The sequence below is a fragment of the Hyphomicrobium sp. MC8b genome (assembly GCF_905067615.1).
Lineage (GTDB): Bacteria > Pseudomonadota > Alphaproteobacteria > Rhizobiales > Hyphomicrobiaceae > Hyphomicrobium_B.
The window spans coordinates 1,076,591-1,189,161 of record NZ_LR898465.1 but is presented as its reverse complement, the minus strand read 5'-3'; the positions used below and the strand labels follow the sequence as shown (position 1 = coordinate 1,189,161).

Sequence of the window (112,571 nt, the reverse complement as noted above, 5' to 3'; positions counted from 1 at the left end):
CGCGGCCTGTCTTCTTGATCGGATGAATTCCGGCCTGCGTATCGTAGGTGCCGACGCCACCCGTTTCGAGCGCGTAGACACGCACCACCTGCTCCTTCGACAGACCGAGGGCCGCAGCCTCAGACGCATAGCGCAGCTTGAACTCTTTTTCCGTCACGCGTTCCGGCACGAAGTTGTAGACGCGCTTCGCGGCCGCAAGGTAGTCGGGAATGGTTGCCAGTTCCCGGCTTGACGACGGGTTGGCCTCCCGCTGCGCATCAAGGAAGCGGCCATATTTCGACGCGAGCGAACCTGACAGCGACGGCCCTTGATACTTCGGCGGAAAGCTCATCACGTAGTCGTTTGCCGAGAACGGTATATCCTTTGCGCGTTTACGCTTGCGAAGAGTTCGCTTCTGCTCGACTGCATCCCAGTAGGCATCGAGCTTCTCTTCGAAATTCTGCCGCGCCGTTTTCCAGACTTGAAAGGCTTCTATCTCGCTATCGGACAGCGACGTCAGAAAATCGATGGTCGACATTGCGGTTGCGCGCGGCGCCGCCATCGGCACCATGAGGCAAACCAGCGCGAGCGCCAGGGCGGGCGCCGAAATGCCCTGCTTCCGAAACGGCGATGTCATACGTAAGTAAGCCACACGCAGTCCCATCTGCTCCTAAACACGACACAAGTTAAAACGACGAATCAAAAATAGCGTGATTCAGCCGCCCCCGGCCACCCCAGGACGGTCACGCTTCAATTTCTGCCAGGTTGCGAAATGAACCCGCTTTCTGCCTCCAATATGGCAACGCCGGATATCGAGGCTGCCGATTTCGAGCGCATGGCACGTGCGCGGCTGCTGGCGAGCCCGCCTGAATTGGATGAACCACAGTCACCTGGCGACGATGATCTGAACCCCGGCCTCGGTCCATTTTCCGCTGGCCTGCGCCACGCAGCCGTCCTGGTGCCCATCGTCGCCCGCGCACCTCTGACCGTGCTGCTGACGGCACGAACGGACCATTTGCCCTCGCACGCCGGACAAATCGCCTTCCCCGGCGGGAAAGTCGAGCAACAAGACGCGACGCCTCTCGCTGCTGCGCTGCGGGAGACGCGCGAAGAGATTAACCTCGATGCGGCATTCATCGAGCCAGTCGGCTATCTCTCGCCTTATCGCACCGGCACGGGCTACATCATCACGCCCTCGGTCGCGCTCGTGCGGCCGGGCTTCAGGCTTACAGCCAATCCCGACGAAGTCGCTGACGTTTTCGAGGTTCCGTTCGCCTTTTTGATGAACGAAGCCAATCACGAGATCCACAGCCGCGTCTGGCGCGGTGCAGAACGCAGGTTCTATGCGATGCCTTACGGTGAACGCTATATATGGGGCGCGACAGCGGGAATAATCCGCACGCTCTATCGGAGACTGTTCAGCACATGATCCGCATCGTTATCGAGAATATTTTTTTCTTCCTGCTGCCGACGTTCCTCTACATCGCCTGGATCGCATTCTCCGAAGATGAATGGCCTGGCCTGATGACAGTCTTGAGCCGTGCTCCCTTGATCCGTCTCTTCTTTGCCGGCGCTGCCGTGATGCTCGCGACGCTCGTCGTGTTTTCGTCCCGCACCTATAACAGCCCCGACGATGTCTATGTGCCCGCCTCCGTCGTCGACGGGAAGCTCGAACCGGCGCGCAGCATTCACGAGACGAAAACGCCGCCCCCGACGGCAAAGCCGTGATTGCAGGACTGAAACGGCATGACTGAAACAGCCATCAAATCGACCCGCATGAGTGCCGAATGGCTACGAGCCCCGGCGCTTGCAAAGGTCTTCGCCGCGCTTTCTGCCGGCGGCGCCGAAGCCCGCATCGTCGGCGGCGCCGTGCGCAACGCGATGATCAATCGCCCCGTCAAGGATGTCGACATCGCGACAACGGCCCTCCCTGCCGAGGTCATGCGCCTCGCCGCCGATGCCGGTCTTGGCGCATATCCGACTGGCATAGACCACGGCACCGTCACCGTTGTCGCTGACAAGCGATCCTTCGAAGTGACGACGTTGCGCCGTGATGTCGAGACGGACGGCCGCCATGCCGTCGTCACCTTCACCACCTCCTGGGAAGAAGACGCCGCCCGCCGCGACTTCACGATCAACGCGCTTTATTGCTCGGCCGACGGCATCGTCTACGATTTCGTCGGCGGCCTCGATGATCTACGCCAACGTCGCGTTCGCTTCATCGGCGATGCCGAGGCACGCATCCGCGAGGATTACCTGCGCATTCTGCGCTTCTTCCGTTTCAGCGCCGAATACGGAAAGGGCCAGCTCGATCCCGCAGGACTGGCCGCTGCAAATGCCTTGAAAGAAGGACTATCGCTGCTCTCCGCTGAGCGCGTCCGCGCCGAAATGCTGAAACTGCTCGCAGCGCTGAATGCTGTCGATGTCGTCAACGCCATGGAAAAAAGCGGCATCCTTCAGCTTGTCGTCAGGACGCGCCTCGAACCTGACCGCTTTGCGCGCTTCGTTGTGATCGAAGCCGCACTGGGCGAGCCACCCGATGCGCTCGCGCGCCTTGCCGCGCTTGCCGTCAACAATCCGGAAGATGCAGCCTTTCTCGGCCGCGAGCTTCGGCTCTCGAATGCCGAAGCCGAGCGTCTCAAAAGCGCATCCGCAGGCGATCCCGGCATCGCCCCGGAAACGTCCGAAGCGATTGCACAAGCTGCACTTTACAGGCTCGGCGCCGATGCCTTCGCGCGCGCCGTCCGCCTTGCCTGGGCGCAATCTGGTGCCCCCAGCACCGATCCGCGCTGGCGCGCCCGCGCGTTGCTCGCCGATCGCTGGAAAATTCCGGTCATGCCCTTCACTGGGAACGACGTCCTTGCACTCGGCATTCAACCAGGTCCGAAAGTCGGCAGCATCCTTAGTGCCTTCGAGCGCTGGTGGATCTCAGAGAATTTTCCCGCCGATGCTGAACGTCAAAGCAGAGTGCTTAAAGAGCTGGCGCGCGAAGCTGTTACTTAACAAATCATTAAATTTCACTTCACCTTTGCTTATGCTCCGACTAAAGTCTCTCTCCGGGGTTCACCCATTTGTATTGCGTTGAGGAGACACCCTGATGGACAGCATCGGCCGTGAGCGTGAGCGTTCGCTCAAGTTCGTTCAAATTGTCTTCGCCGTTCTCGCTCTTCTCAGTCTGACTGCAGCATTGGCCGTATCGACGAGGGGCGTCGATATGGGCCTTCCCGAAAATTCGACATCACCGATCGCGCTGGCGTTTCTTCTTGTTGGCGCTGTCGACACCATTCTGCTCTACGCCTGGGAGCATATCTTTCAGCGCATCGAATACTGATACGAAATTGCGCTGCCGTCGCGTGGATGGCAGCGCAATCATCAGTGTGTCGCATATTCGCCATATGACACTTTTGCGGCGATCGAAACCGCCGGCATCTCTCGCGCGCGCCGTCTCGGGCTGTTGGTAAACCCATAAATTGCTGCGATTTCTTACACTCGACGCCACCGGCCGCAGGCGTTCGTCATACGCCTGTTACATGAATCCCGTCCTACGTTTTACATGAAATGCATAGACGCATTTATGGGAAGCGCACTGACTGGGGGCCGACCTTGAGCGCACCAAATCCGGAATTGAACTACCGAACCGTTTTTATTTCCGACATTCACCTCGGAATGCGCAATTGCCAATCGACTGCTCTTCTCGACTTTCTGAAATACGTCGAATGCCAGAACCTCTACCTCGTCGGCGATATCGTCGATTTCTGGAAAGTCCGCCGCGGTCCTTATTGGCCGCAGAGCCACAACGACGTTTTACAAAAGCTTCTGCGCAAGGCGCGTAAAGGCACCCGCGTCGTCTACATTCCGGGCAACCACGATGACGGCCTGCGCGACTATACCGGCATGAACTTCGGCGGCGTCGAAATCCGCCGCGATGCCATTCATGAAGCCGCCGACGGCAAGCGCTATCTCATTTTGCATGGTGATGAATTCGACGTCGTCGTGCGTTACGCCCGCTGGCTCGCATTTCTCGGCGACCGGTCCTATGACGCAGCTCTCGCGCTTAACGTGCCGCTGAACTTTGCGCGTCGCATGTTCGGCCTCGGTCATTGGTCGCTGTCGGCCTTCCTGAAGCACAAAGTGAAAAGCGCCGTGAACTACATCGGCGAATTCGAGGAAGCGTTGGCAGGCGAAGCCAAGCGGCGCGACGCCCAGGGCCTCATTTGCGGCCACATCCATCACGCCAACTCGCGGCAGATCGACGGCATTCACTACATGAACTGCGGCGACTGGGTCGAAAGCTGCACCGCCATCGGCGAACGCTTCGACGGCCAATTTGAAATCATTCGTTGGAAAGAGCATTTGGCCGCGCGCGCCTCGCAGGCGCCTTCCGGCCGCTGGTTGATCGAAGCCGCTTAACGGCAATTATGCCGGACGAAAAGCGAGCCGGCGAACGGAGTATCCCACGTGAACGCGACCGCCAAAGCCCTCGAACCGACGAGCATCGATCTTCTGAGCGAAGCTGTGCATCAGAACCGTGCGCTGAGTCTCGCCGGTATCCTTGAGCGCACCTTCACCTTCGCTTTCCGCTCAATGGTCTACCCGCAGATCTGGGAAGACCCGCGCGCCGATATGGAAGCGCTGGAGATCACCCCGCAAACGCGCATCATGACCATCGCCTCCGGCGGCTGCAACGTCATGAGCTACCTCTCGGCCAATCCGGCGCGCATCTATGCCGTCGATCTCAACGCCACGCACATCGCGCTGCTCAAGCTGAAGGTCGCCGCAGCTCAGCATCTGCCGAACCATGCCACGTTCTATCGCTTCTTCGGCGCCGCCAATGACCGCCGCAACGTCGCCCTCTATAACGATCTCATCGCGCCGCATCTCGACGCCGATACCCGCGCCTATTGGGAAGGCCGCGAGCTGACGGGCCGCCGCCGCATCACGCGCTTCGCGCGCAATTTCTATCATTTCGGGCTGCTTGGCCGCTTCATCGCGACAGGCCATCTCGCTGCGCGCGTGTTCGGCGCCAAACCGAAGCGTCTGCTTGAAGCCCGTTCGATCGAAGAGCAGCGCGAGATCTTTGCGCGCGACATCGGACCGGCCTTCAGCCATCCTGTCTTGCGCTGGATCACGTCAAACCGGGCGTCGCTGTTCGGCCTCGGCATTCCGCCGGTGCAGTATGACGCGCTTTCCGGCGGCGGCGCTCGCACGATGGCCGACGTTTTGAAGGAACGGGCCGAACGCCTGGCGACGGGCTTCGATCTGAAAGACAACTATTTCGCTTGGCAGGCCTTCGGCCGCAGCTACGCGACGCAGGGCGAAGGCCCCTGCCCGCCGTATCTCGAAAAAGCGAACTTCATGGCGGTCAAGGCGCGCGCCAACCGAGTCGAGGTTGTCCACGACAACATGATCCGCTTCCTCTCTGGCGAGCCGGCCGAAAGCCTCGATCGCTATATCCTGCTCGATGCCCAGGACTGGATGGACGACGCAGCCTTGAATGCGCTGTGGGATCAAATCACCCGCACTGCGCGCCCCGGCGCCCGCGTCATCTTCCGCACCGCCGGCGAGGAAAGCATCCTGCCGGGCCGTGTCGCCGACGCGACGCTCGGCCAGTGGACCTATGACGCCGCCAAATCCGCTGAGATCCACGCCAAGGATCGCTCGGCGATCTACGGCGGCTTCCACCTCTACATCAAGAACGCCTGATCCTATCATGAGCGACGCCGCCGCAATGACCGAAAGCGCTGCGAGCGCCATGGATGGCATGTATCGCCATCAGCGCTACATTTATGATTTCACGCGACGCTACTATCTGATCGGCCGCGATCAGATGATCGCCGAGCTTGCGCCTCCGGTCGGCGGCACGGTGCTCGAAGTCGGCTGCGGCACGGCCCGCAATCTGCTGCGCGCTGCGCGCCGCTATCCGCTGGCGAAGTTCTACGGTCTCGACGTTTCAGAAGAAATGTTGAAGACGGCGCGCGCCTCGATCGACCGAAGCCCGTTTCGCGACATCGTCACGATTGCCCAGGCCGACGCCACGACGTTCTCGGCGTCCGAGCTTTTCGGCATCGCCAACATCGACCGCATCTTCATTTCATACGCACTGTCGATGATTCCGCCCTGGCAGGACGTGATCGCCCGCGCCGTCTCACAGCTCTCGCCAACGGGCGAATTGCACATCGTCGACTTCGGCACGATGGCTACCATGCCCTCCTTGGCGCGACGCGGCATGCGCGCGTGGCTGACGAAATTCAGCGTCACGCCACGTCAGGAGCTCGAAGACGTCGTGCGCGACGTCGCCCGCCGCAGTGGTCGAAGCGCCGCTTTCCACCACGGCCGCTTCGATTATGCAGCCCACGTCTGCATCGGTGCGAAGCTTTCGTAACGCCGCGTCGGCAACCTAGCTGACGCGAGGCCCGAGAAGCTGCCGGAGCGCCAGCTCGATGCGCCGCCAGTCTTCTGCCGTGCGCTCGTCTCCGGTCTTTTCATAGCGACGAACCATCTGCGCCGCTTCTGCGAGCGCCTTCGCGCCCTGCACATCGTAAAGCTTACGGGCATGATCATGGATTTCGACGGCATTCATGACAAAGCCTCCCTGCGCTTTTTTGTTTGGCCCCCTTTGATCCAGGATTTGATCCAGGGGCGTGACAGTCGCTCCCAAAGCCTCAATCGGGAACCAGGCGCGAGCGTTCCACACTTCGCACCGCACGCAAAAGCCCCAGCGCGAGCACCAGGGCTTTCGTAATTATCACAATCGCATGATTGCGATTTATTCCGCCGGCGGGGTGGCAGCCGGTGCTTCGGCCGGATGCGCCGCGCCGTTGGGCATGACGGCCGCCGCAACGGGTTTATCGTCTTGCGCCTCCGCTGCCGCTTCTTCCGGAGCTTCGCCGGCGTCTGCCTCCGGAGCAGCCTCTTCGGCTGGTGCGACCTCGGCCGCCTCTGCTGCCGCCGGAGCGGCTTCCCCCACCGGAGCCTCAGGCGCAGCAGCCTCTGCCTCGGGAGCCGCTTCTTCGGCGGCCTCCGCGACGGGCGCTTCAGCTTCCGCAGATGCTTCGATCGCGGCCTCCGCCGTTTCCGTAGCTTCGGCTGCGGGTTCCTCCGCCGCCGCCTCAGCCGGAGCTTCGGCCGCCTCCGCAGCAGCCTCCGGCGCAGCCTCAGCGGCTGGCTCCTCCATCGAGGCTTCTGCGGTTTCGACGACAGCGGCCTCAACCACGTCTTCGACCGTCGGTTCAGCCGCCGCTTCTTCAGCAGCAGCCTCCTCCGGCATCGCTTCTTCGGCAGCAGCAGCAGCCTCCGGAGCGGCTTCTTCGCATGCTGCCTCCTCTACGGCTGCCTCGGCCGGTTCGGCCTCCACAGCGTCGCTATTGGCGGCAACTGGCACAGCAAGAATTTCATCGAGCTCACTGATCGCGCGCTCGACGGCTTTCATGGCCTTGAAGTCCGGCGTCGCCTCAATGCGCGCACGAACGTCGTCGTGTAAGGTCTTGAGCTTGGACAGGATATCGGCCGACATCTTCTTCCCTTTTCTTAGTATTTTGAGAATAAGTTTCCGCTTCGCCTGCGCATGACTGAACATGCGGACGCTCATCTTCAAATTTTCCAGTAATGCGCAGTAATAAAGTACAGCAATTCGAGCCGACGCAAATGCCTGCGACAGATTGTGCACAGCTATAAATTGTGGAGGTGATCAGAGGGCGTGTGGAACGGTTTGGCCTCTCTCAGTGTAGCGCGGTAGGCTTTGGCGCAGCGGCCATCGTGGCACCGTCGAAGCACACACATACGGTCATGCTCAAAAACATTCGCGCGGGGCTCACCCCTCAAAACGCCTGGAAGGCCGTCGTCTGGGTTGCCACCAGCTTCGTTGTCAAATGGCTTGTAGACCAAATCACTGGCAACGCGATCACGGAATGGATCACCGAACAGCTTAGCGCTTGGCTCAATGTCCCAGAGGCCAAGGTGACGGCGATCATCATAGAAATCGTCTTATACGCCGCGATTGCCGCCGCGTTGATCTACGCAATATATGAATTCGCAAAATATGAACTGACGGCACAATCAGTACCGACAGATGTTAAAGGTGCAGACGATCCTCCTTCGGTCGCGAAAAAAGAAATCGCACCCTACGACACAGAAGCTCGCTCCGCGCTTCAGTATGCGATCAGCAGAAGTTGGCAGCGTAGACCAAGGACCGGACCCATCAGTCCGGAATTTACGGCTGAAGTCGCTAGGAGTTTTGACGTCCTCAACGACTTTTACCAACTAGCTAGCGCCGGGAGCATGCGCGTATGGGGCCGCACCGATCAAACGCGGCCCCATAAATTGATCGAAACGACCCATTGGCAGGACTGGCAAATTGAGCACGCGTCAGTTTTTGCCGACTTGACGAGTGAGCCGCTTCGCACAATTCCCCGCGATAGGCTTCCCCGCGATAGTTCTCCATATTTTGACTTAAGATTGAATAAAGCGGAGGTCGAAAGTTTCTGGCCACTTCACGATTTTGTTCCAATTCTGGAAGCTGCAAAAACCTGTTTTGAGGAAACTGGACTGTTCAGCGATGTATCGATGGGAGGGGAACTTCGGCTCTACCAATTTATCGTCCTGCTGATCATGGAAGCGCACGATAATCCCGATCTGTTGGAAGTCTGGGGGGCTCAAGTGCCTTCAGAAAAAATGAGCCGTGTTCCGCCTAAAACTCTGCACCCCAGAAATCTTAGGGAGAACGGCTCAGAGATACATACTTTGGGCGAGTTTGGCCCGCTGCAGGATTGGGTGAAAATATCAATTCCTCAGTTTCAATTGCCGGGATTCATTGATCGTTTGCGGCGCGATGAGACAGCGGGACAACAGCCAGATGTAGGCGGGCCCCAAATCAAAACGCATTCGAAAGCTAGCCCTTTGGCCCCGCCGGAGCTGAAGATGATTGCTGTCAGATTTCGGGACCAGCTCGGCGCTCAACCGCCGTACAATGAGGCGAAAGAAATTTTTCTAAGCGAGGAAGCCGAACGAATTCGAGAACGGGTCATAGCCGACCAAGCGCTTGAGCCTTACGCCAAGGAACTATGGGATGCCGCAAGGGCGCTACTGGGCTGCTACGAAGCGCTTTGGGTAAAAGTTAAGGTTCCTAGAAATTCGCCTGGCGCCGATCCCGGAGAAATTAAATTCGGGCACGAATGGCGTTACACAAATGACCCTGTGCTTCTTAAGCAGGTAATTGCCCTTCGTGCTAGGCTATCGGAATCTGCTGCGGCTGTTTTGAATTTGCGAAACGCTTAAGGTCCCGGGGCAAACAGCGCTCGTTTGAAGAAGCCTGCAACGCTGGCAAGCTCGGTCAGTTCGCCAAGAAACGTCCGAGCAGAGCCGATAGCGCCGCGATTTTGAAATTCGCTGGCATCCCAAACAAAAAAGCCCCGCGTCACTGCGGGGCTTTTTGATTTTCGAGGATCGACTGCGCCTTCCGGCCGGCTCGACGTAGGAGAGTCGGAAGGCGCAAGCAAAAGGATCAACTGCGCCGGGCGGCCGGCTCCGCGGAGCGGAGTCGCCCGGCGCAATTAAATTAGAAATCCATTCCGCCCATGCCGCCCATGCCGCCGCCGGGAGCGCCGTGCGAGTGGCCAGCGTCCTTCTTCGGCACGTCGGCGATCATGGCTTCCGTCGTGATCAGCAGGCCCGAAACCGAAGCGGCATCCTGCAGCGCGCAACGCACGACCTTCGTCGGGTCGATGACGCCCTGCGAGTACAGATCGCCGTACTCGTGGGACTGAGCGTTGTAGCCGTAAGCGTACTTCGAGTTCTCGAGGATCTTGCCGACGATCACCGAACCGTCTTCACCGGCGTTGGTCGAGATCTGGCGAGCCGGAGCCTGCAGCGCCTTGCGGACGATGTTGATGCCGACCTTCTGGTCGTCGTTCTCAGGCTTCAGCGAGTCGAGAGCCTTCGCAGCGCGGAGAAGCGCAACGCCGCCGCCCGGGACGATACCCTCTTCGACGGCTGCGCGCGTTGCGTGCAGAGCGTCGTCGACGCGGTCCTTGCGCTCTTTAACTTCGACTTCCGTCGCACCGCCGACCTTGATGACGGCAACGCCGCCGGCGAGCTTGGCAAGACGCTCCTGGAGCTTCTCACGGTCGTAGTCCGAGGACGTTTCCTCGATCTGCGCCTTGATCTGCTTGACGCGCGCTTCGATGTCGGCCTTCTTGCCCGAACCATCGACAATCGTCGTGTTTTCCTTGTCGATCGTCACCTTCTTGGAGCGGCCGAGCATCTGCAGCGTAACCGTCTCGAGCTTGATGCCGAGATCTTCCGAGATCACCGTGCCGCCCGTCAGGACTGCGATGTCTTCCAGCATGGCCTTGCGGCGATCGCCGAAGCCCGGAGCCTTGACGGCAGCAACCTTGAGGCCGCCGCGCAGCTTGTTGACGACGAGCGTCGCGAGAGCTTCGCCTTCGACGTCTTCAGCGATGATGAGGAGCGGCTTGCCCGACTGGACGACGGCTTCGAGAACCGGAAGCATCGCCTGGAGACCCGAAAGCTTCTTCTCGTGGATGAGAATGTAGGGATTCTCGAGTTCAGCAATCATCTTGTCGGCGTTGGTAATGAAGTACGGCGACAGGTAACCACGATCGAACTGCATGCCTTCGACGACATCGAGTTCGAAATCGAGCGTCTTGGATTCTTCAACCGTGATGACGCCTTCCGAACCGACCTTGTCCATCGCTTCGGCAATCTTCTTGCCGACGATTTCGTCGCCATTCGCCGAGATCGTGCCGACTTGAGCGATCTGATCCTTCGCGACCTTCTTCGAGTTGGTCTTGAGGTCTTCGACGATGGCCAGAACGGCGAGGTCGATACCGCGCTTCAGGTCCATCGGGTTCGAGCCGGCAGCAACCGACTTCGCGCCTTCGCGAACGATCGCCTGGGCAAGAACCGTTGCCGTCGTGGTGCCGTCACCGGCGAGGTCGGCCGTCTTCGAGGCGACCTCTTTGAGCATCTGCGCGCCCATATTCTCGAACTTGTCTTCGAGCTCGATTTCCTTCGCGACCGTCACACCGTCCTTGGTGATGCGCGGTGCGCCGAACGACTTCTCGATAACGACGTTGCGACCCTTCGGGCCGAGCGTGACTTTCACGGCGTTGGCAAGAATGTCGACACCACGCAGCATGCGCTCGCGGGCGTCCTGGGCAAACTTGACGTCTTTAGCTGCCATGTTGAGCAACTCCTAAGCTTGGCAAATAGGGGGATGAAATTAAGCGGCGGCCTTGGACTTTGCCGGGGCCGAGAGAACGCCGAGAATGTCGCTCTCTTTCATGATCAGGAGATCTTCGCCGTCGATCTTGACTTCGCTGCCCGACCACTTGCCGAACAGAACGCGATCGCCGACCTTGACGTCGAGGGGAACGACCTTGCCCGCTTCATCGCGAGCGCCGGGGCCAACGGCCACAACTTCGCCCTGCTGGGGCTTTTCCTTGGCGGTGTCGGGGATGATGATCCCGCCTGCAGTCTTTGCTTCTTCCTCAATGCGTTTCACGACGACACGATCGTGGAGAGGACGGAACGCCATGGGGGTAACCTCATGATTTGGCTAGACGATTTGTCTTTTGTTCGCAGCCTAGGATGCCAGGCCGCAGGCAACGGACATTGCTGTCCGCCGGTGCACTGCGAGCAGGATCGCTGACGAGCCCGAACGCGACGGATATATGGTGCGCACTGTTAGCACTGTCAATACTTGAGTGCTAAAACGTGATCCATTAGTATGGGCGTTCGCCTTATTGAACACCGCAGTAGCACGGGGCCATGGCGGGCCGTGCCGTCATCCGATGGCCGCGCCAAAAGTTGCAACAACAAAGCGGTTGCAGCTCACAATTACAAATCGCGCGCGATGTTTATATCGCGCGACAACTTGAAATCCATTTTTCTGAAGAGCGGGTTCGCGCAATTCATTTATCGCAAACAGTTATTCTGCGATGAGAATTCCGCATTTTCCTCAGTTGCCCCGTCATACAAATTTCGCGACATCAAATCGCGAAATCGGCAAGCTTAGCACCTTTCCTAAGCCGTTCGACCAGCCAGTTCGGCTTACGACCGCGCCCCGTCCAGGTATCGGCTTTATTTTCAGGATTGGCGTATTTCGCAACGCCGATCGACTTGCCTTTTACTGCGCCGCGTCCGCGGCTTGCACCAAATAATTCGGCCACGGAAAATCCGTGTGTTTCTGCAAGATCCGCGACTTTCTTTTTTAGTTCGGCGCGTTCCCGGTCCCGAGCGGCTGCGATCGCCTTCTGAACTTTCGTTTCAAGGTCGACAAGCTCCTTCAGGGAAAGTTTGTCGACATTGATCGTCGCCATAGATTTTACTTTTCGCATCACCAACGACAACCTCTACTAGATTTCCTGCCCGCCGGTGTAATCACATCCCGACCCCTGCGCAGCAGGAATCTCCGAGATGTGTCACCGTGTCAACGCAACCTCATAAATACTCGTGAATATTCCGCAAACGAGAAATGGCGGATCACATATTTTTCAATGCCGCCAATTCATTAGTTTAAGCGGAGCGATATCACCACCTAAAATGCGCCTACGAACAAACGCTCAGGCTGAGAAATAGCACGAAATCTTGCCAATGAATTCAGCCTTTCCAACAGCCGGACCCTTACCGGATCGCAATCGAAAATCGCGTTCTTCTAATAATACCCGCAAACAATCCGTGTAGATACTAAAATACGAATTTGCATTGATGGCAAAAGAAAGAAATTACGGCCGGCATTCTTTGCAGCGATCTTGAAGGCTCTCACGGCATTCAAATTATTAAATTGTTGACTTTATCTGGGTCGCAGCCCGCCGCGAATTTTGGAGCCCAGCGTCCGCCATTAAATCTCTCCCACCATCCGGAAGATCGATATGCGAACGACGAAAATCGCCGATTAGTGTCGGCGCAGTGGAACTGCATCGCCAACCGCGGGTTCAGCCTTCGACTTGTGTAAGCTGGTTTCAAAAGCTACGTTCCCGCGGCTTTCAATCCACCCCGCAACATGATGAGTGGCCGTCTATGACGCTGAAATTACCTGATCTTCCTTATGCCTATGATGCTCTCGCGCCGTTCATGTCGGCCGAGACACTCGAGTTTCACCACGACAAGCATCACTTGGCGTATGTCGAAAATGGCAACAAGCTGCTTGCTGGCTCGAAGTACGAGGGCCAGTCGCTCGAAGATATCGTCAAGAACGCCTACGCCGATAAGGCCCAGGGCCTCATCAACAACGTTGGCCAGCACTATAACCATCTGCATTTCTGGCAGTGGATGAAGAAGGGCGGCGGCGGCAACAAGCTGCCCGGCAACGTCCAGAAGCTTGTCGACGGTTACGGCGGCTTCGACAAGGTGCGCAACGACTTCATCGAAGCCGGCAAGGGCCAGTTCGGCTCGGGCTGGGCTTGGCTTGCGGTGAAGGACGGCAAACTTGAAGTCGTCAAAACGCCGAACGGTGAAAATCCGCTGATGTACGGCTCCAAGCCGATCCTCGGCGTCGATGTCTGGGAGCACAGCTACTACATCGACTACCGCAACGCCCGTCCGAAGTACCTCGAAGCCTGGTTCGACAACCTCGTCAACTGGGAGCACGTCGAGGCTCTCGTCGGCTAAACGACACGTCGTCGAAACATTTGTTGGCGCCGGCATTGGCTCGTAATGCCGGCGCCTTTTTTTTTGCGCCTTTAAACTCCGCATTCGAACTGATGCGCTAGGGCCACTCGAACACCTGCTGAATCAGAGACTTGGCGTGGAAGCTCGCCGCACGCCGTTGCCGCCGCCTTGTCCGTGCCCTAAAACTCGTACAGTAGGCGGGGTATTACTGAGGGGCGGGGGATCCGAGTGTTCGTGCCGAGATTGCACGTTGCTGTCACGTTGATCTTCGCGCTCGTTCTCACCGGGTGCGCGACAATTATGACGCGCAACGGGATTTCCAGCGCCTCCCTCGCCGAAACTGCGGAAATTCCGGGCATGCCCGGCGTTCGCTTCTGGGGCGATGAAGTTCCAAAAGATCCTATCGCCGAAATCCGGCGGCGTACTGCGCACATGCCCAAGCTAGGTAAGCACGCGAGAACCGTAGCCGGCCGCAAAGTCGTCGATACGCTCGCTCTTTCAGGCGGCGGTTCCGACGGCGCATTCGGCGCGGGCGTCCTCGCCGGCTGGACGAAGCGCGGCGACCGTCCGGAATTCCAGGTGGTAACGGGCGTCAGCGCCGGGGCAATCATTGCGCCGTTCGCCTTTCTCGGACCGTCCGAAGACGAAAAGCTTCACGCCATCTGGACGCAATACAAACAGGATCAGGTCGCGACGCCAGAAATTCTGTCAGGTCTTTTCGGCGGCCCTGCTCTTTCGAGCACCGCTCCCCTGCAGAACCTCATCGCCCACTATGTCAATGAAAAATTTCTCGACCGGATCGCTGCGCAATACAAGCGCGGTCGCATTCTCTTGGTCCTGACGACGAACCTCGATGCCCAGCGCCCGGTTGTTTGGAACATGGGCGAAATCGCCCTCAAAAGATCTCCCCAGGCGATCGAGCTGTTTCGCAAGGTCATCTTGGCGTCCGCTGCTATTCCCGCCGCCTTCCCGCCGGTCAAAATTGAAGTCGTCGCCGACGGCAGAATGTATGACGAGTTGCACGTTGACGGGGGCACCACCCGCGAAGTCTTCATCAGCCCGGTCGATGCGCCCATCAAAGCTTTCGACGTTCTTTACGACCAGCCGCCGATCCGCCGGTACTTCATCATAAAGAACGGCAAAGCCACCCCGGACCAGGAAGTCGTAAAGCCGACGACGCTACAGATCGCCGGCCGCTCGATTTCAACGCTCATCAAGAGCCAGAACATGGGCGAGGTTTATCACATCTACCGCGTTGCGCTTGATGGTGGCGCCGATTTCAACTTCCTGGCTGTGCCGCCATCGTTCGATTACAAGACCAAAGAAATCTACGATCCTAAGTATCAGGCGGCTCTTTATGCCAAGGGCGTTCAGGTCGGCCGCAGCGGCATTTGGCTGAAACATCCGCCGGGTGTGGCTCCGATTGGAGTCGATGGTCAGCAGCCACGCCCCAGCCTGCCTGAGCCGCTGGCCGCAGGCAACGGCTGACCCGCATCAACCGACCGCAGCTAAAAAGCAAAAGGGCCGGCTTTCGCCAGCGCTTCCCATCGTCTGAACGAGGCCGTCGCTTAATCTTAAGCTCAGAACCAGCGCGGCTGCCACCAATGCAGCAGTGTCTTCACAGCGTCCGGCGCAACCAGATAGGCGATACCGACGATGGCAACGGCCGCCACAACCAACAGCAGGATCGCAAGGCTCACCGGCGCGCGATAGCTGAGACCCGTACCCGGAATGCCGAACGTCACCACCGGCCCCTGCTTCCCGACATTCAGCGTCGCGCCGTTGCCGCCGACACTGCTGCTGACGCCGGTCTTGCTGAGATTGATGCGAACGCCGGGAAGAATTGTAAATGTCTTGCGAAACCGGAAATAGCCCATCTCAGTCTCCTCGTCGGCGCCTGCCGGTTAAATCATCCAATTTACGCGCCACGGTACTCGCGTTTTGCGAATCTCCAAAAAAACCTAATGGCTCCAATTGTGACTTTCAACGGATTCGCTCCGCTGTCAGCCTTTACTGCCAAAAAGACCGGGAAAGACCTTCTTCGCGCTGTGCTTGAGCTGCCCCAACATCGTGCTGCGATCCTGTAAGCGCTCGTGTGCTGATTCGCGATCGAGGCCCTTGGCGTACTTCTTGACGTTGTCGCTATCGGCGGCGATGAGCTTTTTCCTCTCCTCCGCGGTAAGTGGCCCGACGCGCGACATCGGCGGCCGGATCAACGTCCGCTCGACCATCGACGGTTCGCCCTTGCCGCGCAGTAACGAGACCAGCGCTTCACCGACGCGGAGCTCCTGAATGGCGCGCTCGGTATCGATGCTCGGATTGGGCCGGAACGTCTCGGCAGCAGCGCGGATCGCTTTCTGCTCCCTCGGCGTGAAGGCGCGCAACGCGTGCTGAATTCGGTTGCCGAGCTGTGCCGAGACGCGATCGGGAACGTCGCTCGGGCTCTGCGTCACATAATAGACGCCGACGCCTTTCGAACGGATCAGCCGCGACACGCGTTCGACCTGTTCGAGCACCGCTTTCGGCGCGTCATTGAACAGTAAATGCGCTTCGTCGAACAGAAATACGAGCTTGGGCTTTTCGAGATCGCCCACCTCCGGCAGCTTCTCGAAAAGCTCGGTCAACAGCCAAAGCAGGAACGTAGCGTAAAGGCGCGGCGTGTTCATCAACTTTTCAGCCGCAAGCACGTTGACGATGCCGCGACCGTCCGCATCGACCTTCAGAAAATCCATGATGTCGAGCGCAGGCTCACCGAAAAACCGGTCGGCGCCTTGCTCTTCAAGAACAAGGAGACGGCGCTGGATAACGCCCACAGTTGCCGGCGCGACGTGCCCGTATTTGCTGCGCAACGTCGAGGCTTTCTTGCCCATCTCGTCGATGACCGCGCGCAGATCCTGCAGATCGAGGATCGTCATTTTCGCGTCACCGGCCGCGCGTTCGTCCTCCGCCCAGCGGAACGCGATATTGAGCACGCCTTCCTGTGGCTCGGTCAGCTCCATCAATCGCGAGAGCAACAACGGTCCCATTTCCTGCACGGCCGCGCGAACGGGATGCCCGTCTTTACCGAAGATGTCCCAGAACGCCGTCGGGAACGAAGTGTTGCCGTAGTTCGTCAGCCCGATTTCTTTCGCCCGCTCGACAAGCTTCGGCGCAGGCGTACCCTTTGCAGCGATCCCCGAAAGATCGCCCTTGATGTCGGAAGCAAAAACCGGAACGCCGGCCGCTGAGAAGCCTTCGGCCAGCACCTGAAGCGTAACGGTCTTGCCGGTGCCGGTCGCGCCCGTGATAAGACCGTGCCGGTTGGCCAGCGCAAGCTCGATACATTCCGCCGCCGGTTCGTGGCCTGACTTACTGACGCCAATGAGGATCAAGCCATCTTGGACATAGTCGCGAGGATCGGCGACCGCTTCGCCACTGTCCTCGGGCCCATGCTTGCCGGTCATAGTGCCTCCTCGCGTATCGAAACGGCCGACTCGCGCGGCGGCCATTCCTGCCGTGATGCCACGCCCGTCCAGCCGACGCAAACGTCAACCCAGCCTCGCCCCAGCGCGGCAATTCGGCCAAGCCACATGGCAATTTCAGGCTCGCACGAACTGCTTTAGGGGGTATACTGGAAAGATACCCTATCGATAACGCCCCTAATGATTTGGGAACCAAGTTGTATGACGACCCGGACGCAAGATTTGCATTTCGCCAAGGATTTTCCGGCCGCCAATATCGATGAATGGCGCGCCCTCGTCGAAAAAGCGCTGAAAGGCGCCGATTTCGAGAAACGGCTTGTCAGCCGTACGGCCGACGGTCTGAAGATCGAGCCGCTCTATACCCGCCGCGACGCGCTTCAAAGCACGGTAAACGAGCTGCCGGGCAAGCCCCCGCTCACCCGCGGCATGAAGCCCGCACGTGATGGCCTCGGCTGGGACATTCGCACCTTCCACATCGAGTCCGACCCGAAAGCGGCGAACAAGGCAATTCTGGAAGATCTCGAAGGCGGCGTGACTTCCGTCGCACTTCAGGTCGGCGGCAACGGGCTGCCCGCCACCAAGGACGCGTTCGCCGAGGCGCTCGCGGGCGTCCTGCTTGACGTTTGCCCCATCGTCCTTGTTGCCGGAGAAAATGTCTTCGACGCTGCCCTCGCGCTGATGGCAGAATGGGACGCAAAAGGCATTAAGCCTGCCGAACGCCAAGGCTCGTTCGGCGCCGATCCGCTCGGCACGCTGGCGATGACCGGCCGCTTGTCGGAACCGGTCGAGACGGCGCTCGCACGCGCCGTCGCGTTGATGAAGACGACGATGGCGTCACCGCGCGTTCAGGTCATGACGGCCGATGGCGTCCCGGCTCACGTCGCAGGCGCCAGCGAAGCCCAAGAGCTTGCGTTCATGCTGTCGGCGCTCGTTGCTTATTTGCGTGCAGCGGATATGGGCGGCATCGCTCCTGCCGAAGCACTCCCGAAAATCAACGTCGCGCTTGCAGCCGACATCGATGAATTCTCCACAATCGCAAAATTGCGCGCGGCGCGTCACCTGATCTGGCGCGTCGCGGACGCTTGCGGTGCAGGCGATGCGGCATCTGCCGTCACGCTCAATTGCCCGACGTCCTATCGCATCATGGCGAAGCGCGATCCGTGGACGAACATCCTGCGCACGACGATCGCCTGCGCAGGCGCGGCTCTCGGTGGCGCCGACGCCATCGTCGTGCTGCCCTTCACGTTCGCACTTGGCAAGCCCGATGCATTCGCGCGCCGCGTCGCGCGCAACATCCAGATCGTCTGCCAGGAAGAAAGCCACCTCGGCCGCGTCAATGACCCGGCAGGCGGTTCCTGGTACGTCGAGAACCTGACCGACGACATGACGAAGAAAGCCTGGGAAATCTTCCAGGATATCGAAGCCCGCGGGGGCCTTCTCGCCTGCCTACAATCGGGCTTCGTGCAAGAAATGATCGCAAAAACGGCAGAGACGCGCGCCAAGTCGGTCGCAACGATCCGGCAGGAATTGACCGGTGTGAATGCGTTTCCGCTGCTCGGCGACGATGGCGTTCATGCCGATCCGTGGCCCGCAGCTTCTGCGCCCGCCGCGAATGCCGCCGTCGAGATCGCACCCCTGAAACCGCATCGCCTCGGCGAAGCGTTCGAAGCGCTGCGCGACGCGGCGGACGCACACGGCGGCTTCAACATCTTCCTCGCCAGCATGGGCGAGATCGTCGATCACAACATCCGCACGACGTGGACGAAAAACTACCTCGCGGCGGGTGGCATCGCGACGCTCGTCAGCGACGGCTACAAGACGCCCGAGGCTGCAGCCGAAGCCTTCCGTAAATCCGGAGCGACCGCCGCGTGCATCTGTTCGTCCGATGCGGTCAATGCCGCGCTTTCAGAACCGACGGCAAAAGCTCTGAAAGCCGCAGGCGCCAAACTCGTGCTCATGGCCGGTCGGCCGGGCGACAACGAGGCAGCGCTCAAGGCCGCCGGCGTCGATCAGTTCCTGTTTGCCGGGGCCGATGCGGTCGCCACGCTGAAAGGCCTGCAAGACAAATTGGCCTAAGCGAAAAGCCAAGGAAACGACGAGACGTGGATTCAAAAGTAGAAGCCGCTCGCAAAGCGGCAATCCGTCGAAAATTGCATTTGCGCCGCTATAGGTATGTCAGCCTCTCGCGCCGCCTTTGGCTTCGCCGCTGCGTCTTCCTTCTCGGCGCCGTCTGCATCGGCCTTGCCGCGGTCGGCTTTGCTAAGCTCGCCGACGCGGCGCAGGACCTCTACTACCGGATGCTGCACACCTCGCCGTGGCTACCGCTGATCCTATCGCCCATCGGCTTTGCCGTGCTCGCCTACATCACCGCGCGCTGGTTCCCGGCGTCTTCGGGAAGCGGTATTCCGCAGGTCATCGCCGCGCGGCGGAGCAAGATCGTCGCCTTTCGGAAGCGCATTCTCGGCTGGCCGACGATGGTCGCAAAGATCATCATGACGACGATTGCGCTGATCTTCGGTGCGTCTGTCGGACGCGAAGGCCCGACTGTCCAGGTCGGTGCTTCGGTCATGTATGCGGTTGCCGGTTATGCCGGTATCGGACGACACAACGGCTTGGTCCTCGCAGGCTCGGCGGCCGGCATCGCCGCGGCGTTCAACGCGCCCATCGCCGGTATTCTCTTCGCTATCGAGGAGGTTGCCAAATCTTATGCCGGCCGCATCAACGAACTCGTCATCGCCTCTGTCGCGATCGCTGGCGGCGTGAGCTGGTTCATCCTCGGAAATTACGCATATTTCGGTGTGGTCTCGGCCAATATGGCGCATGCCGCCGACTGGTCCGCCATCCCGATCTGCGCACTGCTGGGCGGCCTCATGGGCGGCTTCTTTTCGCGCTCGCTCGTCGTACTTGTGCGCAAGCCGCCATCTTTCATCGCGACGCTCCGCCGTCGCCCTGCCGTCTTCGCCGCCGTCTGCGGCCTCATCGTCGCGGTGCTCAGCATTGCAACGGGCGGATATGCCTCCGGCAACGGCTATATGGAAACGCATGCCGGACTGGTGGACGGCAATCACATTCCCTTCTGGTATGGGCCGTGCAAGCTCATCACGACGCTTCTGTCGTCGGCGAGCGGCATTCCCGGCGGTCTCTTTTCGCCGTCGCTTGCCGTCGGCGCCGGATTGGGCTCGATGGTCACGCCGATCTTCTCGTTCGTCGAACCGCGCGCCCTGATGCTGATGATGACCGTCGGCTACTTTGCCGCCGTCGTGCAATCGCCGCTCACCGCCGTCGTGATCGTGATGGAAATGACGAGCGACCGGAACATGGTCATCCCGCTGATGGCGACCTCGCTGCTCGCTGCAGGCATTTCGCGCCTTATCCAGCGCGAGCCGCTCTATCACGCGCTATCGCACGGCTTCAATCCGCTGCCATCTGAACTGAAGAAATAGAACGGGAGGGGCCTCCTGCCCCTCCTTTCAGCATCCGCAGAAGATTCCGATGCACGACCTTTCGGTCTTTGCGCATTTCGAAATCAGCGGTTCCATCGACTGCCCGGGGATGCCGATCTGAAAATCCTTGTTGTCAGCACCGGCTTTTTCATCGGCACCCGCCTGCCGCGGCTGATCGACGGCAGCCGTCTTAGTCGGCGGCGCTTCGTGGCCCAACACTATTCGATGCCGCGGGAGCCGACGTTCACTTTGCTTTTTTTTTGAGCCAGGGACGACATCGGTGGAGCTTCTTCCGCGGAGTCGATCACCATACCGAGACCCATCGCCGGCTGATATTTTTTCGTAAGCCGTTCGCGCCCCTCAGACGCCGCGACCTTCCGTTCGGCTTTGCGCCGCTTGTGCGCTGTTTCTGCCGTCTTAGCGGGATAGCCGGTGATAATCTTCACAGGGTCCGCAACCGTCGTCGGGCGCCCGTTCGGATCGGGAACAGCCGGAACCTGCGGTTCTGCTGGCGCCTCTGAAATACTCGCCGTAACAACCGGCCGGGTGACGATAACTGGCGCCGGTTTCTCAGGCGCAGCGGCAGCCATTTGCTGGTCGGGCTTGCGCACTTCGATCTGTTGCGCGTCCGCCGGCTTCGCATCGCCATTCAATGCAAATTTAGCGCTTAACTCCTCTGCCGCAATCCGCGCCGTAGGAGGATTCTGCGCGGCAAACGCCTGCATCGCCAAAACGAACTCGCTGAAATTGACGACCGGAACGAACTCCGGAACCTTGATCGACTGCGCACGCTGCTGCGCCGGCGGTATCGCATCGGCAGCATCGGCCGCGCCGCCGGATCCTAATCTGGTTGGTGCGGAAAATGAGGACGCAGCGACGGCGCCCAGAACCACTGCAACTGCCTTAAATCTCACGACGCACACCCCACGCGATACTCGATGGGACTGCTCGTCGACGCCGGCCCGCACCGGTGCCGCGGCACCCTTCAAAACACACACACGGGCAAGGTAGCTTCGTACTCTAACCCCCCGTGCCCCAACGACTAATGAAACGCTAACAAAGGCAGGAGAATGGCACGCGCGATGCTCTGTCAGAGCCCAATAGCAGCACTGCGCAAACCTATTCGCGGCCCGACACAGCAAGCACGGCCATGACGCCGAGGATCGGCAGCGAGGCGAGCACCGATGCCGCAGGCACCGCATATTCGTTGCCGCCTTCGGTCAACGGCGACAGCAGAGCCTGAGTGTCTGGAAAAGCCGCGGCCAGCACAGTCGCGGCAGTGACGATAGCAGCTCCGGCAGCTCCAACAGCGACAGCAGACATGACACTCCTCCCATCTCAAAATTGCTCCGGCCATGGCAGGCCGATGCGTGGGAGAATGAACGCGGCGCCAAACTCTCGCTGTTACCGGAGTGACAAACCGACAGCGCCGCCGCCGCGAAAGCGAACGACGCGCTTCGGCCGGTAAGAGCAGCCGGGCTAGTTGTCGAGCTTTTCGATTTTCGCCGCGAGATCCGGCACCACCGTCATCCGGTAGTGAACACCCTTACACGCAACGATCCAGACTTTGGCGTTAGGCTTCGATGCGTCGTTGTCCAGTCGCGCGCTGTCGGGATGATCGCACGCAAAGCCCTGCGTACGAAGCTGCGCGGCCAGAAGATCCATCGGCGGCTCGAGCCCGCTCTCGGCAATGGCGCTTGAAGCCGACAATCCGGCCGCGATCGCCGAAGCCATGAAGATGATTGAGTTGCGCATAGGACGTTTCCAGGAAATGACGGCAGATATTACGACGAAACGCGACCGATATCCGTCGGGACCACAGTTCGAGGTAAACAATATACTGCTCATTCCTCGATTTTTATTTCGCTCGGACGATGGAGCGACGCGACAAGGGTATACGAAATCAACATTAAGAGGAACCACGAACCGAGCTTTCCGGCGCTCACAAGTTGCCAGCCGTGCCGCTGGTTGGGATAAGCCCACGCAGCCGTAAACGTCCCGATATTCTCGGCAAACCAGATGAAAAGCGCCACCAGAAATAGCCCGAGCAACAGCGGCATGCTGCGGTGCGTCTTCCAGATCCTATAATAGACCGTGCACGGCCCGATGAGCACGACGGCGGCCGCAAAGAGAATGACCCGAAAATCCCAGACGTAATGGTGAGCAAAAAAGTTCGCATAAATGGCGACGCTTAGAATGCCCAGCACCCAGACCGGCGGGTGCCGCGTGAAACGGAAATCGAAAAGCCGCCAGCAGCGTGCGATATAGGATCCGACCGCCGCATACATGAAGCCGGTGAAGAGCGGCACGCCCGCAATGCGAAGCAGGCTCGCCTCGGGATAGATCCACGATCCGACCGACGTCTTGAAGATTTCCATCACCGTCCCGACGGCGTGAAACACGACGATGACTTTCGCTTCCTCGAGCGTCTCAAGTTTGAAAAGCAGCATTGCCAATTGGATCAGGACAGCCGCGATAACGAGAAAATCGTATCGCGCCAGCGCCGCCCCTTTCGGATAGAAAAAATGCGTCGCGATCAGCAGCGCGAGAAGCAAAGCTCCGAACAGACAGGCCCACGCCTGCTTTACACCGAAGCGGACGAACTCGTAGGCAAAGTGAGAAAGCCGCCCGTGTGCTTCCGCCGCCTCACCAATCCGCGCTTCCCAATCGATGAAGCGCGCAAGCGGCGGCCACTGTCGGGCTGCACTTCGCTGCGAAGCATCCCCGGAAACTTTGCGTTGCATATTGCACCCTGAAACTGGCGCCCCTTTGCGCATCATGCCGAGGTTTATGGCTTTATGAGCCCCGCGCAGGCCACTTGCAGCATCGACGTGGAAGCATCGAGTTTCCACACGGTCATCCCGTCCCTTCCCTAGGCGCAGCCCGATATGCCAAATGATCGCGACGCAAGGAGATCGCCTTTGACTGCCCCGACGAGCCCACCCCCTGCACCGAGCCATTCGCTGCTACGCCTGATGCTGATGGGTCTGCTGAGCGGCATCATCTCGGCTTTCGTCGCAGCATCCGCACTCGTCATCCTGGCCGATCCCCGCGTCTTCGGAACAGGGAACGCCGGAGCAGCCGTCAAGGACTTCGGCAACGACATGCCGACGACCCTGCTGGCAGCCTTCATCTGGTTCCTACCCGTGGGGATATTTATTTTCCCACCCGCGGCGAAATTTCTCGGCGCAGCCTCCAGTACCGGAACTCTTCGCCTGCTGAAATTCGTTGCGCTGGCGGCCATCCTCTGGTGCCTTCTGGCGGAGGCGATTTACCTCGTCCTGACGCCGCTAGCACCTGCCCCGCCGGGCGCCCAGAGCGCCGATCTGATCCGCGCCGCACTAAGCGGAGTTTTTTTCGCCGTCGTTTACGATCTGCTTCTCCGCCGAAGGGACTACCTCCTGGACCGCAAACCTCGCTAAACCTTTCCCCGCCCCAAGTTTTGCCGTACCTTGCGGCGGACGATAACCACTTTTGACCGGATCACCGACCCGCATGACTTCGATTCCGAATTTTGCTCAGATTCCCCTTGATCCGGAGACGCCGGTCAAATCCGCTTCGGCGGCCGAGGCCCCGAGCGCTCCCGTGTGGGAAACGCCGGAAGGCATCCCGGTGAAGCCGGTCTTCACCGATGCCGATACGGCCGGGCTCGACTTCATCGACGGCCTGCCGGGTATCGCGCCCTACGTGCGCGGCCCCTATCCGGCGATGTATGCGCTCCAGCCCTGGACGATCCGTCAGTACGCCGGCTTCTCGACGGCAGAAGATTCGAACGCCTTCTATCGCCGCAACATCGCGGCCGGCCAGAAGGGCCTCTCGATCGCCTTCGACCTGGCGACCCACCGCGGCTATGATTCCGACCACCCGCGCGTGAAGGGTGACGTCGGCATGGCGGGCGTCGCCATCGATTCGATCTACGACATGCGCGTGCTGTTCGACGGCATTCCGCTCCAGGACATGACCGTCTCGATGACGATGAACGGCGCCGTGCTGCCTGTGCTGGCGCTTTTCATCGTTGCGGGCGAAGAACAGGGCGTACCGCCACAGAAACTCGCCGGAACCATTCAGAACGACATTCTGAAAGAGTTCATGGTGCGTAACACCTACATCTATCCGCCCGCACCTTCGATGCGCATCGTCTCGGACATCTTCGCCTACACGTCCGCGAACATGCCGAAATTCAACTCGATCTCGATTTCCGGCTATCACATGCAGGAAGCGGGCGCGACCGCCGACCTCGAACTCGGCTACACGATCGCTGACGGCATCGAATACGCCCGCGCTGGCGTTGCAGCAGGCCTGGACATCGACGCCTTTGCCCCGCGCCTGTCGTTCTTCTGGGCGATCGGCATGAACTACTTCATGGAGATCGCCAAGATGCGCGCCGCGCGTCTGCTCTGGGCGAAGCTCATCAAGGAAGAGTTCAAACCGAAAGACCAGCGCTCGCTGTCGTTGCGCACGCACTCGCAGACGTCGGGCTGGTCGCTCACTGCGCAGGACATTTTCAACAACGCGACGCGAACCTGCCTCGAAGCCATGGCCGCCACGCAAGGCCATACGCAGTCGCTGCACACGAACGGCCTCGATGAAGCCATCGCGCTGCCGACCGACTTTTCCGCCCGCATCGCGCGCAACACGCAGCTCCTCTTGCAGCAGGAAAGCGGAACCTGCCGCACCATCGACCCGTGGGGCGGCAGCCATTACGTCGAACGCCTGACGTACGAACTCGCGAAAAAAGCGATGTCGCACATCCAGGAAGTCGAAGAACAGGGCGGCATGGCGAAGGCCATCGCAGCAGGCATTCCGAAGCTGCGCATCGAAGAAGCCGCCGCCCGGACGCAGGCTCGGATCGACAGCGGCCGCCAGACGATCACCGGTGTCAACAAGTATCAGATCAAGGGCGACAAGGAGATCAACTTCCTCAAAGTTGACAACCACGCCGTCCGCGAAGCCCAGCTTGCGAAGCTCGAACGCCTGCGCGGCGAGCGCAACGAGGCCGAAGTGCAAGCTGCGCTCAACGATTTGACCGAAGGCGCCAAAGGCAACGCCAACCTGCTCGATCTCGCCGTAAAGGCCGCGCGTAAGAAGGCGACCGTCGGCGAAATCTCCTATGCGCTGGAGAAAGTGTTCTCGCGCCACAAGGCCGAAATTCGCGCCATCAGCGGTGTCTACAAAAAGGAAGCGGCGATGAATCCGAGCCTTGAGCGCGTCAAGAAGCTCGTCGAGCAGTTCGACAAGAATGACGGCCGCCGCCCGCGCATCCTGATCGCCAAGCTCGGCCAGGACGGCCACGACCGCGGCCAGAAAGTTATCGCTTCCGCGTTCGCCGACCTCGGCTTCGATGTCGATATCGGACCGCTGTTTGCGACCGCCGACGAAGCCGCGCGCCAGGCCGTCGAAAACGACGTGCACGTTGTCGGCGTCTCGACCATGACGGCGGGCCATCTCACGCTCGTGCCGGAACTGAAAGCAGCGCTCGACAAGGAAGGCCGCGGCGACATCATGATCGTCGTCGGCGGCGTCATTCCCCCGTCAGACTACGAAGCGCTCTATGCGGCAGGCGCCAAGGCCGTCTTCGGTCCTGGCACCAACATCCCCGAAGCCGCCGCCGACCTCGTTGAAAAACTCAACGCGCAGTTGGGCTACGTGGACAAGCAAGCGGCGGAATAAATCCCCCGCTATTCAATTCAATTTCGCGAAAGGTACCGATCATGGCTTTCGACCAGATCAAGCTCGAAATCGAGCAGCTGCTGACCGACATGCAGAACCAGCCACAAGACAGCCACGAAATTTATCTGTCGGTGATGGAGAAGCTCAATCAGCTCAAGGCGACGGGCATGCCGCTGCCCGAAGATCTGGTGAAGCTTGAACAGGAACTTGAAAAAGAATTCGCAGAAGAGCAGCGCGAAGGCGAGTGAGGACACTTGCGCCGGGTATGGCCCGCTTATAGCCGCTCAAGTACGGCACTAAGTTTGTCCCGGACAGTTTCGGCAATCTCAGGTAAGACTGGATTGCCGACACGGGCCATAGCAGCAGCGGGATTAACCGCTGCGACTTCGACGTCGCCATCCGCACGCTCCTGAACGATGACGTTGCATGGAAGCATGACGCCGATCTTATCCTCGGCCAGCAACGCGCGATACGCGAGCTGCGGATTGCAAGCTCCCAGGATTCGATAGGGCCGCCACTCTGCATCGATTTTCGACTTCAACGTCGCACTGACGTCGATGTCGCTGAGAATGCCGAACCCTTCATCCTTGAGCGCCGATATCACTTTCGTAACCACCTCGGCGAAAGGAATCTGCAACGTCTTCGCGATGTAATAATCCATTCGTGCAATCCGAACTTAGATCATGCAGCAGCCGATACCAAGCAGTGCGTCGGCCTTCTTCTTCTGATCGTCGCTCAAAGCATTGTAGAGCGCCTCAACCGACGGCCGAACGGCCTTTAAGTTCTGCACCATATTTTCCATCGCCTTGGTGCGGGCGTCCAAACGATCAAGCGCACTTCCTGAGTGCATGACCTTCATCATTTCCGTGCGCGTTTCCTGCATGCTGGCCACACGCGCCTTCACGGCTTTTGCGTAGTCGTCCCATGCTGCCGTCTGCTCAGCGGTGATGCCAAGCTCGGCCCTCATGTACGCAAGGCGGCCTTCCATCATCGGGCCCATGTCATTCATCATGCCACGGCCCATCATCATGCCGTGGCCCATCATGCCCATGCCAGACTGACCCATCATACCGGGGCCCATGCCTTGGCCGCCCATCATACCTTGGCCCATCATCGGCATTTGCGGCTGACCGTCTTGGGCAGGAGCAACGCCGACTCCAAGACCTATTGTGCCGATAAGCGCTCCAGCAAGAACACGCAAATTCTGCTTCATGGCCACTCTCCTTCCCGGCTTGTTCTCAACCAGGAACGGAATCCGTTTTCTTGGCCCTGCGCGCGTTGATGGGCGTCAAGTGTTACAGATTTTTATTACGTCTCGAATGTCGCGACGGCGCGATGGAGCCGACGCCGGCCTTCAACACAAAAAAAAGCCATGGCCGACGCAAGCGTCAGCCACGGCACCCAATGTTATCGAAAAAAAAGCCTAGTACTTCCTGAGCCGAAAGAAAGCCGTGCCGGCTTCGCCAGCCAAGCTGACATCGCCAGTGCGCCCCGAGACGGTGATCCGGATTCGGCCGCCGGTATTATACTGCTCGTTGAAGAAGCTGCCGACATAGCTATTGGCACCGACCTTCGTCAGCTGAGCCGTCTGATCGACTTTCGCCGAGGATGTGGCGCACGAAGCCGACATCTCATAGCTGCGCGCGCCAGTCTTCGCAAAATGCGCACGGCACCGCGCTTTCTCTTTCGTGCCCGACGAGAAATTGATGTTCCCGTTTCCGGCCCACGTCCCAACCAGCATTGCAGATTCGGCGCGTGCTTCGGCGACAACCATACCGAGCCCTAACGCACCAGCGAGCGTCACGGCAAATACCGAAGCGCGGCGCGCTTTTGAAAGGTGGCTCTGGATCATTCCAATACTCCGTTGAAACCGGCCGCCCCACGAAATATAGCGCACCGTGTCAAATGTTGCAGCCGGGTGCAGGTAGGCATCGTTTGGAAAATCGTCAATTGCCGTAAACACCAAACTGGGCGTTCACCAGACCGCGCTCCGCCGACACGAACGCCGCTTCCACCGCCGCAAATTCATCAAATCTGAAGTCAACCGCCGCTAGAGTGATGACAGACATGTGAAGGCCGTCCAGCCCTCGCTCACCATTTGGTTGCGGCATTCCTACCGGCCGAACTTGTCGTTTAAGAAAAAGCATGCTCAGCAGGAGGCATGAAGACCCTCCCGGAATCCTTCCGCCCCTTCGATGCCCGCATGCTGGACGTCGGCGATGGTCATTGGATCTACATCGAGGAAGTCGGCCGGAAGGGCGGCCGGCCGATCGCATTTCTGCATGGAGGCCCCGGCAGCGGCTCGCAGGTGCTGCACCGCACGCTATTCGACCCCGCCCGCGATCATGTCTTCCTGATCGACCAGCGCGGCGCCGGACGCAGCCACCCCTACCTCTCCTGCAAGGCCAACACGACAGCCCATATCGTTGCCGATCTCGAAGCCGTTCGCGCTCATTTTGCCATCGACCGCTGGATGCTCGTCGGCGGCTCTTGGGGATCGACGCTGGCGCTCGCCTATGCCGAACGGCACCCGGAACGCGTAATGGCTCTCGTACTGCGGGCGCTGTTTCTCGGCACCGACGAAGAAGTTCGCTGGGCCTTCGTCGACGGGCCGCAGATTTTCCGCCCCGAACTATTCGAAGCCTATTGTAATCGTCTTCCGCCGGAGGAGCGGGCCAACCCGCTGGCCGCTTACGTCAAACGCCTGACCGGCCCCGACGGCGCTGAGAGAACGCGCGCCGCTCACGCCTGGAACGCCTACGAGCGCGCCCTCTCGGAACTCCAGCCAAAACACGCCGTCATTCCAGAAACGGTCGCTGATGGCGCCCGCCTGCCGCCGACGCCGATCGTCGAAGCACACTACATCGCGAACAGCTTTTTTCTTCAGCCCGGCGAGTTGCTGGCCAACGCTCATCGCTTGCGCGACATTCCGGGCGTCATTGTGCAGGGTCGCTACGACCTTCTGTGCCCGCCGAAGGTCGCTCACGCCATAGCGTCCGTCTGGCCCGCCGCGCGCCTGGAGATCATCGACCACGCCGGGCACTCGATGACAGAGCCCGGCGTGATGGAAGCCATGCGCCGCGCCATTTCCGATCTCTCGGCTGGTTAATTTCCACTTGTGGCCTTCCGCGTCGTGGAGACACAGTCGATCGTTAATTAACGATCGCGCTTGACTTCACAGCCGAACATCGTCACTAGCTCACGCATTGCTCTCCGATGGCGCTCGGGTCCTCGTGCCACTTGAAAGCGGTTCAATCACCGCGCTCGACCCTGCATTGAGATCAATCCTTATAGACAAGGCCGCACCCCGAAAGCGCCGGTGTGGGCCATGGGACGAACCTCCGGCACCAGATGTGTGCGCGGGGCTCGAAGCCCTTGGGACTTTTTCACTTTGACCACTGAAACTTTTGAGGCATTCGGCTTTGCTGAACCTCTCGCGCGTGCTCTGACGCAGTGCGGATACACGACGCCCACACCGATTCAGGTGCAGGCGCTTCCGCCGCAGCTCGAAGGCCGCGACCTGCTCGGCATGGCCGAGACGGGATCGGGCAAGACCGCAACATTCCTTCTGCCGCTTCTGAACAAGTTCGCAGCGAACCCGTCCGACCCGCAATGGAAGCAGGTCTCGGCGCTGATCCTCGCGCCGACGCGTGAACTTGCGGTCCAGATCGACCAGGAAGTCGCCAAGCTCTCGCGCAACATGAACCTGCGCCGCGCCGTCGTCCTCGGTGGCGTCAGCAAAGGTCCGCAGATCAACGCGCTGAAGCGGGGCGTTCACATCCTTGTGGCGACGCCGGGCCGCCTACTCGACCACGTCAACATGCGAAGCTGTGATCTCTCCGGCGTGCAGACGCTCGTCATCGACGAAGCCGACCGCATGTTCGACATGGGCTTCGTCCGCGACATCAAGAAGATCGTTTCGCTCATCCCGCAGAAGCGGCGCACCGCGCTCTTCTCTGCCACGATGCCCGACGAGATTAAGAAGTTCGCCTACGACATCCTCCACGAACCTTATCGCATCGATCTCTCTTCCAAGAAGATCGTTGTCGATCGCATCGACCAGAAGGTCATGATCGTGAAGGCGACAGAGAAGCAAAGCCGCCTGCACACCATTCTGAACGACGATGGCGCCAGCCGCGTCATCGTCTTCACCCGTACGAAGCGTGGTGCGGATCGCGTTGCTGGACGTCTTGGCATGGCAGGCATCAGCGCCTCCGCTTTCCACGGCAACAAGGCTCAGAACGCTCGCCAGCGCGCGCTCAATGATTTCACGATGGGCCACATCCGTGTGCTCGTTGCGACCGATATTGCGGCACGCGGCATCGACGTCTCGAACATCACGCATGTCATCAACTTCGACATGCCTCTCGATCCCGAGACATATGTTCATCGTGTTGGCCGCACGGCCCGCAAGGGCACGAACGGCATCGCGATTTCCCTGTGCGATCCGTCCGAACGCCAGGAAGTCCGCGCCATCGAGCGCATGATGAAGCAGCCGCTCGAAGTCATCGACGATGTTGGTGGCGAAGTCCTGCCGCCGCTGCCGCGCAATCATCAGTCGAACGACGGTGAAGGCGGTCGCCGCGAAGCCAATCGGAGCGGTCGTGGCGGCGAGCATCGTCAGCGCGACGGCGCCCCTCGCGGAGACCGCCAAGCCCATCGCGGCAATCGCGACCGCGGCCGTGACCGCCCCGCCTACCAGGGCGAAGGCCGTGAAGGCCGCCCCGAACGCCCCGCAGTGTTCGGCGTCACCGATCGCGAACGCCCAGCGCGTCCGGAACGTTCAGAGCGTCCTGCTCACCACGAACGTCCGGAGCGGCCCGCACGCTCCGAACGTCACGAACGGTCGGATCGCCAAGAGCGTTCGGCTCGCCCGGAACGTCAAGAACGCCCGCAGCGCCATCGGGACGACAGCCGTCCGCGTGACCGCGATCAGCTGAACGCACGTTCGCATGGCAGCAACGACCATTCGGCTAACGCAGAGCGTCGCGAACACAAGCCGAGCGACCATCATCGCCCGAAAGATCACCGAGGCGAACTCCGCGCCGATCACCGCGGCGAGAACGGTCACGATCATCGCCATGGACCGCGCCATGCCGAAGGCCGCCACCGCAACGAAGCCAACGTTGGCAATCGCGAGGCCGGTCATGGATCGAAAAAACCGCAACGCGACGGCGAGAGCCGCCGGTCGTGGGGCAATGACGGCGGCGCGCCGAAGTTCATGAAGCGCCGCGACGACGATCGCAACCGCGCCCGTCCGGCCCGCTGAGCCTTCACACGGTGCGATCAGCTCACTGATCGAAACAGTATCGAGCCCGGCCATAAAAATGGCCGGGCTTTTTTACGGCCCGGCCAAAGTCGAAACGAAGGGAGTAAGAGCAGACGCCTTAGCCCTTCTTGTCGGGCTCGGCAGGAGCCTGCTCCGGTCCGCCGTCATTGTCGTCGTTGTCCTGCATCCGCGGACCATCATGCGAGCCGGGGCCCATCATACCGGGCCCCATGTGCGGGCCATGACCGAACCAGCCATGATCGCGGCCGCCCGGACCCCAGCCTTCGGCGAAGCGGTGACCGCGCGGGCCATGACCTAAGCCGGGGCTCAGTTCGCGGACCAGCGGACGAAGGACTTCTTTCTGCTCATCCGACAGCGATGCATAGAACGGCGAGAAGGCCGTCGAGAACGCCTTCATGCGGTCGGCGCGTTCGCCCATCCGCTTGCTCATCATTTCGAAGCGCGTAGCGAGATCGGGACGCTTGTGTTCGGCTTCATCCTTGCCGCCCTTGGCGTGCTCGGCTTTCCACTCTTCGCGCTTCTTCTGCCATTTCTCGATGCGGGCTTCGCGCGCCTTGAACGCGTCGCGAACCTGCGTTTCAACCGGCGCCCAGAGCTTTTCCTGATCCGGCGTAAGTTGCAGCGCCGTCTTCACCATCGCCAGGCGGCCGTCCTCAAGACGTGACCGGGTCTCAGGCGACATCATGCGCCATCCGGCATGGTCGGCCGTCTTAGCGATAGCAACGGTTGCAGGGACTGCTGCGACAGCGGCAATCGCAATCCAGGTGCCACGCGATAAAGTCTTCATGGACATCTCCTTAGGGCCGGGGAAGGCATTTAGGGGGATCGTTGCCCGGCCATCGGAGATAAAAACGCAACTATCTTCGCGATCCGTCGCCGTTTGCGGCTGACATCGCGAGAATGAATAAAGATGAACGAATTCAGGCAGAAAGCGGGCATGAACAAAGCCCACCCGTAGATGCCAATGACGCCTTGCGCCGAAGCGTTCAGTTCGTCCCGTTGATAATCGCCAGCGACGTGGGATCAATAGCCGCCGCGCGGCGCCGCGCCCCCGCAACGTTGCCTGACTTCTGCGGATCGGCAGGTCTCATGGTCGACGACAGGCTGCCGCGCAAAGCACTGGATGAGGGCTGCGCATAGACCACGCGATTGCGTCCGGCGTAGCAACCCGCGATGCAGATCACGAGATCTTCGTTCGGGCGCGCAGCCAGGATCTGCTTGACGAGCGGGCTGTCGGTTCCGGGCAGCGAGCGCAAGCTCGCGCCGTCTTCAGGCACGCTGTTGAGATTGCCGGGCTTCGGCACGTAAGAGTCCGGCCCTGCGGGATCGAATTGATCGCCGTCCGCCGTCGAATTTTCAACATCGGCGCTTTCCGCGAATGCCGCCGACACCGGCAGGACAACGAATACGGAAAGGAGAGCGGCGAATCCGATTGACCGCGACGAGCTACGCATAACGGCAGGCTCCAGAACTGAACGAATTGGAAAAGAATGTGCCGTACCGAAGTTAAAGAAACGCTTAAGACATTCTCATGCGCCACGGCTTACGGCGCGATCGTCACCTGGAACGACCGGCTGACCGTCTCCCCGCTAGCAAGCTTTGCAGTAACGGCGAAACTGTCCGTGCCGTCCGTGCCATCCCGCGCCGTGTAGTAAATGCCTGTGCCTATCGCGGTCTTTCCGATGCAAGTGCCTTTCGCCGAATATTCAATCGTCGTCTGTTGGCCGGGAACGAAAGCCAGATCGCCCTTGGCCGGCGGCTGCGTAATCGCGATCTCGGGCGCGGCCAACTGCTCGCACTTGTCGCCGAGGCCCGCAAAAATGAAAACACGGGCACGCCGTCCAGGCACGACCGGAGCCGACCGTACTGCCACATCCGTCGGCGGGGTGCTGGTGGGAGACTGCAGCGTCGCCATGTTGGCCCCCTGCCCCGAACAACCGCCGACGCACGCAGCGATCACCGCCAAAAGCGCGACCGGCAGCCGACACCAGCGCACGCCGCCCGCACAATATTCGTCAGCACTCTGGTTGCCCAAACGCATCATCTGTTCCGGCGTCTCCGATTCTGTCGTCGAACTGTAATCCCCGGCTCCTAAACGCCCCTCGGTAAAGTTCGTTGGGGGTCACTCGAAATGTCTCGTCTGTTGAGTAGCGCGGCACACACCGCGCTTGTTGCTGTTCTCGTGTCCTATCTTCCTGCGCCTTCTGTCCATGCTGCCGATATCGTCGTCAACAGCGGCGATACCAACACAACCGCTCAGACACTCAAAAACCAGGACACACTCACCATTCAGGGTGGAGGAACCCTCGACGTTTCCGCAACTGCGATCAAGCTCAAGGATGATTCCGCAGCGCCGGGGATCGTGATCGACAACTTCGGCACCCTAAAATCCGGAAACCGCGGCGTCGATACGAGCGGTAGCAGCACCATCCGGACGTTCACCTTCAACAACGAAAAGGGCGCGACCGTCGACACGTTTGATGACGGCATCCGCATCGATACAGACGTCACCGACGGAAAAGTAACAATCAACAACGCTGGAACCATCACCTCGCAAACCGGCCAGGCGATTGATCTCGACTCGATTTCGACCAATGGCGCCACGATCAACAATTATGCGACCGGTGTAATTAGCACCCAGGATTCCGACGCCATCCGCGCCGGAGGAAACGGCACAGTCAACAACTGGGGCAAGATCATCTCTAACGCTGCCGCGCCGGATGACTCCAAGGACGGTATCGATTTTCAAGACCACGCGGGCACGGTCAATAACTACGCGGGCGGCGTCATCTCAGGTGCGCGCCACGGCATCACCAGCGACGTTGACGTGAACGTCTACAACGAAGCCGGCGCCAGCATCACCGGCCGCAACGGCTCCGGCGTCGGCTCCGACGGCAACGGCACGGTCCTGAACTACGGCACCATCACCGGCACTATCGACGACGTCTCAGAGAACGGCGATGGCGACGGCGTCGATATCGACTTTAAAGCCAACATCACCAACTACGGCACAATCCAGGGCACGGGCGCGAAGGGTGAAAAAGACGGCTCGCCGAACACCAGCGAAGGCATCGCGGCGGGCGGTGGCACCATCATCAACGGCTCGGCCAATGCCGTCATCAGCGGCAAGGACAACGCCATTCTGATCGATGACAGCAATGCGAGCGACGCCCCGTACGCGACCCAGATCACCAACCTCGGCACCATCCGCGGCGAAGACGGCTTCGGCATCCGCATCATCGGCACTCAAAACGATACCATTCAGAACGCCGGCCTGATCGAGGGCGCGAACGGCGAAGCGGTCAATCTCGGCGGCGGCGACGATACGCTGATCGTCAACACGGGCGGCAAGTTCATCGGCCTTGTCGATGGCGGCGCCGGAACCGACACGGTCGATCTCGACGGCACCGGCACCTTTGCGGGCGGCGTCAACTTCGAAATCCTTGACGTCAAAGGCGACTGGACGCTGACTGGCACGCAAAGCTACGGCAACGGCGCGACACTTGAATCGGGCAAGCTCAGCGTCGATGGCACGCTCGACGCCGACTTGACCACGAAGGCCGGAACGATCCTCGCCGGCAACGGCACCATCGGGTCGGCGTCCATCTTCGGCACCATCGCGCCTGGCCATTCGATCGGCACGTTGACCTTCACGGGCGATTATCAGCAGCAAGCCGGTTCGACTTACGAAGTCGAACTCGACAGCACTGGTAAATCCGATCTCATCACCGTCGACGGCGCCGCGACGCTCGCTGGCTCCGTCGTCGTGAAGCCCGCTTCGGGCCAGTATAAGCTCGGAACGCAATACACGATCCTGACGGCGCAGACCGGCATTACTGGTGGCTACACGAGCGCGACGGACTCGATGCCCTTCATCGACTTCGCGCTCGCCTCCGACGCCAACAACATCTATCTCGACGTTACGCGCAGCAACGTGACGTTCCAATCGGTTGCCACCACATCGAACCAACGCAAGGTTGCCGCTGCGATCGACAGGCTCGGCTCGAACAGCGCCGTTTTGAATTCCGTCGCGAACGCCACCAACGAAGAGGCAGCCCGCAGAGCCTTCAACAGCCTGTCCGGCGAGATCTACGCCTCCGCAAACGGCATCATGCTCAAAGACAGCCGCTTCCTACGTGACGCCGTAATGGACCGTGTCAGAAACGATCTGGAAGACAAATCTCGCGGCGGTCTCTGGGGACAAGCGTTCGGCTCGCAAGGCACGTATAGCGGCGACAGCAACGCCGCAGGTGTCGACCGCACCATTGGCGGTGTCTTCGTCGGCGTCGATACCAAAGCCGGAAGCTTCGGCAGCATCGGCATCGCCGCTGGCTACAGCCACGCTTCCCTCGATGACGATGGCCGCAACTCATCGCAAGAGCGCGATGACGCCCACTTCGCCCTCTATGGCGGCGGTCGCTGGGGTGCCCTCGGCGTGCGTTGGGGTGCGGGCTACACTTGGGCCGATCTCGATACCAAGCGCCGCTTCGATCTTGGCGGAACGACCGACGAAGCGCGCAGCAATCAGACCGCTGGCACGGCGCAGGTCTTCGGCGAACTCGGCTATCACATCGGCCTGGCAGGCGTCGATTTCGAACCGTTCGCCGGCATCGCCTACGTCAACCTCAACACCGACGATTTCCATGAAGCTGGCAGCGACGCGGCCCTCAAGGGCTTCGGCGACAACCAGGACCTGCCGACGACGACACTCGGCCTCCGAGCCGCAACCAACGTCATCATGCAAAGCGGCACGATCTTGACGACACACGGCATGGTTGGTTGGCGGCATGCGCTCGACGACGTCGACACAAGCCAGACGCTCGCCTTCTCCGGCGGCTCACCGTTCTCGATCGAAGGCGTACCGATTGCGCGAGATACGTTGATGCTAGGCGCTGGCCTCGACGTCAATTTCTCGCCGGATCTCAGCGTCGGCCTCTCCTACAGCGGCGAGATCGGCGACGACGTCCAGGACCACGGCGTCAAAGGCAACCTGTCGTGGAAATTCTGATGCCCCTTGTGGCACGTCGTGCAAGAAAAAAATATGACGGGCACCTCCAAGGTATGATCGCTTAAAGAGGTGCCCGGCCACCAGGCCTGTTGTTTGTGAAGACAAGCGCGGACGGCAGATCGTATCTGCCAGAAAAATCCTAAAAAGCCTGTAACCGCGGAAACTGACGCGGCTGCCAACGCCAAAAATTTTTGCTGTCGTCGTCAATCCTTCTTCACGTCGCGATTTGAAAAGCGCGCATTGCCGAGCCCGGTGCCGATCGTCAAAACCGCCCAGCGCTGCCGGTCCTGCATGCGCGGCAGCTCGCTGAGGCCCTGCACCACCGCATCGTTGTGCATGACCACCATCGTCTCCGATCCGCCGATCTCGGGGATCGCTGCCTTGATGGCGCTCGGAAGATGGAAGCCGCGAGCCTCCCAATTCCCCGGAAGGTTCTGGCCGCCGCGGTCGATCGAGCCATCTTCGCGGATAATTCCGGGGCAGCCGATCCCGATCACCGGCGCCAGCGCAAACTTCTCTTTCTCGTTCCAGCGAATTTGCCCTTCGAGCATTTTGACGAGATGGGCAACCGCCTCGGTCCGATTGGTTTCCGCATCCGCGTGACACCAGATCTCCGAGCCGGCCACTTTACTCTTCATGAGATCAGAAGATTTCTTGAGGTTGAGTTGTACGGTCCCGGCGCGAATGTTGGTGCCGCCAATATCGACCGCCAACATCGTGTCGTGCCCTTTGAGCATCCAAGCCGGCAGCAGATGCGCTGCCCCGATGAGGCCGGCATCGTCCGGATCGTTGTGGATCATCTCGATGTCGACAGCGATATTCTCGGCTTTCAGCAGCAGCCCGGTCCGACCGGCCACAAGCTCTCCGATCCGGCTGCCACTAAAGCCGCCGCCGACGACGATGGCTTCCGTGTCCCGCCACTCCTGGGTTTGCAGAAAGCGGCGAATGATTTTCGCAAACTGCTGAGAAAACTCTTCGACGGCGCTCTGAACGAGACCCGCAGCCTCCGGATCGCCTTCCTCGAGTTCCGCGACAAGGTCATCCTTCTTGAGCTTGTCCGTGCTCTTGTTTCCGAAGGGATCCTCACCGGCGTCTTTCAGCGGCTTGCGCCATTTTTCGACGATTTCCCAGAACGCGCTCTTACTCGCCTTGTCGCCGATGAAGCCATCGCCGTCCCGGATTTCGATGTTGTAGCTGTCGACCGTTACGCTCGGCAAAACGGCGGCGCCATGGGTCGGAAGATCGGATCGAGAAGATATCGGTTTGTCCATCGGCACAACGACGCCGGATGAGGGAAATTGGTTCCCCCTGGAACCAACGAATGTCGGCGCGACTTGCACTAAGCAAAGCGGTGAAAGGGAAAAATAATGCCAAAAACGCCCAGAACACCTGGAACTCACGCCGATGGCGACGCGACGCAGCAACCACGTCAAACAGAAACGCCGACGAAGCGCGAGCGGTCCGCCGTCGCCAATGAAGACCACACCAAGGCGCGCCAGAAACTCGCAGACGAAACCCGCGCCCCAGAACGCAAGCGGCGCGCGTAAATATGTTTTTGAGAACCGTTCCTATCCGAGCGGAGGAAAAAAATGACGATCAGAAAAGTGAACGCCGGATATTGCCTGGTTTCCAAGAAAGGAAAAAACCTCGGCACCTATAAAACCAAGGACGTCGCCAAGCAGCGCGAACGCGAAGTTGAATATTTCAAGAGGGCAAAAGCCAAGTGAACGTAGGCCACCATGGGACGGGGCGTCCTGGCAATCCGCATGATCCCGCGACCGACCCCGATTTTGATCCCAATATCGAGCCAAGTGAACCCGAGTCGCTACCCGAGCCCAGTTCGCCCCCGCCGCCGGATCAGCCGCCTGAGGAACCTGACGTCCCGCCGGTAATCCGGCCTCGTTGAAACTGAACCGAGTTGAAAGTTGACGCTCGCGGAGCGCCCGTGCCACGGTCTTGCCGAACAAGACCTCTACGCGTGCCCTGTGAAACTCAATTTGTCAGAACTTACCCTTCGCCATGTGCGCGAAGGCCGGCCTCTCGATAAGGCGCTCGAAGCCGCACTGCGGCGTGATCCGCGCGCTGGCGCCAGAGTCATTCTCTCAGCCATAGAAAAGCGCCGCTTTGATAATCGCTCGGAAGGCCAGAGGCTGCGCAATTTACTGCGCTTCGAAACCGATTTGTGGTCGTCGGGCGTGCTTCTGGTGGCGGGCGTCGACGAAGCCGGCATGAGCCCGCTGGCCGGACCGGTGTGTGCAGCAGCCGTCATCTTCGAACCCGGCACCCGCATTCCCGGCGTAGATGACTCCAAAAAGCTTGACGCCGTCTCGCGCGAGCGTCTTGCCGTCGAAATCAAGAAGGTTGCAGTGACGTGGGCCGTCGGCTGGGCCGAAGTACATGAAATCGACAGCCTGAACATCTACTGGGCCGGTATCCTGGCAATGCGCCGCGCCGTCGAAGGTTTGGCCAACCCGCCCGATCACATTCTGCTCGATGCCCGGCGGATCAAAGACTTGGCTATCCCGCAGCAGGCGATCGTGCGCGGCGACTGCAAAAGCCTGACGATCGCGGCAGCCTCGATCATCGCCAAGACCTCGCGCGACGCCAAAATGCACGATCTTGATGGGGAATATCCCGGCTACGGCCTCAAGACCCACAAAGGCTATCCGGTCCGCGAACATCTCACGGCATTGAAAATGCTGGGCGCTTCACCCATTCATCGCCGCTCGTTTGCGCCGGTCCGCTCCGTGCTCGGCCTGCCTCCGCTTTATGACACAACATCATTCAACGGCGATGACAGCGCCTCGATAGCTGATACAGAAGAACGCTGATCGTCCCCCAGTAGAAAACCCGCAGCGCAACCACGCCATTCGGCTGCTCGGATTTCTCTCAATTTATGACAGTTGTGATACTCTGCCTGAGATGATTTTTGAACGGCGGGGGATCCATTGCGGATGAAATCCGCTATAAGCTGGGGCCTCGCAGTAGCGTAATCAAAACGCGGGGTGAGCGTAATGATGTCGGAAAGCGATCTCATGGAAGCCAGGTCAGAAGCCCGGCTCATACTCGACCTCGGCGACGAAGAGGTGAGCCAAATCTTCTTCCAGCAGACGATGCGGCGCAATCTGACGCGTACCGTCCGCCACCTCGATCGATTGGTGCAAAGCGGCGGCGACGACCGCAGGCTCGGCGAGAGCGCGTTGGAACGACTGGGCTTCGGCGCTCAGAATTAATCCAACAGTGGTCGATGTCCGGCCATCCCGGCGCATAGCTGCCCCGCACCGCTCACATTCGTAAACGGGAACTTATTTCTCCGGTTGAGACTTAATTCGCGGAGAAGGGAGGCGGCATGCTCGCCATCGTTTACGATTTTTTGTTGCTGCTGTCGGTCGCCGCACCCCCGATCGTCTTTTGCTACCTGCTGTATCTCGGTTTGCAAATTTCCGACCGGGATGGAGCTGAGCCCGCAGAGGTTCGCCGTACCAATCAGAAATCTTCGCGCCGATAATTCGGCATTGATGTTCGAGGCTGACATTGGATGAAGCGATAGGAGAACCGTAATGGCTTCCAAATCGTTCGTTGTCGTCGACCGGACTCGCTCATGCGGCCTCGAACTGAGAGACATTGTCGTCAAGTCCGGCGACACAGCCCATATCTTCAGCACATTTTCTCCCGCGCTCGAAATGATCGAACGCAAACACATCGACGCCGTACTCGTCGAATTCGATACCGACAAACAGACGACGGCGTTTTGTACAGCCGTGCAGGCTCTCGGCGTGCCGGTGATTTTTCTGTCGGCGCCGTTTCATCCGTTCGACATTCGTGAATTCGGATTTGTCGCCTCGTTCCCGGATCTGCCGCACGCGCCGAAACTACCGGTGCAATACGTTCGCCGCTAGCGACGCAAACTGCCTTCCGCAAAACCTGCACGCCGCTCGAGCTTCAAACTGGAAATGTCAGCACGGCCCGCGTGCCGCTGTCTCCACCGCTGAAGTCCAGCTTGCCGCCGATGCTCGACGTCATCGACGTCATGACACGTGTGCCCAAACCGGTGCCGCCCGCCATCTGCGTTTTGCCGAGACCGACGCCGTCATCCTCGACGGTGAGAACGACTTGGCCCTCCCTCATGGAGACATCGACGCGGATTTCCCCGTCGGCACGATCAGGATAGGCATACTTATACGCGTTCGTGACAAGCTCGGTGACGACGATGCCGATCGAAACCGCCTTGTCGGTCGGAATGGACAACGGCACGCTGTTGAGATGGACGGGATGGTTGCGACCGGCATCGCCCATCGCCCGCTTCAAATCTTCGATTAGGCTGGTGAGATATTCCTTAAGATCCACCGCCGTCACATCTTGCGACGTGTAAAGTCTGCGGTGCACCCCCGCGATCGCTATGATCCGCGCACTCATTTGATCGAGCAGATCCTGCGCGCCGGGATCACTGAGCGAATGCCGTTGTAGCGCCAAAAGTCCGGCGACGATTGCCAGCGAATTGGCAACGCGATGATTGACCTCTTTCAGCAGCAGTTCAGCCCTGTCGCGCGCCAAGCGGATTTCCGTCTCGGCCGCTTCCATGTCTCGCCGCAGCCGCTCCTGCTCCAACGACGTCTGGACGGCCTGCATCAACAGCTCTCGGAAATGTCCTTGCACATCCTTCCAGACGTAATCGATCGCTCCCGCCTTGAGCGCTGCGACGGCAACGCGGCTATCTTCCGATCCGGTCACATAGACGACTGGCGGTGGATTAGGGAGCGCGCGGATTTCCTTCAGCACCTGCAGCCCGACCATTCCGGGCATGTGATGATCGAGCGCTACGATATCGAACGGCTTGGCGCGAACGAGATTTAGTCCATCATCGCCCGAATGAGCGAGTTCGACGTCGAAACCACCCGCCTGCAGCGTTTTTTGAACCAAGCGCCCGATGCCCGGATCGTCATCGATGTAGAGCACCCTCGGCGCCATGATCAGTTGGTTTCCGGTACCTGGATAACAGAAAAGAAAAGCCCCAATTGCCGGATCGCATTCGCGAAGTTCTCGTAGTCGACGGGCTTCGTGATGTAGACGTTGGCGCCGAGATCGTAGCAGCGCTGAATTTCGCGTTCGTCGTCCGTTGTCGTCAACACGACGACGGGTGTCCGCTTGGTATGCTCGTTCGCCTTGATCTTTTCGAGGATACTGACGCCAGTCATGTCGGGAAGGTTGAGATCGAGCAGCACAAGCAGATGCTTCCGCGCGCTCGTCTCGCCGCTTCCATTCGGACCAAACAGAAATGCCAGCGCTTCCGTTCCATTCACAAATGGAATGATGTCGTTGTTGACGCCCGCGCGCCGGATATTCTTTTCGATGAGGCGCGCGTGTCCAGCGTCGTCCTCGATCATGACGATCTGGACCGCCTTACCTTCACTATTGGGCATTCGGCTTCTCCGGTAGTTTACGAGGCAGCATGACGCGGAACGTCGTGCCTCGTTTGAGTTCAGACGTCATCGTGATCTCACCCCCGAGGCGGCGGATCAAAGTCTTGACGTGCGCCAAGCCGATCCCTTCGCCTTGTTTATCCTGTGCTCCAGCGCGCCGAAAGAGGTCGAACACGCGTTCCGCATCGTCGATGGCGATGCCGCGACCGTTATCGCGAACCTCGATGACGATTGCCCCCCAGCGGCTCGGCACCTGCTCAATGACGATCTTGGGCGCGCGTCCCGGCATAGTGTATTTCAGTGCATTATCAATAAGGTTGCCGAAAACCTGCTCAAGAGCCAGACGGTCGGTTTCGATCGTCGGCATCGGCCGCAAAACCTCGACCTCGCCGTCCGCTTCCGTAACCCGGTGCTGCACAGCTGCGATGGCGGAATCAAAAAACTCTTCCAGATCGACCGTCTCGGGCCGGAGAATTCTCTGCCCTTCCCGCGACAGTTTAAGGATCGCCTTGATCAGCCCGTCCATCTTATGTGTCGAAGTCCGGATGAACCCGATCGATTCCGGCAAGTCTTCACGGATCGCGGCCCGGGCGGCTGGCCCCGATTCCAGTTCATCGAGCTTGGGATCCTCGCAAAGGCTCACAAGCGTCCCCAACCCCGCTTCGAGCTCTGACGTATACCCCATGACATTCACGAGCGGCGCCCGCAGGTCGTGACTGACGATATAGGCGAAGCGCTGAATTTCATCGTTGGCACGCTGCAGGTCCGCTGTCCTTTCCTTAACGCGCTCCTCAAGCCCCATATTGAGCTGCTCCATCTTGCCGCGAGTTGCCAACAGAGCGCGCGTATATCGCAAGATCGTCGCGGCGGCGCCCAGGGCCGCCAACAGGATGACGACACCCGCGCCCACGGTGAACCAACGAGCAAGCATCGCATCGTCCTGCTGGCTTTGGATGCTCTTGGTTAACTCAGCTTCGACCAGCTCCGTCTGCTCTTCGACAAGCGTGCGGATAGTGTCCATCAGGTTCTTGCCACGGTCGGATTTAACCACGGCCAATGCCCGCCCCGAGTCGCCCTCTGTCTTCAGGCGAACCGTCTCGGCAAGCTCCTCGAGCTTGTCTGCCGTCGCTGCCGCCAATTTATCGAAGCCCGCGTTGAGTTGGGTTTGATCTTTGAACTGTCTCCGAACCTCCGCCAGCCGTTGCGGCACATCCGTAACAGCCAAGTTATATGGCTCGAGATACCGGCTTTCGCCCGTCAGCAGATACCCGCGCTGCCCCGTCTCCGCGTCCTGAACTGCCGACAGGAAACGCGTCAGAGCCCCACGTTGCTCACGAGCGGAAATCACGTCGCGCGTCGAGGTGCTGGTCTTCTCCAAAAGCCAGAAAGAAACCGCAACAAGCACGACAAGCGTCAACACGCCAGCCGCCGCGAATACATATGTAACGCGCAAAAGATTCGAAGAATTCGCGCCCATTAACCGCTCGGCTGCCCCAGTCTATTTTTCTCCGATAAGACAGTTTCGACCAAAGTGCTATCTGAAAAATAACTTCGGAACTGCCCAGCGAAGCTTCACAATATCAGTAAGGGGGCGCGCGTTTGGCACGCTGCGCCTTGGCGGCTTCGGTCCACCAGGAGAGATCGTCGGCAAAACGCGGAAACATCTTTTCCAAAGCTTTGCCACCTTCCCCCATCGGTTCGCCGTCGGGGCCGAGCGTCTGCCCGATCGGACCGACCGACAGCGTACTGGAGACGACGATCATTCCCATTTCCGATAGCGTCCCATGCCAGGCCGTCGCAGAACGGACGCCGGAAAGCCGCCCGGCCGAATAGCTCGCGATCGCCGCCGGTCTCCAGAACCATTCTTCAAGAAAATGATCGGTGAGGTTTTTGAGGCCGGGCTGCATGCCCCAATTGTATTCGCCGACCACGAATAAAAATGCGTCAGCGGCTTTGATTTTCTGCGCCAGCTCTTCCAGCGCCGCGGGCGCAGTGCCGGGCTTGTGCTCCTTGTACATCCGATCAAGCATCGGCAGGTTCACGGCTTTCGCATCGATCAATTCGACATCGGCGCCCCGCTGCTTCAAGCGCGACACCAGAAAATCAGCAAGCCGAATGCCCATCCGATCGCTGCGATATGAACCGTAAAAAACGAGAATTTTATCGGGCACCCAGATCTCCAGTCCAAGATACATCGCAACGGGACTGAAAACGACGCTGGCGGCGTTTCGGTTCCATGACCTGCCGCTTTTATCCGGGCTTTATCCGCCCTATTTCGTTGCGCAACGCTGCAGTGGTGAATATTGAATACCTATAATGACCTAAATGCGAGTTGCCATGACCTCGAACGTGGGTTCCCTCACCGCAAATCGGCGCGAGCAGATGTTCCCGCATCTCGAAACATACGAGATCGAGCGCGTTCGCCGCTTCGGAGATATCAAATCCTTTGGCGCAGGCGATGCGCTTGCCCAGGTCGGCAAGGTCGGCGCCGGTGTGATCATCGTGCTAAGCGGCGGCGTCGATGTCACCCAACGCGACATGAAGGGGCACAATACGCCCATCGTCACGCACGGACCGGGCTCGTTCATGGGAGAACTTGCTCAGTTGTCCGGCCGTCCCTCGCTCGTCGATGCCGTCGCGACGACGACGGTCGAAGCGCTCGTCATCGCACCGTCGAAACTGCGCGCCCTTCTCATCGCCGAAGCCGAGCTTGGCGAACGGATCATGCGTGCACTGATCTTGCGCCGCGTCGGCCTCCTGGAAACAGGAGCAGGACCCGTCATCGTCGGCCGCGCAGGCAATAGCGACGTTATCCGCCTGCAGAACTTCCTGTCGCGCAACGGCCATCCCCATGTCGACCTCGACCCTGAAAACGATCCGGAAGCACGCTGCCTTATCGAGCGCTTCCACGTCGATCCGTCCTCACTTCCAATCGTGCTTTGCCCGAGCGGCGACCTTCTGCAAAACCCGACCGAATTGAAGCTTGCCCGCTGCCTTGGCCTCGTTGGCCCGCTCGATGAAAACCGCCTCTACGACGTAACGATCGTCGGCGCGGGACCGGCGGGCATGGCCGCAGCCGTTTATGCTGCCTCCGAAGGACTGTCAGTGCTTATTCTCGATTGCCGATCGTTCGGCGGCCAGGCCGGCGCATCCTCGCGCATCGAAAACTATCTGGGCTTTCCCACTGGAATAACCGGCATGGCCTTGATGGCGCGGGCCTTCAATCAGGCGCAGAAGTTCGGCGCCGAATTCGCCATTCCCTCGGAGGTTGTCGGCCTCGAAACACATGGCAGCGACAGCACCACCAGTTTCACGCTGCGACTCGCGGACGGCCAATACGTCCGCACGCGCACCGTCGTCGTCGCGACCGGCGTCCGCTATCGCCGCCTTAGCGTCGAGAACCTGCACGATTTCGAAGGCAGCAGCGTCCACTACTGGGCGTCTCCGATCGAAGGCAAGCTGTGCTCGCAGCAGGAGGTCGTCCTCGTTGGCGCCGGAAATTCCGCCGGACAGGCCATCGTCTACCTCGCAGGCCGCGCAAAAAAAGTCTGGTTGCTCGCGCGTGGCGGCGACATCTCGCTCTCGATGTCGCAATATCTCGTTGACCGGATCAAAGGCCTGCCCAACGTCGATATTCTTACAAATTCGGAAATCACGCGCCTCGAAGGTAACGATGGCATCCTCGAAACGATCGCGTGGCGCTCTCCGTCCGGCGACGAAGTCTGCCGTAGCGTCCGCCACCTCTTTCTATTTATCGGTGCCGATCCCGAAACCGGCTGGCTAGCCGAGACCGGCGTCAAGCTCGACCCCAAAGGCTTCGTCTTGACGGGTATCGGCGCGGGCGAAGATTGCGCCTCTCTGGAGACCAGCATCCCCGGCATCTTTGCCATCGGCGATGTGCGCGCCGGCTCGATCAAGCGCGTCGCAGCTGGAGTCGGTGAAGGCGCCCAGGTCGTCGCCGCGCTTCACACGTACCTTTCGTCGGCGACCGCACCCCTTCAGGCCGCCGCAACCGTCTAATAAGTTTGCTGTTTTCTGACGTTCAGCCAACTGCCATAAGTTGGTCGCCCGTTTGGCTTAGCAGACCATCCGCGCCACGATGTGTAGGGTCTCTGCATCGCGGAATTGAGAGGACTTGAATGAGTGTTTGGCGAACGACGATTTTGACCGCAGCTTTGGCTGTCGCCTGGACGGCCCCGACCCGCGCCGACGAGTGTGATGCGCTGGCCGCAAACGTCCACGCCCAAAACCCCGAAATCGCCGTCGCCGAACGCAATACCCAGGATCAATCGGTCGTGGTTGCTCTGAAGACCGATAGCGTCGACGAATTGACGCTGACCTGCGCCAGCGACGTCGACAAAGCGCCCGAGCTGATGGCAAAGGCGAATGCGACATGGCCTTCATCCGACTTCTACGACCGCGTCTCGTCCGCAGGCGCTATCATCATGGCGACCACCAGATCGGCCATCCGCAGCGGCTCGGTCCTTTGCGCGCAGCGTGCCATGGCCTCCGATGACAACAACGCGATCTACGACATCAACGGCGATCGTTTCGAATGCCGGACGACGTCGGGTGTCGGCGGTTCGACACTGATCCGAATTTCAAAACTCAAGACCCCGCCGCCGCAATAAGCTTCTGCGCCGCGCGGCCAGGCAGAGAGGACCGTCAGCTCTTGCAGGTCGTCTGACTGTCGCCGCGCGTCAGCGTCGCGTCCCTGCCTTTGATCCAGAACTCGGTATCGCCCTTCAGATAGCGGCCACCGTCGGCAGACGGTGCTTGCGGCAGGTTCATCGTCTCGCCCGAACCGGCGAACACGAGATGGGCGGCGCTTGGCGACATGTGAAACGTCGCCGTTAACTCCGTCTTGTCGGCGCAAACATAATGGACGGGCTCCATCGCCATCGCAGCCGGAGCGGCCGCAACGATTGCCACGAACGCCACAAACAAACGAAGCCGCATGTTCCCGTCTCCTCAATCTGTGAGAGCCTGATCTTCACGCGTCGATGGTTAGCCGATTTCTAATAGCACCGCCGGTTTGAATTCGTCGAGGCGGACCCCTGCTGATGACGGACCTTGACGCACATCATAGCGGGCTCCCTCACGCACGGCGATTTTGTGCGTTAGCTAATGAGGAACGGACGGACATGAAAACCGACTATATGGAGATCACGAAAAACGTCAGCGCCACCTTGAAAGATCTTCGCGCTGGCGCACCTGACGTGATGAAAGGTTTCGGCGCCATCGCTCAGGCCGCGGCCAAGGCTGACGCCCTCGATACCAAAACCAAGGAGCTAATCGCTCTCGCGATCGGCGTCGCCGTCCGGTGTGAAGATTGTATCGCCTTCCATGCCAAAGCGGCCGTCGCTCAAGGAGCGACCGACGCTGAAATCTTCGAAACCCTCGGCATGGCGATCTACATGGGCGCTGGCCCCTCGGTGATGTATGCCGCCCACGCTGTCGACGCCGTCCGTCAATTCGAAGCCGCCAAAGCTGCGGCGACCCCAACGATGGCGTGATCGATCAAGCTCCGAGGCGCATACGTTTTCGATCCTATCTTATGGCTGGGCTCTAGGCGGCGAACGTCCCCGGACGGAAGCTGGAATCCGGCTTTGGTGCCGAACACCTAATGTCATGCCGGTGTGTCAGCGTCACCTTGAAACAGCTTGATGCGATCCCTTCTTCGCCACATCGCAGATCGCGTCGATCACTGTCTGCTCGAGTTCGGGAGGCAGGTCGTGTCCCATGCCTTCGATCGGTCGATAGATCGAACTGGGGATCGAGACAGCCGTGTCATGGCCGCAGGCTGGCGGGATCAGTGGATCATCTGTTCCATGAATGACGAGAGTGGGCGCCTTGATCGTTGCTAGGCGCGCACGGCGGTCTCCCGCCACTGCCATGGCGGCGATCTGGCGCGCCGTACCGTCCGTATCGTAGCAACGCCGTGCTTCCTCGAGCAGCAGGGCACGATGGACGTCCTCGTCGAACGGATAGGCTGTTCCGGCGATCCTGCGCGCGAAGGGCAGACGCATCCTTAGAAAGCCGTCCGGATCGACAGCAGGATCCGGCGCGGGACGCATCATCATCGCCATGACATCGGAGGCGGCCCGAGGGAGAGCCGGATTGCCCGTGCTCGACATGATCGAGGTTAGTGAAACAACACGGTCGGCATGTTCGCTCGCCAGGACTTGCGCGATCATGCCGCCCATCGACCTGCCGACGACATGGACCCGTGCGATGCCGAGAGCATCGAGGAGGCCGATCGCGTCGGTCGCCATATCGTTGAGCGTATAAGGCACGTCGGGCCGGCGTCCGGCCATCAGCGCAGAGACGAGCGCCCCAAAATCAGGCGCGGCCCAGGCCGTGAAATGCGTCGAGCATCCGGCATCCCGGTTATCGAAGCGGATCACCCGATAGCCTCTTCCGGCCAAGCCCTCACAGAATCCGACGCTCCAGCGGATCATTTGCGTTCCGAGCCCTGAAATCAGCAGGAATGCTTCGGCGTCGGCATCGCCGAAACTGTCCCAGGCGAGTTCAATGCCGTTGGCCATTATTGTATTCATGCCTGCATTCCCTCAGCAGGCGTGCGACATGGCATTTCCGATAGCGGGAGAAGGCGGGAGTCCTCCACCGCTGCCGAGCGATGGCCAAGCCCCGCGAGATACCCTGCATGGGCGGCGAAGGAGAGAAACGAAGCAACACTGGCCTGCCGGACCAGCATTGCCAGATCCCACTGTTCGTCGGCGGGGCCGATCAGGAAGGCGCCGCCCTTGGCGAGAAACAAGATGTCGCCCCCGCTTTCGCGCAAGAAGGGCAGCGTATGCTCAACGTAGCGATCGAATGCTCGTGCACCGCTGATCGGCACGGCAGGCGCCAGTTCGGGATGGCCTGAATAATCGGCGACATCCCTGAACCTCAGCAGATTGAGCATGACGACGGGGCCGGAAAGATCGCGCTGCACGAACTGGCGCCCCGCCGCCTGTGTGGGTTCGAGATATGCTGTCGAGCCGGTTTTGTTCATGGCGGTTCCTTGAATGGGATGTATCGCTGGCCGCGCGACCGCGATGGCCACCTCCGGCAACGAACCAGAAGACAGCAATCGTTGGCCCGCAGGGGCTGTTCAGGAAATCGAACGTGTCGCGCTTTGCTAGATGCCCGCGCCATTAATACCCGGGCGAAATACCTTCGTCAATTGTATCCGGGTAATATATGTGGGCCTTATAGAACCAAGTGACGGTTCACCGCTCGAAGCTCCGCCGCGTTGCGAAAGCGGGTGGCAATATGGAGGAAAACCAGAGGAAGCTAATCGTCGTCAAAACGGCACTTCTGGCGACAATGGCGGAGAGAGTGGGATTCGAACCCACGAGACCCTTGCGAGCCTACACGCGTTCCAGGCGTGCGCCTTCAACCACTCGGCCATCTCTCCATCCGGTTCGTGGAAGGGGCGCACTATACGCATCCGCATCCCGAGCGCAACGGCACCCTGAAATGATTTTCCCCAGCTTGACGCTGGGCCGCAGGGGCCGCAAAACTGACGCTGGCTCATGAGCAACTGCCACCTATGACCAGCTCCACGCTTCTCAAGGTCTTTTCAGCTTTGGCAGCCGCTTCGGCGGCCGTTTACTGTTGGCTTTGGTACACCTCGGGCGAACAGCCGACTGCGTGGCTGCTCCGCGTCGCCGCCGCTGCACTGCTGATCGCCTTGGTCGCAGGCTTCGTGAATCCCGAATCGCGCCCGCGCCTCATGCTGCGCTTTCTCGCCGCGCTGTTCGCCCTCTTCACCCTCATCTCTTTCGCCGCCGACGTTTCGCGGCCTCGAAGCGACGGCGAAGGCGCAATCTCGCTGTTGCAGCACCTTCACAACCTTGCTCCGGCGTTCGTGTCGGCCCTGGAGCGTACAGTCAGCCGCATAACAGGGCCGGTCGGCTGGGATCCGGTGCTGACCTCGGTCCTGTCGCTTCCGGCGACGATGATCTTCCTGCTGCTGGCCATCGCCTGCGGCTTTCTGGGTCGCCCACGCCGTCGGATTCGAATTTTCGCCAACGACTATTGAAGCCCGCGACCAGCGCGCCATTTGCACCCCGGAAGCGAGTTGCAGGCTTTCTGAAACGAACGGGGAACGGCCGTCGTATACTGGGGCATCCACCCCAACGATAAAAAGGAGCTAATCCATGTTCGCACGCAAGCGCGTCGTCATGCCGACCGCCGAGACCGCCCCGAAGGGCCGTCCAACCCCGATCCTCTCCGCCAATGCCGAGCACTATCTCTTTTCGCGCCCCCTGCATGGCCCCTACCCGGCCGGCCTGGAAGTCGCGGTTTTCGGCCTCGGCTGTTTCTGGGGCGCCGAACGCCTGTTCTGGCAGTTGGGTGATGGTATCTGGATCACCGCCGTCGGATACGCGGGCGGCTACACGCCGAACGCGACCTACGACGAGGTTTGCACCGGCGCGACCGGCCACGCCGAAGTTGTCATCGTCGTTTATGATCCGAAGGTCATTTCCTACGAGATGCTGCTGAAGACGTTCTGGGAAGCGCACGATCCGACCCAGGGCTTCCGTCAGGGCAACGACATCGGCACCCAGTACCGATCGGCGATCTACACCACCACGCCCGAGCAGTTTGCAGCGGCTGAGGCTTCGAAGAAGGCCTATGAGGCTGCGATCGCTGGCAAGGGCTACGGTGCGATCACGACGGAGATCCAGCCCTCGCCGCCAGTCTACCTGGCCGAAGATTATCACCAGCAGTACCTGGCGAAGATCCCCCATGGCTACTGCGGCCTGAAGGGCACGGGCGTCTCCTGCCCGATGCCCGCTTCTGACGCAGCATCGGCGGACTTAAAGGGCTAAGTCCGCCTAGTCGCTATTCCAACGTCATCCCGGCGCGGGCCGGGATCCAGACAAGTCGAAAGACGACGCGAGCTGATGCTTGCCTGGGTGCCGACCTACGTCGGCATGACGTTGTTGCGAGTGCGCCGACAAACTTCGCCACCGCCCACCATCATGTTGTCTCGCCCGCAAGAGTGCGATGATCGAAATGGCCTCCCGGCACAACCGAGGATGACGTCCGGCCTACTTCGGATCGGCCGTCGCCGATTTATGCATATGCGGACGCAGTGCCGGGCTCTTTGCGAGTTCCGTTGGCGACCCTTTGGCGGCGCCCGCGGTCGACGCCTTGTAGAGAGCCATATTCACGGCCGCCGCCTTGGCCAGCGCTTTCTTCACCTGCACCCTCGTCATCAGGGCAGCCGTCGGAATTTTGATCGGATCAGGCCCGGAAGCCAGCACCGCCTGACACGCCTTCGGCAAATCCGAAAGCATGATCGGTGGGCTCGGCGCCCTTGGCGGCCCAGGCGGACGCGGCGCTGGCGGACCCTTTGCAGGGATGACCTTCGCCAGCCACTGCGTCACTTCCTTGCCGCATCCATCGTCGCCTGTAGGTGGCACTTGCGGCGTACATCCTGTAGAGCCCGGCGGACATTTGATGCGCATATGGAAGTGATAGTAATGGCCGTACCACGGCCGCACTTTGCCGAGCCACGCACGATCTGTTCCCGCTCGCTCGCACAGCGCCTTCTTGATCGCCGGATGTACGAAAATCCGCTCAACCTCCGGATATGACGCTGCGCGCTTGATGAGCGCCACCTGCTTCGACGTGAACACCTTCGAATCGACTTTCAATCCTGTGTCATCAAGCATCGACGTGGCATTCAGCGTCTCGCGCTCTTTCCGCGTAAGCCGTTTCTTAGGCATCGGCGTCAGCCAGAAGTCGGCATCAAGACCGATCTGATGGCTGGCATGTCCCGTCACCATCGGACCGCCGCGCGGCTGCGCGATATCGCCGACCAGCAGTCCCGGCCAACCGTCGAGCTTCTGGGCATCCTTGGCGAACCGTTCGATCAGCGCGATCAAGACCGGGTTGCCCCAGTTGCGATTGCGCGAGAGCCGCATTTCCTGCCACGCCGGACCGTCGATCGGCAACGGCACACCGCCCGCCAGACATCCACGCGAATAGCTGCCGATCGAACGCGCCTCCATCGGCGCAGGCTTCTTGGCTTCCCCGAAGAGTTGCTTCGCACCGACGAACGTCGGCCAAGTCGGCTTCTTCGGTGCCGTCAGTCCTGGAATCGGCTCAACTTTGATTTTGACTTTGATCGAAACCGGCGGCTTCTTCGACGATTTCGCAGGTGTCGTTGCGGCGCTTGCAGCATCGGGCTTGTCGGAAACGGAGCCGGTCGTCGTGCTTGCGGCAGCAGGAGCCGCGGTATCCGACGGCGGCGCCTCGGCATCGTCACCCGGCGGTTCGCTCGGCTCGGAATCAGACTGCGTCAACGCGTGCGGCCGCGCCACGAAAGCAGGAAGCGTCGAACCTTGCGCTCCATCTGCATGCCCAGGATCGGGCGCTGACGGAACATCGCTTGCGTCATCGCTCTGTCCGGACGCAGCATTCTGCGCGGATTCCGCCTGCGACGGCTGGATGAAACCAAACAAACTCGGCGTGTCGGATGCCTGAACCAGCGAACTACCGATCGCCGCCAATGCGCAGACGACCGCGAGCGCCAAGACCTTTGCGGCTCTCATGCTTCGTCCCCGTTTACCTCATGACGCTACTTTAGCTCAATCTCGGGCGAAAATCAGACCCTGCCTGCAATTTTAAGGCGCAACGGCACGCCTGTCACATCCGCACCCTGCAATTTCGCTGGTACGCCAACCGCCGGCACTGTATCAGCTCGTCTTTTTCGCATCGTGACCACCATGACCCGCGTTCAAAAATCATCCGGCGCAACAGCAGAAAAGCCTACGTCTTCGGCTCTGCCGGCATTCCGTATCGACCGCGGAAACGCTGCAGCCGACACGCGACTGATCTTAGCGCATGGCGCAGGCGCGGGGATAAGTTCGCCGTTCCTCGACACAATGGCTGCTCTCTTGGACGAACGCGGCCTGGCGCTCACGCTCTTCGAGTTTGGCTACATGGCCGGACGCCGCAATGGTGGCCCGAAACGCCCGCCGCCGCGCGCAGAAGCCCTCGTCGAAGAATACCGCGCGTGCATCGACGCCATCCACGCCGCGTATCCGCGCGCCACGCTCGTGATCGGCGGCAAATCTCTCGGCGGCCGAGTCGCGAGCCTCGTCGCCGACGAACTCTTTGCGAAAAAGGCGATCGCCGGCCTCATCTGCCTCGGCTATCCGTTCCATCCGCCCGGCAAACCCGATCAGCTACGGACCGAGCACCTCAAAAATCTTCGTTGCCCGGCCCTGATCGTTCAGGGCGAACGCGATCCATTCGGCAGCCGTGCCGAAGTGGAAAAATATCCGCTTTCGAACAAAATTGCGCTCGTCTGGATGGACGACGGCGACCACGATTTCGGGCCGCGTGGAGCGTCGGGCTTCACGCGCAAAGGCAATCTCGCAGCCGCCGCCGACGCCGTTGCGGCATTTGTCACGGAGATTTCGAAGGCGCGTTGACGCTGCCCGCCCGTGCACCTACGGTGCGCGCCTTCGCCGCAAAGCCAGCCTTTGTACCTTTGCCATCTCGTGACCATACGAACAGCCATAGCCAAATGACCGCACTCGTCTTCACGCCCGAGCAGTCCACCGCCAGCGCCGACTCCAAGGCTTGGCCCTTCGAAGAAGCGCGCCGGCTGCTCAAGCGCCTGGAGAAGATTCCCGGCGGCGACACCAAGACGGTCCTGTTCGAGACAGGCTACGGACCTTCGGGCCTGCCGCACATCGGCACGTTCGGCGAGGTCGCACGCACGACGATGGTGCGCCATGCCTTCGAGACGCTGACAGAAGGCAAGCGCAAGACCCGCCTTCTCTGCTTCTCCGACGACATGGACGGCATGCGCAAGATTCCGGAAAACGTTCCGGACCGGAAGGCGCTCGAACCGTATCTGCAGATGCCGCTGACGACGGTCCCCAATCCGTTCGGCGGCGATTACGCAAGCTTCGGCGATCACAACAACGCCATGCTCCGTCGCTTCCTCGATACCTTCGGCTTCGAATACGAATTCGCGAGCGCAACCGAATACTACAAGGCCGGACGCTTCGACGACATGCTGCTGCGCGCCGTTGAACGCTACGACGCCATCATGAAGGTCATGCTGCCGACACTCGGCCCGGAACGGCAGGCGACGTACAGCCCCTTCCTGCCGATCTCGCCGAAGAGCGGTCGCATCCTTTATGTGCCTATGAAGGAAGTGAACGCCAAGGACGGCACCATCACCTTCGCCGACGAAGACGGCCGCGATGTCACGCTGCCCGTCACCGGCGGCCGCGTAAAGCTGCAATGGAAGCCCGACTTCGGCATGCGGTGGGTCGCGCTCGGCGTCGACTTCGAAATGTTCGGCAAGGACCATCAGACCAACGCGCCGATCTACGATAAAATCTGTGAGATCCTGGGCGGCGTGCCTCCTCAGCATTACGTCTACGAGCTGTTCCTCGACGACAAGGGCGAGAAGATTTCGAAGTCGCGTGGCAACGGCCTGACGATCGACGAATGGCTGACATACGCCTCGCCGGAAAGCCTCGCGCTGTTCATGTATCAGAAGCCGCGTAGTGCCAAGCGCCTCTACTTCGACGTCATCCCGCGCGCAGTCGACGAATACCTGCAGTTCCTGTCGTCGTTCCCGAAGCAGGACTCAAAGCAGCAGATCGACAATCCGGTATGGCACATTCACGCCGGCAGGCCGCCGAAGCCTGAAATCCCGGTGACGTTCGGCTTACTGCTCAATCTCGTGTCGGTATCGCACGCCCACACCAAGGATGTGCTGTGGGGCTTCCTGCGCCGCTACGCACCGGGCGCCGAGCCCGAGAACGCGCCGATCCTCGACAAGCTCGCCGGCTACGCGATCCGCTACTACGAAGACTTCGTCAAACCGACGAAGAAGTTCCGCGCACCCGACGACATTGAGATCGAAGCCTTAAAGAGCCTCGACGCGGCGCTCGCAGCTTTGCCGTCAGGCGCCGACGGCGACACCATCCAGAATGCGCTGCTCGACGTCGGCCGATCCATTCCGCGCTATCAGGACACGACCAAGACCAGCCCCAGCGGCGGCCCCGGTGTAAAACTCGATTGGTTCCAGGCGATCTATGAGATCTTGCTGGGCCAGGAGCGCGGCCCGCGTCTCGGCACCTTTGTCGCGCTGTACGGCATTCCCGAAACCCGCGCGTTGATTGCGAAAGCGCTCGGCGGCGAACTTGCCGCTGCCTAGGCATGCGGCTCCCGTCACCCCCTCACGCGAGATGCCGTAGAGGCTCCGTCGGCTCTTCGACATCGACAGGCTTGAGCGGCGGCGGGCGAACGCCCGGCCGTTGCCCGAGAAGGTCGATCCGCCAGAGCTTGCCGATCAAATCGATCAGTCGAAGCTCGCGCGCCTCGATCTGCTCCTTGCACCACTCCGTTTCACCGAGAACGTCGCGCGTGATCGCAAGAAGCGGCACCCGGCTCGAAGCCTTAGCGTAAATCTGCTTCTTGTCCTCCCACGATGCGTTGCGCGCCCGGTCGTTCTCCTGCTGCGTGATCAGCACAAGGTTGCCGAGGCTTTCCACGAGTTGCGCGCGCTCTTCCGAACTCGCGAACTTCTGGCGCCACGGACTAGACGCGGCCGGGCGCTGCGGCAGCACGTGCTCGATGGTGTAGAGGTCGGGATCGACCACATCCATCTCACCTGCCAGCTCGTCGCCAAGCCGCATCAAAAGCAGCTTGCACACCTTCGGATTGCGTTTGTGAAAATCCTTGAGATGGAAGGCGACGCCGCGAACTTCATCGCGCGACATCTGCAGAACCGGATGCGACGCGTCGATCGGCACTCCGGACCGCATAACTTTAATAAGCTCCGCAAAGCGCCGCACACGCTTGCCTGACCCGGCGCAAAGCAGCCGCGTCAGCATCGCCAATCGTTCGATCTCGTCCAAAAGAAACGCGGCCCGGTGCGGATCGTGCTTCCAGTCCTTGAGCGCAACGATAGCCGCAGGCGCCCAGTCGGCTTCCGGCAACCGATTGAGATAGATGAGCGTCCGCTGCATGCTGTGCGACAGCACGTCTTCGCCGTTATTCCTAACCAGCACATACGCTTTCGCAAGCGGCAGGAACACGTCCTTGAAGAACGCTTCCGATCCGCCGCTGTCGCGAATGACTTGCCGCACGCCCGAGACGATTTGCAGACGGCCATGGCCGTAAATCGTGCGCAAATGACCGAAGAACGGCTCGAATCCTTCGCCGAGGGCCAGGCTCATATCGTCCCACATCCCGACGGCCCACTTCGCATCGCTCGTCGACATGCGCGCCAGAATGTCGGACTTCAGGATGTCGTTGCGCTGCAGCTTCTTCCCGCGCTCGTTCAACACCACGAACATCTGATGCGACCGGTCGATGTCGTTGCCGACGATCACGACGACATAACAACTGTCGGCGATGAAATCGGCAAGTGTCCGCCGTGCCGTATTGGTCATCTCGGACAAAACGGCCTTGAAGCGGTCGCGCACTTCCAGAAGCGTCGCTTCTGGTAAGGACGGCGCGGCGAGATAGGTCGGCTGCACCGAACTTCCCGGCAGCAGAATATGATCTTCGAACACGGCGCGCTCACGCGTCGAAAGATGCATTCGGAACCGCTCGGTACGAAAGAAGCGCGTCCCAAGTTGCGCAATGAGCATATTGTGTACGCGCTTGCCGACCGGCCTGCGCGTATCGGTTTCAAGATCGCGCAACACAGCAAGCAGCGTCATCAGCGTAACGAGCCGCTGCTGTCCGTCAATCACTCCGAACTCGCGAGGCGTCATCTTCGCGGTGAGCTTCGAAGTCTCGGCGCCAGGCGCATCCATCAACACAACGGCGCCCAGAAAATACGTCTGATCGGCCTCTCCGCCCGAGCAGACGCCGGCAGCCTCCATCAAATCGTCGAGAAGCTGCTCGGCCTGTTCTCGTCCCCACGAGTACGGCCGTTGGAACAGCGGAATGTTCAACAGATAGGGTCCGAAGAACAGTTCCGAAATCGTTAGCGACGCCGTTGGATACACGAAAACGAAGACCTCTATCTGCCATCCGCGGGTACCGCATCCCCGCGACCCGAAATTGAAAACCCGCGATACACGAAACGGGTTGCACGCATATGCAGCCGTGATAGCAACGGGCTTGCATCGGCGCCACACTCTCCGTGTCGCTGCGGCGTAATGATATCAGTGAGAGAGCGCCATCAAAAATTCAAACTCTGCAATGAACAAAATCGTATTCAAAATTGCTACCGTCCGTGAATGGTCTAAGGCGACCATAGATGGAGTATATACCGGATCGGTCGATGATCGTCGCGATGGCTTCATACATCTTTCGGCGCAACATCAGCTTCCCGGCACATTAGAAAAACATTTCAAAGACAAAGGCGATCTTGTTCTCATCGCGTTTGAGGCCTCGACATTAGGCCCCGAACTCAAATGGGAACAATCGCGCGGCGGAGATCTCTTCCCGCACCTCTACGGCAACTTATCGGTTTCCGAAGCGATGTGGCAGCGTCACCTTCAAAACGATGAGAATGGCATACCGCGAATTGAAGAGGAATGGTTCGTGTGCTGAAAAATTTCTACCGCTTCGCGCGCTCCGCGCTTTTCGCACTCGGCCCAGAAGAAGCCCACGAGGCTTCCCTCAAGGCACTGGAATGCGGAATTTACCCGCGCCCACTCAAACCCGACGATCGCGTGCTGGCGCAATCCGTCTTTGGTCTTGAATTCCCCAACCCCATCGGCATCGCCGCCGGCTACGACAAAGACGCACGCGTACCCGACGCAGTCCTTGGAATGGGCTGCGGCTTCGCCGAAGTTGGTACGGTAACACCGAAACCGCAGAGCGGAAATTCACGCCCGCGTGTATTCCGCCTCCTGGAAGACAAAGCCCTGATCAACCGGCTCGGCTTCAACAACTGCGGCCACACCGCGGCACTGGACCGGCTCGAAGCGCGAAAAAATCGCGGCGGCATCGTCGGCGTCAACATCGGCGCGAACAAAGACAGCGACGACCGCGGCGAAGATTATGTTCTGGGATTGATGCGGTTCACATCGCTTGCCAGTTATTTCACCGTCAACATCTCCTCGCCGAACACGCCAGGCCTGCGCGACCTTCAAGCGCCCGAAGCGCTCGACGAACTTCTGACGCGGATCATGGCGACGCGCACGCGGCTGGTCAAAGATGGTGCGTTGCGCCGTCCGATCATCGTCAAGATCGCGCCCGACATTGCCGAGGCCGACATCGCGCCGATCGTCGAACGCCTCGTCGCGCACCGCGTCGATGGCATCGCAGTCTCCAATACGACCCTCACCCGCAACGGCGTCAAATCGCCGTTGGCGCACGAGACAGGCGGCCTCTCCGGACAACCGCTGTTTGCCCGTTCGACCGCCATGCTCGCCCGCATCTACCGGGAAACCGGCGGAAAAATTCCGCTCATCGGCATCGGCGGCATTGGTTCCGGCAAGCAGGCCCTGGAAAAAATCGAAGCCGGCGCCACATTGTTGCAGCTCTATACGGGTCTTGTGTACGAAGGGCCAAGCCTCATCAGTGAGATCAAGTCCGTCCTCACCGACGCCCTGAAGAACAGCGGCCAGTCGAGTCTCGCCGCCATCCGCGGCCGCCACGCCGACTACTGGGCGAAACAGCCGCTTTAGAGATAGAATGCCGCGGGGACGGTACCAGTCGAACGCTTATCGCAACGAAGTCTGATACGTGCCGCGTAAAACCACCGACAAGCCCCCCCGCAAAGCGCACCCGCCAACCTCGCGCGCAAAGCCGAAGCCGCGCAGCGCTGCGTTGGTCGCACCGCTTCCGAAAAAGAAATCACGTCGCGCCGAAGCTGCTCTCGATACGGCACACCTCCCGCCAGAAATCGCGGACTGGTTTGCGCATCGCGGCTGGACGCCGAGGCCACATCAGCTTGCACTACTTGAAGCCGCACGCGAGCGCCGCTCGACACTGCTGATCGCCCCGACCGGCGCAGGTAAGACGCTCGCCGGTTTCCTGCCAAGCCTGATCTCGATTCATAACGGCAATCGGAAGAAAACCGGCGCCGGACTGTACACGCTTTACATCTCTCCGCTGAAGGCGCTTGCCGCCGACGTGGAGCGCAATCTCAACACACCAATCGAAGAGATGGGGCTGAAGGTCCGCACCGAAACGCGTACCGGCGATACGTCCCTCGCGCGCCGCCAGCGCCAGCGCGTGAAGCCGCCGCACATCCTGCTGACGACGCCGGAGCAGGTTGCGCTGCTGCTAAGCCACCCGGACGCGCCCTATCTCTTCGCTGATCTCGATACGATCATCCTTGACGAGCTTCACGCGCTCGCCGCCTCGAAACGCGGCGATCTCCTGGCGCTCGACATCGCCCGACTTCGAAAGCTTTCGCCGAATGTCATGACCATCGGCCTGTCGGCCACCGTCGCGCGCCCGAGCGAATTGCGCGGCTACCTCGTCGCGCAGACCGATCCCGAAACGATGACGAACCTCGCCGGTCTCGTCACCGTCAAAGGCGGCGCCAAGCCCGTCATCGAAATCCTGGAAGCGGAAAACGATATCCCCTGGACCGGCCATACTGCCCGCTACGCCATGCACGAGGTCTACGACGCAATCCGCGCGCACAAGCTGACGCTCATCTTCGTCAACACGCGCATGCAGGCCGAATATGCCTTCCAGGAACTCTGGCGCATCAATGACGACAACTTGCCGATCGGCCTGCATCACGGTTCGCTCGAAGCTGCCCAGCGCAAGAAGGTCGAAGCGGCGATGGCCGAAGGCCGCCTGCACGCCGTCGTCGCCACCTCCACGCTCGACCTCGGCATCGACTGGGGCGACGTCGATCTTGTCATCCATCTCGGTGCGCCCAAAGGTGCAAGCCGCTTGCTGCAACGCATCGGCCGCGCCAATCACCGGCTCGACGAGCCGTCGCAAGCAATCCTCGTTCCCGGCAATCGCTTCGAAGTTTTGGAATGCCGCGCCGCCCAGCAAGCCGCCGAAGCTGGCGATCAGGACGCGCAGCTGTCCCGCAGCGGCGCACTCGATGTTCTCGCCCAGCACGTGCTCGGCATGGCCTGCGAAGCCCCCTTCGATCCGGACACGCTGTTCGATGAAGTCCGCTCTGCCCTCCCCTACGCGGGTCTCACACGAAATCAATTCGACCGCACCGTCGATTTCGTCTCGACCGGCGGTTACGCCCTTCGCTCCTACGAACGTTTTGCCAAACTCCGCCCAACCGACGACGGTAAACTGCGTGTCGCCAATCCCCGCATCGCGCAACAATACCGTCTGAACATCGGCACCATCGTCGATGCGCCACATCTCAAAGTCCGCCTCATCGCCCATCGCGGCGCCAAGCGAATGCCGAACATGGGCGGCCGGGTGCTGGGCGAAGTCGAAGAATATTTCGCCGAGCAACTGACGCCGGGCGATACATTCGTCTTCGCCGGACAGGTGCTGCGCTTCGAAGGCATTCGCGATACCGAAGTCTTCGTCACGCGCGCCAACGCCGAAGACCCGATGGTGCCGAGTTACGACGGCGGCAAATTCCCGCTGTCCACGCATCTCGCGCGCCGCGTTCGCGATATGCTCGCCGACCCCAGCGTCTGGTCGGCGCTTCCAAATCCTGTCGCCAACTGGCTTGAGTTGCAGACCGAATTCTCAGTCATGCCTGCGCCCGATGAGGTGCTGGTCGAAACCTTCCCCCGGGGCAACCGCCACTTCCTCGTCGCCTATCCGTTCGAAGGCCGCCTCGCGCACCAGACGCTCGGCATGCTGCTGACCCGCCGCCTCGACCGTATCGGCGCCCAGCCTGTCGGCTTCGTGGCGAACGATTATGCGCTCGCCGTCTGGACGCATGGCGACATGTCCGGCCTCATTTCCGGCGGACGCCTCTCCCTTGCCGAACTCTTCGACGAAGACATGCTTGGCGACGACCTCGATGCCTGGCTCGCCGAAAGCGCTTTGATGAAGCGGACATTTCGCCTTGCGGCCGTCATCGCTGGGCTGATCGAGCGCCGCCATCCCGGGAAGGTAAAATCCGGCCGCCAAGTGACGATCTCGACCGATCTGATCTATGATGTGCTCCGCCGCCACGACCCGAACCACCTTCTGCTGGAGGCCGCCTGGGCCGACGCGGCCACGGGCCTGCTCGACATCAAGCGGCTCGGCACGTTTCTCGCTCGCATAAAAAACCGAATCAGACATCAAATTCTCGACCACGTGTCGCCGCTCGCCGTTCCGGTACTGTTGGAGATCGGCATCGAGCTGGTCTACGGTCAGGATCGCGATGCGGTCTTGCGCGCGGCGGCCGACGAATTGATACGCGAAGCGACGGGGGATGCAGAGCAATGAACATGCTGAAGCCGGAGCGCATCGGGCTCGACGATTTCGCCGATCAGCCGGTCAACATTTGCGGCAAGACCTTCCTCGCCCATAAATTCGGTGCACTCTACTGGCCTGCCGAGCGCGCGCTGATCGTCTCCGACCTTCACCTCGAAAAAGGCTCGGCGTTCGCGGCGCGCGGCCAGATGCTGCCGCCTTATGACACGCGAGAGACCCTGAGCAAGCTGGCAGCTCTGATTGATCGCTACCAGCCCGAAACGGTCATTTCACTCGGCGACAGCCTGCACGATTCCGATGGCGCGGCGCGCATGGATCAAGCCGATATCGAAAGCCTGCACATGCTGCAGGAGGATCGCGATTGGATCTGGATCACCGGCAATCACGATCCCAAGATCGACCGTACGCTGGCGGGCTATGTCGTCGAGGAAGTCATCGTCGGCGGTATCGCGCTCCGTCATGAGCCACGTTCCGGCGCGGCGACGCACGAGATTGCCGGACATTATCATCCCGCCGCCCGCCTCGTGTTTCACGGCACGTCACTGCGGCGGCCATGCTTCGTCGGCAATCGCCTGCGTCTCGTGATGCCAGCGTTCGGTGCCTATACGGGCGGTCTCAATATTCTCGACATGGCCTTCGAACCGCTGTTCGGCGATGATGGTCTTGACGTCTGGATGCTCGGCCACGAAGGCCTCTATCCCGTCGCCCCCCGCCTGCTGCGCGACGATTGAGGTCAAACCGGCTTACGGAACGCAAACGCCGCAGCAAGCCCCGACGAGACCGCCAGCAGCACCGTCACGACGCCGTAGAGCAATGGCTTCGTCATCGCTGTCTCATGAATGTAACGCTCGACGCCTTCACGTTGCAGCATGACGCGGTTGCTGTATTCGCCAAGCATTTGGCCGCCTTTGAATAGATACACATGCGCCGTCAGCGGCCCGACGGGCACGTTCGGCGGCAACGCAATCGTCGCACGGAAAAGACTGCTGCCGATGAACGACGCGCCGAAGTCCGATTTGACGTAGACGCGCTCTCGCTCCTTCAAACGGATCAGCGCTTCCTTGAACGCTTGCAACTCCGCCGGATCGGTCGCATCCGTTCGGCTCTGCGCAGCGCGAACCATCCGCACATGATCGAACCCGATCCCTTGCGCATCGAGCACCGCCTTGTCCGCGATCTCATCAATTGGCCGCGTCGAGGCAATGGCATAATAGCTCGGCACCGACGCAAAGCGCATCGACTGCGTGTTGACCCATATGCCGCCCACGCGCGACTTTCGGCGCACGACGACCGGCGCCGGAATGCCTTCGACCACCACAATCACGTCATAGGTACCGGCCTCTGGACTGGATTGCACGCTGTTCGTGACCGCTCCGAAGACCAGAATTTCCGTGCCCGTGAAGCTCGATGTGATGGCAACCTGCCGCGTCGAGGCGTCGGCTTCGACGCCTTCTTTCGGCACCTCCGCCGCCGCAGCGCCTGCGAAACCGATCATCACGGCCATCGTTGCTAAAAACCACCGCATCAGGATGCCCCCGCCACAGCCGCGAGCGAGAACAGATCGGCAGGCGGTACGACAAGCTCGTACGCCATCCGCGCAGCAACGAGCAAAATGACCGCGCCCAACAACGCGCGCAGATGTTCGCCGCGCAATTTCTCCCCAATCATCGTTCCGAATTGCGCACCAATCACCCCGCCGACGATCAAGATCAAAGCGAGCACCACATCGACCGTCTTGTTCTCGACAGCGTGCAGCACGGTTGCCAGCGCCGCAACGAATACGATCTGAAACAGCGACGTGCCGATAACGAGCCCTGTCGGCATCCGCAAGAGGTAGATCATCGCCGGGATGATGACGAACCCCCCGCCGATGCCCATGATCGCCGACAGGCAGCCAATGAACATGCCGATGATCACCGGCGGAACGGCGCTCATGTAAAGCTTCGAGCGTGGGAACCGCATCTTGAGCGGCAAGCCTTCCATCCAGCCATGCTGACCGGATTTTCTGGCCGTCGTCCCGCCAGTCGAGCGCACCCGCCGCGACGCGTTGATGCCCTCTACGAAAATCACCGTGCCGACCACGCCGAGAAAAATGACGTACATGAGCGCGACAGTGAAATCGAAGTATCCCAGACGCCGCAAGATCTTCACCGCACTGACGCCGAGATAGGTTCCCGTCAGGCCGCCCATCAACATGACGAGCCCCATCCGGATATCGACGTTGCCGCGCCGATAATGCGTGATCGCGCCCGATACCGAAGACGCCACGACATGCGAGGCGCTGGTCGCCACCGCGACCGCCGACGGAATGCCCAGAAACGTCAGCAGCGGCATGAGCAGAAAGCCGCCGCCGACACCGAAAAGACCTGAGAGAAAACCGACACTCATCCCGAGAGCCAAAAACACGATGACGGAAACCGACATCTCGGCAATCGGCAGGTAAAGGGTCATCCTCGGATCCGAAACGGCGTGGTGCAGGCGATGGAACTAGCGTCTAGCAGGATTTCCCGCCAGGAGACACCACGCGGCGCGTCACGGCAAGCTCTAGCCGTTGAGGCCGTTTCGGGGATTTTGTTTCCATAGATCGCCGGCAACGTGGGCATCATTGATCGCGCGATCCGTAGGCGTCATCCGCCAGGCGTCAATCATCTTTCTCGCAACGGTAATATCCTGCGCCGTCAGCTTGCCGCGAAGAATATCGCGGCGGCGGACTGCATCTGCGTCACCACCTTGCGCGGCAAGCGAAAGCCACATGAACGCCGTCCTCAGATCGCGCGTCACGCCAAGACCGTTCTCATAAAGAACAGCCAGATTGAATTGGCTGTCGGGCAGGCCGCGCTTGGCAGCTTCCTCGAACCATTGCGCCGCCGTCGTGTAATCGGGGGCGCGATCCGATTGGTTGGCCGAGAGCACAGCGAGATTGTGCATGGCCTTGATGTTGCCCTGCTCGGCTGCGCGCAGATACCAGGTGCTCGCTTGCTTCCGGTCGGCCTTCAAACCGAGACCACGCTCATAAAGCGTGCCGAGACGATACTGCGCCAAGGCGAAACCCTGTTCGGCCGAGCGCTGATACCATTTCGCGGCCTCAGCGAAATTCTGCGGCACGCCCTCGCCTTCCGCGAACCGCGCGCCGACTTCGAACTGAGCCGATGAATCCCCGTTAGCCGCCGCGAGCCGAAACGACAGCGGACCGATCATCGCCGGCGGCATATCGAGCCGCGATGACTTCTGCCCCCCGACCGGTGCGCTTGTGTTTTGCGCCGGCGGCGCGATGCCTTCCGTTTCCGCTTCCGTCGGAATCATCGACGCCGGGACCACGGCAGATTCGCCTGGCCGCGCCGCAGCGCTTCCAAGCTCACCTGAAATGTTCGCCATCGCCTGATGACGCCGCGCCTGGATCAGCTCGGCTTCCGTTACCGGATGATCGAGATCGACCGCAACGCCTGTCATCGGCAGCGTCGTCCGCGGTGTAGAATCCGGGTCGATCGAGGCCGTCGTCGCAGGCGCGCCGCCGTCATGCGGACTGAGATCGCTGCGCGGACCATTGACCCCGCCTTGCGCGTTCGGTTCACCAGCGGGCGCCGAAGGGGCTTGCGACCCCGACGACGGCTCGGAAGCCGACGGTGCACCCGAAGCCTTTGCTGAATCAGTGGCGTTGCCCGGTTGGACTGTCTTGCTTTGCGTGGTGGTTGCAGGAGCGGCCTCCTGCACGGCCGCCGACTGGGGCTTGCTTTCGAAGCCGAAGGCATACCAAAGCCCGGCAAGCGCCAAGAGCACGAAGCCCGCGATGATCATCAGCCGCGGCGACGGCGCAGTGGGTCCCGACGTGTTCTTTGCAAGCGCGCTCGAAGGCCGGATTGGCCGGCTGCCGGCTGGCGCCGAGCCGCTTGCATACGCCATCCGCGTTGCCGACAGCGATGGCGCGACGGAATCGTCAATGTCGTCGCCCTCGGCGCTGAGACGCATCTTGGCCCGGCGCGCATCAGCAATGAATTCCTGCCGCATCTTTTCGCTGCGCAGCGCCATTTCTTCCGGCGACATTCCCGTCTCGCTGACCGCCGAAAGCGGTGGCGGCGAGACGGCATCGGGAAAGGCGCCATGGCTATCGTCTTCGTCGAAAGCAAACGGCTGAGCACCAAAGTCGTCATCGCGCAGTGCATCGCTGCCGAACATTTCCGTTCGCGCGCCGTAGTTGGCCGCATGGTCAGCCTCGAAGATCCGCGGCGGCGGTTGCTGCGGCGGAAAGTCGATCGCTTCCACCCGGTCGAGCAGACGAACCATAGCTTGCTGCATGGTATCGAGAAGCATTGCGGTTTGTTCGCCGCCCTGACGGTTTTCCGTCATGAGCTGCTCGATCAGCGGACGAAGCTCGTCCGCTGCCACATTTCGCTCATCCGGAGGCCGGCTCGCAAATCGCTGCGCCGTTTCTTCCGCTACCGCCCGAGCGACCGCACCGATGTCTGCCGATTTGGCGTTCGCCGCCTGCATCTCCGCGAGTGTTTGCGACACGTTCGCAAGCTGCGCTTCGATAGTGTTGAGCCGATCGAGCTGATCGTTCGTCTTTTCGAGACGATTGACGATCTCTTCCATGTGCGCCTCGATCTGCTGCACAGTAGCGAGGTCGTCATGGGTGGCAACGCCTGCGAACACTTTCGCGAACTGGCGCTCGAACTGATCGAAACGCTGATCGAAGTCCGAGAACTTGCTCTCGGGCTTCACATGCGCGAGAGAATATTCGATGCCGCGCGCAATCTCGGCGAACCGGCTTTCAAGCCATGCCTCGTCGATGTTCGAAGTGCCGCCCGTGGCCTCGTCGGCATCGCGTGCAGAGGCTGCAGACGGCGGATAGGCGGACGCTTCATAGACACTGGCGAGCGCTTCCGCGTCGTCCCGGTCCCAAGGATTGTTGAGATCGGCATGGCCAGAACGTGCCGCCGCCCGATGCTGGCGCGTCCGCGCCGCACCCCGCGCAGCGCTTCGATCGACATCGACCAGCCGATGAGCCAGTTCGCCAATGCCTGCTTCGATCTGCTCGAAGGCCGGCGCGAATTGATCGGGAATGCGCATACGCAGGAGATCGGCCTCGCGCCCCATCCCCGAAATCCGATCCTGCATTTCACTGAGCGCAGCCGTGTGCCGACGATCGGCGTCCTGAAGCTGGGCGGCAATCGTATCGAGGATCGATTTGAGTTCGTCGCGGCTGTCGTCACCGGACTCGTGCGGGTCCCTTCCCTCCCGACGCTCAGCACCCATTTCCGATTTCGACATCTTCCCCTCGAGACAGCGCGATTGCGAAAGGTCCGGGAGAGCGCAGCCGCCGCGCGCTCGGGACATCGGGGGGTCCGTACCGCGCAGGTCAAATGCGATCGTTGGCGGACGCGACACAAATCAGCTTCGAAGGCAACTTTTGGTCGCCGGGAGTAAACGTCGAGTTAAGGAGCGTGCCAGGACGATAAAAATCGCGACTTTTCAATATATTATTAGAGGAAACTTTTGATCTGGCGGCCGCCGACACCACCGCCTCGCACGGGTTGATTCGCTGAAATGGCTGTGGCCAGCGGTCTTGCCATAGTTCCGGCATATGACCATTTCGCTGGTAACGGTCAGCGGAGGACTTTCAATGACCTTGAGGGCGACGCGGGCAACCATGCTCGGTCTTTCCATTCTGCCGATACTGGCAGCGGCTTCAGTTGCAGAACCATCGGGTGACACCGCCGAACGGTTCACGATGTCCCCAGTCGAGGGCGGCTTCCTGCGTCTCGACAAGCAGACCGGCGCCGTCGCCATGTGCGCCAAGAGCGGCAACGAATGGGCCTGCAAATCCGTCGACGATCAGACCACCAACACACCCGCCGACAAGCTTTCACGCCTTGAATCGGAGAACCACGATCTGAAGGCGCGCGTGAAAGAACTTGAAGAGATGATCGAGACACGACCGCCCGGTGTTCCGTCGCCGCCCGGTCCGCTTGCCGATGCGCCACCGCCGGACGACAAGGTCCAGCTCCCGACGGATGAGGAAGTCGATCAGGCGCTCGACTACATCTCGCGTGTCTACAAAAAGATCCGCGATCACGTCAGGGATTTGGATAAGCCTCTGCCGCCGGACGACCACGCCGCGCCGTCACCGCCGCCCGTGCCACCATCGGCCACGCCGGGTCCAAAAGGCTCGCTCTAGATAAAGATATCAGTCCGCAAATTTGCGCGTAGCGCGGATGAGTTCGTGCAAGAGCCCCGGCTCCGTCATCGCGTGTCCAGCGTCAGGCACAATGCGCAGATCGGCGTTACCCCAGGCCTTGGCGAGCATCACCGCGTTCCGCACGGGCGTCACGACATCGTAACGTCCGTGCGCAATGACGCCGGGAATATCCTTCAGGCGGTGGGCTTCAAGAAGCAACTCGCCGTCCCTCCGGAAGAAACCAGCGTTGACGAAGTAATGGCTTTCAATTCGGGCGAAGGCCAGCGCATAGCTGTCTGCGCCGAACCGTGCCACGCGATCGGCTTCCGGAATGAGCGAGAGCGTCGTCCCTTCCCAGATGCTCCAGGCACGCGCTGCGGCAACGCGGACGCTGAGATCGTCGGACGTCAACCGGCGGTGATAGGCGCCGATCATGTCGTCGCGTTCGTCGGGCGGAATCGGCCGCTGGAATTCGGCAAAGGCTTCCGGGAAAATCCAGCTGCATCCGTCCTGATAGAACCAGCGCAGTTCCGCTTGCGTCAGCAGAAAAATGCCGCGCAGAACCATCGCGGTCACTCGCTCGGGATACGCTTCCGCGTAAGCGATCGCCAGCGTCGACCCCCACGAGCCGCCGAACAACTGCCAGCGGTCGATGCCGAGTTCGCTGCGAATGCGCTCGATGTCGGCGACGAGATCGTGCGTCGTATTGTGATCGAGCGACGCGTTCGGCGTCGAACGCCCGCACCCGCGCTGGTCGAACAGCACGATGCGATAACGGTCGGGATCGTGAAACCGCCGCATCGTCGGATTGCATCCGCCGCCTGGACCGCCGTGCAGAATGGCGACCGGCCGCCCATTTGGGTTTCCGCATTCCTCGACGTAAAGCGTATGCCCGCCGCCGACCGGCAGCCGGGTCTCGCGGTACGGCGTCAATGGCGGATAGAGATCGAGGCGATCGCGAATGGTCATGGATTGCTCTTTAGAGGCCCCAAACCGCCTGAGCAATCCTGAACGGCCCGCAAGTCGCCATTCGAGCCATCACGTGCGCGAATGTTTACGAAGCTGGAGCCGCTGCATCTCGCGGTCGTAGATGATCTCGCCGCCCGGAACCCGGATGTCGCGTACCATCTCGACGGTGTGACGGCTGACCTCCGGCCGCATCAAGCTCGTGCCGATGGCCAGCGCGAACGACACGGGCAGCCCGAGAATGCCCGCGATGGCGCCTGGCGTCGAAAGCGTCCCCATCTCGCCCATCATGATGGCGAACGCTCCGGCGACAAAGCCCGAGATGACCCCGACGATCGCACCGCCGACCGTCAGTCTCTTCCACCAGATCGACAGGACCATGACGGGGAAGAGGCTCGCACCCGTCAGCGACAGCGCCCACAGCACGAGCCGCAACGGATCGCTCGGCGCCGTGACGCACAGCATCGCACCACAGAACGCTACGACCACGATGAAGCCGCGCACGATCCACACCCGACTCTGCGTCGTCGGCGGCTCCCACGACATGCCTTGAATAACGTCCTCGCCAAGAACGGCCGCCAGCGACACGGTCGTGGCGGACGCCGTGACCAATGCAGCGGCCACAGCGCCCGCCAGCAGGAGATAAGAGAACGCCGACGGCAGATCGACCAGCAGCGGCAAAGCAAACAGCACGCCGTCGCGATCGAACTTCAGGCCTGCAAATCCCAGCCGTGTCGCTGCCTGATCGAAGGTCACGATATGATGCGCCGCTGCGTTATGCAGCCATTGCGGCAACGGCCCGAGCCGCTCGCTCATCACGGCGTCAAGCGTGAAATCTCGAAGGAAGATTGCCGCCGAAGAAATCGTGAGGAGAGCCAGTCCGGAAAAGACCGTCGCCCAGCCGAGCGATTTTCGCGCCTCATACACGCCGGGCGTCGCCGCGACGCGCGGCAGCAGCCACGGCGCGGTGCTGACACCCGTCGCAATCGCGAAAACACCAATGATGAAAGCCAACGGCCCGATCGAGCCGAACGGCTGCGTATAAGGCTTTGTCAACGCGGAAAAGCCCTCAGGCGGCAGCTGGAACGCCATCGGCCAGACCTTGATGAGCTGCAATCCTTCGTTGACTTCGTTCCGCACCATCCCGCGCACCATCGGACCGTTCGCGAGTTGCGGAATGGGCAGGCTCGTCACCATAACGCTGATCGTCGTCGCGACGCCAAGCACGGCGAGAAACAGCGCGATCGATTGCGCAACGCCCGTCCAGGTGAAGGAACGCTTGCCGCCTGCCGCCGTCGATATCGCAATCGTCAGCGCGAGGAGAAACACCAGATTGTTGGCGCTGCCGCCGACAAGGCGCTGCGCGACGTGGCCACCAATGCGCAATTCTGCCGACAGCACGAGCAGCATCGGCACAGCCGCGATGCCTGCCGTGATGACCCTCAGTCCCCGGCTCTCAAAACGCCGGCCGAGATAGCTCGGCACGGTGAAGGCGCCGAACTTCCGGTAGAACGGTGCAAGCCCGATCGCCATGATGACGAAGCCCGTCAACGTGCCCATGAGCAGGATGACGGCATCGAATCCTGAGAAAAAGAATGCGCCGGTGCCCGCCACGATGAAGGTGCCACCCAGCGCCGAAGCACCGAGCAAAAGCCCGGTATAGGCGGCGGGAACCCGGCGCCCGGCCGCAAAATAGCATAGGATGTCGTTCGTTCCGACGCACAGGCCGATCGCGGCGTAGATGATGATCGGCCCGGCGAGAAACGCGATGCGCAGGAAGCTCTCATCGAACTTCAACTGCTCGAAGATCAGGACAAGAAGGAACAGCGCCGTATAGAGGGCGGCGAAAATGCTGAAATACGTGCCGAGGCGCGGATTGATCAATCTCGCGCGCGCACCGAACGCCATGCTCCCGCCTCACATATCTTCGTGCGCGCCGTGCCAGTGATCGATGGCATTCTGGCGGTTGACGTAGCTCGCGACCGTTATCAGGGCGATCACGAAAAATCCGTGAGCCGCAAGAAAGTACCCGAGCGGAAACCCTAAGAACCGGCTGGAGTTCAATTGCTCGGCATAGAGCGGCAAAACGATGACCAGCGCCAGAAACGGTATGATGCTCGCAATGACCTGCCACTTGGTATGGCGCCAGTAGGGCTTGCGTTCTTTCCGTTCAATCATCTCGCCGGATCCCCCAAAGTCGCCGCTTTCGCACGCGGCGCCCCACCGCCTGTCGCCCTCATTATGCCCGCCGGCCAGGGCCTTTGTCCAATGCTACTCCGGTGGAATTTGGCCGCCGTTCCGTTGTCCTGCGCTAGATCATCCCCTAACATTTCGCCGCGGGAATCGCGTGCCAGCCTTCCGGGACGAAGGCGCGACGTGCCCAGGACGGGAACGGCAATATCAGCAGGGAAGGACAATCAGCATGAGCATAATTGACGAATTCAAAGAATTCGCCATGCGAGGCAACGTCATCGACCTCGCCGTCGGCGTAATCATGGGCGCCGCCTTCGCTCCAATCGTTTCTTCCCTCGTCGACAATGTCGTCATGCCGCCGATTGGCTACATGATGGCAGGGATCGACTTTTCCAGTCTCTCGGTTGCGATCCCCACGCCGACCGACCCGGTGCTGATCAGGTACGGCGTGTTTCTCAACGCCGTCATCAAGTTCCTCATCACCGCCTTCGCGATCTTCCTGCTCGTCAAAGCCGTCAACACGATGAAGAAGCCTAAGGCCGCTGCTGGCCCGCCCCCGCCGACACCGACGGAAGAGTATCTCAAGGAAATTCGCGACCTTCTGGCGAAGAAGGCCTGAGGCCGTTCCACAAGAATGTTTGAGCTAGCGCGCGACTGTTCCAGCAGAGTGTTGCGCGCTCTCAGACTGTTGCGCCCCTGCCTGATCGGCGAGCACGTTACTTCACGTTGTATAACATTTGCTGATTGACCCAGCCGCTGACGCCGAGACTGATGGTCGGCTTTTTCTGCTGATCGATCTCCGTGCGTGTCGCTTCGAGATCCCTGATCCTCGCGTCCATGTCCGACGACGATGATCCGCCCGATCCGACCGCCTGGTTGATCTGCTGATCGAGCGTCGAAGGCGCACGCTTTGCCGTACTCGTATCGTCGGCAACCGCGGGAGAGACGAGCAAGCCACCGCAAGCGCCCATGACAAGCGCGGCACCGGCCCAAAGCGATTTAGAGGCCCCCGGCATTCATCCCTCTCCCCGAAGTTCGACGCACCATATCTAGCATCTTCGCCGACGCGGCCCCGATCAATTTTTGTAAATACTTCCTCGGAGCACTCAGTCGTCGTGAATCGGCAGGGAAGCGGCTTTAGGCTTCACCGCCTCCGGCTTTTCGGGCGCCGCCGTCACCATGGCGGAGATGACCGTTTCCGACAGCCCGTGCAGCAGCGCGCCAACGATGCCGCCAAGCAGAACTTCCGCACCCCGCTGAAAGCCGACGACAGCCAACGGTGTCGCCGCGTCGGTGCTGAGAAAAACGATCGGACACGTCCACATGCAGACCCGGAGCATCGGGTAACGCCGCGCGATGATCGCCGCGACGGCCACCGCAACCGCCATCTGCACTACGACATCGGCATGAAGCGGTTCGAGAAGAGACCCGATTGTAACCGCAACGACGACGCCGACAACCGTGCCGAACAACCGCCCGATCGTCGCGGTTCGCGTCTCGTCCAGCTTCTCCTGCCCGACAATGACACCGGACATCGCCGCCCACACTGGGTGCGGCAGCCCAATAGCGTTCGCAAGCACATAAGAAAGCGTCGCCGCACCCGAGCAGCGCAGCACGAATGCAACGTGGCGCGCCCATGCTTCTCTTGTCATCGGATCTCTATCATCGTGATCGACGCCTTTCGGCGCGTTGTCGCCCTCAGCGCAGTACCCTAGGGACAACGCGGCGACCAGCGATCGTACGGCTTGCGGGAACATCGTGAAAGTGTCAAAACCCGGAAAATCACGGCCTTCGCGGGCGTAGTTCAATGGTAGAACGGCAGCTTCCCAAGCTGCATACGAGGGTTCGATTCCCTTCGCCCGCTCCATCCCGCCGCTGAATTTTTAATCACATAAAGTCGGCATTGATCCGGAGTTGAGATCGCAATTCATCTAGAATTGTTATTGATCAAAATCAGCGCGCCGAATTTCTCTCTTCATGAAACGCAAGGCTGATATGCCGAGGCACCATCATGATTTCACTCAACAATAGAGAATGCGGGAATTCCTGCCGAGTATTGCAGGCAGCATTTCCAATTGTCGCATCCAACGATCGGCAATCGCTGTTGACGCATTGCAAAATATGAACTTGATTGCGGCCAGTTGCTTCGGTGGGCCTTCTTCCCGTTGGCGCAACATCCTGAGAAGACTTTCAAATCCCGAACGGTCCCAGTGATGATTTTCACATCATCGCTGCCCGAATATATGACAATAATAATATAAAATAGGGAATTTGATGCCGGCTTCCGCCGGCGGTTGTGCACCGCTTTCGGCACCCGCCGAAGGCGTGTCAAGTCGTGAATTGGAGAACTAAAATGCGTGGAAAGATTCTAGCAGTGGGGTTGGCATTGTCCGCTTCGCTGGGTTCGTCCGCTTGGGCGAATGAGAGCGTCATTAAAGCGACGAGCGACCCGAACAATTGGGCCACTCAAAACGGCGATTACGCCGGTCATCGCTATTCGAAACTCAACCAGATCACGACCGAAAACGTCGGCCAGCTCCAGGTGGCTTGGACGTTCTCGACCGGCGTTCTCCGCGGCCATGAAGGCAGCCCGCTCGTCGTCGGCAACGAGATGTACATGGTGACGCCGTTCCCGAACGTCGTCTATGCCCTGAACCTCGCCGACGAACAGAAGATCGTCTGGAAGTATATTCCGAAGCAGGATCCATCCGTTATCTCGGTCATGTGCTGTGACACGGTTACCCGTGGCCTCCAGTACGCCGACGGCAAGATCTTCATGTATCAGGCCGACACGACGCTGGTCGCTCTTGATGCCAAGACCGGCAAAGAACTCTGGAAGGTCGCCAACGGCGATCCGAAGATGGGTGAAACCGGCACGTCCGCTCCGCTCATCGTCAAGGACAAGGTCCTCGTCGGCATTTCGGGCGGCGAATACGGCGTCCGCGGCTCGCTGACCGCATACGACGAAAACACCGGCAAGAAAGTCTGGCGCGCCTACTCGACGGGTCCGGACGCTGAAATGCTTATCGACCCCGAGAAGACGATGTCGCTCGGCAAGCCGGTCGGCAAAGATTCTTCGCTCAAGACGTGGAGCGGCGATCAGTGGAAGATCGGCGGCGGCACGACCTGGGGCTATATGGCTTACGATCCCGACTTGAACCTCGTGTACTACGGAACCGGCAATCCCGGCACGTGGAACCCGGCTCAGCGCGCTGGCAAGGACGGCAAGCCAATCGATCTCAAGTGGTCGATGACGCACTTTGCGCGCGATCCCGACACCGGCATGGCCAAGTGGGCCTACCAGATGACGCCGTTCGACGAGTGGGACTATGACGGCATCAACGAGCCGATCCTCGCCGATATCGACGTCAAGGGCGAGAAGCGCAAAGTTGAAGTCCACTTCGACCGCAATGGCTTCGCCTACACGCTCGATCGCGTCACCGGCGAACCGCTCGTCGCCGAGAAGTTTGATCCGATGGTCAACTGGGCGTCCAGCATCAACCTCGACAAGTCGAGCCCCGACTACGGCCGTCCTGTCCGCGTGAAGAAGTACTCGACCTTCGCTCACGGCACCGACTTCGACACTAAAGGCATCTGCCCTGCGGCTCTCGGCGTCAAGGACGAGCAGCCGGCGTCGTACTCGGAGCTGACGGGCCTGTTCTACGTTCCCGCCAACCACGTCTGCATGGACTACGAGCCGTTCAAGGTTTCGTATGCTGCTGGTCAGCCGTTCGTCGGCGCGACGCTCTCGATGTTCCCGGGTCCGGATAAGCCGGAGCGCATGGGTACGTTCCTCGCTTGGGACGCAGGCAAGGGCAAGATCGTCTGGTCGAAGCCTGAGCAGTTCTCGGTGTGGTCTGGCGCTCTGACGACCGCTGGTGGCGTCGCCTTCTACGGCACGCTCGAAGGCTACTTCAAAGCCGTCGACCAGAAGACCGGCAAGGAACTCTACAAGTTCAAGACCCCGTCGGGCGTTATCGGCAACGTCTTCACCTACATGCAGGGTGGCAAGCAGTATGTCGGCGTTCTCTCGGGCATCGGCGGCTGGGCCGGCATCGGTCTGGCAGCTGGCTTGACGAACCCGAACGACGGTCTCGGCGCTGTCGGCGGTTACTCGGGCCTTGCTTCCTACTCGAACCTCGGTGGCTCGCTCACCGTGTTCGCACTGCCCTAACGATCTGCGAGATGGCCCGGCGCAGCCTGGGCCATCCCACATCCACCGGGAAAACCGATCAGACAAAATTTAAGGGAGAGGACCGTGAGTCCTCTCCCTTTTTTGCTGCCGGCACGGACAGGCGGAATGTGTTGGCTCTAAGCCGCCAGTTTTTCCTGGGGCTTCACATGCTCACCTGCACCAGCGGCAGACGACTTTGCTGTCTGCGATTGCTTCCAGCTTTTCCAGCTTATTGCGTTGTAGCTCAGCGCAAACGCGAAAAGGCACATCGCTCCGATGCAGATCGCCAGATAATAAAATTCGATCGTTGTCATGGTCGCCTCCCAAACAATTTGAGACAGCGTAGGAGCGCAGAGCGCGGCGCAATTGATCCGCATCAACGGATGCAGCAATCCGCCCGGATCAAGATCCGCGCTAAATCAGATTTTCCGAAAACGATCTGCCGAAGCTCTGATGAGCGTCAGGCCGCTTTACCAACCGCACCCCCCTTGCGCGTTTGGTTCGCATGCTGACTGAGGAAGCGCACGAAGCTGCGCACGAGCTGCCGGTCACCGTCGCTTTTCCGATAGGCCGCGAAGTGGCTCGACACGAACTGATAGGTTTGCGGCCGGAGCTCGCGCATCGAACCCTGCTTTGACCAGCTCTCGCCGATGTGCCGCGGCAGAAAGCCGATGAAATAGCCGGACAGGATCAGCATCACCTGCGCTTCCATCTGAACGACGTTGCCTGACGCACGCGGATGATCGGCGCGATAGAGATCGTCGAACTGCCGATAACCGCGTACCGAGAACTGTGCCCTTTCGATCGCCTCCCGCGTAATCGCCGATGTCGGAGCGTCAAACAGCGGATGCCCCTTGCCGCAATAAAGCCCATGCGGCTCGCGGTGCAAAGCAACGTACGTGACACCCGGCGCTTTCTGCGAGAACGGCCCAATGACAACGTCGCGGCGACCGTCTGCGATGGCTTGCTCAAGGTGATTCGGTGTTCCGAGTTCAAGATCGATGAACACGTTCTCGGCGTTTTCCATGAAGCGGCCGACGACGTGCTGCAGCCCAAGCGCCGAATTCGTGACGATGCCGTCGACGATTCCGATGCGAAGTCGCCCGACGAGTTGACCGTTGTACTGGCCGACCCGTTCCTCGAAGGAGCTAATCTCCGCAAAGAGCTTTTGGGTCGCGATATAGGTTGCTTCGCCGAAAGGCGTCAGCCGGAAACCTCGTCGTCCGCGTACGCACAATTGCGCGCCGAGCCTGCGCTCAAGCGCCGCAAGGTGGGTGCTGAGGGTGGGTTGGGAGAGATTGAGCGCAATCTGAGCATCGGCGAAGCTACCGGCTTCAACCAGCGTCATAAACACCCGTAAAAGGCGGATATCGATGTTATCGAGCCGACGCATCGAAACTCCTTCGCACAAAGCAGCATCACATCACATCGGCAGTTTTCAATGTATCGTTTAAATAATCAATATTTTCATAGATGTTATTTTAGCCAACTCTCCATTGCCGAAATCGTGTCGTCAGCGAGGGGTTATGACCATGCATATGGCAATAGGGTTCCGCCGGTTCACCGGAGTCGGTCTGGCAGTGGCGCTTTGGGCTGGCGTATCGGTCGCCGCAACCGCTGCACATGCCGACGAGAAAATCCGCATTCTCTGCCCGACCTGGAGCGGATACGCGCCGGTCTTCGTCGCGCAGGATCTTGGCTACTTCAAAAAGCTTGGCATCGACGTCGACATCAAGTTTGAGGACGAACGCGCCAACGTCATGGCAGCGATGGACCGCAAGGACATCGAGATGGATATGCGCACCGTCGGCGAATATCAGGGCAAGCCGCGCGATGCCAAGACGCCTGGCGTCATCATCGGCACCATCGACGAGTCACTTGGCGGTGACGGCGTCATCGCGCCGGGTGACATCACCTCCGTTGAACAGCTCAAGGGTAAGACCGTCGCATCCGAGCCGAACATCCCAGGCCGGCTGCTCCTTCAGATGGCGCTCAAGGCAAAAGGCTTGACGCTTGCTGACCTCGACGTAAAGCAGATTGCGACCGCCGATACCGTCGCCGTCTTTGCCGATCCATCGATCTCCGCCGTCGTTTCCTATCAGCCGAACCTCTCGCAGGCCCTCGACAAGATCAAGCAGCGCAATCCGCACCTGCTGATCTCGTCGGCGCAATATCCCGGCATCATCGTCGACGTCATCATCGTCCGCCAGGACGACTTGAAGGCGAACCCCGAGAAGTACAAGAAGTTCATGATCGGCATCTTCAAAGCGATCGACTACTTCAAGAGCAACAAAGCGGACTTCATCAAGCTGGCAGCACCGCACTTCAACCTGACACCGGAAGAGTTCGCCGCTTCGATTGACGGCAGCCTAGAATACACGGGCTACGCACAGACGGCCGGATATTTCGGCAAACCCGGCGCCCCCGGCTCGCTGTACAAAGTCTTTGGCGAAGTCATGAAGCTGAACCTGGAAAACGGCGCGGCCGATCACGACCTCAAGGCCGCAGACCAAATCGACAATTCGATCGTCTCCGGCATCACTGAAGCCGACCTGAAATAATCAGCCGCGAACCAGCCGAGCCAAGCCATCTCGTGACGAGCAAAGCAACAGCATCGACGGCAGCAGTGGTCGAACGGCGACCGGCGGCGGCGCCAAACGCCAAGGCGCCGCGCGCAGCGTACCGCACCCGGAACCAGTTCTTCGCGTTCCGGGGCACACTGTCGAGACGGGCGCAAATCCTGACATCAATTTGCGCTAGCCTAATCGTCATCGCGGCATGGGAAATTTCGACCCGGCTCGGCTGGATCAACTCGCTCTTCCTGCCGCCCCCCAGCGTCACCGTCGAAACGCTGTGGATCATGATCACGCAGAAGCATCTGCTTTGGAATGCAGGTGTCTCGACCTTGCGCGTGTGGGTGGCCTTCACACTTTCCGTCGTGATGGCGATCCCGATCGGCATCGCGATGTCGAGCTTCCGCGGCGTCGGCGCCGCCCTGGAGCCGATCGTCGACTTCATCCGCTATCTGCCGGTTCCCGCTCTCGTTCCGCTGAGCATCATCTGGTTCGGCGTCGGCGAAACGACGAAGATCTTTCTTCTCTGGCTCGGCACCTTCTTTCAACTCGTCCTGCTCGTCGCAGACGACATGCGCCGCGTGCCGCAGGAATACGTCGAGATCGCCGACACCGTCGGTGCACGTCCCTTCCAGATGCTGAAAGACGTCGCCTTCCGCGCCATGCTACCGAGCCTATTCGACAACCTGCGCATCACGCTCGGCTGGTGTTGGACCTATCTCATCATCGCGGAAATCGTCGCCGCCGATAACGGCCTCGGCTTCGTCATCTGGGCGGCACGACGCTACATGAACACCTCCGAGGTCATGGCAGGCGTCGTCACCATCGGCTTGATTGGCCTGCTGACCGATCAGATCCTGCGCCTCGTCCACAAGCGCTATTTCCGTTATCTCTGAGAGGCGCGCCGTGGCACCAGCTCCCTATCTCGTATTCGACGGCATCGCGAAATATTTCGGCGATCTAGAAGTCGTCGCGCCAACGTTCGACCTCACCGTCAGGCGCAACGAATTCATCGTCTTCCTCGGCCCCTCTGGTTCCGGCAAGACGACGCTGATGCGCATGGTCGGCGGCCTGGAAACGCCAAGCACCGGTGAAATCCGCCTCGACGGCCAACCAATCCGCGAGCCGGACCGCGACCGCGGCATGGTCTTTCAGTCCTACTCATCGTTTCCTTGGCTGACCGTCGCCGAGAATGTCGCCTACGGCATGAAGTACCGTCTCGATATGACGCCGGAACGCAAGGCGACGCGCCTCGCACATTACTTGCAACTCGTCGGCCTCAGCGACTTCGCCGACGCCTATCCGAACAAGGTCTCAGGCGGCATGCGCCAACGCATCGCCATCGCCCGAACGCTCGCTGCAGGCTCCGACGTTCTGTTGATGGACGAACCCTTTGGCGCATTGGATGCGCAGCGCCGAGAAGATCTTCAGATCGAGCTGCGCCGCATCCAACAGCAGGACGCCAAGACAATCATTTTCGTCACGCACGACGTCGACGAAGCAGTTTTTCTCGCGGACCGCATCATCGTCTTCTCCAAGCGCCCCGCACGCATGCTTGAGGAAGTCGATATTGCGGCAGCTCTCGGCCCGGATCGCACGCTGGAGCTTCGCGACAGCGAACGCTTCTTCAGGTTGCGAACGGAAGTTTTGAAATTTGTCCGCGCCGCAGCGGGCCACGATAACTAGAGCGCAAAGCGCCGCAGGAAAGCAAATGTGCATCAATCTTAAAAACAAAAGCGTCCTCGTGACCGGCGCAAGCCGCGGAATTGGTTTTGGCATCGCTGAAGGCTTCGCCGAAGCAGGCGCCGACTTAGCAATCCTTGCCGACGACGACACCGTGCATGAGGCCGCCGACAAAATCTCGAAGGCGTACGGCCGTCCTGTTCGTGCCTTCGTCGCCGATACCACCGACAAGTCCGCCGTCGCCAAGGCATTCTCGGAAATTTCCAAGCTAGACGTTCTCGTCAACAACGCGGGTCTCGAATTGATCACCCCGCTGACCGATCCGAGCGACGAAGTTGATGCCACGTTTGCCCGCATCATGGACATCAACGTCCGGGGCACATGGAACGTCACGCGCGGCGCGCTACCGCTTCTGAAGACCGGCGCGCGTATCATCAACACCGCGTCCGTCTGGTCCAAAAGCGCCGTCGGCGAATTCGCCGCCTACATCGCGTCAAAGCACGCAGTCGTCGGCTTAACCCGAACCTTCGCACGCGAACTCGGACCGCGCGGGATCACGGTCAATGCCGTCTGCCCGGGATGGGTGCGCACCGTCGCGTCGGTTCGTTCTGCGAAAGTCATGGCAACACGCTCGAAGCGCAGCGAAGCCGACATTTTCGCGGACGTCATTGCTGCCCAGTGCCTTCCCGGTCTGATGGAGCCGCAGGACGTAGCCGGCCTTTATCTTTTTCTCGCCAGTGACCTCGCGGCCAACATCACGGGGCAGGCAATCGGCGTGGATCGCGGAGAATTCCTCGGATGACCAAAGAATTTAAAGACATGAAAGTCGTTATCTGCGGTGCCGCTAGCGGCATCGGACTGGCGACGGCTGATCTATTCGAAAAGAAAGGCGCGCGCGTCGCGCGGCTCGACTTCGAACCCATAGAAAAAGGCCTGTCGTTCCAGCTCGACGTCACCGACGAGATCCAAGTTGCGGAAGCGATCGCCGCCGCTGACAACGCCCTCGGCGGCATCGACGTCATGACCAATTCGGCCGCCGTGTTTCGCTACGGGCCTCTGCTCGACACGCCCGTTGCTGACGTCCGCAAGGTATTCGACGTCAACCTCGTCGGCTCGTTTCTTGTGACGCGCGAAACAGTACGCATGATGAAAAGCCGCGGCAAAGGCGGCAGGATCATTCTCTTCAGTTCCGAACTAGCCCAGCTCGGACGCGAGCATCACGCCGCCTATTGCGCCACCAAAGCCGGCGTCAGCGCCATGGTGCGCTGCTGGGCGAAGGAATTCGGGCCCGACATTCTCGTCAATGCCGTGGCGCCGGGCCCGACCGACACGCCGCTTCTCGATTTCGAAAACCTGCCCGACGAATGGAAACGGCTTGAAACGTCCAATCCGCTCGGCCGCATCGGCAAACCGGAAGAAGTCGCGGAAGCCGTCCTGTTTCTCGCCAGCGCCGGCGCAACGTTCATCACCGGCCAAGTTCTCGGCGTCAACGGCGGCGCCTCGATGGTTTGAAGGAAAGAAAAAGCATGACCGACCGCATCTTTATGAATGAGATGAGCTGGACAACGTACCAGAAACGCATCGAAGACGGTGCCATCATCCTGCTCCCAACGGGCGCCACCGAGCAGCACGGCCCACATCTGCCGATGGGCACCGATGCCCTGCTCGCGACTGCCGTCGCAGCCGATGTCGCAAAGCGGATCGACGCCATCGTCGCGCCGGTCCTCTCGTTCGGATACAAGTCGCAGCCGAAGATGGGCGGCGGCAATCACTTCTGCGGCACGACCAGTCTCGATGCCGATACGCTTGCGCACGTGCTGCGTGACGTCATCAAAGAGTTTGCACGCCACGGCGCGCGCCAGCTCGTTCTCATCAACGGCCACTACGAAAACATGATGTTCACGATCGAAGGCGTCGATCTCGCCCGTCGTGAGCTGGCCTATATGGGCATTCACGATTTCGAGGTCATGCGCCTCGAATATTGGGATTTCACCAAGCGCGAGACGCTCGACAAGATTTTTCCTGACGGCTTCCCCGGCTACGATCTCGAGCACGCCGCCGTGATGGAAACGTCTCTGATGCTCCATCATCATCCGCATCTCGTCGATTTGTCGGCGCTCCCCGACGACAACCCCGCGAGCTTTCCGCCCTATGACATGTACCCGACGCGCACCGGACTGGTGCCGTGCTCCGGCGTGCTGTCGCCCGCGCACGGCTGCTCGGCGGAAAAGGGCAAGCTGCTGGCGAACGACTATGCCGAAGGCGTCGCCGCCGCGATCCGCAAAGAATTTCCGAACGCAAGGGTGAAGCCATGAGCGATATCCACGTCGTCCCAGCACGCCAGGGCCGCGCTGTCGCCCTCAAAGCTGGACAATCGATCAAGATCATCAACACGCATGGCCATCAGGTCGTCGACACGTGGGCCTTCAACGCCGACGACTTGGGCGAGTTCCTCTCGATGGAGCACATGCGCGCCGCGATCGACCGCATTCGCCCAATGGCCGGCGACAAGCTCGTCACCAACAAGCGACGCCCGATCCTGACGCTCGTCGAAGACACCTCGCCCGGCATCCACGACACCTTCATCGCCGCATGCGATATCTATCGCTATCAGGGCCTGGGCGTCGCCGATTACCACGACAATTGCGCCGACAATCTTCGCGCCGGCATGGCGGGCCTCGGTCTGACGCCGCCAGAAGTTCCCTCGCCACTCAATCTTTGGATGAACATTCCGGTCAAGTCCGATGGCGCCATCGGCTGGGAAGAACCTGTTTCAAAACCCGGCGACTACGTCGTGCTGAAAGCCGAGATGAATTGCATCGTCGCGATGTCCGCCTGCCCGCAGGACATCATCTGCATCAACAAAGGCGCGCCGACTGACGCGCACTACGAGGTTCTGGCATGAGCACGACGACCGTCTCCATTCCGTGGGGACTCGATTCAGAAACCGGCGTGCTCCGGCATGTTCTTCTCGGCAAACCTGACTTTTTCGAATGGCGGCCCGTCGGCGCCGTTTCCCGTCAGACGCTCGCGCTCGGACTCCGCTTCGATGCCCAAGCCGCAATGTCGCAGCATCGCGAAATGGTCGATGTCTTCGAGCAGGCGGGCGTCACCTGTCATTGGCTCGACGCGCGGCCTGAGCTGAAATACGGCGTGTTCGCTCGCGACTCGAGCGTGATGACGCCCTTCGGCGCCGTCATCACCATGCTGCAGACCCGCTACCGCCGCGGTGACTATGCGCTGGTCCTGAAGTTCTACGAAGAAGCCGGAATCCCGATCTGGAACATGATCACCGCCGGCCATTTCGAAGGCGGCGACTTCATGGTCGTCGAACCGGGATTTGTGCTTTGCGGCTACGGCGGCGAACGCTCCGAGCAGGAAGGCGCCGAGCAGATGTGCAAGTGGTTCCGGGAAAAAGGCTGGGAGGCTTACGCCGTGCCCTTCCCACCGCATTTCGTGCACCTCGACGTGTCGGTCGGATTCATCAACAAAAAGCTCGTTGCCGTCGCTCCCGACGCGCACCAGCCGTGGTTCCTCGATCTTTTGAAATCGAAGGGCTACGAAATTCTACCCGTCTCCTATCATGACGCGACACAGCTCGGCACGAACATCGTCGCTCTCGGCAACGACCGCGTGTTGTCGACCGCCGCGAACGAGGATCTGAACGCCCGCATGCGCTCCCACGGCATCGAGGTCTTCGATCCTGACCTGCGGATGTTCACGCTGGGCGGCGGCGGCCCACACTGCCTCTGTCAGGCCCTGCGGCGCGATCCGCTTTGATGCGATTTGTGCCCAACGTCTCACAAATGTTCATCAGGCAGCGAGGATAGCAATTCGCTGCCTGTTCATTTAATCTTCCGTGACCGGCCTAATTGGACTGGCCAAACAATACTGAATTGTTGCATATGAGGCGGCCCTGAGGCCCGCCGGTCATTCTCGGCAAAGGATTTGTCGGTATTGTCCGGGTATGATTCTGCTCGATTACAATTCATTGCTGATCGCTCTGAGCTTCTGCAGCGCAGGGGTGGCGCTGACGTTCTTTGTGAGCTGGCTGGTCTCGCAGTCTGACCGCACCCTGATGACGTGGACGCTCGGCTCCACGAGCCTCGTCGTCAGCATTCTGGCCTACAGCAATTTTGTCGCGCACTATTCGCCTTCGGTCGGCATCGTAGCTTTTTCTGCGCTTCAAATCGGATTGGTGTTCTTTCTCGGAGCTGCCTACCAATTCCGCACCGGATTGCTTCCCGCCAAACTGATGATTGCCAGCGCGCTGATCGCCAGCGTTCTCACCACATCCATGATGGTTAGTGGTTATGACGGCCTTTGCTACATCGTGTTCAATCTCGCGGCGATGCTGATCTTATGCCAAACGGGGATCGAATATTGGCGCTGCCGCCACGAATCTCCGCTCCTGCTCACGACACTCGCAACCCTTTATGTTGTAGGCGGCCTGTCATTCGGCCTCTGTGCCTTTGCTCTGGCACAGCAGGGCGAATGGATCATGAACCGCCCGCCCGACGACTGGGCCGAAAATCTGAACCTCATCATTTGCCTCGCCGATACGGCCGCGATCGGCGCGCTCTCCCTCGGTCTCAATCAAATTCGTCTGACACGGCGCCACAAGCGCGAGGCCGAAACGGATTCCCTGACCGGCCTCTACAATCGGCGCGCGTTCTTTGATCGCGCCGCCGCATTTCGTGCGCCGACGGGCATCGTGGTCGTCGTTTTTGACGTCGATCACTTCAAGCAAGTCAACGATGTTTATGGCCATCAGATCGGCGATACCGTGCTGCAGACGTTTGCTGAAATTCTGAGGGACACCGTCCGCGAGGGCGATCTCGCTGCGCGCCTCGGTGGTGAGGAATTCGCCATTCTACTTCCCGACGCGACACTGAAGGCGGCCCTGCTCGTGGCCGAGCGCATCCGCAAGAAATTCGCCGAGAAGCGCTTTTTTTCCGACGCTCAGCTGTTTGGCAGCTCGGTCAGCGTCGGAATATCCAAGGTCGGCGACCAAACGATGTTGAACGACTTAATCATTCAGGCCGACGCCGCTCTCTATGTCGCCAAACGGTCCGGACGCAATCGCGTCATTCTCTTTTCAAGCCGCGAGGACATCCGGCAGCAGAAGGACAGCATTGTTCCGATTGATCTGGAAGGCTCGGAAGCCGAGCGGGCGAACGTCTACGGCGCTGTGGCGGAAGCTGCACACCATCACTCCCAACGCAAGGCGCGCTTAACCCGCCGCATCTAAGACCCAGTCAGGAAAAAATCCGCACTATCTTCCCGACAAGTCTTGAGGCTGCACCGAGCCCGCGATGTAAGGCCCCGACATCGGTGCAGGATGGGCCATCAAGCTCGGATTGGTATCGTCCAGCATCGGACGCAGCGCTCCGCACACGAACCAAAGCGCAAACGAAAATCCGACCAGCAGAAGAATGATCAAGGCATCGAGCACGCCATCACCATCGCGCATGCCAATACCGAATTGAGAGTCGTCGTTACGGTCGCCGCCAGAATAGAGGGCCATGGCTCTTTCCTCGCTTCGTCTCGCCTCCGTCAGTCCCTCAACAGTCTGCAGGCCGTCCGAATCCGACCGGATCCCCGTGACCGATCGCGCAATGGCCGCGTTATGAATGTGCGCTCTCGAAAGCGCGGCGAAAAGACCCCAGACAGGCGCCAGGGGTTAAAATCGGTTACCGGATGATTAAAATGCCGTTCACCGTCCGCGCGATTGGCGGTTGCCTTGTGCAATGCCTTTGCGCTCCGATGCGCGCCCAGCAACCGAGCGCCAGCGGAAATGGCCGATCGGTTTTAAACGCTCGGTTTTCCGCATCCATCAGCGACGAACAGCTCACGAAGGCCGGGGGAACCAAGGCATCGGCTGACGCGTTTCGCTCAGAATATAAGTTAGGATAATGCTCATGACCGTTGAAAGCATCGCAGTCAGTAATAATCAGCCGGTAGAGCTCTTCGATGCCCGGTCACGGATCGCCCACCTTGAGGCCAAGGTCGAGCAGGCGGACTACCTGCTCGCGGAAGCTCTCGATTCGTCCGTCGATTATGAGGACATGCTGCGAAAAATGCAGATGGCCCAGAAGACGCTCAAAGAGGCTCTCGGCCAGGAGCGGGAACTTATGCGCCTTGCGTGACGCCGCCCGCTCTAAACCGCCGTTTCAACTGAAATTTTAGTGCATATCGGCCTGCTCGACGCGGTAGCGGTACGGCAGGTCGAAACAATAATGGGCGCCGGCCTTTTCAGCCTCTTCCCAGGTTTCGAATTGGGCGCCGATAATCTCCGACGATCCCCCGAAACAGCCTTCGTCGTCTCCGCGACAGGATTCACACCAGACGACGACGCGATATTTGTCCATTGCCACCCTCGTAACGTCCTTGCACGAGCATTTTAGCTGCGCTGCAGCATGACCTCCTTTTTCTGCCTCTGCCGATGAATTCATCATGAACGCCGCTGTCATCCGCGCTTCAATCGCGCCACAGTTGCCTATGATATCGATGCCATTCGGCCTTTACCTCAAACGGCGTCCGGCACGTCAGCGCTGCCCTATCGGGGCCTGAAAGCGGTTGCTGCCACGGCTTGCTTGTCTGCCCCACGCGGAGCCGGAAAACCGTCCTCGGACGAAGCGCCGCAGGCTCCACGCGAAAACGTCGCCCAGAATTTCTGCTGCCGCAGCTTGTATGGGCTCGCAAAGAGCCCTATGCCGCCCGCTTCAAATTTGGAAAGCCGTTTATCCGTTGGATTTCTGTATGCAAAAGCAGGCCGGAAAAATTCCTCTCTGCGAGGACGATCACGCATCGGACGGCTATTACGTCCTCATTTCCCTGATCTGCATCGTGGTTGCAATGACCTCTGCCCTCATCATCACTTATGGAATTGAAATGCTGATCTAGCAGACCCACCGACCACGGCATAAACGTCTCCTACTAATCACCCGTTGCTAAGTATTGCGATGCAATTGCCTCTTGCCATACTTGAGCTAACTTTCGTTCAAGCGGACAATCCCGTCCCACTATTCAACATTTCGGAACGACGACGCACGCGACAAGATAATGGTTCGTCAGCCTTCCAAAACAAATCGCTTCGCCATCAGTGCGTCCAGCCGCTTCGTCGCCGGCCTTATTCGGACCGTCAGGCGGACATCGTCCACGGTTTATGAGCCGGCCGATTTCTTTGATCGCCTTCGCGCCCAGGTGCCGTTCATCATGGCCATGTGGCACGGGCAATTCATGATGCTGCCGGATCTGAACACCCGTGAATATCGGGTCGAAGCCATGGTCGCCCGCCACGGCGACGCCGAGCTCGTCGCTCAGGTTCTGGCCCGCTTCGGAATCTCGGCGATCCGGGGCGCTGGCGCGGCAGGCCGCAAGCGTGATCGCGGCGGCGCCTACGCTCTTCGCGCGGCAGTGAAGGCCCTCGAAAGCGGCTCCATCGTCGCCATGACCGCCGATGTTCCGCCAAGACGCCCACGGACCGCTGGCGAGGGCATCGTGACGCTCGCACGGCTCTCTGGCCGTCCAATCATCCCGGTTGCAGCAGCGACGTCTCACTTCCTAGTGCTCAATACCTGGAGCAAGATGACGGTGAACTTGCCTTTGTCGCGGTTAGCTTGGGTTGCGGGCGAACCAATTTTCGTCTCCCCCGATGCGGACGACGAAGCGCTGGAGAAAGCCCGCCTTGCGGTCGAGGCTTCGCTGAACGCAGTTACAGCGCGCGCCTACGAATTGGCGAAGGCAACCGACCGCCAGCCCCTCACCGGCAACAAGCAGAGCGGAACGCCGCGCCTGTTTCTTTAAGAGCGGAAGACGCGGCTATTCTGCCGCGACCGTGTGATCCGCATTGGCCTGCTTCTCCCGCTTGCGCAGGCGATCCTCTTCAGCCGAGATGTAATCGCGTGTCCGCGGCACGCTGTCGATTTTTTTGGCAAGCTGGATTTGGAAGACCATCAAGCCGCCGTATCGAAAACCAGCCTCACCCGCGGCCAGATAAAATTCCCACATTCGACAGAAGCGCTCACCGAGCAGTGCGGCGGCTTCAGCGCGCCGTACCATGAAGCGCTTCCGCCACGCCAGCAGCGTATCGGCGTAATGCAGGCGCAAGACCTCAACATCGGTAACGATCAGGCCAGCCTTCTCGATGGCCGGGAACACTTCCGCGAGAGACGGAACGTAACTGCCTGGGAAAATATACTTCTCGAACCACGGGTTCATCGCGCTGCGCCCGTCGAGCCGACCGATCGAATGCAAGAGCATAATGCCGTCGTCCTTGAGGCACCGCCGAACCGTGTTGAAGTAAGTCTCATAGTCCTTGAGACCGACATGCTCGAACATCCCGACTGAAACGATCCGGTCGAACGTCTCCGTCAGCGCCCTGTAATCCTGCAGCCGAAAATCAATGCGTTTCGCAAGACCCCTCTCGCTGGCGCGGCGCTTCGAAACTTTGAGCTGTTCCGGCGAAAGCGTAACGCCGGTCACCTCGGCGCCGGCAATACCCGCCAGATAGAGCGCCATGCCGCCCCAGCCGCTGCCGATATCGAGAACCTTCGCGCCCTGCTTGACGAGAAGCTTCGACACGATGTGCCGCTTCTTCGCAAGCTGAGCGGTTTCCAGGTCCTGGTCTGGCGTTTCGAAATAGGCGCATGAATACTGGCGATCGGAATCGAGAAAGAGCTCATAAATGCGATCGTCGATATCGTAATGATGGTGGACATTATCGCGCGACTTGCCCTCGGAATTCGCGCGGTGAAATGGCTCCAGCAGATTGCGCAGCGTGTGCTGCAGCCAACCGAACTGCGGCGGAGTCAGGCTGTGAAGATTGTGCCCTAGCAGTTCCAGGAGATCGTAAACGGTGCCCCCAGATACGGTCAGCCTGCCGTCGGTAAAAAGTTCTCCCAGCGCCATCTGCGGATGGAAGAAAAGTTCACGCGCCGCTTTGTTGTCTTTGAGGGTGACGACGAGAGGGACCCCGGTCCCGTCCCCCGATGAGAGCCTATCACCGTTGGGCATGACGACCGTGAGGCTTCCGGTCTTGATGCACTGTTTCAGAAACGATTGGAGCAGGCGTTTCATGGGCAGGCCGTCGAATATATCTGATACTCAACACAACGAAAGAAATTTGGTTCCGGCCAAATTCCCGTCGGCACCAGGAACTTAACAGATTTGCGTCGGTTTTTCATCATCGTTCTTTCATGCGTCAAAATACTCAAGCAGCGAGGAAGACATGGCGCCAAAAAATCAAATTGCTTCGGTTACGAAGCGTAAAACGCATTCAGCGAAGACGACGAAAAATGCGCACAAATCCCCGCACTCGACGCATCGCTGGTCTGCGCAAGTGACGAAGACGAGCGATGCCCTCGATCTCAAGGCCCATCTCTTCGAGGGGCGCGACCCGTCAGAGATCGCCAAATCGCTGAAGCGATCGGCAGAAAGAAGCAAACGTCGGAAGGGCACGCCTTATCAATCGGCCATGTCGATGCTGACGTTTTACATCAATCGCGCCGGAAAGAATCTCACCTCCCGCCGACGCCAGACGCTCGATCGCGCCAAGGTCGAATTGCGGAAGGCGTTCGGACGATCTGCATAGCGGCCGTCGCCAATCATGCCCTTTGTCTCGCCATGCGAGCCTGTCGGCGCACGCCGTGGGTCGTCTTCTCCCAGAAGAAAGGTCTCCTGACGAGATCGAGGATCGCGCTATAGGCCGCGAGTGAAATCGCGAGCCAATAGATCGGCAGCAAAACGACGGAGAACACGCGTCCCGATATGCCCGCTGAAACCGACGTCACTAAAATCAGCAGCGCCGCTGAACCATATCCCACGATCAGATTGGCTCCAAAGAGCCAGAAGAGAAATTCGTTCTCCGGCAGGACGCGACCTCTGAGCACGGCCTCCGTCCCAACCAGCACATAGAACCATGGATGCGCGAGCATCGAGATCAGCATGGCCGAGATGGTCACCTGAAAACCAAAGAACCTCCAGGCTCCGAGATCGCGCCAAAGCCGTAGCGGGCGTCGCATGTGCACGAGGTAGGTCTGCATCCATCCCTTGATCCAGCGCGTGCGCTGACCGCGCCAGACGCGCCACGTAACCGGTGCCTCCTCCATGGTTTCGGAATCGATGATCGAAACCTCGTAGCCAAGACGTGACAACCGGATTCCGAGGTCGGCATCCTCGGTGACATTGAACGGATCCCAGCCGCCGCATTTCAAAAGCACGTCGCGGCGAAAATGGTTCGACGTCCCGCCGAGCGGAATAGGCAATCGCAAATGATCGAGCGCCGGTAACACCCCTCCGAAGAGCGCCGCGTATTCGAGCGTAAATTGGCGGCTGAGAAAAGAGTCGTCCGGATTGAACACTACAAGCCGCGCCTGCACGCATGCGAGTCTCGGACCGCCGCGAACGAACGCCACTGCCGCCAGACGAAGTTGGTCAGGATCGGGACGGTCCTCGGCGTCGAACACCGCCACCAGCGTGCCGCGCGCTTCCTGCAGCGCATAATTGAGCGCTCTAGGCTTTGTCTTGGGTTGACCGCGCGGAACCGTCACCACACGCATGTTGGCGCCGAGCCCGGCGTGCAAAAGCGCACGCCGTGTCACTGCATCATCTACTTCGGTGATGAAAAGAATTTCGAGCCTGTCGCTTGGATAGTCGAGCCGACCCATCGCGCGGACAAGCGCCGGCACGACAGCAACCTCGCGATAGAGCGGAACCAGGACCGAAAATGTCGGCAGCCGGTTATCGTACCGACGGTCAAGCCATCGCGGGTCGACCGCTTCTTGATGGCCGCTCACGACCCGCCAGAGCGCCGCCAACCGCAACACCGAAATCATCAGAAACGGCACCGCAATGGTCAGCGACCAGAGTACGAGACCAAAGTCGTCAAGCAAGAAAAGCCCGGCCGTCAAACCCGCTAGCGTGACGAACAAAAGCACCCGCTGCCACAAAAGCAGCGGAGAAGCGGCGGAAAAGTCCGGTGCCCGCCGTCGCAAATCGTTGACCGCACGGTCCAGTTGCCCAATATCGCGTTGAAAGGGGGGCTGAGCGAACACGCGTCCAGACGGCGGTGGACGACCGCGCGTTACACGTGGCGGCACGCGGAATGTCCGCGTGGTCGGCGTTTTGGGCCGAGTCCCCAGCATGGCATGCACCTGACTGGCCCCTCCGACGGTCACGCCGCCCAGCCAGTGACAAACTATATGCTCAAGATGCGTAAAATTAAAAGCCAAGAATGGGCGTCGATCGCGGACACGAGAACCCGGAGTTCTTTTGAAATGAAAGCGCAACGACTGAGCCGAGATGCACTTCTGGCGATGGCCGTGGCTTTTTTCGCGGCGCTCAGCCTTGCAGCACCGGTCGCAGCCCAGGACGCATCAGGATCAGACCCTGCCGTTGCCAACGTCGGCGCGTCCAAGGATGCCGCCCCGCCCCGTCGTGTCGTCATCCGCTTTCTGACTGACAACGACTATCCGCCATTCGATTTCTACGACGAAGACGGCGTGCTCGTCGGCTTCAACGTCGATCTCGCCCGCGCCATCTGCCTCGAACTCAACACTTCCTGCGATATCAAGGTTCGCCCTTGGGACGAGTTGATCCCCGACCTTTTGAAGGGCGAGGCCGATGCCGTCATCGCCGGACACAAGGTGACGGCAGCGGCGCTGAAGCAGGTCGATTTCACCGATCGCTACTTCCACACGCCGGGTCGCTTCGCCGCCCGCAAGGACGAGCCGCGCGTGGGGATGACACCCGGCAAGCTCGAAGGCAAACGCATTGCTGTCGCCCGCGGCACCCCGCACGAAGCGTTCCTCCGAGCGTTCTTCCACGACAGCCCACTCGTCATTTACGAAAATCCCGACTTGGCGCGAGAGGCGCTGGCTGCCGGCAAGGCCGACTTCCTGTTCGACGACGGCATCTCGCTGGCTTTCTGGCTTAACGGCACGCTATCGCGCCAGTGCTGCGAAATGCGCGGCGGTGCTTTCCTAGAGCCCAAGTTCTTTGGAGACGGCATGGCCATAGCCGTCCCCAAGAACGATCCGCAGATTAGGCTCCTGCTGAACAAAGCACTGGAGCGCGTTCGCGCTTCGGGACGTTTCGAAGAACTCGTTCAGCGCTACTTTCCGGTCAGAATTTACTGAAACGAGGCTGGCGTGCACTGCACGGCCATAAAAAAACAAGCTTAATGCGGCATCGGCACGCAACGGCACGATCCGCAAGTTAATTTGACGAGCTATGATTCAAACTGTGATCCGCGCCTTGCTGCTCGCCGTCCTGTCAGTCGCACTGATCGTGCCGGGCGGCAACTCGTCCGATGCGCGCTCCGGCTATCATAAATCTGGCTCGCGCAAATATCATAAGCGCCACTCGCCGCGTTATCATGCCCGCAACAAAACCAGACGTGCCAAGCTCGCAGTAAAAGCCGAGCCCGCGCAGCCGGCCTTGCCGCAACGGCCGCAAAAACTTCTGACGCGCGACGAAATCCTGTCATCCGATCCGCAACGGCTCGAACGCCTCGGCGGACGCATCGTCGTCGGCTTCGATAGCTTTTCTCAGGTCAAGCCGCTCGTCGAGAAAAAGGCCATCGCCGGCATCTTCATCACCGATCACAACGTCCGCGGCCGAAAAATCCAAGACGTCGCCAAAGACATCGACGACCTGCAGATGATCCGCCGGCAGCAAGGCTTGCCCCGCCTCATCGTCGCCGCCGACCAGGAAGGCGGATACGTGTCGCGGCTCTCGCCCCCGCTCAAGTGGCAGCCTACGCTCGGTATGATCATTGCCAAGCTCAAGACCGACAGCGATCGCGAAAAAGCCGTCCGCCAATATGCCGAAACGCAAGCGCGCGAACTGGAACGCCTCGGCATCACGATGAACTTTGGCCCCGTCGTCGATCTGCGGCTTGGCAAGCCAAATCGCAACGACGGCGAAACCCGCATCTATTGGCGCGCCATTGACGACGATCCCTACCTCGTCGCCAAAGTCGCGGGCTGGTACTGCGATACGCTGACGAAATTCAACATCATCTGCACGCTGAAGCATTTCCCCGGCTTGGGTCGCGTGACGCGCGACACACACGTAACGTCGGCAGACATCAGCGCCGGTTCGAGCCAGCTTGAACTGACCGATTGGGTGCCGTTCCGCCGCGTAATGACGGAGCCCGGCGTTGCGACTATGCTTGGCCACGTCCGGCTCGACAGCATTGACAGCACGACGCCGGCGTCCTTCTCCGATATCGTCATCAACAAGGTCGTGCGCCCGCGCTTCGAAAACGACGGCCTCCTCATCACCGACGACTTCAGCATGGGCGCGGTCACGAAATCGCGCGACGGCTTGGGCGGCGCGGCCGTCAAAGCGCTCGATGCAGGGGTCGATCTGATCCTGCTGTGCAGCGTCGACAAGAGCTACGACATCCTGATGTCCGCGTTGATCGAAGCCGACCAGAAGGGCGAAATCTCAATCGCGCGCGAAAACGAGACGCGCGAGCGGCTGAAGCGCTACGTCTTCGTCGACGATCGCGACCTGCCGCCGTCCGCTCCCGTTCAGGCTCAGCAGTAAGACGCGCCTCAAAGATCCGATGCAGGAGGCTTGGTCGGCGTCTTCTCGAACGGCTCGCCGATGGTCCTCGGATCGGCCGCGAGCGAATGGCGAACGATTTCCCACTTCTCGCCGACCCGTTCGAATTCGGTCTTGTACCGCCCGCCAAGCAACATCCGCGTCCCTTTGCGCTCGCCGGTGATGCGATAGATCACAGGACCGCTGACGGTCGCCGAACCGCATCCGGCGACGAGCGATGCCGGGCGGATCGACAGCCGGGGATGCCGGGAAAAGAAATCCTGATAGTAGGTCCGGATCGCGTCGCGACCCTTGTAGACCTTGCCGTCCTTGGTCGCGACCAGCGTTGCATCATCAGCATAAAGGGTCGAAAGCTGTTCCGCGCTCCCGCTCACGAACGCTGCGCGCCAGCCATTGAGCAATTGAACCATCTGGACCTCGGAAAGCTTGGCGCACCCCGGCCCGTCTGTTTGGCCATTCGCAGCCTTGGCCGGGCTGTAGGCTCCTCCGGCACTGGCGATCATCAGAAGACCGATCGCTCGGAGCAATGGCCGGGCATTCCAGGATCCTGTCATAGGCGATCCTTTCGCGGACGAGGCTGTCCCAATCCTCTCTTGATGTTATGATTCCCGCTGTGCGTGAAATTTCGGTTGCCGCCTTAACCGAAAAGGCGAAATTCCGCGGCCGAAAAGGCCCATTCGGCGTATCGTTGGGCCTAGCGGTGCCCTGACGGATTTCCCGTCCTGCCGATTGCCAATCTTCATCGTCTTTGATACAAGGCGGCCCAGAACACGCGCGGACACCGGCGGCCAAACCTCCGGAGTCGGTGGTTTTGCGCATTCAAGAGACAGAATTCTTCAGAGGATACAACTGCTTGCAGGTTCTCGTTCGCGACAACAATGTTGATCAGGCTCTCAAGGCGCTTAAGAAAAAATTGCAGCGCGAGGGCGTTTTCCGCGAGATGAAGCTCCGCGGTCATTTTGAAAAGCCTTCTGAAAAGAGAGCCCGCGAGAAAGCCGAGGCGGTGCGCCGCGCTCGCAAGCTCGCCCGCAAGAAGCTGCAGCGCGAAGGTCTCCTGCCGAGCAAGCCTGCAACGGCGCGTGGCGCCGGTGGCAAGGGTGGTCCCGGCCGTGGCGGCCAGGGCGGTGCAGGCGGCGGTTTCCGCGGCGGCCAGAACGGCGGCAGCGCTGGCGGAGCCAGCAGCGGCGGCACCGGCAGCAGCTTCTAAGCCATCGCCGCAAAGCGACGACACAATCAAGGCTCGCGATGTCAGCGGGCCTTTTTGTATTGCTGAAAGCCGGTCCGTTTAGTCACGCGCCAGCAACTTTCCCGCGCGCAGTCTGTCGATCCAGCCATTCACGAACGCGAAGGTGGGTCCGTCATGGATGACATGCCCTCCGCCGTGAATGATCTTGATCTCCTTCGGCTCATTGGCGGCAGCGAACAACCGGCGGGCCATCTCGACCGGCACGACCTCATCGGCATCCCCGTGCATAATAAAAATCGGCACGTGGACGTCATGGATGTATTTGATCGATTCGTATCGATCCTTCAGCAGCAGCCCGACCGGTAGCCACGGAAACTCCGCCGACGCCAATTCGAGAATGGACGTGTAGGGCGCATCGAGAATAAGCCCCTCGACCTTCTCATCCTTCGCCACCTGTATCGCCACCCCCGAGCCGAGCGATTCGCCATACAGAATGATGTCGCGAGATTCCACGCCGTCGCGGATCAGCGTCTCGTAAGCGAGTTTCGCATCCGCCACGTTGGCCGTTTCCGTCGGCGACCCCGTGGAACCGCTGAAGCCCCGGTACGCCAGCATGAGCATGCCGCGTCCGTGCTCGATATATTTCCGCATCGTCTCAGCGCGGAACGCCAGCGAGCCGCCATTGCCGTGAAGATAAAGCAGCGTCGGCTGACCTGGCCGCGCCTTGCGGTACCAGGCAATCAGCTTCTCGCCATCAGGTGTCGGAATGACGAGCTCAGACACGCCCACGAGCCCCGCAGCCGCGGGCGCCGTGCGCACGGGATCGGGGAAATACAGGAACCGCCGCTGCGCCACATACATCGCCCCCGCCACGACGACGTAAAGGAGAACGAGAGTGATCAGAATGTATTTGAGAACCAAAAGCACGCCCGCCTTGGGTCAGTCACGATGACGAACCAGATACCCGATCCTGTCACCTTCTCGTTCACGAATGCTTTCGAGCGCTGCCATCACGTCTAAACCATGAAGCGGGACACCCGTCTCCGCAACGCAATCCTGATTGAGCTTCATGAGTTCCCGATAGATCGGCTCGGCCGTTTTGTGCAGCATCGCAACCACGGCAACGGTCTTGCGCGGCATATTGATCGGGACGCGGGGAAAGACCGACGACAGAACTTCCTTAGCCCCTTCCGAGAAGTGTGACGAAAAGCGGCCTAAAAGAGAAACGAGCTTGACCGCCGTCGTCTCTTCGAAGCGATAGTTGTATCTATCCATCCACTCGAAAAGCTTGTCCATCGTGAAGTCTTGCAGGCGAATGCCGGCCGTATCGCGATAGTCCTGCCATTCGGCGACAAGATCGAAACCCGATTCCATGTCGATGTCGGCAGGCGCAAACGTCAGGTCGGTCGCGACACCGACGCGGTCCAGAAAATCCTTGTTCTTGCGGGCGATGTGCGTCGGATAGGTCGGCAGCCTGAAAGTCCCAAAGCTGCCCTGCTCATAGGCGAGCCGGACCAGCTTCGAACAAAACAAGTTCCGCGTATCGTCAGTGCGCATCGAGAAATCGTAAAGGATGCGCTTGCCGCCTTTCGCGTGCGACGCCGCCACGTAATCGAAAATGTATTTAGCCGCGCGCGCTCCGAGATCGGCATCACGATGACGATAGAGCACAGCGCGCACGATGTTATGGTCGAGCGCCTTCGCGAGCGGGGTGATGGTAGCGCCGTCTTCGATCAGGCTCTCGACCATCCAGTGGTCGCCCTGAGGATCGATGTAGACGATGCCGATATGGCTGAACTGGCTATCGACGTCACCGATCCGGGCGATGGCGGCGCTGTTGTGCGCCGTGCCTCGCACCAGCACGACGTCGCCCGAGCGAAAATGGTGGGCCGCGCCGCTGCGGTAGAAGTCGTAGTTCACGAGCGTGTTGTTGTCAGCGCCGGTGAAGCCGCGCAGCAGATATCCGTTCTCGTTTGTGCGCGGATGCCCTGTCGTGATCTCACCAAGCATGTCCGACACGTATCGGAGCACCCGGAATACGTCTCGGAAGCCTTGCGTCACCTCAGGCGTCATCAGGCCGAGCATCTCGTAATGCGCCAGGTGATCGCGAAGCCCAACACGCAAATCAAACAGCCGGTACATCAACTGCGGCGCCTGCCGCGCGATGCCCACCACGTCGTAATCGGCAAATCGCGCCCTCGATGCCCGCTCATAGATGAATTGCAGGTTGCGGGCGAGCAGCGCCGAATTCGTTACCGGCGTCGCCGCGAGAATCTCGATGTGCTGGATATCGTTTTCGAAAGACGCCGACGCGACAGGAGCCAACACGGAAAACCCTCAAACTCACCCTTGGCTGCAAGTTATAGCAGACCGGCCCGGTTCTGACCCGAGCCACCGCAATCGGCGACCTCCTGTTGCCGATCCGCCCCATTGGCCGACGATCTACGGCCAGTCGGCTCGCACCGACCCTTGGGCCCGCCCCAGCCTAGTCCGCAGCCAGGGCTTTAACGATCTCTTCCGTCATTTTCTTGGCATCGCCTAACAACATCACGGTGTTGTCGCGATAGAAGACAGGGTTGTCGATACCGGCATAGCCCGACGCCAGTGAGCGCTTGTTAAAAAACACCGTTCCGGCCTTCCAGACCTGAAGAACCGGCATGCCGTAGATCGGCGACGTCTTGTCTTCCTCGGCCGCCGGATTGACGACGTCGTTGGCACCGATGACGTACACGGCGTCAGCCTGTGCGAACTCGCTGTTGATGTCTTCGAGTTCGAAAACTTCGTCGTAGGGCACGTTAGCCTCAGCGAGCAGCACGTTCATGTGACCCGGCATACGTCCTGCAACCGGGTGAATGGCGTATTTGACCTCGACGCCGGCCTTCTTCAGGACGTCCGCCATCTCGCGCAACGCATGCTGCGCCTGGGCGACCGCCATGCCGTAGCCCGGCACGATGATGACCTTCGACGCATTTTTGAGAACGTAGGCGGCATCTTCCGCCGAGCCGAGCTTGACAGGTTTTTGCTCGCCGCCGCCGGCAGCCCCCGCCGCCGCAGTCTCGCCGCCGAAGCCGCCCGCAATCACCGACAGGAACTGGCGGTTCATCGCCTTGCACATGATGTACGACAGGATGGCGCCCGATGAGCCGACGAGCGCGCCGGTGATGATCAACGCGACGTTGCCGAGCGTGAAGCCGATGCCCGCGGCGGCCCAACCCGAATACGAGTTCAGCATCGAGACGACCACTGGCATGTCGGCGCCGCCGATCGGGATGATGATCAGGACGCCAATCAACAGCGAGAGCGCCACGATCAGCCAGAATAGCCACGCCGACCCGCCCGAAACGATGAACGCGTAGATCATCAGGATCAGCAGAATGCCAAGGCCTGCGTTGATCAGATGCCGCGACGGCAACATGATGGGCTTGCCCGACATCCGCCCCGACAGCTTCGCAAACGCAATGACCGAACCGGTGAACGTAATCGCACCGATCGCAACACCGAGCGACATCTCGAGCAGGCTGCCGGCCTTGATCCCGAGATCGGGTGCCGCCGGATCAACGAGAATGCCGAACGCGGATGGCGCGTAAAGCGCGCTGGCCGCAACGAACACCGCGGCGAGACCGACGAGCGAGTGAAACGCCGCGACGAGTTCCGGCATCATCGTCATCGGAATTTCGCGCGCCGTCTTGGCGCCAATGAAACCGCCGATGCCGATGCCGAGCACGATCAGGATCCACGACGTCGCCGTCGGCTCAGCGAGCCCAAGCGTCGTAAGGATCGCGATCGTCATACCGATCATACCGTAGAGGTTGCCCTTTCGCGATGTCGCGGGGCTCGACAGGCCTCTAAGCGCCAGGATGAAGAGAACGCCGGCGGCGAGATAAAGCAGAGCGGCGACGTTTGCGGACATAGGTGCGTTCCCGGGCCTGTTATCGGATTCCTGCGACGGTTCTCATGCGACGAGCGACGCGAGCGTCAGCTCTCTTTCTTCGGTGGAGGCGTTTCTTTTTTCTTGTACATGGCGAGCATCCGGTTGGTGACGAGGAAGCCGCCGAAGATGTTGATCGACGCCATCGTCAATGCGAGGAACCCGAACACGCGAGCGATGCCGCTGTCCGAACCCGTCAGCGAAACACCGACAGCGAGCAGCGCGCCGACCACGATCACGGACGAGATCGCGTTAGTGACGCTCATGAGCGGCGTGTGCAAAGCCGGTGTCACCGACCAGACGACGTAGTAGCCGACAAAAACGGCAATCACGAACACCATCAGCTCGTATACAGACGGGCTGACGCCATGCCCCTCGGCCGCGAAAGCCGACGATGCCGTTAATGCCGTGACCGCAAGAGCGGCGAGCAGAGTTTGGATCAAGCGCATGGCAAGGCTCCTCATGCCGTCTTCGTCGCAAAATTGGGATGCACGATCTCCCCGTCTTTGGCGATCAGCGTTCCCTTGATCAGTTCGTCGTCCCAATTCACCGCCAGCGTCTTTTCCTTTTTGTCGATCATCGTTTCGAGGAAAGCCAAGAGATTGCGGGCGTAGAGACTTGAAGCGTTGACGGCGATAGTGCCTGCAAGATTGAGCGGCCCGAAAATCTTGACGCCATTCGGCGTCTCGATCGTTTTGCCGGGCTCCGTCATCTCGGTGTTGCCGCCGCGCTCGGCCGCGAGGTCGACGATGATCGAGCCGGGCTTCATGCTCTCGATCATGGCGCGCGAAATAAGCTTCGGCGCCGGACGGCCGGGAATGAGCGCCGTCGTGATGACGAGGTCTTGCGATTTGATGTGGTTGGCGACGAGTTCGGCCTGCTTCGCCTGATATTCCGCGCTCATCGGCTTGGCATAACCGGCAGCCGTCTGCGCTTGCTTGAACTCATCATCTTCGACGGCGATGAACTTCGCACCGAGCGACTGCACCTGCTCTTTTGTCGCTGGCCGAACGTCTGTTGCTGTCACCTGCGCACCGAGCCGCCGCGCCGTCGCAATGGCCTGCAAGCCCGCAACGCCGACGCCCATAATGAACGCCTTTGCCGCCGGAACTGTACCGGCGGGCGTCATCATCATCGGGAGCGCCTGACCGAACATCGAAGCGCCATCGACGACGGCCTTGTAGCCCGCAAGGTTCGCCTGGCTCGACAGCACGTCCATTGACTGCGCGCGCGTCGTGCGCGGCATGAATTCCATCGAGAAGACGGTTGCGCCGGTCCCCGCCAACGCGTCGAGACCGTCGCGCTCGCCGTAAGGATCGACCATGCCGGCAACGATCGCACCGGGCTTCAGTGCTTTGACATCATCGACAGATGGACGGCGAACCTTCAGCAGAATATCAGCGCCGGAAAGCGCATCGGCTTTGCTGACGATCTCCGCGCCGGCGGCGCGATAAGCGTCGTCGGAGAAGCGCGATCGAAGTCCTGCGCCCTGCTCGATACGAACGAGCGCGCCGAGGCCGGTGAATTTCTTGACCGTGTCAGGCGAAACGGCAACGCGCGGCTCGTCGGCCGGCTCACTGGTGACAGCTATCGTAACCATGTCTCGGTCCAATCGATGGGCGGCAGGGGCAGAACCGGAAAAAGCAAAGGGGCAGTCCATTACCGGCCTGCCCCATGACGTCACCTAATTGGCGTAGGTGAGCCGGGGATCAGACCAGAAAGATCTTCATGAGGACGAGAATGACGGCCACTGTGATGACGCCAATCTTTAGGAAGCGCACGAAATCGCGGTAGGTTTCAAGATGCGCTGCGTAGTCCATTGCCGGGCTACCCTTCGAGGTATCGATATCCAAAGTTTCACTCCCCAGTGGCGTGTTTTAAAATCTGTATGGGGTTAGGTATCTCAAGATGTGGCGAGCTTCAAGGTGTCGCAGTCTGGCCTTTAGCTCAGTTTGCGCCAGAAAATCAGCAGGTGCCGCGCACCCACCGTACGGCATCGAGCCTAGGTTGTAGAAGCGAGCAAGCCTCGCTACACCGCAACCTGCGTACCGACCTCGACGACTCGGTCGGTCGGAATCTGGAAGTAAGTCGTCGCGTCTTCCGCGCTTCCTGCCAGCATAATGAACAGGCGTTCCTGCCAGCGCGGCATCTCAGACTTCGCTGTCATGCGCAGCGAACGCCGCGACAGAAAGAACGACGTCGAGCCAATGTCGATGTTGCAGTCCTTCCGGCGCGCATGTTCGAGAATCTTCGGCACACTCGGCGTTTCCATGAAGCCGTAGCGCGCAATGATCCGGATGAAATGATCGGAAACGCGCTCGATCGTCAGCCGCTCATGACGGGCTACGCGCGGCGTCTCTTCCGTTCGGATTGAGAGCAGAATGTTGCGCTCATGCATGACGCGATTGTGCTTCAGGTTATGCATCATCGACGTCGGCGCCGCATAGGGATCGCCGGTCAGAAACACGGCCGTTCCCGAAACGCGATGCGGCGGCTTCGCTTCGAGCTTGCGCACGAGCCAATCGAGGTCGGCCTCGTTGCGCTTCGTGACTTTTGCCAAAACGCGCGTGCCGCGCACCCAGGTGAACATGATGATCGCCAGCATGCAGGCGATGGCGAGCGGCACCCAGCCGCCTTCGAGCAGCTTCAGGATATTGGCCGAGAAGAACGCCTGCTCGATCAAGAGCAGCGGAATGATGATGAGCGCAACGCGCCACAGCGGCCACTTCCAGCATTTCCAAATGACGAAGAACGCCATCAACGAATCGATGACCATCGCTGCCGTCACCGATACACCGTAGGCCGCCGCCAGATTGGACGACGTCCTGAAGGCAAAAGTCGCGACAAGAACGGCTACGAAAAGGATCCAGTTGACCCTCGGCATATAGATCTGTCCGGCCATGCTCTCCGACGTATGCCGGATCTCGAAGCGCGGCACGAGGCCGAGCTGGATAGCCTGACGGGTCAGCGAAAAGGCGCCCGTTATCACTGCCTGGCTTGCGATCACGGTCGCGAACGTCGACAGGACCAGCATCGGCACAAGCATGAAGTCGGGATAAAGCTTGTAGAACGGGTTCTCGATCGCATTGGCGTCGTTCATGACCAACGCGCCCTGGCCGAAATAATTGAGCACCAGCGCCGGCATGACAAAGTAGACCCAGGCGACAGAGATAGGCTTCCGGCCGAAATGGCCAAGGTCGGCGTAAAGCGCTTCGGCGCCGGTACATGCCAGAAAGACGAGGCCCATCACTGTCAGGCCCAGAAATCCGTGGTGGTAGACAAACGAAATGCCCTCAATCGGATTGAGGGCACGAAGGACGTGCAGATTGTCGGCGATGTGGACGAGACCGCCCAGCGCCAGAACGGCAAACCAGACGCACATGACCGGACCGAAAAATCGCGCGACCCGGTCCGTGCCACGCGACTGCATCCAGAAAAGACCGGCGAGAACAATGACGGCGACCGGAATGACGGCGCGCTCGAATTGCGGCGCGATGAGTTGCAGGCCCTCGACCGCCGACAACACCGAAATCGCCGGCGTAATAACCGCATCGCCATAAAAGAACGAAGCGCCGGCGATGCCGAGCGCGCCGAGCAGCGGCGCGCTGCGACGGGCGACGGTCTGGCCCAGCGCCATCAGCGCGAACATACCGCCCTCGCCCTTGTTATCGGCGCGGAGCAAAAGGAGCACGTACTTCACCGTGACGACGAGCGTCATGCTCCAGAAGATAAGCGACAGCACGCCGACCGCCGCCTCCGCGGCGGTTAGTCCGCGGTGCGAAGCAGCTGTGATAGCCTCCTTGAAAGCATAAAGCGGACTCGTACCGATGTCGCCAAAGACGACACCTACCGAGCCCAGTGCCAATGCCCAGAAGTTCTTACTGTCATGCCCCTCTCCGACGCCATAATCGGCAGCCTGAGAAGAGGCGGGCGCTTGTGCCATTCAGGCACCTCGACCTGTCGAATTGGGCTGCATCGCAGCAAAGTGGCGGGCTTCTACCCTCACGTCGAGCCAATGGAAAGCGTTAAATTCGCCACCCCCGAGTTGCCTTTCCAGCGGACCGTTCGGCAGCACACCTTCGCAGGATTCGCTGCACCGCCGAACAGTCGGTTTTATGAACGCTTTCTAGAGCAGGCTCAAGACATGGTTTCCAGTTCGTCGATCATCCCCTCGATGACCTTAAGTCCCTTATTCCAGAACTGAGGATCGCGCGCATCGAGCCCAAACGGCGCCAGCAGCTCCGAATGGTGCTTCGACCCGCCGGCTTTCAACAGATCGAAGTATTTCGCCACGAACCCGGGGTGGGCTTCGGCGTAAAGGCCGTAAAGCGAGTTTACCAGACAGTCGCCGAACGCGTAGGCGTAGACGTAGAACGGCGAATGAATGAAGTGCGGGATATAGGTCCAGAAGACCTCGTAGCCGGGTTTCAGATCGATCGCCGGCCCCAGGCTTTCCGCCTGTACCTCCATCCAGAAGCCATTGATCTGCTCGGCCGTCAGTTCGCCCTCGCGGCGCGCTTCGTGAACCTTTCGCTCAAAAGTATAGAATGCGATCTGGCGCACGACCGTATTGATCATGTCCTCGACCTTGGCCGCGAGCATCGCTTTCTTTTCGCGCGCATCCTTGGTCTCAGCGATGAGCGCGCGGAACGTCAGCATCTCCCCGAACACGGATGCCGTCTCGGCGAGCGTCAACGGCGTCGGCGCCAGCAGCGGACCCTGATCGCGCGCCAGCCATTGATGGACGCCATGGCCAAGCTCATGCGCGAGCGTCATGACATCGCGCGGCTTACCGAGATAATTCATCATGACGTAAGGGTGCACCGACGGCACCGTCGACGCCGAGAACGCGCCTGGCGCCTTGCCGGGCTTCACCGGCGCATCGATCCAGTTCTTATCGAAGAACTGCTTGGCGATCGTCGCCATCTCGGGTGCAAAGCCATTATAGGCCCGAAGAACGATCTGCTCGGCTTCCGACCACGTGATCGTGCGTTCCGGTTTGTCGGGAAGCGGCGCGTTGCGGTCCCAAGACGCCAGCGTCTTCTTGCCGAGCCATTTGGCTTTCATTGCGTAATAGCGATGCGACAGCAACGGATAGGCCGCGCGGACACTCGACACGAGCGCGTCGACAACCGGGCCTTCGACACGGTTCGCAAGGTTGCGGCTGTCTGAAACGTCTTTGAAATTGTGCCAGCGATCGGAGATCTCTTTGTCTTTCGCAAGCGTATTCGTGATCCGCGAAAACAGCGGCAGATTCGCTTGAAAAACTTTGCTGAGCGCTTTTGATCCTGCCTCGCGCTTCTTCTCGTCAGCGTCCGACAGCAGGTTGAGCGTCGGTTCAAGCGAAAGCACTTCCTTCTCGCCATCGACCTCAAATCGCAGCGCCGACATTGTCTCGTCGAACAGCCGGTTCCACGCGCCGCGGCTCGTCTGCGATTTTTCGGTGAAAAGCGTCTCGATGCGTTCGTCGAGCTGATGCGGCTTTTCCTTCCGCAGATCATCGAACCACGGCTTATAGCGCTTGAGGCTTTCGTGCTTCAGCGCCGACTCAAGCACGGCGTCGTCGATCTGATTGAGTTCGAGTTCGAAAAAGATGAGATCGGTGTAGAGCTTCGTCAGCGCTTCCGAGACGTCGGCATTGAATTTCGCACGCGCCGGGTCCGTCTGATTGAGAACATAGTAGAGCCCGGAAAACGATCCGAGCTTGCCCGCTAGATCGGACAGCTTCTCGTAATCCTTGACCGGATGGATCAGCTTGTCGCCGTCCTTGGCGAGTTCCGCTAAGCGCCCTTGATACGTCGCCTTGATGCGCGTCGCCTCAGCGGCCGCTTCTTTGAGATCGCGCTGAATGGCCGGATCGTTGGGGCCGGAATAGAGATCACTCAGATCCCATTGCGGCATGTTGCCCAATGCGTCCTTGTCTTCCGCCAACTTGGTCGCGGCTTGTGGAGCGAGAGTGATGTCGGACAACGGCCACCTGCGCATGAGAACCTCTATAGTTAAGAATGCGAGCCGTGGCTTAGCACAGCCTCGGAAAAGATGAAATTTGACGATCTGGACAGATGTAGGGTCGGGACCGGCTGAAAAAAACTTTCGCGAGAGTTCAGCCTCTTAGCGAACAGCGGCGAAATTTGCGTCACCGCGAAACCTTACGTTTACCGTTGTCCGGCAATGATGTGCTCGTTGCGTAAGTTCCGGGTCACCAAGTGTGTGAAGCTGGGGCAGTCTGCTTCCATTGCTCAAAAACGACCCTCGTGTCTGCGTTAGAGTAAAAGTTGCGTGAAAATGTCAAAGCGTATTCTGATCGTCGATGACGATCCTGCCCAACGTCGAATTCTCGAAGAGACCATCAAGCGATTTGGCTTCGAGACCAAATCATGTGGCTCCGGCGAACAAGCCATTCAAGTTCTCGAAGGCCAGGAACGCCCCCAGATCGGTCTCGTCCTGTTGGACTTGATTATGCCGGGGATGGACGGCATGGCCGTTCTTGACCGTGTCGGCCACGTTGCTGGCATGCCGCCGATCATCGTGCAGACCGCGAACGGCTCGATCGAAACCGCGATCAACGCCATGCGCCGCGGCGCAGTCGATTTCGTCGTCAAGCCCGCCTCGCCAGAACGGCTCGAGGTATCCATCAAGAGCGCCCTCAAAATTGAAGCGCTGACGGACGAAATCACGCGCATCAAGAAAACCGCCGAAGGCAAGCTGACGTTCGGCGATCTCGTTCTGCGCGGCGAAGCGATGACGCGTGTCATCACGCTCGGCAAGCGCGCCGCCGCATCGAACATCCCGGTTCTGATCGAAGGCGAAAGCGGCGTCGGCAAGGAACTCATCGCACGCGCCATCCAAGGCGAGAGCGATCGCGCCGGCCAGCCCTTCATCACAGTGAACTGCGGTGCGATTCCCGAAAACCTGATCGAAAGCATTCTGTTCGGTCACGAGAAGGGATCGTTTACCGGCGCCATCGACAAGCGCATCGGCAAATTCCAAGAAGCCGATGGCGGCACCCTCTTCCTCGACGAAGTGGGCGAGTTGCCCCTCGAAGCTCAGGTGAAGTTGCTGCGCGCCCTGCAGGAAGGCGAGATCGATCCGGTCGGCTCCAAGCGTCCGGTGAAGGTCAACTTCCGCCTTATCTCGGCGACGAACCGTGACATGATCCAGCAGGTCAAGGACGGCAAGTTCCGCGAGGATCTCTATTACCGCCTCAACGTCTTCCCGATCTTCGTTCCGCCGCTGCGTGAACGCGTCGAAGACATCCCCGAGCTTGCGCGCCACTTCATTGCCCGCTTCGCCGCCGAGGAAGGCAAACGCGTGACCACGATCTCGGACCGCGCCATGCGTTTGCTGCAGGCCTATTCCTGGCCAGGCAACGTTCGCCAGCTCGAGAATGCGGTCTTCCGCGCGGTCGTCCTGGCCGACGGTCCTGAACTCACGGTTTCGGAATTCCCTCAGATCGCCGCCCACGTCGATGGCTTCGAGGCGGAAATTCCGGCCGCACCTTCGGTCGTCCAGAAGCCGCAGGCCTACACCGGCCCGGCCCTTCTCGGCGCCGAGAACACCGTCCCGCATACCGTCGAGATGAAGACCTCATCGGCGGGAAGTGCGCTCGGTATCCAGGCTATGGCTGAGGACGGCGAAATCCGCTCGCTCGAAGCCATCGAAGCCGACATGATCCGCTTGGCTCTCGGCCGTTATCGCGGCCACATGACGGAAGTCGCCAAACGACTCAACATCGGACGCTCGACGCTCTACCGCAAAATGCAGGAATACGGCCTCGAGCCCCGCACCAACTAGACACGTCACCGAACCTTAGAGGCTGCACGCCAAAGGCGAGAGTGGAGCGCGCATGCACGCGCCCTCCGTTCCCGCCACCATGCGACCAGACCGCACACAACATTCTGTTTACATCCGACCGGTCTTCAAGATCGCCGGCCAGGATGAGAGAGCGAGCCCCTTCGCCCTCGACAGCAAAAGCCCCGGCTGCATCCGGGGCTTTTGCATTTTGGCTATAGCTGTCGCGAAATCCGACGCGCTGCAATCAAATTGAAACTTTCCGCTTTCTATGGTGTTGGAAGTAATCGAATCGGGTGGGCGCATCGGACGCGCCGTATTGGCCCGTTTTCTGTGCATTTAAGGGCACGAAGCAGCAACAGTTTCGCCACAGCGCTGTGCAACACAGTTATGTCCCGCGATCTGGTTGGTCAGACGAAACGCTGGCACCTATCTATCGCCGGGGGAGTTGAAAGGTGGTTTTCGGAATGCGCGTCGCAAAAGTCCTGGCTGTCGGCCTGTTGCTGACGGCCAGCGCAGGATCAGCCGCGTTGGCACTCGATCCCGCCAGTGATCAGCCGACAAGTGATCAACAATCGACAAGTGGGCAGTCCAACAGCACGGATAGCGCGACACAACCTGCCGCTGCTCCCGCAGCCGGTTCACAGGAAACGGCGCCAGAACATCAACCCGCAGCAGACGCTGCCAAACCGGTACCGGACGCTTCCACCGCTGCACAGGCCCCAGCAGCGCCGGCGACCGACAGCGCGGCAGCTCCCGAAAGCAAGCCTGCAGCCGAAGCTCCGGCGTCGGAATCTAAGGCGCCGGAAGCACCTGCCGTTACCGACAAACCGACCGACACGGCTGTAACCGCGCCGGCTGCTGAAACGCCTGCACCTGCTGCCGACACCGCAGCTGCCCAACAGCCAAAAATCGTCGCCGACGATCGGCTGCTCTATCTGCCTATGGAAGACTACATTCAGAACAACGCCAAGAAGGCATTATCCGGAACCGACGCAGCCGATCGCGACGCGCTCGCAAAATTCTATCACGACCGCATGGGCGCAACGCTGTGGGTCGACAAGCACGGCTTCACCCCCGAAGCCAAGAGCCTTATTTCGGCGCTCCAAGGTGCCGATGATTGGGGCCTGCGCTCGGCCGATTTCAAGATCCCCGATCTGAAGGCGAACGCCGACGGCGGCTTTAATCCCGACGACCTGATGGCCGCAGAAGCCCGTCTATCGCTTGAAGCGATGGAGTATGCGCGCGATGCACACGGCGATCGCATCAGCGATCCGTCCGCACAGCTCGGCACCTACATCGACCGCAAGCCGGTACTGCTTGATCGCAAGACCGTCATCGACGATCTTGCGGCAGCACCCGACAAAGCTGCCTATCTGACCTCGCTCAACCCGCAGCAGGAGCAGTTCCGCCGTTTGCGCGAGAAGCTCCTCGCACTGCGGGCGTCGAAAAAGGCCGAGGAAGCGCTTAAAATTCCCAGCGGGCCGAATATGAAGCCCGGCCAGAGCGATCCCGCAATCGCCATCCTGCGCAAGCGCCTGAAGGTCACCGTGCCGCCGGTCAAAGCTGACGGCTCGCCCGCCGACGAAAATTATTACGACAACGCGCTGGCCGACGCCGTCAAGGCGTACAAGGAGCAGAAGGGCATTCGCCCGGCGAGCTTCTGGATTACGAACGTGCTGCGCAATTCGCTGAACGCCGGCAATGGCGTCACGACGGACCGCCTCGTCGCAAATATGGAAGAATGGCGATGGATGCCCGCCGATCTCGGCAACTACTACGTCATGGTCAACATCCCGGAATTCAAATTCCGCGTGGTGTCGAACGGCCAGGTCATCCATGAAGAACGTATTGTTTCAGGCCGGCCCGACGCACAGTCGCCGATCTTCTCCGAGACGATGAAGACCGTCGTTATTAAGCCGCGCTGGAACGTTCCGGACTCGATCAAGATCAAGGAACTGCTGCCAGGCCTCCGATCGGGCTACGATTCATTGCGTCGCCAGGGTCTGGTCATGGAATACAACGGTCGCAAGGTCGATCCGCGTAATGTCGATTGGTCTCGCACCGACATCCGCAATTTCCATGTCTATCAGCCACCCGGCGGCGGCAACGCGCTCGGCGTCGTGAAGTTCCTGTTCCCGAACAAGCACGCGGTCTATCTGCACGACACGCCGAGCAAAAGTCTGTTCAACGAACCCGTCCGCGCGTTCAGCCACGGCTGCATGCGCGTGCGCAACCCCGTGTCGCTGGCTGAGCTGATCCTCGACAAGGATAAAGGCTGGGACAAAGAGAAGGTCGACGACCTCGTCAAGAACGGGCCGGAAGAGAATGAGATCACCCTCGATCATCCCATTCCCGTGCACGTGACGTATTTCACGGCGTGGGTCGATGATAACGGCGACGTTCAGACCTTCAACGACATCTACGGCCACGAGAAACGCATTACGCTCGCGCTCGCCGGCAAGTGGAACCAGATCGTCAAAGCTGACGAAAAGAAGGTGTCGCCGGAAGACATACCGAATGAGGGATGGCGCAACGACGGTTTCGCATCGCTCTTCGGCGATGACGACGAATACGACAGCCGCGGGCGCCGCAAAAAGCACAACGGTGGCCTCGGCAGTTTCTTCAAGCAGGTCTTTGGCGGCTTCTGAGCACGCCCAACGACTGACGAAGCAGACATGAGAAGCCGGCCGCGTAAGCGAGCCGGCTTTTTCATTTGCCGAGCCCACCGGCCTTTTTATCGCCCTTTCCGAAGTTTTAGATGTCGGACGGGGATAGTTACTGCCTCTTAACGGTTCGGGGTTAATCGTTAACGGCCGAGCATTTTGGCCCCAGTCGGGCTCGGAATGTTTTTAGTAGGGACGGGGGAATTCGTGGCCGCTCGCCGCTCAGGGCTGGTATTCGGCGCACTCGCGCTGATTTTGTCTGTGTGTCTCAACGCCGACAAGATGACGGCGGCCGGGCAGCCTAATGAGCGCGTGATTTCCCTCTATCACATCCACACGCACGAACGCCTGACCATCGTCTACAAGCGGAATGGAAAATACATTCCCGAGGCGATGACGAAGATAAATTACATCATGCGCGACTGGCGCAAAAACAAGATCATCACGATCGCGCCCGCCACTATCGACCTCGCCTGGGAAATGCACGAAGAGCTCGGCTCGAAGGAGCCAATCAACATCATCTGCGGCTATCGCACGGCAAGCACCAATGAAATGCTTCGCGAAACGCGCGGCGGTCAGGCGCGGTTCAGCCAGCACATCACCGGCAAGGCGATCGACATTACCTTCCCCGACATTCCGCTGAAGAAGATGCGCTACTCTGCGCTGATCCGTGAGCGCGGCGGCGTCGGATACTATCCGACGTCCGGCATCCCCTTCATTCACATCGACACGGCCAACGTTCGCATGTGGCCGCGGATGCCGCGCCAGGAGCTTGCCCTGCTCTTTCCGAATGGCCGCTCGAAATTCGTGCCCGCCGATGGTCGTCCAATCACCCCGGCCGACGTTAAAATCGCACGCAGCCGGTTCCACGAGCTTGCAACCCAGGTCGCCGAATTCTTCCATGATCGCCGTGAGCCAGGAACCTCGCGCACCATGGTGGCGTCCCTCGAGGTCAGCCCGCCGAAGAAGCATCTCAACGTCGTCGCCTCATTGGGCTTAGGCACGCGCCCGAAAACAGCCGACGGTTCGACCCGGCGCAACGTCAACATAACGACCGAGCCCGATCCGTCGCTCTCGCCGCCGGTACGTCCGTTCGCGCCCGCGTCGACGGTTGCTTCGCTCGAACCCAGCGATGGGCAATCACAGGCTATCGCTGTCCCGAGACTGATCGACCGCTCGTCGCATTTCACGGTTCCGTCGCAAGCCGATCGCAGCAAGCTCAATGATCTGGTTGCGTCCGCCGCCTCGATGCCGCTGCCGGAACTCATCCAAGGTCCAAGACCCGCCGTTCGCCCGCAGAAAGCGCTCGCCGCCGCAGCCATGGCTGAAAATCGCAAACCTTCGGAAGCGCCGATCGCTCAAGTCGCAAGCCTCGATCCGGCAGCCGGAACCGTCAGCGATATGCGCCCGGCCAGTATGACCGAATGGGCGCAGGCACCGGCCTACGACGAAGACCATCCCGACGAGATGGACTATCGCCCCTTCCCGCTTGCTCCGTTTCTGACCAACGAACCGACGGCCCGCGACAAGCCTCTCGCACCGATGCAGGCTCCCGACGTCGCCGCTACGCTCGAAGTCCTGGATGATGTCGATACGCTTGAGCCAATGCGGTTCCGACCGGGACGCCAATTGGCGGAAGCAATGTGGTGCGATCAATTCAAAGGCAAGGCCGTGCACGCCGAAGCCCTGAAGGAACTGGAAGACAGCCGCATCGCAACGGGCATCTCGAACCGTCCCGTCCAGACCAGCGCCCGCTGACAAGTCGCTAAGTTGACTGGCGCTAAGCCTCGAGCGCCGCAACGCCGCGCTTGAGCGACACCTGCCCCGCCTCGTTGACGAACTTGCCCAACGCCAAAAAATCCGCGCGCCGTGGACTTGACCGGCGCCACGCAAGCCCGATGGACCGCGACGGCTCAGGATCAACGAAGCGGATCATCTTGATGTCGCGACCACGACTTTCGATGCCGATGCAGATCTCCGGCAGCAGCGTGATTCCGAAACCTGCCGACACCATCTCGACGATAGTCGACAGGCTCGACGCTCCGAACGTGTTGACATCATCGACCTGCTGCAAGCTGCAATAGGTGAGCGCTTGATCGCGCAGGCAATGCCCCTCTTCGAGCAGCAGAAGGCGGTCGTGCTCGACCATCTCCTTCGTTGCTCGCACGCGGCCCGAGAGCTTTCGGCTTTTCGGCATCGCCAGCAAAAACCGGTCTTCGAAAACGGGTAGCGTTTCGATATCCGGATTTTTGATCGGCAAAGCCAAGAGCAGCACGTCGAGTTTCCCCTCGACCAGCTCATCCGTCAGAACCTGCGTCTGCGTCTCGCGAACGTGTAGCTCGAGATCAGGATGATGCTCCTTCAGCAGCGGCAGAAGCGGCGGCAGCAGATACGGCGCAACCGACGGAATGACACCCAGCCGAAGCGTCCCGGAAAGAAGACCGCCCGCGTGCTGCGCATAATCGACGAGATTGCGGACGTCGTTGAGAAGCCGCTGCGCGCGCAGCGCGATTTCCTCGCCCTTCGGCGTCAGCTTGATGCCGCTGCGCGTTCGCTCGACGAGCGCAATGCCCAATGAGGCTTCAAGATCCTGAATCTGCATCGACAATGCAGGCTGCGTGACCGCACAAGCATCGGCGGCGCGGCCGAAATGCTGTTCGCGCGCGAGCGCGTCAAAATACCGGAGCTGCTTGAGTGTGACGTGAACCATCAGAAGGTCTAATGCCCAGCGCAAGAAATAGCGATTTGTCCTTATCACGACCGGGCATTAGGGTGAACCTGAAGACGCGCAGAACCAATCACATTTCCGCGCGCACAGAGGTGGCAGTCGAAAGACTGCCGTCGCCAGCACCGCCCTTTCCTCAGCGCCGAATGGGGACTGGGTGGTGCTGTTTTATTACGGGTTGTAGATCGGCGTTACCGCGCCTCGCGGCCGGCAATGAAAGCCCATGCTGGCGACCGGCCAATCGAAGCCGCGCCCCGCAGCCGGCTCGCGGAACGCGAGCGCAGGGCGCAACTAAAAACTCTCTTACTCAGCGGCCATCATCGCGTCGGCAAGCGCTTTCGTATTGGGCGCCTGATCCAGCATTCCCAGCGCATGCATGTAGACTTCCAGGATGCTCTCTTCTTCTTGGCGCTCCTGGTTGCTCTTCTTGCGCAGCCGAACGATCTGGCGCAGCGCCTTGACGTCGAAGCCGACGGCCTTTGCTTCCGTGTATTTGTCACGGATATCGGCCGCGAGCTGCTTCTTTTCCTCTTCGAGGCGTTCGATCTGTTCGACGAACTGGCGCAGCTGATTTTGCGCCGAGGCTTGAAGCGTGCTCATGGGAACTCCTGCTGTCTTGTTCCGCCGACGCTAACGGCGAGCGTCGGCCACAGCAAGGCGGCGATCCCCGCTATCCAAAGGGATAAATTTGGTCCGCCATCTTGACGTTGTATATGTCGCGGAGCGTTTTTGAGTCGCTGTGGTGCCGCGCCTTGCGGCCGGCTCTCCAAAGGAGAGTCGCAAGGCGCAAAAAAGCCGGCCGACTGCTTGCTCCAAAGCCGTCCCCGGCGGCCGGCTCGCGGAACGCGAGTCGCCGGGGACCACGATTAATGATCTCTCGGCCGGTTCTGTTCGAAGGCCGCCTGTTTATCGGACGACGCTTCGGTCTGATGCTTGGCTTTCCACTCCTGGAACGGCATGCCGTAGACGATTTCGCGGGCATCATCCTTAGACAATTCAAGCCCCTTGGCCTCCGCCGCGTCCGACATCCAGGTCGCCAGGCAATTCCGGCAGAACCCGGCCAAATTCATCATATCGATGTTCTGAACGTCCGTTCGCGACCGCAAATGCTCGACCAGACGCCGGAATACCGCGGCTTCGAGTTCAATTGTCGTCTGCGGATCGAAAGTCTTCATGGCCAACTCCTTGACCGGCAGGGTCCTGCGACAGGCCTTACGACATAAGCACCATGCCGGCCACCCGAAAGGCCCGCATAAGCTGCGGCCTCTGATGCCTTGACGGAGACGGAGCGTTTGCGCAAACCAGACCCCCAATAATGAGATAACAAGCAGGCATCGGCCTAGGGAGACACTATGAAAGACGGCACGAACGGCGGCGTCCGCGAGACTTTGAGCACGCTGTTCGAAACCGCTTATCGGACGGCCCACCCCGCGGTTTGCCTGCCTGCGCACCTGCCCAAGGTCCCTGAAGGCGGCCGGATCATCATCATCGGTGCCGGCAAGGGCTCTGCCGCGATGGCCGTCGCAGCCGAAGAGCATTACATCGCGACAGGCGAAGCCGACAAAATCTCGGGCCTCATCTCGACGCGCCACGGCTTCGGGCTGCCGACCAAGATCATCGAAATCCTGGAAGCCGGCCACCCCGTTCCCGACGCAAATTCCATCGTTGGTGCCGAACGCGCCATTGCGCTGGCGAAGAGCGCCGGTCCGA

General features: G+C 60.2%; 112 protein-coding genes and 2 tRNA genes (2 of these 114 running past the window's edge). 58 read left to right on the top strand and 56 right to left on the bottom strand.

Going from position 1 to position 112,571, the window contains the following annotated elements:
* Positions 1–616: the 5' portion of a hypothetical protein gene (locus ACLB1Z_RS05765; protein ID WP_409562452.1), read on the bottom strand. Its footprint begins 614 nt before the window's first position; the window shows 616 of its 1,230 coding nt (coding positions 1–616); it begins with the start codon at positions 614–616; its stop codon lies beyond the left edge, outside the window.
* Positions 617–751: 135 nt separating this feature from the next.
* On the opposite strand from ACLB1Z_RS05765, the gene ACLB1Z_RS05760 reads away from it, so the two are divergent.
* The 7 genes from ACLB1Z_RS05760 to ACLB1Z_RS05730 all read left to right on the top strand — a co-directional run bounded on the left by ACLB1Z_RS05760 (position 752) and on the right by ACLB1Z_RS05730 (position 6,361).
* A complete protein-coding gene (locus ACLB1Z_RS05760; RefSeq protein ID WP_409562451.1) occupies positions 752–1,408 on the top strand; it encodes a CoA pyrophosphatase in 657 nt (218 codons plus the stop codon).
* On the top strand, positions 1,405–1,707 hold the full coding sequence (locus ACLB1Z_RS05755; RefSeq protein ID WP_409562450.1) for a DUF6111 family protein: 303 nt from the start codon (positions 1,405–1,407) through the stop codon (positions 1,705–1,707). The genes ACLB1Z_RS05760 and ACLB1Z_RS05755 overlap by 4 nt, the downstream gene beginning before the upstream one ends.
* 18 nt (positions 1,708–1,725) lie before the next feature.
* The gene (locus ACLB1Z_RS05750) at positions 1,726–2,982 is read left to right on the top strand and encodes a CCA tRNA nucleotidyltransferase (protein WP_409562449.1); all 1,257 of its coding nucleotides are present in this window, start codon (positions 1,726–1,728) and stop codon (positions 2,980–2,982) included.
* 94 nt (positions 2,983–3,076) lie between these two features.
* Entirely contained in the window at positions 3,077–3,310 is a 234-nt protein-coding gene (locus tag ACLB1Z_RS05745) for a hypothetical protein (protein WP_013946543.1), read from the top strand.
* 335 nt (positions 3,311–3,645) lie between these two features.
* Positions 3,646–4,389 (top strand): UDP-2,3-diacylglucosamine diphosphatase, encoded by a 744-nt coding sequence (locus tag ACLB1Z_RS05740; RefSeq protein ID WP_409563229.1) that lies wholly within the window; start codon positions 3,646–3,648, stop codon positions 4,387–4,389.
* Positions 4,390–4,437: 48 nt separating this feature from the next.
* A complete protein-coding gene (locus ACLB1Z_RS05735; protein ID WP_409562448.1) occupies positions 4,438–5,682 on the top strand; it encodes a DUF3419 family protein in 1,245 nt (414 codons plus the stop codon).
* A 7-nt stretch (positions 5,683–5,689) separates the two neighbouring features.
* Positions 5,690–6,361: a class I SAM-dependent methyltransferase gene (locus tag ACLB1Z_RS05730; protein WP_409562447.1), complete on the top strand. Its 672-nt coding sequence runs from the start codon at positions 5,690–5,692 to the stop codon at positions 6,359–6,361.
* A 15-nt stretch (positions 6,362–6,376) separates the two neighbouring features.
* On the opposite strand, the gene ACLB1Z_RS05725 is transcribed toward ACLB1Z_RS05730, so the two are convergent.
* Together ACLB1Z_RS05725 and ACLB1Z_RS05720 are read right to left on the bottom strand one after the other, a co-directional pair.
* On the bottom strand, positions 6,377–6,559 hold the full coding sequence (locus ACLB1Z_RS05725; protein ID WP_409562446.1) for a hypothetical protein: 183 nt from the start codon (positions 6,557–6,559) through the stop codon (positions 6,377–6,379).
* Positions 6,560–6,745: 186 nt separating this feature from the next.
* The gene (locus tag ACLB1Z_RS05720; protein ID WP_409562445.1) at positions 6,746–7,567 is read right to left on the bottom strand and encodes a hypothetical protein; all 822 of its coding nucleotides are present in this window, start codon (positions 7,565–7,567) and stop codon (positions 6,746–6,748) included.
* Between the two features lie 110 nt (positions 7,568–7,677).
* Here ACLB1Z_RS05720 and ACLB1Z_RS05715 point away from each other — a divergent pair, with 110 nt between their 5' ends.
* Positions 7,678–9,252: a hypothetical protein gene (locus ACLB1Z_RS05715; protein WP_409562444.1), complete on the top strand. Its 1,575-nt coding sequence runs from the start codon at positions 7,678–7,680 to the stop codon at positions 9,250–9,252.
* Between the two features lie 280 nt (positions 9,253–9,532).
* Here ACLB1Z_RS05715 and groL read toward each other — a convergent pair whose 3' ends face one another.
* The 3 genes from groL to ACLB1Z_RS05700 form a co-directional block, all read right to left on the bottom strand.
* Positions 9,533–11,179, bottom strand: a complete 1,647-nt coding sequence (groL, locus tag ACLB1Z_RS05710) for a chaperonin GroEL (RefSeq protein WP_409562443.1) — start codon at positions 11,177–11,179, stop codon at positions 9,533–9,535.
* A 39-nt stretch (positions 11,180–11,218) separates the two neighbouring features.
* Positions 11,219–11,533 carry a co-chaperone GroES gene (gene groES, locus ACLB1Z_RS05705; RefSeq protein ID WP_013946533.1) on the bottom strand — a complete coding sequence of 105 codons (315 nt, stop codon included), beginning with the start codon at positions 11,531–11,533 and terminating at the stop codon, positions 11,219–11,221.
* Between the two features lie 454 nt (positions 11,534–11,987).
* Positions 11,988–12,317, bottom strand: a complete 330-nt coding sequence (locus ACLB1Z_RS05700; RefSeq protein ID WP_409562442.1) for an H-NS family nucleoid-associated regulatory protein — start codon at positions 12,315–12,317, stop codon at positions 11,988–11,990.
* Between the two features lie 700 nt (positions 12,318–13,017).
* Here ACLB1Z_RS05700 and ACLB1Z_RS05695 point away from each other — a divergent pair.
* Together ACLB1Z_RS05695 and ACLB1Z_RS05690 are read left to right on the top strand one after the other, a co-directional pair.
* The gene (locus tag ACLB1Z_RS05695) at positions 13,018–13,608 is read left to right on the top strand and encodes a superoxide dismutase (protein ID WP_409562441.1); all 591 of its coding nucleotides are present in this window, start codon (positions 13,018–13,020) and stop codon (positions 13,606–13,608) included.
* Between the two features lie 234 nt (positions 13,609–13,842).
* On the top strand, positions 13,843–15,096 hold the full coding sequence (locus tag ACLB1Z_RS05690; RefSeq protein WP_409562440.1) for a patatin-like phospholipase family protein: 1,254 nt from the start codon (positions 13,843–13,845) through the stop codon (positions 15,094–15,096).
* A 92-nt stretch (positions 15,097–15,188) separates the two neighbouring features.
* Here the strand turns inward: ACLB1Z_RS05690 and ACLB1Z_RS05685 are convergent, their stop codons facing one another.
* Both ACLB1Z_RS05685 and ACLB1Z_RS05680 read right to left on the bottom strand, forming a co-directional pair.
* Entirely contained in the window at positions 15,189–15,485 is a 297-nt protein-coding gene (locus ACLB1Z_RS05685; RefSeq protein ID WP_409562439.1) for a DUF4236 domain-containing protein, read from the bottom strand.
* A 126-nt stretch (positions 15,486–15,611) separates the two neighbouring features.
* Positions 15,612–17,051 (bottom strand): helicase HerA-like domain-containing protein, encoded by a 1,440-nt coding sequence (locus tag ACLB1Z_RS05680; RefSeq protein ID WP_409562438.1) that lies wholly within the window; start codon positions 17,049–17,051, stop codon positions 15,612–15,614.
* 219 nt (positions 17,052–17,270) lie between these two features.
* Between ACLB1Z_RS05680 and ACLB1Z_RS05675 the strand changes: the two genes are divergently transcribed.
* On the top strand, positions 17,271–19,145 hold the full coding sequence (locus ACLB1Z_RS05675) for a methylmalonyl-CoA mutase family protein (protein WP_409562437.1): 1,875 nt from the start codon (positions 17,271–17,273) through the stop codon (positions 19,143–19,145).
* A 26-nt stretch (positions 19,146–19,171) separates the two neighbouring features.
* Entirely contained in the window at positions 19,172–20,512 is a 1,341-nt protein-coding gene (locus ACLB1Z_RS05670) for a chloride channel protein (RefSeq protein WP_409562436.1), read from the top strand.
* Positions 20,513–20,730: 218 nt separating this feature from the next.
* Here ACLB1Z_RS05670 and ACLB1Z_RS05665 read toward each other — a convergent pair whose 3' ends face one another.
* The 4 genes from ACLB1Z_RS05665 to ACLB1Z_RS05650 all read right to left on the bottom strand — a co-directional run bounded on the left by ACLB1Z_RS05665 (position 20,731) and on the right by ACLB1Z_RS05650 (position 23,256).
* Positions 20,731–21,426, bottom strand: a complete 696-nt coding sequence (locus ACLB1Z_RS05665; protein ID WP_409562435.1) for a hypothetical protein — start codon at positions 21,424–21,426, stop codon at positions 20,731–20,733.
* A gap of 205 nt (positions 21,427–21,631) precedes the next feature.
* Positions 21,632–21,835, bottom strand: a complete 204-nt coding sequence (locus tag ACLB1Z_RS05660) for a hypothetical protein (protein WP_013946523.1) — start codon at positions 21,833–21,835, stop codon at positions 21,632–21,634.
* Positions 21,836–21,991: 156 nt separating this feature from the next.
* Complete coding sequence (locus tag ACLB1Z_RS05655) at positions 21,992–22,267, bottom strand: hypothetical protein (RefSeq protein ID WP_409562434.1); 276 nt, start codon at positions 22,265–22,267, stop codon at positions 21,992–21,994.
* An 89-nt stretch (positions 22,268–22,356) separates the two neighbouring features.
* Positions 22,357–23,256, bottom strand: coding sequence for a DUF817 domain-containing protein (locus ACLB1Z_RS05650; protein ID WP_409562433.1), 900 nt, complete (start codon positions 23,254–23,256; stop codon positions 22,357–22,359).
* Between the two features lie 177 nt (positions 23,257–23,433).
* Between ACLB1Z_RS05650 and ACLB1Z_RS05645 the strand changes: the two genes are divergently transcribed.
* The 3 genes from ACLB1Z_RS05645 (at position 23,434) to ACLB1Z_RS05635 (ending at position 26,430) form a co-directional block, all read left to right on the top strand.
* Complete coding sequence (locus ACLB1Z_RS05645) at positions 23,434–23,934, top strand: hypothetical protein (protein WP_409562432.1); 501 nt, start codon at positions 23,434–23,436, stop codon at positions 23,932–23,934.
* A gap of 73 nt (positions 23,935–24,007) precedes the next feature.
* On the top strand, positions 24,008–26,182 hold the full coding sequence (gene scpA / locus ACLB1Z_RS05640; protein WP_409562431.1) for a methylmalonyl-CoA mutase: 2,175 nt from the start codon (positions 24,008–24,010) through the stop codon (positions 26,180–26,182).
* A gap of 41 nt (positions 26,183–26,223) precedes the next feature.
* Positions 26,224–26,430, top strand: a complete 207-nt coding sequence (locus ACLB1Z_RS05635) for a hypothetical protein (RefSeq protein ID WP_409562430.1) — start codon at positions 26,224–26,226, stop codon at positions 26,428–26,430.
* 26 nt (positions 26,431–26,456) lie between these two features.
* Here the strand turns inward: ACLB1Z_RS05635 and ACLB1Z_RS05630 are convergent, their stop codons facing one another.
* From ACLB1Z_RS05630 to ACLB1Z_RS05615, 4 genes are all read right to left on the bottom strand, one after another.
* Positions 26,457–26,843 carry a DUF302 domain-containing protein gene (locus ACLB1Z_RS05630; protein ID WP_409562429.1) on the bottom strand — a complete coding sequence of 129 codons (387 nt, stop codon included), beginning with the start codon at positions 26,841–26,843 and terminating at the stop codon, positions 26,457–26,459.
* Positions 26,844–26,858: 15 nt separating this feature from the next.
* Positions 26,859–27,395 (bottom strand): Spy/CpxP family protein refolding chaperone, encoded by a 537-nt coding sequence (locus ACLB1Z_RS05625; protein WP_409562428.1) that lies wholly within the window; start codon positions 27,393–27,395, stop codon positions 26,859–26,861.
* Positions 27,396–27,605: 210 nt separating this feature from the next.
* Complete coding sequence (locus tag ACLB1Z_RS05620) at positions 27,606–28,034, bottom strand: hypothetical protein (protein WP_409562427.1); 429 nt, start codon at positions 28,032–28,034, stop codon at positions 27,606–27,608.
* 94 nt (positions 28,035–28,128) lie between these two features.
* Positions 28,129–28,251 carry a hypothetical protein gene (locus tag ACLB1Z_RS05615; RefSeq protein ID WP_409562426.1) on the bottom strand — a complete coding sequence of 41 codons (123 nt, stop codon included), beginning with the start codon at positions 28,249–28,251 and terminating at the stop codon, positions 28,129–28,131.
* 92 nt (positions 28,252–28,343) lie between these two features.
* Between ACLB1Z_RS05615 and pip (ACLB1Z_RS05610) the strand changes: the two genes are divergently transcribed.
* Both pip (ACLB1Z_RS05610) and ACLB1Z_RS05605 read left to right on the top strand, forming a co-directional pair.
* On the top strand, positions 28,344–29,291 hold the full coding sequence (gene pip / locus ACLB1Z_RS05610) for a prolyl aminopeptidase (protein ID WP_409562425.1): 948 nt from the start codon (positions 28,344–28,346) through the stop codon (positions 29,289–29,291).
* Positions 29,292–29,573: 282 nt separating this feature from the next.
* The gene (locus ACLB1Z_RS05605) at positions 29,574–31,451 is read left to right on the top strand and encodes a DEAD/DEAH box helicase (protein ID WP_409562424.1); all 1,878 of its coding nucleotides are present in this window, start codon (positions 29,574–29,576) and stop codon (positions 31,449–31,451) included.
* A 118-nt stretch (positions 31,452–31,569) separates the two neighbouring features.
* Here ACLB1Z_RS05605 and ACLB1Z_RS05600 read toward each other — a convergent pair whose 3' ends face one another.
* The 3 genes from ACLB1Z_RS05600 to ACLB1Z_RS05590 all read right to left on the bottom strand — a co-directional run bounded on the left by ACLB1Z_RS05600 (position 31,570) and on the right by ACLB1Z_RS05590 (position 33,516).
* On the bottom strand, positions 31,570–32,259 hold the full coding sequence (locus tag ACLB1Z_RS05600; RefSeq protein ID WP_409562423.1) for a Spy/CpxP family protein refolding chaperone: 690 nt from the start codon (positions 32,257–32,259) through the stop codon (positions 31,570–31,572).
* Positions 32,260–32,458: 199 nt separating this feature from the next.
* Positions 32,459–32,926 (bottom strand): hypothetical protein, encoded by a 468-nt coding sequence (locus ACLB1Z_RS05595; protein ID WP_409562422.1) that lies wholly within the window; start codon positions 32,924–32,926, stop codon positions 32,459–32,461.
* A gap of 89 nt (positions 32,927–33,015) precedes the next feature.
* Positions 33,016–33,516, bottom strand: coding sequence for a hypothetical protein (locus tag ACLB1Z_RS05590; protein ID WP_409562421.1), 501 nt, complete (start codon positions 33,514–33,516; stop codon positions 33,016–33,018).
* 87 nt (positions 33,517–33,603) lie between these two features.
* On the opposite strand from ACLB1Z_RS05590, the gene ACLB1Z_RS05585 reads away from it, so the two are divergent.
* Positions 33,604–36,480 carry an autotransporter domain-containing protein gene (locus ACLB1Z_RS05585; protein ID WP_409562420.1) on the top strand — a complete coding sequence of 959 codons (2,877 nt, stop codon included), beginning with the start codon at positions 33,604–33,606 and terminating at the stop codon, positions 36,478–36,480.
* A gap of 203 nt (positions 36,481–36,683) precedes the next feature.
* Here the strand turns inward: ACLB1Z_RS05585 and ACLB1Z_RS05580 are convergent, their stop codons facing one another.
* Positions 36,684–37,751, bottom strand: a complete 1,068-nt coding sequence (locus ACLB1Z_RS05580) for an ROK family protein (RefSeq protein ID WP_409562419.1) — start codon at positions 37,749–37,751, stop codon at positions 36,684–36,686.
* Positions 37,752–38,069: 318 nt separating this feature from the next.
* On the opposite strand from ACLB1Z_RS05580, the gene ACLB1Z_RS05575 reads away from it, so the two are divergent.
* The 5 genes from ACLB1Z_RS05575 (at position 38,070) to ACLB1Z_RS05555 (ending at position 40,379) form a co-directional block, all read left to right on the top strand.
* Positions 38,070–38,207, top strand: coding sequence for a hypothetical protein (locus ACLB1Z_RS05575; protein ID WP_409562418.1), 138 nt, complete (start codon positions 38,070–38,072; stop codon positions 38,205–38,207).
* A 270-nt stretch (positions 38,208–38,477) separates the two neighbouring features.
* A complete protein-coding gene (locus ACLB1Z_RS05570; protein ID WP_409562417.1) occupies positions 38,478–39,311 on the top strand; it encodes a ribonuclease HII in 834 nt (277 codons plus the stop codon).
* A gap of 183 nt (positions 39,312–39,494) precedes the next feature.
* On the top strand, positions 39,495–39,713 hold the full coding sequence (locus ACLB1Z_RS05565; protein WP_024275446.1) for a hypothetical protein: 219 nt from the start codon (positions 39,495–39,497) through the stop codon (positions 39,711–39,713).
* 116 nt (positions 39,714–39,829) lie between these two features.
* On the top strand, positions 39,830–39,988 hold the full coding sequence (locus ACLB1Z_RS05560; RefSeq protein ID WP_409562416.1) for a hypothetical protein: 159 nt from the start codon (positions 39,830–39,832) through the stop codon (positions 39,986–39,988).
* A 52-nt stretch (positions 39,989–40,040) separates the two neighbouring features.
* Positions 40,041–40,379 carry a hypothetical protein gene (locus ACLB1Z_RS05555; RefSeq protein WP_409562415.1) on the top strand — a complete coding sequence of 113 codons (339 nt, stop codon included), beginning with the start codon at positions 40,041–40,043 and terminating at the stop codon, positions 40,377–40,379.
* A 43-nt stretch (positions 40,380–40,422) separates the two neighbouring features.
* Here the strand turns inward: ACLB1Z_RS05555 and ACLB1Z_RS05550 are convergent, their stop codons facing one another.
* From ACLB1Z_RS05550 to ACLB1Z_RS05535, 4 genes are all read right to left on the bottom strand, one after another.
* Positions 40,423–41,448, bottom strand: coding sequence for a response regulator (locus ACLB1Z_RS05550; protein ID WP_409562414.1), 1,026 nt, complete (start codon positions 41,446–41,448; stop codon positions 40,423–40,425).
* A gap of 2 nt (positions 41,449–41,450) precedes the next feature.
* A complete protein-coding gene (locus ACLB1Z_RS05545) occupies positions 41,451–41,900 on the bottom strand; it encodes a response regulator (protein WP_409562413.1) in 450 nt (149 codons plus the stop codon).
* On the bottom strand, positions 41,890–43,320 hold the full coding sequence (locus tag ACLB1Z_RS05540) for a sensor histidine kinase (RefSeq protein ID WP_409562412.1): 1,431 nt from the start codon (positions 43,318–43,320) through the stop codon (positions 41,890–41,892). The genes ACLB1Z_RS05545 and ACLB1Z_RS05540 overlap by 11 nt, the downstream gene beginning before the upstream one ends.
* 160 nt (positions 43,321–43,480) lie before the next feature.
* Positions 43,481–44,071, bottom strand: a complete 591-nt coding sequence (locus ACLB1Z_RS05535; protein ID WP_409562411.1) for an NADPH-dependent FMN reductase — start codon at positions 44,069–44,071, stop codon at positions 43,481–43,483.
* A gap of 166 nt (positions 44,072–44,237) precedes the next feature.
* Here ACLB1Z_RS05535 and ACLB1Z_RS05530 point away from each other — a divergent pair, with 166 nt between their 5' ends.
* Both ACLB1Z_RS05530 and ACLB1Z_RS05525 read left to right on the top strand, forming a co-directional pair.
* Positions 44,238–45,920 (top strand): FAD-dependent oxidoreductase, encoded by a 1,683-nt coding sequence (locus tag ACLB1Z_RS05530; RefSeq protein WP_409562410.1) that lies wholly within the window; start codon positions 44,238–44,240, stop codon positions 45,918–45,920.
* Positions 45,921–46,039: 119 nt separating this feature from the next.
* On the top strand, positions 46,040–46,531 hold the full coding sequence (locus tag ACLB1Z_RS05525) for a hypothetical protein (RefSeq protein WP_409562409.1): 492 nt from the start codon (positions 46,040–46,042) through the stop codon (positions 46,529–46,531).
* A gap of 34 nt (positions 46,532–46,565) precedes the next feature.
* Here the strand turns inward: ACLB1Z_RS05525 and ACLB1Z_RS05520 are convergent, their stop codons facing one another.
* Positions 46,566–46,859, bottom strand: a complete 294-nt coding sequence (locus tag ACLB1Z_RS05520; RefSeq protein WP_409562408.1) for an MliC family protein — start codon at positions 46,857–46,859, stop codon at positions 46,566–46,568.
* A 185-nt stretch (positions 46,860–47,044) separates the two neighbouring features.
* Here ACLB1Z_RS05520 and ACLB1Z_RS05515 point away from each other — a divergent pair, with 185 nt between their 5' ends.
* Positions 47,045–47,416 (top strand): carboxymuconolactone decarboxylase family protein, encoded by a 372-nt coding sequence (locus tag ACLB1Z_RS05515; RefSeq protein ID WP_409562407.1) that lies wholly within the window; start codon positions 47,045–47,047, stop codon positions 47,414–47,416.
* Between the two features lie 132 nt (positions 47,417–47,548).
* Here the strand turns inward: ACLB1Z_RS05515 and ACLB1Z_RS05510 are convergent, their stop codons facing one another.
* The 3 genes from ACLB1Z_RS05510 to ACLB1Z_RS05500 all read right to left on the bottom strand — a co-directional run bounded on the left by ACLB1Z_RS05510 (position 47,549) and on the right by ACLB1Z_RS05500 (position 49,323).
* Positions 47,549–48,460: an alpha/beta fold hydrolase gene (locus tag ACLB1Z_RS05510; RefSeq protein ID WP_409562406.1), complete on the bottom strand. Its 912-nt coding sequence runs from the start codon at positions 48,458–48,460 to the stop codon at positions 47,549–47,551.
* A complete protein-coding gene (locus ACLB1Z_RS05505) occupies positions 48,457–48,918 on the bottom strand; it encodes a DUF1330 domain-containing protein (protein ID WP_409562405.1) in 462 nt (153 codons plus the stop codon). Before ACLB1Z_RS05505 ends, ACLB1Z_RS05510 begins: the two co-directional genes overlap by 4 nt.
* A gap of 315 nt (positions 48,919–49,233) precedes the next feature.
* Positions 49,234–49,323 (bottom strand) — tRNA-Ser (locus ACLB1Z_RS05500).
* Positions 49,324–49,458: 135 nt separating this feature from the next.
* Between ACLB1Z_RS05500 and ACLB1Z_RS05495 the strand changes: the two genes are divergently transcribed.
* Together ACLB1Z_RS05495 and msrA are read left to right on the top strand one after the other, a co-directional pair.
* Positions 49,459–49,950 carry a hypothetical protein gene (locus tag ACLB1Z_RS05495; protein WP_409562404.1) on the top strand — a complete coding sequence of 164 codons (492 nt, stop codon included), beginning with the start codon at positions 49,459–49,461 and terminating at the stop codon, positions 49,948–49,950.
* Between the two features lie 118 nt (positions 49,951–50,068).
* The gene (msrA, locus tag ACLB1Z_RS05490; protein WP_409562403.1) at positions 50,069–50,743 is read left to right on the top strand and encodes a peptide-methionine (S)-S-oxide reductase MsrA; all 675 of its coding nucleotides are present in this window, start codon (positions 50,069–50,071) and stop codon (positions 50,741–50,743) included.
* A 222-nt stretch (positions 50,744–50,965) separates the two neighbouring features.
* Here msrA and mepA read toward each other — a convergent pair whose 3' ends face one another.
* Positions 50,966–52,474: a penicillin-insensitive murein endopeptidase gene (mepA, locus tag ACLB1Z_RS05485; RefSeq protein ID WP_409562402.1), complete on the bottom strand. Its 1,509-nt coding sequence runs from the start codon at positions 52,472–52,474 to the stop codon at positions 50,966–50,968.
* Positions 52,475–52,648: 174 nt separating this feature from the next.
* Between mepA and ACLB1Z_RS05480 the strand changes: the two genes are divergently transcribed.
* Together ACLB1Z_RS05480 and ACLB1Z_RS05475 are read left to right on the top strand one after the other, a co-directional pair.
* Positions 52,649–53,359 carry an alpha/beta family hydrolase gene (locus tag ACLB1Z_RS05480; protein WP_409562401.1) on the top strand — a complete coding sequence of 237 codons (711 nt, stop codon included), beginning with the start codon at positions 52,649–52,651 and terminating at the stop codon, positions 53,357–53,359.
* A gap of 95 nt (positions 53,360–53,454) precedes the next feature.
* Positions 53,455–55,107, top strand: coding sequence for a lysine--tRNA ligase (locus tag ACLB1Z_RS05475; RefSeq protein ID WP_409562400.1), 1,653 nt, complete (start codon positions 53,455–53,457; stop codon positions 55,105–55,107).
* 22 nt (positions 55,108–55,129) lie between these two features.
* Here the strand turns inward: ACLB1Z_RS05475 and ACLB1Z_RS05470 are convergent, their stop codons facing one another.
* Complete coding sequence (locus ACLB1Z_RS05470; RefSeq protein ID WP_409562399.1) at positions 55,130–56,911, bottom strand: DUF262 domain-containing protein; 1,782 nt, start codon at positions 56,909–56,911, stop codon at positions 55,130–55,132.
* Positions 56,912–57,107: 196 nt separating this feature from the next.
* Here ACLB1Z_RS05470 and ACLB1Z_RS05465 point away from each other — a divergent pair, with 196 nt between their 5' ends.
* The 4 genes from ACLB1Z_RS05465 to pdeM are packed head-to-tail and all read left to right on the top strand — an operon-like array spanning position 57,108 to position 61,957.
* A complete protein-coding gene (locus ACLB1Z_RS05465; protein ID WP_409562398.1) occupies positions 57,108–57,461 on the top strand; it encodes a DUF952 domain-containing protein in 354 nt (117 codons plus the stop codon).
* Entirely contained in the window at positions 57,446–58,543 is a 1,098-nt protein-coding gene (locus ACLB1Z_RS05460) for a quinone-dependent dihydroorotate dehydrogenase (protein WP_409562397.1), read from the top strand. The genes ACLB1Z_RS05465 and ACLB1Z_RS05460 overlap by 16 nt, the downstream gene beginning before the upstream one ends.
* 58 nt (positions 58,544–58,601) lie before the next feature.
* Positions 58,602–61,238: a ligase-associated DNA damage response DEXH box helicase gene (locus ACLB1Z_RS05455; protein ID WP_409562396.1), complete on the top strand. Its 2,637-nt coding sequence runs from the start codon at positions 58,602–58,604 to the stop codon at positions 61,236–61,238.
* Complete coding sequence (gene pdeM / locus ACLB1Z_RS05450) at positions 61,235–61,957, top strand: ligase-associated DNA damage response endonuclease PdeM (protein WP_409562395.1); 723 nt, start codon at positions 61,235–61,237, stop codon at positions 61,955–61,957. The genes ACLB1Z_RS05455 and pdeM overlap by 4 nt, the downstream gene beginning before the upstream one ends.
* Before the next feature lie 2 nt (positions 61,958–61,959).
* On the opposite strand, the gene ACLB1Z_RS05445 is transcribed toward pdeM, so the two are convergent.
* From ACLB1Z_RS05445 to ACLB1Z_RS05435, 3 genes are all read right to left on the bottom strand, one after another.
* The gene (locus ACLB1Z_RS05445) at positions 61,960–62,751 is read right to left on the bottom strand and encodes a TIGR02186 family protein (RefSeq protein ID WP_409562394.1); all 792 of its coding nucleotides are present in this window, start codon (positions 62,749–62,751) and stop codon (positions 61,960–61,962) included.
* Positions 62,751–63,677 carry a sulfite exporter TauE/SafE family protein gene (locus ACLB1Z_RS05440; protein ID WP_409562393.1) on the bottom strand — a complete coding sequence of 309 codons (927 nt, stop codon included), beginning with the start codon at positions 63,675–63,677 and terminating at the stop codon, positions 62,751–62,753. Before ACLB1Z_RS05440 ends, ACLB1Z_RS05445 begins: the two co-directional genes overlap by 1 nt.
* Before the next feature lie 93 nt (positions 63,678–63,770).
* Positions 63,771–66,494, bottom strand: a complete 2,724-nt coding sequence (locus tag ACLB1Z_RS05435; protein ID WP_409562392.1) for a sel1 repeat family protein — start codon at positions 66,492–66,494, stop codon at positions 63,771–63,773.
* A gap of 352 nt (positions 66,495–66,846) precedes the next feature.
* Here ACLB1Z_RS05435 and ACLB1Z_RS05430 point away from each other — a divergent pair, with 352 nt between their 5' ends.
* A complete protein-coding gene (locus tag ACLB1Z_RS05430) occupies positions 66,847–67,401 on the top strand; it encodes a hypothetical protein (RefSeq protein WP_409562391.1) in 555 nt (184 codons plus the stop codon).
* Positions 67,402–67,410: 9 nt separating this feature from the next.
* Here ACLB1Z_RS05430 and pip (ACLB1Z_RS05425) read toward each other — a convergent pair whose 3' ends face one another.
* The 3 genes from pip (ACLB1Z_RS05425) to ACLB1Z_RS05415 all read right to left on the bottom strand — a co-directional run bounded on the left by pip (ACLB1Z_RS05425) (position 67,411) and on the right by ACLB1Z_RS05415 (position 70,545).
* Entirely contained in the window at positions 67,411–68,370 is a 960-nt protein-coding gene (gene pip / locus ACLB1Z_RS05425) for a prolyl aminopeptidase (protein WP_409562390.1), read from the bottom strand.
* Positions 68,371–68,439: 69 nt separating this feature from the next.
* Positions 68,440–70,275 (bottom strand): cation acetate symporter, encoded by a 1,836-nt coding sequence (locus ACLB1Z_RS05420; RefSeq protein WP_409562389.1) that lies wholly within the window; start codon positions 70,273–70,275, stop codon positions 68,440–68,442.
* Between the two features lie 9 nt (positions 70,276–70,284).
* Positions 70,285–70,545: a DUF4212 domain-containing protein gene (locus tag ACLB1Z_RS05415; RefSeq protein WP_013946447.1), complete on the bottom strand. Its 261-nt coding sequence runs from the start codon at positions 70,543–70,545 to the stop codon at positions 70,285–70,287.
* Positions 70,546–70,789: 244 nt separating this feature from the next.
* Here ACLB1Z_RS05415 and mscL point away from each other — a divergent pair, with 244 nt between their 5' ends.
* Positions 70,790–71,179 carry a large-conductance mechanosensitive channel protein MscL gene (gene mscL, locus ACLB1Z_RS05410; RefSeq protein ID WP_013946446.1) on the top strand — a complete coding sequence of 130 codons (390 nt, stop codon included), beginning with the start codon at positions 70,790–70,792 and terminating at the stop codon, positions 71,177–71,179.
* A gap of 97 nt (positions 71,180–71,276) precedes the next feature.
* Here mscL and ACLB1Z_RS05405 read toward each other — a convergent pair whose 3' ends face one another.
* Positions 71,277–71,576 (bottom strand): hypothetical protein, encoded by a 300-nt coding sequence (locus ACLB1Z_RS05405; protein WP_409562388.1) that lies wholly within the window; start codon positions 71,574–71,576, stop codon positions 71,277–71,279.
* Between the two features lie 90 nt (positions 71,577–71,666).
* Positions 71,667–72,212, bottom strand: coding sequence for an FUSC family protein (locus ACLB1Z_RS05400; RefSeq protein ID WP_409562387.1), 546 nt, complete (start codon positions 72,210–72,212; stop codon positions 71,667–71,669).
* Positions 72,213–72,353: 141 nt separating this feature from the next.
* Between ACLB1Z_RS05400 and ACLB1Z_RS05395 the strand changes: the two genes are divergently transcribed.
* Positions 72,354–72,427: transfer RNA gene (locus tag ACLB1Z_RS05395), tRNA-Gly, on the top strand.
* A 486-nt stretch (positions 72,428–72,913) separates the two neighbouring features.
* Positions 72,914–74,734, top strand: a complete 1,821-nt coding sequence (locus ACLB1Z_RS05390) for a methanol/ethanol family PQQ-dependent dehydrogenase (protein WP_409562386.1) — start codon at positions 72,914–72,916, stop codon at positions 74,732–74,734.
* A 137-nt stretch (positions 74,735–74,871) separates the two neighbouring features.
* Here the strand turns inward: ACLB1Z_RS05390 and ACLB1Z_RS05385 are convergent, their stop codons facing one another.
* Both ACLB1Z_RS05385 and ACLB1Z_RS05380 read right to left on the bottom strand, forming a co-directional pair.
* Positions 74,872–75,048 carry a hypothetical protein gene (locus ACLB1Z_RS05385; RefSeq protein ID WP_409562385.1) on the bottom strand — a complete coding sequence of 59 codons (177 nt, stop codon included), beginning with the start codon at positions 75,046–75,048 and terminating at the stop codon, positions 74,872–74,874.
* Between the two features lie 146 nt (positions 75,049–75,194).
* The gene (locus tag ACLB1Z_RS05380) at positions 75,195–76,127 is read right to left on the bottom strand and encodes a LysR family transcriptional regulator (RefSeq protein WP_409562384.1); all 933 of its coding nucleotides are present in this window, start codon (positions 76,125–76,127) and stop codon (positions 75,195–75,197) included.
* Positions 76,128–76,266: 139 nt separating this feature from the next.
* Here ACLB1Z_RS05380 and ACLB1Z_RS05375 point away from each other — a divergent pair, with 139 nt between their 5' ends.
* The 9 genes from ACLB1Z_RS05375 (at position 76,267) to ACLB1Z_RS05335 (ending at position 84,241) form a co-directional block, all read left to right on the top strand.
* Complete coding sequence (locus tag ACLB1Z_RS05375) at positions 76,267–77,295, top strand: ABC transporter substrate-binding protein (protein ID WP_013946438.1); 1,029 nt, start codon at positions 76,267–76,269, stop codon at positions 77,293–77,295.
* Positions 77,296–77,327: 32 nt separating this feature from the next.
* Positions 77,328–78,203, top strand: a complete 876-nt coding sequence (locus ACLB1Z_RS05370) for an ABC transporter permease (RefSeq protein WP_409562383.1) — start codon at positions 77,328–77,330, stop codon at positions 78,201–78,203.
* Positions 78,204–78,213: 10 nt separating this feature from the next.
* Entirely contained in the window at positions 78,214–78,993 is a 780-nt protein-coding gene (locus ACLB1Z_RS05365; protein ID WP_409562382.1) for an ABC transporter ATP-binding protein, read from the top strand.
* Between the two features lie 25 nt (positions 78,994–79,018).
* On the top strand, positions 79,019–79,792 hold the full coding sequence (locus ACLB1Z_RS05360; protein ID WP_409562381.1) for an SDR family NAD(P)-dependent oxidoreductase: 774 nt from the start codon (positions 79,019–79,021) through the stop codon (positions 79,790–79,792).
* A complete protein-coding gene (locus ACLB1Z_RS05355) occupies positions 79,789–80,502 on the top strand; it encodes an SDR family NAD(P)-dependent oxidoreductase (RefSeq protein WP_409562380.1) in 714 nt (237 codons plus the stop codon). The genes ACLB1Z_RS05360 and ACLB1Z_RS05355 overlap by 4 nt, the downstream gene beginning before the upstream one ends.
* A gap of 14 nt (positions 80,503–80,516) precedes the next feature.
* Positions 80,517–81,305, top strand: coding sequence for a creatininase (locus ACLB1Z_RS05350; protein WP_409562379.1), 789 nt, complete (start codon positions 80,517–80,519; stop codon positions 81,303–81,305).
* Positions 81,302–81,895, top strand: coding sequence for a DUF1989 domain-containing protein (locus ACLB1Z_RS05345; RefSeq protein ID WP_409562378.1), 594 nt, complete (start codon positions 81,302–81,304; stop codon positions 81,893–81,895). Before ACLB1Z_RS05350 ends, ACLB1Z_RS05345 begins: the two co-directional genes overlap by 4 nt.
* On the top strand, positions 81,892–82,770 hold the full coding sequence (locus ACLB1Z_RS05340) for a dimethylarginine dimethylaminohydrolase family protein (RefSeq protein WP_409562377.1): 879 nt from the start codon (positions 81,892–81,894) through the stop codon (positions 82,768–82,770). Before ACLB1Z_RS05345 ends, ACLB1Z_RS05340 begins: the two co-directional genes overlap by 4 nt.
* Positions 82,771–82,957: 187 nt before the next feature.
* Positions 82,958–84,241: a diguanylate cyclase gene (locus tag ACLB1Z_RS05335; protein ID WP_409562376.1), complete on the top strand. Its 1,284-nt coding sequence runs from the start codon at positions 82,958–82,960 to the stop codon at positions 84,239–84,241.
* A 24-nt stretch (positions 84,242–84,265) separates the two neighbouring features.
* Here ACLB1Z_RS05335 and ACLB1Z_RS05330 read toward each other — a convergent pair whose 3' ends face one another.
* Positions 84,266–84,517, bottom strand: coding sequence for a hypothetical protein (locus ACLB1Z_RS05330; RefSeq protein ID WP_013946429.1), 252 nt, complete (start codon positions 84,515–84,517; stop codon positions 84,266–84,268).
* 394 nt (positions 84,518–84,911) lie between these two features.
* Between ACLB1Z_RS05330 and ACLB1Z_RS05325 the strand changes: the two genes are divergently transcribed.
* Positions 84,912–85,139, top strand: a complete 228-nt coding sequence (locus ACLB1Z_RS05325) for a hypothetical protein (RefSeq protein WP_013946428.1) — start codon at positions 84,912–84,914, stop codon at positions 85,137–85,139.
* A 36-nt stretch (positions 85,140–85,175) separates the two neighbouring features.
* On the opposite strand, the gene ACLB1Z_RS05320 is transcribed toward ACLB1Z_RS05325, so the two are convergent.
* Entirely contained in the window at positions 85,176–85,361 is a 186-nt protein-coding gene (locus ACLB1Z_RS05320) for a hypothetical protein (protein ID WP_409562375.1), read from the bottom strand.
* A gap of 391 nt (positions 85,362–85,752) precedes the next feature.
* On the opposite strand from ACLB1Z_RS05320, the gene ACLB1Z_RS05315 reads away from it, so the two are divergent.
* A complete protein-coding gene (locus tag ACLB1Z_RS05315) occupies positions 85,753–85,896 on the top strand; it encodes a hypothetical protein (protein WP_013946426.1) in 144 nt (47 codons plus the stop codon).
* A 159-nt stretch (positions 85,897–86,055) separates the two neighbouring features.
* Complete coding sequence (locus tag ACLB1Z_RS05310; RefSeq protein ID WP_409562374.1) at positions 86,056–86,799, top strand: lysophospholipid acyltransferase family protein; 744 nt, start codon at positions 86,056–86,058, stop codon at positions 86,797–86,799.
* Between the two features lie 15 nt (positions 86,800–86,814).
* Here ACLB1Z_RS05310 and ACLB1Z_RS05305 read toward each other — a convergent pair whose 3' ends face one another.
* Positions 86,815–88,071 carry a class I SAM-dependent methyltransferase gene (locus ACLB1Z_RS05305; RefSeq protein ID WP_409562373.1) on the bottom strand — a complete coding sequence of 419 codons (1,257 nt, stop codon included), beginning with the start codon at positions 88,069–88,071 and terminating at the stop codon, positions 86,815–86,817.
* 151 nt (positions 88,072–88,222) lie between these two features.
* Between ACLB1Z_RS05305 and ACLB1Z_RS05300 the strand changes: the two genes are divergently transcribed.
* Positions 88,223–88,585: a DUF3175 domain-containing protein gene (locus tag ACLB1Z_RS05300; RefSeq protein ID WP_409562372.1), complete on the top strand. Its 363-nt coding sequence runs from the start codon at positions 88,223–88,225 to the stop codon at positions 88,583–88,585.
* Between the two features lie 13 nt (positions 88,586–88,598).
* Here the strand turns inward: ACLB1Z_RS05300 and ACLB1Z_RS05295 are convergent, their stop codons facing one another.
* Positions 88,599–89,885, bottom strand: a complete 1,287-nt coding sequence (locus tag ACLB1Z_RS05295; RefSeq protein ID WP_409562371.1) for a glycosyltransferase — start codon at positions 89,883–89,885, stop codon at positions 88,599–88,601.
* Positions 89,886–90,269: 384 nt separating this feature from the next.
* Here ACLB1Z_RS05295 and ACLB1Z_RS05290 point away from each other — a divergent pair, with 384 nt between their 5' ends.
* On the top strand, positions 90,270–91,130 hold the full coding sequence (locus ACLB1Z_RS05290; protein ID WP_409562370.1) for a transporter substrate-binding domain-containing protein: 861 nt from the start codon (positions 90,270–90,272) through the stop codon (positions 91,128–91,130).
* A gap of 94 nt (positions 91,131–91,224) precedes the next feature.
* Positions 91,225–92,547: a glycoside hydrolase family 3 N-terminal domain-containing protein gene (locus ACLB1Z_RS05285; protein WP_409562369.1), complete on the top strand. Its 1,323-nt coding sequence runs from the start codon at positions 91,225–91,227 to the stop codon at positions 92,545–92,547.
* Positions 92,548–92,555: 8 nt separating this feature from the next.
* On the opposite strand, the gene ACLB1Z_RS05280 is transcribed toward ACLB1Z_RS05285, so the two are convergent.
* Positions 92,556–93,119, bottom strand: a complete 564-nt coding sequence (locus tag ACLB1Z_RS05280) for a nuclear transport factor 2 family protein (RefSeq protein WP_409562368.1) — start codon at positions 93,117–93,119, stop codon at positions 92,556–92,558.
* Between the two features lie 299 nt (positions 93,120–93,418).
* On the opposite strand from ACLB1Z_RS05280, the gene rpsU reads away from it, so the two are divergent.
* A complete protein-coding gene (gene rpsU / locus ACLB1Z_RS05275; protein WP_409562367.1) occupies positions 93,419–93,772 on the top strand; it encodes a 30S ribosomal protein S21 in 354 nt (117 codons plus the stop codon).
* A 78-nt stretch (positions 93,773–93,850) separates the two neighbouring features.
* Here rpsU and ACLB1Z_RS05270 read toward each other — a convergent pair whose 3' ends face one another.
* The 8 genes from ACLB1Z_RS05270 to ACLB1Z_RS05235 form a co-directional block, all read right to left on the bottom strand.
* The gene (locus ACLB1Z_RS05270; protein ID WP_409562366.1) at positions 93,851–94,678 is read right to left on the bottom strand and encodes an alpha/beta hydrolase; all 828 of its coding nucleotides are present in this window, start codon (positions 94,676–94,678) and stop codon (positions 93,851–93,853) included.
* A 12-nt stretch (positions 94,679–94,690) separates the two neighbouring features.
* Positions 94,691–96,079 carry a YiiX/YebB-like N1pC/P60 family cysteine hydrolase gene (locus ACLB1Z_RS05265; protein ID WP_409562365.1) on the bottom strand — a complete coding sequence of 463 codons (1,389 nt, stop codon included), beginning with the start codon at positions 96,077–96,079 and terminating at the stop codon, positions 94,691–94,693.
* A 157-nt stretch (positions 96,080–96,236) separates the two neighbouring features.
* Positions 96,237–97,661 carry an NAD(P)(+) transhydrogenase (Re/Si-specific) subunit beta gene (locus ACLB1Z_RS05260; RefSeq protein ID WP_409562364.1) on the bottom strand — a complete coding sequence of 475 codons (1,425 nt, stop codon included), beginning with the start codon at positions 97,659–97,661 and terminating at the stop codon, positions 96,237–96,239.
* A 65-nt stretch (positions 97,662–97,726) separates the two neighbouring features.
* Positions 97,727–98,128, bottom strand: coding sequence for a proton-translocating transhydrogenase family protein (locus ACLB1Z_RS05255; RefSeq protein ID WP_409562363.1), 402 nt, complete (start codon positions 98,126–98,128; stop codon positions 97,727–97,729).
* Positions 98,129–98,139: 11 nt separating this feature from the next.
* Positions 98,140–99,279 carry a Re/Si-specific NAD(P)(+) transhydrogenase subunit alpha gene (locus ACLB1Z_RS05250; protein ID WP_409562362.1) on the bottom strand — a complete coding sequence of 380 codons (1,140 nt, stop codon included), beginning with the start codon at positions 99,277–99,279 and terminating at the stop codon, positions 98,140–98,142.
* Between the two features lie 109 nt (positions 99,280–99,388).
* Positions 99,389–99,532, bottom strand: a complete 144-nt coding sequence (locus ACLB1Z_RS05245) for an aa3-type cytochrome c oxidase subunit IV (protein WP_013946414.1) — start codon at positions 99,530–99,532, stop codon at positions 99,389–99,391.
* 176 nt (positions 99,533–99,708) lie between these two features.
* On the bottom strand, positions 99,709–101,622 hold the full coding sequence (locus tag ACLB1Z_RS05240) for a potassium transporter Kup (RefSeq protein WP_409562361.1): 1,914 nt from the start codon (positions 101,620–101,622) through the stop codon (positions 99,709–99,711).
* Positions 101,623–101,816: 194 nt separating this feature from the next.
* A complete protein-coding gene (locus ACLB1Z_RS05235) occupies positions 101,817–103,664 on the bottom strand; it encodes a M3 family oligoendopeptidase (protein WP_409562360.1) in 1,848 nt (615 codons plus the stop codon).
* A 300-nt stretch (positions 103,665–103,964) separates the two neighbouring features.
* Here ACLB1Z_RS05235 and ACLB1Z_RS05230 point away from each other — a divergent pair, with 300 nt between their 5' ends.
* The 3 genes from ACLB1Z_RS05230 (at position 103,965) to ACLB1Z_RS05220 (ending at position 109,894) form a co-directional block, all read left to right on the top strand.
* The gene (locus ACLB1Z_RS05230) at positions 103,965–105,473 is read left to right on the top strand and encodes a sigma-54-dependent transcriptional regulator (protein ID WP_409562359.1); all 1,509 of its coding nucleotides are present in this window, start codon (positions 103,965–103,967) and stop codon (positions 105,471–105,473) included.
* A 464-nt stretch (positions 105,474–105,937) separates the two neighbouring features.
* Positions 105,938–108,121 (top strand): murein L,D-transpeptidase, encoded by a 2,184-nt coding sequence (locus ACLB1Z_RS05225; protein WP_409562358.1) that lies wholly within the window; start codon positions 105,938–105,940, stop codon positions 108,119–108,121.
* A gap of 222 nt (positions 108,122–108,343) precedes the next feature.
* Complete coding sequence (locus ACLB1Z_RS05220; RefSeq protein WP_409562357.1) at positions 108,344–109,894, top strand: DUF882 domain-containing protein; 1,551 nt, start codon at positions 108,344–108,346, stop codon at positions 109,892–109,894.
* A 22-nt stretch (positions 109,895–109,916) separates the two neighbouring features.
* On the opposite strand, the gene ACLB1Z_RS05215 is transcribed toward ACLB1Z_RS05220, so the two are convergent.
* From ACLB1Z_RS05215 to ACLB1Z_RS05205, 3 genes are all read right to left on the bottom strand, one after another.
* On the bottom strand, positions 109,917–110,846 hold the full coding sequence (locus ACLB1Z_RS05215; RefSeq protein WP_024275407.1) for a hydrogen peroxide-inducible genes activator: 930 nt from the start codon (positions 110,844–110,846) through the stop codon (positions 109,917–109,919).
* A gap of 318 nt (positions 110,847–111,164) precedes the next feature.
* A complete protein-coding gene (locus ACLB1Z_RS05210) occupies positions 111,165–111,461 on the bottom strand; it encodes a DUF2312 domain-containing protein (protein WP_409562356.1) in 297 nt (98 codons plus the stop codon).
* A gap of 266 nt (positions 111,462–111,727) precedes the next feature.
* Complete coding sequence (locus ACLB1Z_RS05205; protein ID WP_409562355.1) at positions 111,728–112,036, bottom strand: DUF1244 domain-containing protein; 309 nt, start codon at positions 112,034–112,036, stop codon at positions 111,728–111,730.
* Positions 112,037–112,213: 177 nt separating this feature from the next.
* Between ACLB1Z_RS05205 and ACLB1Z_RS05200 the strand changes: the two genes are divergently transcribed.
* On the top strand, positions 112,214–112,571 hold the 5' portion of the coding sequence (locus tag ACLB1Z_RS05200; protein WP_409562354.1) for a glycerate kinase. 938 nt of this gene lie beyond the right edge of the window; the window shows 358 of its 1,296 coding nt (coding positions 1–358); it begins with the start codon at positions 112,214–112,216; the stop codon falls past the right edge of the window.

Bases quoted from the DNA above. Each gene is read 5' to 3' on its own strand.
- ACLB1Z_RS05760 (WP_409562451.1), top strand. From the start codon at position 752: ATGAACCCGCTTTCTGCCTCCAATATGGCAACGCCGGATATCGAGGCT.
- ACLB1Z_RS05755 (WP_409562450.1), top strand. From the start codon at position 1,405: ATGATCCGCATCGTTATCGAGAATATTTTTTTCTTCCTGCTGCCGACG.
- ACLB1Z_RS05750 (WP_409562449.1), top strand. From the start codon at position 1,726: ATGACTGAAACAGCCATCAAATCGACCCGCATGAGTGCCGAATGGCTA.
- ACLB1Z_RS05745 (WP_013946543.1), top strand. From the start codon at position 3,077: ATGGACAGCATCGGCCGTGAGCGTGAGCGTTCGCTCAAGTTCGTTCAA.
- ACLB1Z_RS05740 (WP_409563229.1), top strand. From the start codon at position 3,646: ATGCGCAATTGCCAATCGACTGCTCTTCTCGACTTTCTGAAATACGTC.
- ACLB1Z_RS05730 (WP_409562447.1), top strand. From the start codon at position 5,690: ATGAGCGACGCCGCCGCAATGACCGAAAGCGCTGCGAGCGCCATGGAT.
- ACLB1Z_RS05725 (WP_409562446.1), bottom strand. From the start codon at position 6,559: ATGAATGCCGTCGAAATCCATGATCATGCCCGTAAGCTTTACGATGTG.
- ACLB1Z_RS05720 (WP_409562445.1), bottom strand. From the start codon at position 7,567: ATGAGCGTCCGCATGTTCAGTCATGCGCAGGCGAAGCGGAAACTTATT.
- groL (WP_409562443.1), bottom strand. From the start codon at position 11,179: ATGGCAGCTAAAGACGTCAAGTTTGCCCAGGACGCCCGCGAGCGCATG.
- groES (WP_013946533.1), bottom strand. From the start codon at position 11,533: ATGGCGTTCCGTCCTCTCCACGATCGTGTCGTCGTGAAACGCATTGAG.
- ACLB1Z_RS05700 (WP_409562442.1), bottom strand. From the start codon at position 12,317: ATGGCGACGATCAATGTCGACAAACTTTCCCTGAAGGAGCTTGTCGAC.
- ACLB1Z_RS05695 (WP_409562441.1), top strand. From the start codon at position 13,018: ATGACGCTGAAATTACCTGATCTTCCTTATGCCTATGATGCTCTCGCG.
- ACLB1Z_RS05685 (WP_409562439.1), bottom strand. From the start codon at position 15,485: ATGGGCTATTTCCGGTTTCGCAAGACATTTACAATTCTTCCCGGCGTT.
- ACLB1Z_RS05680 (WP_409562438.1), bottom strand. From the start codon at position 17,051: ATGACCGGCAAGCATGGGCCCGAGGACAGTGGCGAAGCGGTCGCCGAT.
- ACLB1Z_RS05675 (WP_409562437.1), top strand. From the start codon at position 17,271: ATGACGACCCGGACGCAAGATTTGCATTTCGCCAAGGATTTTCCGGCC.
- ACLB1Z_RS05660 (WP_013946523.1), bottom strand. From the start codon at position 21,835: ATGTCTGCTGTCGCTGTTGGAGCTGCCGGAGCTGCTATCGTCACTGCC.
- ACLB1Z_RS05655 (WP_409562434.1), bottom strand. From the start codon at position 22,267: ATGCGCAACTCAATCATCTTCATGGCTTCGGCGATCGCGGCCGGATTG.
- ACLB1Z_RS05650 (WP_409562433.1), bottom strand. From the start codon at position 23,256: ATGCAACGCAAAGTTTCCGGGGATGCTTCGCAGCGAAGTGCAGCCCGA.
- scpA (WP_409562431.1), top strand. From the start codon at position 24,008: ATGACTTCGATTCCGAATTTTGCTCAGATTCCCCTTGATCCGGAGACG.
- ACLB1Z_RS05635 (WP_409562430.1), top strand. From the start codon at position 26,224: ATGGCTTTCGACCAGATCAAGCTCGAAATCGAGCAGCTGCTGACCGAC.
- ACLB1Z_RS05630 (WP_409562429.1), bottom strand. From the start codon at position 26,843: ATGGATTATTACATCGCGAAGACGTTGCAGATTCCTTTCGCCGAGGTG.
- ACLB1Z_RS05625 (WP_409562428.1), bottom strand. From the start codon at position 27,395: ATGAAGCAGAATTTGCGTGTTCTTGCTGGAGCGCTTATCGGCACAATA.
- ACLB1Z_RS05620 (WP_409562427.1), bottom strand. From the start codon at position 28,034: ATGATCCAGAGCCACCTTTCAAAAGCGCGCCGCGCTTCGGTATTTGCC.
- ACLB1Z_RS05615 (WP_409562426.1), bottom strand. From the start codon at position 28,251: ATGTCTGTCATCACTCTAGCGGCGGTTGACTTCAGATTTGATGAATTT.
- pip (WP_409562425.1), top strand. From the start codon at position 28,344: ATGAAGACCCTCCCGGAATCCTTCCGCCCCTTCGATGCCCGCATGCTG.
- ACLB1Z_RS05600 (WP_409562423.1), bottom strand. From the start codon at position 32,259: ATGAAGACTTTATCGCGTGGCACCTGGATTGCGATTGCCGCTGTCGCA.
- ACLB1Z_RS05595 (WP_409562422.1), bottom strand. From the start codon at position 32,926: ATGCGTAGCTCGTCGCGGTCAATCGGATTCGCCGCTCTCCTTTCCGTA.
- ACLB1Z_RS05590 (WP_409562421.1), bottom strand. From the start codon at position 33,516: ATGATGCGTTTGGGCAACCAGAGTGCTGACGAATATTGTGCGGGCGGC.
- ACLB1Z_RS05585 (WP_409562420.1), top strand. From the start codon at position 33,604: ATGTCTCGTCTGTTGAGTAGCGCGGCACACACCGCGCTTGTTGCTGTT.
- ACLB1Z_RS05580 (WP_409562419.1), bottom strand. From the start codon at position 37,751: ATGGACAAACCGATATCTTCTCGATCCGATCTTCCGACCCATGGCGCC.
- ACLB1Z_RS05575 (WP_409562418.1), top strand. From the start codon at position 38,070: ATGACGATCAGAAAAGTGAACGCCGGATATTGCCTGGTTTCCAAGAAA.
- ACLB1Z_RS05565 (WP_024275446.1), top strand. From the start codon at position 39,495: ATGATGTCGGAAAGCGATCTCATGGAAGCCAGGTCAGAAGCCCGGCTC.
- ACLB1Z_RS05560 (WP_409562416.1), top strand. From the start codon at position 39,830: ATGCTCGCCATCGTTTACGATTTTTTGTTGCTGCTGTCGGTCGCCGCA.
- ACLB1Z_RS05555 (WP_409562415.1), top strand. From the start codon at position 40,041: ATGGCTTCCAAATCGTTCGTTGTCGTCGACCGGACTCGCTCATGCGGC.
- ACLB1Z_RS05550 (WP_409562414.1), bottom strand. From the start codon at position 41,448: ATGGCGCCGAGGGTGCTCTACATCGATGACGATCCGGGCATCGGGCGC.
- ACLB1Z_RS05545 (WP_409562413.1), bottom strand. From the start codon at position 41,900: ATGCCCAATAGTGAAGGTAAGGCGGTCCAGATCGTCATGATCGAGGAC.
- ACLB1Z_RS05530 (WP_409562410.1), top strand. From the start codon at position 44,238: ATGACCTCGAACGTGGGTTCCCTCACCGCAAATCGGCGCGAGCAGATG.
- ACLB1Z_RS05525 (WP_409562409.1), top strand. From the start codon at position 46,040: ATGAGTGTTTGGCGAACGACGATTTTGACCGCAGCTTTGGCTGTCGCC.
- ACLB1Z_RS05520 (WP_409562408.1), bottom strand. From the start codon at position 46,859: ATGCGGCTTCGTTTGTTTGTGGCGTTCGTGGCAATCGTTGCGGCCGCT.
- ACLB1Z_RS05515 (WP_409562407.1), top strand. From the start codon at position 47,045: ATGAAAACCGACTATATGGAGATCACGAAAAACGTCAGCGCCACCTTG.
- ACLB1Z_RS05510 (WP_409562406.1), bottom strand. From the start codon at position 48,460: ATGAATACAATAATGGCCAACGGCATTGAACTCGCCTGGGACAGTTTC.
- ACLB1Z_RS05505 (WP_409562405.1), bottom strand. From the start codon at position 48,918: ATGAACAAAACCGGCTCGACAGCATATCTCGAACCCACACAGGCGGCG.
- ACLB1Z_RS05495 (WP_409562404.1), top strand. From the start codon at position 49,459: ATGACCAGCTCCACGCTTCTCAAGGTCTTTTCAGCTTTGGCAGCCGCT.
- msrA (WP_409562403.1), top strand. From the start codon at position 50,069: ATGTTCGCACGCAAGCGCGTCGTCATGCCGACCGCCGAGACCGCCCCG.
- mepA (WP_409562402.1), bottom strand. From the start codon at position 52,474: ATGAGAGCCGCAAAGGTCTTGGCGCTCGCGGTCGTCTGCGCATTGGCG.
- ACLB1Z_RS05480 (WP_409562401.1), top strand. From the start codon at position 52,649: ATGACCCGCGTTCAAAAATCATCCGGCGCAACAGCAGAAAAGCCTACG.
- ACLB1Z_RS05475 (WP_409562400.1), top strand. From the start codon at position 53,455: ATGACCGCACTCGTCTTCACGCCCGAGCAGTCCACCGCCAGCGCCGAC.
- ACLB1Z_RS05465 (WP_409562398.1), top strand. From the start codon at position 57,108: ATGAACAAAATCGTATTCAAAATTGCTACCGTCCGTGAATGGTCTAAG.
- ACLB1Z_RS05460 (WP_409562397.1), top strand. From the start codon at position 57,446: ATGGTTCGTGTGCTGAAAAATTTCTACCGCTTCGCGCGCTCCGCGCTT.
- pdeM (WP_409562395.1), top strand. From the start codon at position 61,235: ATGAACATGCTGAAGCCGGAGCGCATCGGGCTCGACGATTTCGCCGAT.
- ACLB1Z_RS05445 (WP_409562394.1), bottom strand. From the start codon at position 62,751: ATGCGGTGGTTTTTAGCAACGATGGCCGTGATGATCGGTTTCGCAGGC.
- ACLB1Z_RS05440 (WP_409562393.1), bottom strand. From the start codon at position 63,677: ATGACCCTTTACCTGCCGATTGCCGAGATGTCGGTTTCCGTCATCGTG.
- ACLB1Z_RS05435 (WP_409562392.1), bottom strand. From the start codon at position 66,494: ATGTCGAAATCGGAAATGGGTGCTGAGCGTCGGGAGGGAAGGGACCCG.
- ACLB1Z_RS05430 (WP_409562391.1), top strand. From the start codon at position 66,847: ATGACCTTGAGGGCGACGCGGGCAACCATGCTCGGTCTTTCCATTCTG.
- pip (WP_409562390.1), bottom strand. From the start codon at position 68,370: ATGACCATTCGCGATCGCCTCGATCTCTATCCGCCATTGACGCCGTAC.
- ACLB1Z_RS05420 (WP_409562389.1), bottom strand. From the start codon at position 70,275: ATGGCGTTCGGTGCGCGCGCGAGATTGATCAATCCGCGCCTCGGCACG.
- ACLB1Z_RS05415 (WP_013946447.1), bottom strand. From the start codon at position 70,545: ATGATTGAACGGAAAGAACGCAAGCCCTACTGGCGCCATACCAAGTGG.
- mscL (WP_013946446.1), top strand. From the start codon at position 70,790: ATGAGCATAATTGACGAATTCAAAGAATTCGCCATGCGAGGCAACGTC.
- ACLB1Z_RS05405 (WP_409562388.1), bottom strand. From the start codon at position 71,576: ATGCCGGGGGCCTCTAAATCGCTTTGGGCCGGTGCCGCGCTTGTCATG.
- ACLB1Z_RS05400 (WP_409562387.1), bottom strand. From the start codon at position 72,212: ATGACAAGAGAAGCATGGGCGCGCCACGTTGCATTCGTGCTGCGCTGC.
- ACLB1Z_RS05390 (WP_409562386.1), top strand. From the start codon at position 72,914: ATGCGTGGAAAGATTCTAGCAGTGGGGTTGGCATTGTCCGCTTCGCTG.
- ACLB1Z_RS05385 (WP_409562385.1), bottom strand. From the start codon at position 75,048: ATGACAACGATCGAATTTTATTATCTGGCGATCTGCATCGGAGCGATG.
- ACLB1Z_RS05380 (WP_409562384.1), bottom strand. From the start codon at position 76,127: ATGCGTCGGCTCGATAACATCGATATCCGCCTTTTACGGGTGTTTATG.
- ACLB1Z_RS05375 (WP_013946438.1), top strand. From the start codon at position 76,267: ATGCATATGGCAATAGGGTTCCGCCGGTTCACCGGAGTCGGTCTGGCA.
- ACLB1Z_RS05360 (WP_409562381.1), top strand. From the start codon at position 79,019: ATGTGCATCAATCTTAAAAACAAAAGCGTCCTCGTGACCGGCGCAAGC.
- ACLB1Z_RS05355 (WP_409562380.1), top strand. From the start codon at position 79,789: ATGACCAAAGAATTTAAAGACATGAAAGTCGTTATCTGCGGTGCCGCT.
- ACLB1Z_RS05350 (WP_409562379.1), top strand. From the start codon at position 80,517: ATGACCGACCGCATCTTTATGAATGAGATGAGCTGGACAACGTACCAG.
- ACLB1Z_RS05345 (WP_409562378.1), top strand. From the start codon at position 81,302: ATGAGCGATATCCACGTCGTCCCAGCACGCCAGGGCCGCGCTGTCGCC.
- ACLB1Z_RS05340 (WP_409562377.1), top strand. From the start codon at position 81,892: ATGAGCACGACGACCGTCTCCATTCCGTGGGGACTCGATTCAGAAACC.
- ACLB1Z_RS05335 (WP_409562376.1), top strand. From the start codon at position 82,958: ATGATTCTGCTCGATTACAATTCATTGCTGATCGCTCTGAGCTTCTGC.
- ACLB1Z_RS05330 (WP_013946429.1), bottom strand. From the start codon at position 84,517: ATGGCCCTCTATTCTGGCGGCGACCGTAACGACGACTCTCAATTCGGT.
- ACLB1Z_RS05325 (WP_013946428.1), top strand. From the start codon at position 84,912: ATGACCGTTGAAAGCATCGCAGTCAGTAATAATCAGCCGGTAGAGCTC.
- ACLB1Z_RS05320 (WP_409562375.1), bottom strand. From the start codon at position 85,361: ATGGACAAATATCGCGTCGTCGTCTGGTGTGAATCCTGTCGCGGAGAC.
- ACLB1Z_RS05315 (WP_013946426.1), top strand. From the start codon at position 85,753: ATGCAAAAGCAGGCCGGAAAAATTCCTCTCTGCGAGGACGATCACGCA.
- ACLB1Z_RS05310 (WP_409562374.1), top strand. From the start codon at position 86,056: ATGGTTCGTCAGCCTTCCAAAACAAATCGCTTCGCCATCAGTGCGTCC.
- ACLB1Z_RS05305 (WP_409562373.1), bottom strand. From the start codon at position 88,071: ATGAAACGCCTGCTCCAATCGTTTCTGAAACAGTGCATCAAGACCGGA.
- ACLB1Z_RS05300 (WP_409562372.1), top strand. From the start codon at position 88,223: ATGGCGCCAAAAAATCAAATTGCTTCGGTTACGAAGCGTAAAACGCAT.
- ACLB1Z_RS05290 (WP_409562370.1), top strand. From the start codon at position 90,270: ATGAAAGCGCAACGACTGAGCCGAGATGCACTTCTGGCGATGGCCGTG.
- ACLB1Z_RS05285 (WP_409562369.1), top strand. From the start codon at position 91,225: ATGATTCAAACTGTGATCCGCGCCTTGCTGCTCGCCGTCCTGTCAGTC.
- ACLB1Z_RS05280 (WP_409562368.1), bottom strand. From the start codon at position 93,119: ATGACAGGATCCTGGAATGCCCGGCCATTGCTCCGAGCGATCGGTCTT.
- ACLB1Z_RS05260 (WP_409562364.1), bottom strand. From the start codon at position 97,661: ATGTCCGCAAACGTCGCCGCTCTGCTTTATCTCGCCGCCGGCGTTCTC.
- ACLB1Z_RS05255 (WP_409562363.1), bottom strand. From the start codon at position 98,128: ATGCGCTTGATCCAAACTCTGCTCGCCGCTCTTGCGGTCACGGCATTA.
- ACLB1Z_RS05250 (WP_409562362.1), bottom strand. From the start codon at position 99,279: ATGGTTACGATAGCTGTCACCAGTGAGCCGGCCGACGAGCCGCGCGTT.
- ACLB1Z_RS05240 (WP_409562361.1), bottom strand. From the start codon at position 101,622: ATGGCACAAGCGCCCGCCTCTTCTCAGGCTGCCGATTATGGCGTCGGA.
- ACLB1Z_RS05235 (WP_409562360.1), bottom strand. From the start codon at position 103,664: ATGCGCAGGTGGCCGTTGTCCGACATCACTCTCGCTCCACAAGCCGCG.
- ACLB1Z_RS05230 (WP_409562359.1), top strand. From the start codon at position 103,965: ATGTCAAAGCGTATTCTGATCGTCGATGACGATCCTGCCCAACGTCGA.
- ACLB1Z_RS05225 (WP_409562358.1), top strand. From the start codon at position 105,938: ATGCGCGTCGCAAAAGTCCTGGCTGTCGGCCTGTTGCTGACGGCCAGC.
- ACLB1Z_RS05215 (WP_024275407.1), bottom strand. From the start codon at position 110,846: ATGGTTCACGTCACACTCAAGCAGCTCCGGTATTTTGACGCGCTCGCG.
- ACLB1Z_RS05210 (WP_409562356.1), bottom strand. From the start codon at position 111,461: ATGAGCACGCTTCAAGCCTCGGCGCAAAATCAGCTGCGCCAGTTCGTC.
- ACLB1Z_RS05205 (WP_409562355.1), bottom strand. From the start codon at position 112,036: ATGAAGACTTTCGATCCGCAGACGACAATTGAACTCGAAGCCGCGGTA.